At 60.5% G+C, this 85,434-nt stretch carries 71 protein-coding genes and 2 pseudogenes (1 of these 73 only partly in view); 46 read left to right on the top strand and 27 right to left on the bottom strand.

The window, feature by feature from the left end:
• Nucleotides 1–176: 176 nt before the first annotated feature.
• Nucleotides 177–1,070, bottom strand: coding sequence for a PA4780 family RIO1-like protein kinase (locus tag IB254_RS23975; RefSeq protein ID WP_192419787.1), 894 nt, complete (start codon nucleotides 1,068–1,070; stop codon nucleotides 177–179).
• Nucleotides 1,071–1,514: 444 nt separating this feature from the next.
• Here IB254_RS23975 and IB254_RS29990 point away from each other — a divergent pair.
• Together IB254_RS29990 and IB254_RS29985 are read left to right on the top strand one after the other, a co-directional pair.
• Nucleotides 1,515–2,603: pseudogene (locus tag IB254_RS29990) on the top strand (cache domain-containing protein); the annotation flags it as partial.
• Between the two features lie 90 nt (nucleotides 2,604–2,693).
• The gene (locus IB254_RS29985) at nucleotides 2,694–3,461 is read left to right on the top strand and encodes a methyl-accepting chemotaxis protein (protein ID WP_390959830.1); all 768 of its coding nucleotides are present in this window, start codon (nucleotides 2,694–2,696) and stop codon (nucleotides 3,459–3,461) included.
• Nucleotides 3,462–3,565: 104 nt separating this feature from the next.
• Here the strand turns inward: IB254_RS29985 and IB254_RS23965 are convergent, their stop codons facing one another.
• Entirely contained in the window at nucleotides 3,566–4,357 is a 792-nt protein-coding gene (locus IB254_RS23965) for an AraC family transcriptional regulator (protein ID WP_192419785.1), read from the bottom strand.
• 122 nt (nucleotides 4,358–4,479) lie between these two features.
• Complete coding sequence (locus tag IB254_RS23960; RefSeq protein ID WP_192419783.1) at nucleotides 4,480–5,757, bottom strand: acetyl-CoA C-acetyltransferase; 1,278 nt, start codon at nucleotides 5,755–5,757, stop codon at nucleotides 4,480–4,482.
• 199 nt (nucleotides 5,758–5,956) lie between these two features.
• Here IB254_RS23960 and IB254_RS23955 point away from each other — a divergent pair, with 199 nt between their 5' ends.
• The 4 genes from IB254_RS23955 (at nucleotide 5,957) to IB254_RS23940 (ending at nucleotide 10,401) form a co-directional block, all read left to right on the top strand.
• Nucleotides 5,957–7,309, top strand: a complete 1,353-nt coding sequence (locus IB254_RS23955; protein ID WP_192419781.1) for a 3-oxoacyl-ACP reductase — start codon at nucleotides 5,957–5,959, stop codon at nucleotides 7,307–7,309.
• 2 nt (nucleotides 7,310–7,311) lie between these two features.
• Entirely contained in the window at nucleotides 7,312–8,166 is an 855-nt protein-coding gene (locus tag IB254_RS23950; protein WP_192419779.1) for a MaoC family dehydratase, read from the top strand.
• A 115-nt stretch (nucleotides 8,167–8,281) separates the two neighbouring features.
• The gene (locus IB254_RS23945; protein WP_008031296.1) at nucleotides 8,282–8,419 is read left to right on the top strand and encodes a hypothetical protein; all 138 of its coding nucleotides are present in this window, start codon (nucleotides 8,282–8,284) and stop codon (nucleotides 8,417–8,419) included.
• Entirely contained in the window at nucleotides 8,416–10,401 is a 1,986-nt protein-coding gene (locus tag IB254_RS23940; RefSeq protein WP_192419777.1) for a sensor histidine kinase, read from the top strand. The genes IB254_RS23945 and IB254_RS23940 overlap by 4 nt, the downstream gene beginning before the upstream one ends.
• 140 nt (nucleotides 10,402–10,541) lie before the next feature.
• On the opposite strand, the gene IB254_RS23935 is transcribed toward IB254_RS23940, so the two are convergent.
• The 4 genes from IB254_RS23935 to IB254_RS23920 are packed head-to-tail and all read right to left on the bottom strand — an operon-like array spanning nucleotide 10,542 to nucleotide 12,832.
• Complete coding sequence (locus IB254_RS23935) at nucleotides 10,542–11,099, bottom strand: DUF4136 domain-containing protein (protein ID WP_192419775.1); 558 nt, start codon at nucleotides 11,097–11,099, stop codon at nucleotides 10,542–10,544.
• A 54-nt stretch (nucleotides 11,100–11,153) separates the two neighbouring features.
• Nucleotides 11,154–11,768: a DUF4136 domain-containing protein gene (locus IB254_RS23930; RefSeq protein ID WP_192419774.1), complete on the bottom strand. Its 615-nt coding sequence runs from the start codon at nucleotides 11,766–11,768 to the stop codon at nucleotides 11,154–11,156.
• A 12-nt stretch (nucleotides 11,769–11,780) separates the two neighbouring features.
• Nucleotides 11,781–12,530 (bottom strand): methyltransferase domain-containing protein, encoded by a 750-nt coding sequence (locus tag IB254_RS23925; RefSeq protein WP_192419773.1) that lies wholly within the window; start codon nucleotides 12,528–12,530, stop codon nucleotides 11,781–11,783.
• Nucleotides 12,530–12,832, bottom strand: coding sequence for a MazG-like family protein (locus IB254_RS23920; RefSeq protein ID WP_007951009.1), 303 nt, complete (start codon nucleotides 12,830–12,832; stop codon nucleotides 12,530–12,532). The genes IB254_RS23925 and IB254_RS23920 overlap by 1 nt, the downstream gene beginning before the upstream one ends.
• 242 nt (nucleotides 12,833–13,074) lie before the next feature.
• On the opposite strand from IB254_RS23920, the gene IB254_RS23915 reads away from it, so the two are divergent.
• Nucleotides 13,075–13,368 carry a hypothetical protein gene (locus IB254_RS23915; RefSeq protein ID WP_192419772.1) on the top strand — a complete coding sequence of 98 codons (294 nt, stop codon included), beginning with the start codon at nucleotides 13,075–13,077 and terminating at the stop codon, nucleotides 13,366–13,368.
• A gap of 161 nt (nucleotides 13,369–13,529) precedes the next feature.
• Nucleotides 13,530–14,879, top strand: a complete 1,350-nt coding sequence (locus tag IB254_RS23910) for an MATE family efflux transporter (protein WP_192419771.1) — start codon at nucleotides 13,530–13,532, stop codon at nucleotides 14,877–14,879.
• On the opposite strand, the gene IB254_RS23905 is transcribed toward IB254_RS23910, so the two are convergent.
• From IB254_RS23905 to IB254_RS23860, 10 genes are all read right to left on the bottom strand, one after another.
• A complete protein-coding gene (locus IB254_RS23905; RefSeq protein ID WP_192419770.1) occupies nucleotides 14,873–15,658 on the bottom strand; it encodes a DUF4123 domain-containing protein in 786 nt (261 codons plus the stop codon). The two genes, IB254_RS23910 and IB254_RS23905, sit on opposite strands and share 7 nt — an antisense overlap.
• Nucleotides 15,655–16,971, bottom strand: coding sequence for a contractile injection system protein, VgrG/Pvc8 family (locus IB254_RS23900; protein WP_192419769.1), 1,317 nt, complete (start codon nucleotides 16,969–16,971; stop codon nucleotides 15,655–15,657). Before IB254_RS23900 ends, IB254_RS23905 begins: the two co-directional genes overlap by 4 nt.
• A 233-nt stretch (nucleotides 16,972–17,204) precedes the next feature.
• Nucleotides 17,205–19,118, bottom strand: coding sequence for an arginine decarboxylase (gene speA / locus IB254_RS23895; protein WP_192226980.1), 1,914 nt, complete (start codon nucleotides 19,116–19,118; stop codon nucleotides 17,205–17,207).
• A 218-nt stretch (nucleotides 19,119–19,336) separates the two neighbouring features.
• A complete protein-coding gene (locus IB254_RS23890) occupies nucleotides 19,337–19,708 on the bottom strand; it encodes a translation initiation factor Sui1 (RefSeq protein ID WP_008031278.1) in 372 nt (123 codons plus the stop codon).
• 293 nt (nucleotides 19,709–20,001) lie between these two features.
• Complete coding sequence (locus IB254_RS23885) at nucleotides 20,002–20,559, bottom strand: NUDIX hydrolase (protein WP_008031277.1); 558 nt, start codon at nucleotides 20,557–20,559, stop codon at nucleotides 20,002–20,004.
• A 3-nt stretch (nucleotides 20,560–20,562) separates the two neighbouring features.
• The gene (locus IB254_RS23880; RefSeq protein ID WP_192419767.1) at nucleotides 20,563–21,630 is read right to left on the bottom strand and encodes a DUF2333 family protein; all 1,068 of its coding nucleotides are present in this window, start codon (nucleotides 21,628–21,630) and stop codon (nucleotides 20,563–20,565) included.
• A gap of 153 nt (nucleotides 21,631–21,783) precedes the next feature.
• Entirely contained in the window at nucleotides 21,784–22,260 is a 477-nt protein-coding gene (locus tag IB254_RS23875) for a hypothetical protein (protein ID WP_192419765.1), read from the bottom strand.
• The gene (locus IB254_RS23870; protein ID WP_192419764.1) at nucleotides 22,257–22,763 is read right to left on the bottom strand and encodes an Hcp family type VI secretion system effector; all 507 of its coding nucleotides are present in this window, start codon (nucleotides 22,761–22,763) and stop codon (nucleotides 22,257–22,259) included. The genes IB254_RS23875 and IB254_RS23870 overlap by 4 nt, the downstream gene beginning before the upstream one ends.
• Nucleotides 22,764–22,778: 15 nt before the next feature.
• Complete coding sequence (locus IB254_RS23865) at nucleotides 22,779–23,462, bottom strand: hypothetical protein (protein ID WP_192419762.1); 684 nt, start codon at nucleotides 23,460–23,462, stop codon at nucleotides 22,779–22,781.
• Entirely contained in the window at nucleotides 23,459–24,610 is a 1,152-nt protein-coding gene (locus IB254_RS23860; protein ID WP_192419760.1) for a DUF2515 family protein, read from the bottom strand. Before IB254_RS23860 ends, IB254_RS23865 begins: the two co-directional genes overlap by 4 nt.
• Nucleotides 24,611–24,925: 315 nt before the next feature.
• On the opposite strand from IB254_RS23860, the gene gcbA reads away from it, so the two are divergent.
• From gcbA to IB254_RS23790, 14 genes and pseudogenes are all read left to right on the top strand, one after another.
• Complete coding sequence (gene gcbA, locus IB254_RS23855) at nucleotides 24,926–26,596, top strand: diguanylate cyclase GcbA (protein ID WP_192419757.1); 1,671 nt, start codon at nucleotides 24,926–24,928, stop codon at nucleotides 26,594–26,596.
• Nucleotides 26,597–28,088: 1,492 nt separating this feature from the next.
• Nucleotides 28,089–28,595, top strand: a pseudogene (locus tag IB254_RS29980) (methyl-accepting chemotaxis protein); the annotation flags it as partial.
• A gap of 163 nt (nucleotides 28,596–28,758) precedes the next feature.
• On the top strand, nucleotides 28,759–30,498 hold the full coding sequence (locus tag IB254_RS23845; protein ID WP_192419753.1) for a protein-disulfide reductase DsbD: 1,740 nt from the start codon (nucleotides 28,759–28,761) through the stop codon (nucleotides 30,496–30,498).
• Between the two features lie 131 nt (nucleotides 30,499–30,629).
• Nucleotides 30,630–31,085 (top strand): type II 3-dehydroquinate dehydratase, encoded by a 456-nt coding sequence (aroQ, locus tag IB254_RS23840; RefSeq protein WP_008031265.1) that lies wholly within the window; start codon nucleotides 30,630–30,632, stop codon nucleotides 31,083–31,085.
• Between the two features lie 24 nt (nucleotides 31,086–31,109).
• Entirely contained in the window at nucleotides 31,110–31,574 is a 465-nt protein-coding gene (gene accB, locus IB254_RS23835) for an acetyl-CoA carboxylase biotin carboxyl carrier protein (RefSeq protein WP_008038728.1), read from the top strand.
• 17 nt (nucleotides 31,575–31,591) lie between these two features.
• Nucleotides 31,592–32,950 carry an acetyl-CoA carboxylase biotin carboxylase subunit gene (accC, locus tag IB254_RS23830; RefSeq protein ID WP_008031262.1) on the top strand — a complete coding sequence of 453 codons (1,359 nt, stop codon included), beginning with the start codon at nucleotides 31,592–31,594 and terminating at the stop codon, nucleotides 32,948–32,950.
• A 282-nt stretch (nucleotides 32,951–33,232) separates the two neighbouring features.
• A complete protein-coding gene (gene prmA / locus IB254_RS23825; protein WP_192419751.1) occupies nucleotides 33,233–34,111 on the top strand; it encodes a 50S ribosomal protein L11 methyltransferase in 879 nt (292 codons plus the stop codon).
• A gap of 30 nt (nucleotides 34,112–34,141) precedes the next feature.
• Nucleotides 34,142–35,386 carry a DUF3426 domain-containing protein gene (locus IB254_RS23820; RefSeq protein WP_192419749.1) on the top strand — a complete coding sequence of 415 codons (1,245 nt, stop codon included), beginning with the start codon at nucleotides 34,142–34,144 and terminating at the stop codon, nucleotides 35,384–35,386.
• 185 nt (nucleotides 35,387–35,571) lie between these two features.
• Nucleotides 35,572–36,582, top strand: a complete 1,011-nt coding sequence (gene dusB / locus IB254_RS23815; protein WP_192419747.1) for a tRNA dihydrouridine synthase DusB — start codon at nucleotides 35,572–35,574, stop codon at nucleotides 36,580–36,582.
• Nucleotides 36,579–36,899 (top strand): DNA-binding transcriptional regulator Fis, encoded by a 321-nt coding sequence (fis, locus tag IB254_RS23810; RefSeq protein ID WP_007907419.1) that lies wholly within the window; start codon nucleotides 36,579–36,581, stop codon nucleotides 36,897–36,899. Before dusB ends, fis begins: the two co-directional genes overlap by 4 nt.
• Nucleotides 36,900–36,980: 81 nt before the next feature.
• The gene (gene purH, locus IB254_RS23805; RefSeq protein WP_008038724.1) at nucleotides 36,981–38,588 is read left to right on the top strand and encodes a bifunctional phosphoribosylaminoimidazolecarboxamide formyltransferase/IMP cyclohydrolase; all 1,608 of its coding nucleotides are present in this window, start codon (nucleotides 36,981–36,983) and stop codon (nucleotides 38,586–38,588) included.
• A gap of 154 nt (nucleotides 38,589–38,742) precedes the next feature.
• The gene (gene purD / locus IB254_RS23800) at nucleotides 38,743–40,038 is read left to right on the top strand and encodes a phosphoribosylamine--glycine ligase (RefSeq protein ID WP_008038723.1); all 1,296 of its coding nucleotides are present in this window, start codon (nucleotides 38,743–38,745) and stop codon (nucleotides 40,036–40,038) included.
• A gap of 99 nt (nucleotides 40,039–40,137) precedes the next feature.
• Nucleotides 40,138–42,915: a hybrid sensor histidine kinase/response regulator gene (locus IB254_RS23795; RefSeq protein WP_192419745.1), complete on the top strand. Its 2,778-nt coding sequence runs from the start codon at nucleotides 40,138–40,140 to the stop codon at nucleotides 42,913–42,915.
• A 64-nt stretch (nucleotides 42,916–42,979) separates the two neighbouring features.
• Entirely contained in the window at nucleotides 42,980–43,576 is a 597-nt protein-coding gene (locus IB254_RS23790; RefSeq protein ID WP_008031249.1) for a MarC family protein, read from the top strand.
• Between the two features lie 51 nt (nucleotides 43,577–43,627).
• Here IB254_RS23790 and IB254_RS23785 read toward each other — a convergent pair whose 3' ends face one another.
• The 6 genes from IB254_RS23785 to IB254_RS23760 all read right to left on the bottom strand — a co-directional run bounded on the left by IB254_RS23785 (nucleotide 43,628) and on the right by IB254_RS23760 (nucleotide 50,096).
• Nucleotides 43,628–44,422 (bottom strand): hypothetical protein, encoded by a 795-nt coding sequence (locus IB254_RS23785; protein ID WP_192419743.1) that lies wholly within the window; start codon nucleotides 44,420–44,422, stop codon nucleotides 43,628–43,630.
• A gap of 414 nt (nucleotides 44,423–44,836) precedes the next feature.
• Entirely contained in the window at nucleotides 44,837–46,540 is a 1,704-nt protein-coding gene (gene cobJ / locus IB254_RS23780; RefSeq protein WP_192419741.1) for a precorrin-3B C(17)-methyltransferase, read from the bottom strand.
• Entirely contained in the window at nucleotides 46,540–47,271 is a 732-nt protein-coding gene (locus tag IB254_RS23775; RefSeq protein ID WP_032832463.1) for a precorrin-2 C(20)-methyltransferase, read from the bottom strand. The genes cobJ and IB254_RS23775 overlap by 1 nt, the downstream gene beginning before the upstream one ends.
• Nucleotides 47,271–47,897 carry a precorrin-8X methylmutase gene (locus IB254_RS23770; RefSeq protein WP_192419739.1) on the bottom strand — a complete coding sequence of 209 codons (627 nt, stop codon included), beginning with the start codon at nucleotides 47,895–47,897 and terminating at the stop codon, nucleotides 47,271–47,273. Before IB254_RS23770 ends, IB254_RS23775 begins: the two co-directional genes overlap by 1 nt.
• A complete protein-coding gene (gene cobG / locus IB254_RS23765; RefSeq protein ID WP_192419737.1) occupies nucleotides 47,890–49,197 on the bottom strand; it encodes a precorrin-3B synthase in 1,308 nt (435 codons plus the stop codon). Before cobG ends, IB254_RS23770 begins: the two co-directional genes overlap by 8 nt.
• Before the next feature lie 146 nt (nucleotides 49,198–49,343).
• A complete protein-coding gene (locus IB254_RS23760) occupies nucleotides 49,344–50,096 on the bottom strand; it encodes a hypothetical protein (RefSeq protein ID WP_192419736.1) in 753 nt (250 codons plus the stop codon).
• A gap of 169 nt (nucleotides 50,097–50,265) precedes the next feature.
• Between IB254_RS23760 and cbiE the strand changes: the two genes are divergently transcribed.
• From cbiE to IB254_RS23695, 13 genes are all read left to right on the top strand, one after another.
• Nucleotides 50,266–51,477 (top strand): precorrin-6y C5,15-methyltransferase (decarboxylating) subunit CbiE, encoded by a 1,212-nt coding sequence (cbiE, locus tag IB254_RS23755; protein WP_192419735.1) that lies wholly within the window; start codon nucleotides 50,266–50,268, stop codon nucleotides 51,475–51,477.
• Nucleotides 51,470–52,567 (top strand): cobalt-precorrin-5B (C(1))-methyltransferase, encoded by a 1,098-nt coding sequence (locus tag IB254_RS23750; protein ID WP_192419734.1) that lies wholly within the window; start codon nucleotides 51,470–51,472, stop codon nucleotides 52,565–52,567. Before cbiE ends, IB254_RS23750 begins: the two co-directional genes overlap by 8 nt.
• Nucleotides 52,564–53,286, top strand: coding sequence for a cobalt-precorrin-6A reductase (locus IB254_RS23745; RefSeq protein ID WP_192419733.1), 723 nt, complete (start codon nucleotides 52,564–52,566; stop codon nucleotides 53,284–53,286). Before IB254_RS23750 ends, IB254_RS23745 begins: the two co-directional genes overlap by 4 nt.
• A 157-nt stretch (nucleotides 53,287–53,443) precedes the next feature.
• Nucleotides 53,444–53,734 (top strand): addiction module antidote protein, encoded by a 291-nt coding sequence (locus IB254_RS23740; RefSeq protein ID WP_192419732.1) that lies wholly within the window; start codon nucleotides 53,444–53,446, stop codon nucleotides 53,732–53,734.
• Between the two features lie 98 nt (nucleotides 53,735–53,832).
• Complete coding sequence (locus tag IB254_RS23735; protein WP_192419731.1) at nucleotides 53,833–54,231, top strand: DUF2946 domain-containing protein; 399 nt, start codon at nucleotides 53,833–53,835, stop codon at nucleotides 54,229–54,231.
• A gap of 48 nt (nucleotides 54,232–54,279) precedes the next feature.
• Entirely contained in the window at nucleotides 54,280–54,759 is a 480-nt protein-coding gene (locus IB254_RS23730) for a copper chaperone PCu(A)C (protein WP_192419729.1), read from the top strand.
• 21 nt (nucleotides 54,760–54,780) lie between these two features.
• On the top strand, nucleotides 54,781–55,230 hold the full coding sequence (locus IB254_RS23725) for a DUF2946 domain-containing protein (protein ID WP_192419727.1): 450 nt from the start codon (nucleotides 54,781–54,783) through the stop codon (nucleotides 55,228–55,230).
• Between the two features lie 168 nt (nucleotides 55,231–55,398).
• Nucleotides 55,399–57,516 carry a TonB-dependent copper receptor gene (locus IB254_RS23720; RefSeq protein ID WP_192419725.1) on the top strand — a complete coding sequence of 706 codons (2,118 nt, stop codon included), beginning with the start codon at nucleotides 55,399–55,401 and terminating at the stop codon, nucleotides 57,514–57,516.
• Nucleotides 57,517–57,669: 153 nt separating this feature from the next.
• On the top strand, nucleotides 57,670–59,049 hold the full coding sequence (locus tag IB254_RS23715; protein WP_192419723.1) for a PepSY-associated TM helix domain-containing protein: 1,380 nt from the start codon (nucleotides 57,670–57,672) through the stop codon (nucleotides 59,047–59,049).
• Nucleotides 59,050–59,197: 148 nt separating this feature from the next.
• Entirely contained in the window at nucleotides 59,198–61,318 is a 2,121-nt protein-coding gene (locus tag IB254_RS23710; protein ID WP_192419721.1) for a TonB-dependent receptor, read from the top strand.
• Nucleotides 61,319–61,434: 116 nt separating this feature from the next.
• Complete coding sequence (locus tag IB254_RS23705) at nucleotides 61,435–62,223, top strand: ABC transporter ATP-binding protein (RefSeq protein WP_192419719.1); 789 nt, start codon at nucleotides 61,435–61,437, stop codon at nucleotides 62,221–62,223.
• Nucleotides 62,220–63,167, top strand: coding sequence for an ABC transporter substrate-binding protein (locus tag IB254_RS23700; RefSeq protein ID WP_192419717.1), 948 nt, complete (start codon nucleotides 62,220–62,222; stop codon nucleotides 63,165–63,167). Before IB254_RS23705 ends, IB254_RS23700 begins: the two co-directional genes overlap by 4 nt.
• Complete coding sequence (locus IB254_RS23695; protein ID WP_192419715.1) at nucleotides 63,164–64,174, top strand: FecCD family ABC transporter permease; 1,011 nt, start codon at nucleotides 63,164–63,166, stop codon at nucleotides 64,172–64,174. Before IB254_RS23700 ends, IB254_RS23695 begins: the two co-directional genes overlap by 4 nt.
• A 32-nt stretch (nucleotides 64,175–64,206) precedes the next feature.
• Here the strand turns inward: IB254_RS23695 and IB254_RS23690 are convergent, their stop codons facing one another.
• The 3 genes from IB254_RS23690 to IB254_RS23685 all read right to left on the bottom strand — a co-directional run bounded on the left by IB254_RS23690 (nucleotide 64,207) and on the right by IB254_RS23685 (nucleotide 72,333).
• Nucleotides 64,207–67,551, bottom strand: coding sequence for a hypothetical protein (locus IB254_RS23690; RefSeq protein ID WP_192419713.1), 3,345 nt, complete (start codon nucleotides 67,549–67,551; stop codon nucleotides 64,207–64,209).
• A 149-nt stretch (nucleotides 67,552–67,700) separates the two neighbouring features.
• Entirely contained in the window at nucleotides 67,701–69,155 is a 1,455-nt protein-coding gene (locus IB254_RS29565) for a hypothetical protein (protein ID WP_225602480.1), read from the bottom strand.
• Entirely contained in the window at nucleotides 69,127–72,333 is a 3,207-nt protein-coding gene (locus IB254_RS23685; protein ID WP_318653024.1) for a DUF4329 domain-containing protein, read from the bottom strand. The genes IB254_RS29565 and IB254_RS23685 overlap by 29 nt, the downstream gene beginning before the upstream one ends.
• A 198-nt stretch (nucleotides 72,334–72,531) precedes the next feature.
• Between IB254_RS23685 and urtA the strand changes: the two genes are divergently transcribed.
• The 11 genes from urtA to ureC all read left to right on the top strand — a co-directional run bounded on the left by urtA (nucleotide 72,532) and on the right by ureC (nucleotide 82,825).
• Complete coding sequence (gene urtA, locus IB254_RS23680; protein WP_008031211.1) at nucleotides 72,532–73,797, top strand: urea ABC transporter substrate-binding protein; 1,266 nt, start codon at nucleotides 72,532–72,534, stop codon at nucleotides 73,795–73,797.
• Between the two features lie 156 nt (nucleotides 73,798–73,953).
• Nucleotides 73,954–75,456: an urea ABC transporter permease subunit UrtB gene (gene urtB / locus IB254_RS23675; RefSeq protein WP_192419711.1), complete on the top strand. Its 1,503-nt coding sequence runs from the start codon at nucleotides 73,954–73,956 to the stop codon at nucleotides 75,454–75,456.
• Nucleotides 75,456–76,535, top strand: coding sequence for an urea ABC transporter permease subunit UrtC (gene urtC, locus IB254_RS23670; RefSeq protein WP_192419709.1), 1,080 nt, complete (start codon nucleotides 75,456–75,458; stop codon nucleotides 76,533–76,535). Before urtB ends, urtC begins: the two co-directional genes overlap by 1 nt.
• The gene (urtD, locus tag IB254_RS23665; protein ID WP_008038696.1) at nucleotides 76,532–77,401 is read left to right on the top strand and encodes an urea ABC transporter ATP-binding protein UrtD; all 870 of its coding nucleotides are present in this window, start codon (nucleotides 76,532–76,534) and stop codon (nucleotides 77,399–77,401) included. The genes urtC and urtD overlap by 4 nt, the downstream gene beginning before the upstream one ends.
• A gap of 130 nt (nucleotides 77,402–77,531) precedes the next feature.
• Nucleotides 77,532–78,230 (top strand): urea ABC transporter ATP-binding subunit UrtE, encoded by a 699-nt coding sequence (gene urtE, locus IB254_RS23660; RefSeq protein ID WP_008031204.1) that lies wholly within the window; start codon nucleotides 77,532–77,534, stop codon nucleotides 78,228–78,230.
• Nucleotides 78,231–78,273: 43 nt separating this feature from the next.
• Nucleotides 78,274–79,113, top strand: a complete 840-nt coding sequence (locus tag IB254_RS23655) for an urease accessory protein UreD (protein ID WP_192419708.1) — start codon at nucleotides 78,274–78,276, stop codon at nucleotides 79,111–79,113.
• A 154-nt stretch (nucleotides 79,114–79,267) separates the two neighbouring features.
• Complete coding sequence (gene ureA / locus IB254_RS23650; RefSeq protein ID WP_007907366.1) at nucleotides 79,268–79,570, top strand: urease subunit gamma; 303 nt, start codon at nucleotides 79,268–79,270, stop codon at nucleotides 79,568–79,570.
• Nucleotides 79,571–79,579: 9 nt separating this feature from the next.
• On the top strand, nucleotides 79,580–80,113 hold the full coding sequence (locus tag IB254_RS23645; RefSeq protein ID WP_192419707.1) for a GNAT family N-acetyltransferase: 534 nt from the start codon (nucleotides 79,580–79,582) through the stop codon (nucleotides 80,111–80,113).
• Between the two features lie 6 nt (nucleotides 80,114–80,119).
• Nucleotides 80,120–80,653: a GNAT family N-acetyltransferase gene (locus tag IB254_RS23640; RefSeq protein WP_192419706.1), complete on the top strand. Its 534-nt coding sequence runs from the start codon at nucleotides 80,120–80,122 to the stop codon at nucleotides 80,651–80,653.
• Complete coding sequence (locus tag IB254_RS23635; RefSeq protein WP_192226951.1) at nucleotides 80,653–80,958, top strand: urease subunit beta; 306 nt, start codon at nucleotides 80,653–80,655, stop codon at nucleotides 80,956–80,958. The genes IB254_RS23640 and IB254_RS23635 overlap by 1 nt, the downstream gene beginning before the upstream one ends.
• Before the next feature lie 166 nt (nucleotides 80,959–81,124).
• A complete protein-coding gene (gene ureC / locus IB254_RS23630; protein ID WP_192419705.1) occupies nucleotides 81,125–82,825 on the top strand; it encodes an urease subunit alpha in 1,701 nt (566 codons plus the stop codon).
• 54 nt (nucleotides 82,826–82,879) lie between these two features.
• Here the strand turns inward: ureC and IB254_RS23625 are convergent, their stop codons facing one another.
• Nucleotides 82,880–85,434, bottom strand: partial view of a dermonecrotic toxin domain-containing protein gene (locus tag IB254_RS23625; RefSeq protein WP_192419704.1) — the final stretch only. 2,728 nt of this gene lie beyond the right edge of the window; 2,555 of the gene's 5,283 nt are visible here — the last part of the coding sequence; its start codon lies beyond the right edge, outside the window; it ends in the stop codon at nucleotides 82,880–82,882.

Here is an 85,434-nt window from a genome sequence, read left to right as displayed (position 1 = left end):
GCCTTGAAGACGCCATCGTCGGAGCGCCGCCCGCAGCAAGCCGGCTCCTACAAGTGAGGCGGATTCATGTTCAACATCAATGTTGAATGTGCCGGCCTCATCGCTGGCAAGCCAGCTCCTACAGGGATTGTGGTGTTACAAAAAACCCGGCCGAAGCCGGGTTTCTTTTCAACCGTTCACTGCATCCACGGTGGAGGCGGTTCTTCGGTTTTGCTCGGTGGCGCATCATCTGCTGCGCGTACCGCTTGTTTGCGTTCTTCATCCAGGCGTGCCGCCTCGATTTCGCGCATGATCCCGCCGACGTCGGCCAACTCTTCCGGTTCGTCGAACTCGCCGGTCAAGACACTGGCCGGGTGCAAGGTGCCGGCTTCGTACAGGGCCCACATTTCCTTGGCGTATTTGGTCTTTTTCAACTCCGGGGCAAACCGCCCGAAGTAGGACGCCATGTTGCCCACGTCGCGCTCCAGCATGCTGAACGCGTGGTTGTTGCCCGCCGCATCGACCGCTTGCGGCAGGTCGATGATGACCGGGCCGGTCGGCGTCAACAGTACGTTGAACTCGGACAGGTCACCGTGCACCAGGCCGGTACACAACATCAGCACGATCTGCGAGATCAGGAACGCGTGATATTCGCGCGCCTGGTCCGGCTCCAGCACCACGTCGTTCAGACGCGGGGCGGCATCGCCGTACTCGTCGGCCACCAGCTCCATCAGCAGCACACCTTCAAGGAAGTCGTAAGGCTGAGGAACCCGCACACCCGCACCGGCCAGACGGAACAGCGCCGCTACTTCGGCGTTCTGCCAGGCATCTTCGGTTTCTTTCTTGCCGAACTTGGAGCCCTTGGCCATCGCCCGAGCCTGACGGCTGTTGCGTACCTTGCGACCTTCCTGGTACTCGGACGCCTGGCGGAAACTGCGTTTATTCGCCTCCTTGTAGACCTTCGCGCAACGCAACTCGTTGCCGCAGCGCACCACATAAACAGCTGCTTCTTTACCACTCATGAGTGGGCGCAGCACCTCGTCGACCAGACCGTCCTCGATCAGGGGTTCAATGCGTTTTGGAGTCTTCATCAGCTTTTATTGTGGGTCCTTTATTACCAAACACGCGAAAGTCATTCGTTATACGGCAATCCACTCATTCGGGGGAGGGGTTACCGACCTATGAACGTTGCGGATGCACACAATGTGCCGAAAAAACCCGGCAAACCCGCCGATGCTCATCGACCGCCAAGGATCATAGCCGAGCCGGCAGCACTTGTTGGAGAAGGGATGCGAGGGGATTGGCGACAGAATCCGACATACCGGTCCCTACCGTTCGCAAGATTTTTTTCAACAGCCCTCAATTTCCTCCTTTAGCAGCCGAAGTCATCTGTAACAAAGTGAATTGTCCGACGATCGTTCCGACAGAAAACGATGGCGTGCCCAAGGGATCGGGTTCAACAAAACGTTTACGGCTGCCAATAATTCCGCGAGTCATCTGCACTGCGTGGGCCTACAAGAAAATCTGGAGCGCGGATGAACATCAAACAGAAGTTGACGTGGGCGTTTGCAATCATCGCCTGCCTGCCCGTGGTGCTGGTCGCCACCCTCGTTGTGTTGAACTTGCGCAGTGATGCCAAGGACGAGTTCGTCGACAACAGCGGTCGTGAAATCCGTCAGGTCAGCAATGCCATGCAACTGTTTTTCGACGGCATCAGCCAGAACGTCGAATACCTGGCCAAGCAACCGCTGATCACAAACTCCGACGACAGCCTCAAGACCTACATGAAGGCCGACGCCGCCAGCGTTCCCCAAGGCGAGGCGGACAAAAAAGTCTTCGGCTTCCTGCAGGACCTGGGCAACGCCCATCCGTCCTACGCCTACGCGATCCTCGGCACTGCGGCCGGCGGTTACGTGTCGTGGCCGGACGATGCCAAGCTGGCCAACTACGACCCGCGCCAGCGTCCGTGGTACAAGGCGGCCCAGGCCAAACCGGGCAAGCCGTTCCGTACCGAGGCCTATTACTGGGCCGAAAATGATACGTCCTACGTCAGCACCGTACGCACCATCGACAACAAGCTGGGCACCAACGGTGGCGTGGTCAGCATCGACGTGTCGCTCAAACAGCTCACCGAACTGGTTAAACAGATCAAGCTCGGCGAAACCGGCTACCTGATGCTGCTGGAAAACTCCGGCACCGTACTGGTCGATCCGAAACAACCGGAACACAACTTCAAGGCACTGGGCAGCCTCGGCGAAGGTTATGCGCAACTGGCCAAGGCCGGCAAAGGCCTGGTCGAAGTCGAGCTCAATGGCGAGCGCTACATGGCCAACGTCTGGCCTTCCGAGCAACTGGGCTGGACCTTCATCGGCCTGATCAAGCAGAGCGATGTGATGAGCACCGCGACCCAACTGACCTGGTTGATCGCAATCATCGCCGCCGTACTGGCCGTGGTCTTCGCCGTCGTCGGCGCCAGTTTCGCCAGCGTCATCGTGCGTCCGATCCGCAGTGTGGCCGATGGCCTGGAAGGCATTGCCCAAGGTGAAGGCGACCTGACCAAGAACCTGCAAATCCGTGGCAGCGACGAAACCGCGCAACTGGCCAACTGGTTCAACCAGTTCCTGGCGGCGATTCGCAACCTGATTCAAAGCATCGGCGGCGCCGCGACCAAAATCCTCGCCACCTCCAAGAGCTCGACCCAGGTCTCCAGCGACATGGCCGAAGCGGCCGGACGTCAGCGTGAAGCCGTGGACATGGTATCGACCGCGTTCCACGAAATGGTCGCCACCGCCAACGAAGTTGCGCGCTCGTGCAGCCAGGCGGCCGAGTCGGCCGACAGTGGCCAGCGCCAGGCACGCGAAGGTCAGCAACAGATTGATGCCGCCGTGACCAGCGTTGATCGCCTGAGCCAGGAAATCGAACAGTCGGCGCAGTCGATGCAACAACTTGAGCGTGACAGCAACGACATTCAGTCGATTCTCGGGACCATTCGTTCAATCGCCGAACAGACCAACCTGCTGGCGCTGAACGCCGCCATCGAGGCCGCACGGGCCGGTGAACAAGGTCGCGGTTTTGCGGTAGTGGCGGACGAAGTGCGGGCCTTGGCCAAGCGCACCGCCGACTCCACGGCGGAAATCGACGGCCTGCTTGGCAACCTCGCCAAGCGCACCAGCCAGGTGACTCAGCAGATGCATGCGAGCCTGGAAGTGTCGCAGCAGTCGGTGACTCGCATCGGTGAAGCGCGCAGCAGCTTCGGGCAGATCCGTGAATCGGTGGACGTGATCCGCGACATGAACACCCAGATCGCCACAGCGGCTGAACAACAGCATCAGGTGGCCGAAGACATCAATCGGCACATCAGCCAGATTCATGGCGATGCGCAGTTGGTGGCAGAACTGGCGAACTCGGCGCGGTTGGATTCGCAGAGCCTGGCCGGGTTGTCGAATGAGCTGGATGGGCTGGTTCGCCGTTTCCGTACCTGATCCAGAACCTCGGTGGCCGCTTCGCGGCCATTCGCGGGCAAGCCTCGCTCCTACAAAAACAGCGCAAAACCCTGTAGGAGCGAGGCTTGCCCGCGAAGAGGCCATCACTGTCTGAACAACTCTCCCGGCGTAAACCCGAACAACCCCTTGAACGCCGCAATAAACGCCGACGTCGAGTCATACCCGCACGCCAACGCCGCATTCGTCACGCTGTCCCCCTCCTCCAGCAAACTCAACGATGACAGCAGCCGCACCCGTTGCCGCCAGCCACGAAAACTCAACCCCGTTTCACGCTGGAACAAGCGCATCAAGGTCTTCTCCGACGTACCCAATCGTTGCGCCCATTCCTGCAGGGTCACGTTGTGTTCCGGGTTTTCGATCAATTCGTTGCACAAGCCCAGCAAGCGTTCATGGCGCGGCAGGGGCAGCGAGAAACCGACCTCCGGCAAATTCGCCAGTTGATCCAGCAGCACATTCACCAGCCGCGCCTCCGGGCTGTCGCCCTGTGGATATTCCACCGGCAGCGCACAAAAACTCTTGATCAACTCCCGGGCCAGCGGCGTCACTTCCAACACCCGGCAGCGGCCGTTCGCCCATTGGCAATCCTCGCGACGCACGTAAAGGCTGCGCATTTCGGCGCGCATCGAGGTCACGACCTGATGTTCGAGATCTGCCGGAATCCAGATCCCCCACTGCGGCGGCGCAAAAAAACTGCCCTCGGCGGTGTGCACACCGAGGACCCCGCTGATGGCGTAGGAGAATTGCACCCAGTCGTGGCGGTGAGACGGCGTCCATGAACCGGCGTTGAGGCTTTCGGCACGTGCGTACAACGGACGCGGCAACACGGTCAGGGCCGGGATGGTCCGTTCGAGGGATTGTTGTCCGTTAGTCGGCATTGACTGGCCTTGTGTCGCTAGGTGGCTTGTGAGGCCGACGTTAGGGCAAGTCACTCATCTATTCAATATCGGTGATCCCCGGTCTCGCTCCTACAGGTTCCCGGTTTCATTCTGTTAAATCTTCAGCGTTCGATGATTGCGGTGACGCCCTGCCCGCCCGCCGCACAAATCGAGATCAGCCCCCGGCCCTTGCCTGCTGCGTCGAGCAGCTTGGCCAGATTGGCGACAATGCGCCCGCCCGTCGCTGCAAACGGATGCCCCGCCGCCAGTGAACTGCCTTTGACGTTGAGCCGGCTGCGATCGATGGAGCCCAGTGGTGCGTCGAGGTTGAGGCGGGTTTTGCAGTACTCAGGATCTTCCCAGGCCTTCAAGGTGCAGAGCACTTGTGCGGCGAAGGCTTCGTGGATTTCGTAGTAATCGAAGTCCTGCAAGGTCAGGCCATTGCGCGCCAGCAAACGCGGCACCGCGTACACCGGCGCCATCAACAGCCCTTCGGCACCGTTGACGAAATCCACCGCCGCCGCCTCGCCATCGCGCAAATACGCAAGGATCGGCAAGCCGCGTTCCTTCGCCCATTCTTCACTGCCCAGCAGCACCAGCGACGCGCCGTCGGTGAGCGGTGTCGAGTTGCCGGCGGTCAGCGTGCCTTTGGCGCTTTTCTCGAACGCCGGTTTCAGCGACGCGAGTTTTTCCAGGGTCAGGTCCGGGCGCAGGTTGTTGTCGCGGGTCAGGCCGAGGAACGGCGTCATCAGGTCGTTGTGCCAGCCTTCGGTGTAGGAGGCCGCCATTTTCTGATGACTTTCCAACGCCAGTTGATCCTGCTCGGCGCGCGCAATGTTCCAGGTCTGCGCCATCAGTTCGCAGTGTTCGCCCATCGACAAGCCGGTGCGGGGTTCGCCGTTGCGCGGAAATTCCGGGACGAGATGACCCGGTCGCAGCTGCAAAAAGGTTTTCAGTTTGTCGGCAGTGGTCTTGGCGCGATTGGCTTGCAGGAGGATTTTGCGCAGGCCTTCATTGATGCCGATGGGCGCGTCGGACGTGGTATCGACGCCGCCTGCAATGCCGCACTCGATCTGGCCCAGAGCGATTTTATTCGCCACCAGCAACGCCGCTTCCAGACCGGTGCCGCACGCTTGCTGAATGTCATAGGCCGGCGTGGTCGGCGACAGCCGCGAGCCGAGCACGCATTCGCGGGTCAGGTTGAAGTCCCGGGAATGCTTGAGCACCGCGCCCGCCGCCACTTCGCCCATGCGCAAACCGTGCAGGTTGAAACGCTCGATCAGGCCTTCAAGTGCGGCGGTGAGCATCACCTGGTTACTCGCGGTGGCGTACGGCCCGTTGGAGCGTGCGAAGGGAATCCGGTTACCGCCGATGATCGCGACGCGGCGCAGCTGAGTCATAAAAAGCTCCTGATGAAAATCCAAATGCGCGCCCCCCCTGTAGGAGCCAGCTTGCCGGCTCCTACAGGGATTGCATCGCTACAAAATCCCGGGATAAAACCAATCTGCAATGTCCAAGCGTAGGCCTTATCTCGTGGATCGAACGACTGATTGCCATTCGTGGTCCACACTTTGAACCCCAGCTGCTGGAGCGCGTTCCATGTCTGACCGCTATATCGACTTCGCCAATTCATCCATCGGCCATCGTCTGGTCGGGGCCTTGGGGCTGCCGTCGCCGGTTCGGCTGGAACGCTGGCAAGCGGGCCGGCTACGGCCTGTCGAGGGGGCGCTGCTGATTGGCGGCGGGCCGCTGGCGGAAAAAGTTAGCGCCTTCGCCAACCGCCTGACCGATGCGATTTACAGCTACGGCAGCGAACCTTCGATCGCCACCGCGTGGATTCCCGGCCACGGCCCGAAACTCAAGGCGGTGGTGTTCGACGCCAGTCATCTGGTGCAAACCGATCAGCTCAAGCAACTGCGCGAGTTCTTTCAGCCACTGATGAAAAACCTCGATCACTGTGCGCACCTGGTCATTCTCGGGCGCGCGCCGCAGACGTTGAGCGATCCGTTTGCCGCCAGCGCCCAGAGGGCCCTGGAAGGCTTCAGTCGTTCGCTGGCCAAGGAACTGCGCAGCGGCGGCACCTTGCAACTGATCCACGTCGGCGAAGGCGCCGAGGATCAACTGGAAGGCCCGCTGCGGTTTTTCCTTTCGCCCAAAAGTGCGTTCGTCTCCGGGCAGGTGATTCACCTGAACCCCTGCGCCACGCCAGTGACGGACTGGACGCGTCCGTTGTCGGGGCGCAAGGCGCTGGTCACCGGCGCGGCGCGGGGCATCGGTGCATCGATTGCCGAAACCCTGGCCCGTGACGGCGCCGACGTGATCCTGCTCGACGTGCCGCCGGCGAAAACCGATCTCGACGCCCTCGCCGCACGCCTCGGCGGACGCAGCATCACCCTGGACATCTGCGCCGAAGACGCCGCCACGCAGTTGATCGAGCAATTGCCTGATGGCGTCGATATCGTGGTGCACAACGCCGGCATCACCCGCGATAAAACCCTGGCCAACATGACTCCGGAATTCTGGGACGCGGTGCTCGCGGTCAATCTCAATGCACCGCAAGTGCTGACCAAGGCCCTGCTCGACAGCGGCACCTTGCACGATAACGGCCGGGTGATTCTGCTGGCGTCCATCAGCGGCATCGCCGGCAATCGCGGGCAAACCAATTACGCGGCGAGCAAGGCGGGTTTGATCGGTCTGGCCCAAGCCTGGGCGCCGCGGCTCAACGAACGGGGCATCAGCATCAACGCGGTGGCACCAGGATTCATCGAAACACAGATGACCGCACACATTCCCTTTGGCTTGCGTGAGGCCGGCCGGCGCATGAGTTCGCTGGGCCAGGGCGGCCTGCCGCAGGACGTTGCCGAAGCGGTGGCCTGGCTGGCGCAACCTGGCACCGGCGCGTTCACCGGACAAGCGCTGCGGGTCTGTGGACAAAGTGTCTTGGGGGCTTAGCGATGATCACCGATTGGCACACACTCAACCGCGAACCGAGCCTGCCAGGGTTGTATGTGCAGGCCGCTACGCGCCGCAAGATCACCGGCACCACGCTGCCCGATTCGGGTTTGCGTTGCTGGGTCGATGTTGACCCGAAACGCCTGGCGGCCTATCGCAACGTCTGCGGGTTTGCCGACAACGGTTTGTTGCCGCCGACTTATCCACACATCCTGGCGTTCGCGCTGCAGATGCAACTGCTGACCGCCAGGGATTTTCCGTTTCCGCTGCTGGGGCTGATTCACCTGAGCAACCGCATTCGCGTCTTGCGACCCATGGGCGGCGTGAACCGCGCGCGCATCAGCGTGCAGGTGCAGAATCTGCAACCCCATGCGAAAGGCGCGACGTTCGAGCTGCTGACCACGCTCGATGATCAGTTGGGGCCGTTGTGGGAGGCTGAAAGCCGGATGCTCTGTCGCGGGGTCAAACTCGAAGGCGAACCGGTCGAGGAGGTGCTGACCCCGGCGTTGCCTTTGAGTGAAGTCACCCGCTGGAAAGCGCCGGCGGACATCGGTCGGCAATACGCCAAAGTGTCCGGCGACTACAACCCGATTCACCTGAGTGCGGTGAGCGCCAAACTGTTCGGCTTCCCGACGGCCATTGCCCATGGGTTATGGAACAAGGCGCGAACGCTGGCTGCGCTTACCGATCATTTGCCCACGGCGAACGTCGAGATTGCCGTGCAGTTTCGCAAACCGGTACGCCTGCCCGGCGAGGTGACACTGCTCGCCAGTGCGGCGGGGTCCAGTGGAGATTTTCAGCTGCTGGGTGCCGGGGATCTGGAGCATATGGTCGGACATTGGCGACCGGTTGCCTGATCGTTCGCATCAACCAGATCAGCAGGACAAAGCTCTGCATCCGGCAAAAAACGAACGTTTTGGCTGAATGATTCTATGCTGACATTACATAGTGATAGTCAGGGTAGACGCACTCATGAAAACGAACCTCCCCCGCAAGCAAAAAAGTGCCGTAGCCACCACGGATCGGAGCCGGCAACTGGACAGGATTCCCGCCGCGCTGTATTTCGATGCCGCCACCGACGCCATCGCCCGTTCGAGCGTGCAATTTTGAGTTCCGGGGACAAGCTGTTCGGGCGCTTGCTCAACCGTCATCCGCCGCCACCGGAAATCCCCAGCGCCCTGAGCATGCCAGGTGTCGGCTTACAGATGCGCCTGGATGCCGAAGGCCGGGTCATTCATCTGGCGGGCCCGCTGCGCCATGGTCTGGCCCAGCAGCACCCCGCCGCGCAGGCGCCGCTTCTACACGATTACCTCATGCCGCACAGCAGCCTCGCCGTCCAAGGCACACCGGCCGACTGGCAAGGACAAAGTCTGGATCTGGACTTTTACAGCCTCAGCGGGCAGCCCCTGCACCTGCGCGGCTGGGTGCAGCCGTTGGCCGATGCCTGGCTGCTGCAATTACTGGACATCGGCGATTTGTTGTACGAACGCCGGCAAGCGCGCAGCCGCGAACTCTGTCAGTTGCTCGCGACACAGATCGGCGACCAGTTGCGCCTGTGCAGCCTGGCGCGTCTGCCCGACGTACTGCTGGAACAACTGCAACATCTGGCGCGGCGTTTTCAAATCCCGTGCATGGCCGTGGCATTGCTGGATGAACAGGAAGATGGCTGGCAGATCCACCAACATTACGCGGCCTTTGATGCGCCCCGGCTGTGGCAAAACGGTCAACGCCTGGGCACCGGGCTCGACAGTTTGAACGGCTCCGCCCCGCAGCATTTGACCCTCGGCGAGCACCCGCGCCTGCACAGCCTCTTCGGTAATGCCGAAGGGTTCGCGGTGCCTTACCACGATGCCCAAGGCGTGGTCGCGTGGTTGCTCTGTGGTTTTTACCCGGTGCAACAACGTGCACCCGACGTCGGAGAACGCGACTGGTTGCAGCTCGCCGCCGCGCTCGCCGGGCCATTGCTGGAGCGATTGCGCGAGCATCAGCACCATCTGCAACTGGAGCGACTGGAATCGCTGCAAGCCTTGCTCGGCAGCGGATGGTGGGAAATCTTCAGCGACAGCGCCGAGGTGCAATTGGCGTCGTCGCTGGCCAACACACTGAACCTGATCAGCACACGCATGCCCCTGCACGCCTGGCTCGAGCAGGTCCACCCTGCCGACCGCAAAGCGCTGCGCAGTCGCCTGCAAGACTTGCAGGACGACGGCACACCTTTATTGCTCTGCGTGCGCCTGCATCACCCCGACACGCCGACCTGGTATCGCCTGCAAGGCCAAGCCATGGGCGTCGGCAAAGACCGGCGGCTGGTGGGTTTCATGCTCGACATCAGCGACATCAAAAACCAGCGGCAGGACGCCGCGACGGCCCAGAGCGCGAAAATGGCCACCCTTGGCGAAATGGCCACGGGCCTGGCGCATGAAATCAGCCAGCCACTGAACGTGATGCGTCTGGCCATCGTCAACGTGCTCAAGCACTTGAACAACGGTGATGTGCAGGTCGACTACCTGATCGACAAACTCAACCGCATCGATGCCCAGGTCCAGCGTGCGGCGCGGGTGGTGGATCACATGCGGGTGTTCGGCCGCCGCTCGGAGGCCGAGCAGCATCCCTTCAATCCGGTTGACGCCATCGGGGGCACGCTGTCGCTGCTGGCCGAGGAGTTGCGAGGCAAAGGCGTCGAGCTCAGGGTCAGCGAGACCGGTTTCCAGGTTCAGGTGCGTGGCAATGTCGATCAGCTGGAACAGGTGCTGATTAACCTGATGGTCAACGCGCGGGATGCATTGCTGAGCAAATGCGAAACGGATGGGGATTTCAAGCCGTGGATTTCGCTGCACACCGAACGTGACGAACATTCAGTGCGACTGTGGGTCGAGGACAACGGTGGCGGTATCGATCCGCAGTTGCTGGAGCGGATTTTCGAACCGTTTTTCACCACTAAACCGGTGGGTGTGGGTACGGGGCTGGGGTTGTCGGTGAGCGTTGGCATCATCGAGAACATGGGTGGAACACTGCGTGCGAGCAACTCGGCCGAGGGCGCTCGGTTCTGTATCGAATTGCCGATTGCAGTGGACGATCGGATCACCGAATAGGCTTTGTCTTTCTGGCTGACAACCGCCAGCCCAGACAACAAAACCCCTGTAGGAGCCGGCTTGCCGGCGATGGCGGGTCAACACTCAACATCTATGTTGAATTTGGCATCGCCATCGCCGGCAAGCCGGCTCCTACAGGTTTATTTGGGAGGGTAATTGGCGAGGATCCGCCCGACCGTCTCACGTATCGCTGTGCTGCGGTCCGTCGGGTTCGGCGTGCGACTGAGGATTTGTTCGTCACTGCCGCGCCACACCAGTTTGCCGTCCTTGCCGTCGAGCAGGTCGATCTGGATGATCGCCACTTTGTAGCTGATGTTGCGGGTTTCGTTGTACATCGGCCCACCCCAGTAGCCATTCCACGGGTTACCCCAAGCGCCGCCGTAGTTGGTGGTCACTTGTTGCTGACGGTCTTCGACGATCAGGTAGGTTTGCACGCTCACATCGCCCATTTTGCCCGCAGCGGCCGGGCGCAGGCCGCGCTGGTCCAGCTGATCGGCCACCGATTGGCGGATGCGCTGTTCGGTCAGGTCGCTCTTGATCCGTGGGTCATCGGGGCGATATTGCAGGGCAGGGTCTTTCCAGCTCCAACTGCGATAGGCGGCAAAATCGCGGCTGGCGTCGAAGTCATGATTGACCTGGTTGGCGGCGCAGGCTGTCAGGAGCGCGGCCACTGCCAGTAAAACGAGACGGCGGAACATGATGATTCTCCGATTGAAGACATGAACCTGTGAAACGCTTCTTTTTTACAGAAGCTAACCAGGAGGATACGCCGACATAGCCTTTTCCACAGCCTCCCGAATGGCATCGGCGCGTGCACTCTGGCTGCCTTTGTTGCTGGTTTCGGCGCTCGAACTCCAGACGGGTTGGCCGCTTTGAGCATCGAACATGTCCACCTGCACCACCACGACCTGTTCCGAATAGGTGCGAACGATCGGCACCGTGTTGTACATGCCATAACCGCTGCCGTAGCGGTTGTAGCCGCCATACCCGCCGCCGTAGTAACCGTAGTCGTCCTGAACCTGCCGCAAGCGGGTTTCCAGATGCAGATTGGCGCTGACGAACAGGTCCGCCGGGCGATTGTCGTGCAGCGGGCGCAAGCCGCGCTGATCGAGGGCGTTGCTCACGGCTTCGGCGACTTGCGCCGAGTCCGCCCACGCCGAACCCGGCGGCAGTTGCCCATTGAGCCAGGCCCAACTGCGGTAGCGGCCGTAGTCACGTGGCGGGGCCGGATAGGCGCTGCGGTCGAACGTGTTGGCGGCCTCGGGCGGTGCCGGCGGTAAAGGGTTGGATGTCGCCACATAAGGGTTGCTGCCCTGGCAGGCAGCCAATCCCAGACAGATCACCAATAACCCGGTACGACGCTTCATTTCGCGCTCCGATCAGACCGGCCGACAGATCCAGTGCAGGTAGCGCCCAAGCCCGGCAAAACTTGGGTGACGCCGGTGGGCCAGCTCCATTTCGAGTAAGTCCACCAGTTCGGCGCGAGCCTGAAATTCCACTGGCATGTAGTCGTGAAAAACCCGAACCCCGCTCTGGGTTTCGACCTGCCACAAACCTTCAAGTTGCACCGCCAATTCACGCGGATCAAGGGGCTGTTGCGGCGTCAGGCTCTGCTTTTCGCCGGCCATGTCGTTCTTGCGCATTTTGCGGAAGTGGCCCTTGAGCAGGTTGCGGTAGATCAGTGCATCGCGGTTGTAAAACGCCAGGGACAACCAGCCGCCCTGCTTCGTCAACTGATGCAGCACCGGCAGAATCGCGTGGGGTTCGGCCAGCCATTCCAGTACCGCATGGCACAGCACCAGGTCGTAGGGTTCGGTGAGCTGACCGAGCAGGTCCTGCCACGGCGCCTGAATAAAAGTGGCCGTCTGGCCTGCATCGGCAAAGCGCTGGCGAGCCCCTTCAAGCATGGGTTCGGCAGGTTCGGCCAGTGTCACGTCATGCCCGCGCTGGGCCAGCCACAATGACATGTGGCCCAGGCCGGCGCCGATATCGAGCACGCGCAAGGGGCGGTCCGGCAGGGTTTCCGCCAGGTCGGCCTGAAGCACCGCCAGACGGATCGCACCTTTGGCGCCGCCGTAAATCTTTTCGGCGAAGCGGGTCGCCAGTTGATCGAAATGACGGTCGCTCATCAGCTGAACCTCCGTTCACTGTCCGCGAGTTTGCTGCGCACCACTTCATTCATGTCCAACCCCAACTCGCTGCACAGCAGCAGTAGATAGAGCACGATGTCGCCGACTTCCTGCCCTGCATGGGCGAGTTTGTCCGCCGGCAACTGGCGCGACTGGTCTTCGGTCAGCCACTGGAAGATCTCCACCAGCTCGGACATTTCCACACTCGCGGCCATGGCCAGGTTTTTCGGGCTGTGAAATTGCCGCCAGTCATTGCGGTCACGGATGGCGTGCAGGCGTTCGGTCAGTTCAACAAGGTTCATCGGGCTCTCCTGAAGGCGTATAGCTTCGGGGGGATGGCCGGGGATGGCAAGTGGGTAGATTTATTGTGGGAGTGAGCCTGCTCGCGATAGCAGTTTGTCAGCCAACATCAATGTTGAATTCCAGTCCGCTATCGCGAGCAGGCTCACTCCCACAGGTAAGATGCAGCCACTATGCTTGTGGGGAACTCCCCAATGCGATCAATGGCCCAAGGCTCAACCACTTACATCAGGACGTTAACGACATGCAGGTAGACAGTTTTTTCGAATGGCTCGGCCAGGCGCTCGGCTCGGTCATCCGCTTTATCGTTGACGCCCTCAGCGGCCTGTTCAATCAGTTGAGCAACGCCGGCAGTAATTTCGTCGAAGGGTTGTCCCGCGCGCTGGGCATGGACACGTCGATCATCAGCATCATCGCGCTGATCCTGGGGCTGATGCTGTTGTGGTCGGCGATCCGGGCGTTCATGAATGCGTCGATCATCATGGGGATCATCTGGTTGCTGCTGGGGTTGTGGTTGCTTAGCTGGATAATTCATTAACAACTCAGTTCCCTGTGGGAGCGAGCCTGCTCGCGAAGGCGGTGTGTCAGGCGATAAAAATGTTTACTGACCCGCCGCATTCGCGAGCAGGCTCGCTCCCACAATGGATCGGCGCAGATGCCGGATGTATCGCTACAATGCCCGCTCCCCAAGGAGCCTGCATGTCCAACCTGATTGTCGACTGGCGCGACCGCCCGACCCATCGCCGGGTCTGGGCGCTCGCCGCGCCCATGATTCTCTCGAACATTTCCGTGCCGCTGGTGGCGCTGGTCGACAGTACGGTGATCGGTCACTTGCCCCACGCCCATCAGTTGGGCGCCGTCGCGGTCGGGGCCAGTCTGTACACGTTTCTCGCCTGGGCCATGGGCTTTCTGCGCATGGGTTCCACCGGGTTTGCCGCCCAGGCCGCCGGACGCGGGGATGGCGCGGCGTTGCGGCAGATCCTGTTGCAAGGCCTGTTGCTGGCCATGGGGCTGGCCATTGCCTTGGGTGCGCTGGGCATTCCGTTGAGCGGTGTCGCGCTGCACTTCATGCAGCCTTCGGCGGAACTGGATCAACTGACCCGCGAATTCTTCCACACTCGATTGTTCGGTCTGCCTGCGGCGCTGGCCAGTTACGCGTTGGTCGGCTGGTTCCTCGGCACGCAAAACGCCCGGGCGCCGCTGGCGATTTTACTGAGCACCAACCTGGTCAACATTGCGCTGAACCTGTGGTTCGTCCTCGGACTGGAGTGGGGCGTGGTCGGTGCGGCCCGGGCCTCGGTGATCGCCGAATGGACCGGCGCGCTGATCGGCCTACTGATGACCCGCAAGGCACTGCGCGCCTACCCCGGTCACATCGCCTGGGCCGCGTTGGCGCTGTGGCAGAGTTGGCGACCGCTCCTGGCCGTCAATCGCGACATCTTCATCCGCAGCCTGTTGCTGCAATCGGTGTTTTTCCTGATCACCGTACAAGGTGCGCGGCTGGGTGACGCCACGGTCGCCGCCAACGCTTTGCTGCTCAATGGTTTGCTGCTGACGGCCCACGCGCTCGACGGGTTGGCCCATGCCGTGGAAGCGCTGTGCGGGCACGCGATTGGCGCCCGCGACCGGGACGCCCTGCGTCGCTCATTGGTCGTCGCTTGCGGATGGTCGCTGTTGGCGAGCCTGGGGTTTGCCGTGCTGTTCCTGTTTGCCGGGCACTTGTTCATCGAGATGCAGACCGACATTCAGAACGTACGCGACACGGCGTTCATCTACCTGCCCTATCTCGCCGCCCTGCCGTTGATCGCGGTCTGGAGCTATTTGCTCGACGGGCTGTTTATCGGCGCAACCCGCGCCCGGGAGATGCGCAACGGCATGCTGTTGACCGTGATCCTGCTGCTGCCATTCGCCTGGGCGCTGCAAGGTTTGGGCAACCACGGGCTGTGGATAACTTTCCTGTTGTTCATGGTGTTGCGCAGCATGACCCTCGGCGCAATCGCCTGGGTGCTGCGCAACAACGATGGCTGGTTCGCGGGCCGGGTTCATTGAGGCTGATTGTTCTGCCAGCATTTGCGCAGGCTATCAAGACGCTCCTGCTGCGTAAGCCCCGACAACGGCTGCACCAGCGAAGCTCGGGGGTTCTGCAGGCGCAGCCATAACCAGCCATCAAGCACCGGCCGCTCGCTGAAACCCAGCGCCAGCCCTTCCTGCACATGGGACCACAGGCGGCTGAAATCGGCCCCGATGGATTGGCTCCAGTGCCAGGCATGCTGCTCCAGCAAGCAGGTTTGCAGGGTTTCGCGCTGACGTGAACTGAGGCTTTCTTCGACCGCCAGCGGGCTGACGGCGAGCCCCGGGTTGAGCAACTGCTGCCAGCCCTCGCTGCCGATCGCGCGATCGGCCCAGGTCCCGCCGAACCAGTGCAACTGGCTGATCGGACCCAGCCAGCGACTCAGTTCCCGGGCATCACAGGCATCGAAAAAGTAACTGGCCGTGTTCGGGTTGTAATAACTCAACAAGGCCCGATGGTGCAGCCCGCAAGAGACGATGAGCATGCGGCGCAAATGCTCCAGCAACTGCGATGACAACACCTCGCTGACGATCAGCAAGCCACGCCAGACCTGCGTTTGGCTGTAGCACAACTCGGCCAGTGCCGGGCACGTTCGAAGGTCAATGAGTACCGGGCCGTCTTCGCGCAGCGCCTGCAGTTCGGTGCCCTCGAACAACCAGAACCACTGGGCCTGCGCGAACACCTGATGCAGTGCTGCGCTCGCTTGGGCTGCACTCGGGACATCCAGCAACAGCCATTGCGGGGTTGCGCCAATCATGCCGCACCGCTCTGGCCAAACAGCGTCGCCGCCCGACAGGTGCAAAGCGCCTGCGGGCAGTGACTGAAGCTGCCGCCGCCGGGCAACAGGCACAACAACACCAAGGGCTCGCCCGAGCGCAGGAGTTCCAGCAAGCCGTCATGGGGTGATCCGTCCTGAGGCGGGCTGGGCTCCTCAACCTCTTCGAGCGACGACGGCGCGTGAAGAAACCCGCAAATCAACGGCTGATCCGGATCGCCCTCGATAAAGCTCACCACCACCTCGGTCCCTTCGCTCAGCGGCGAGGCGGTCGGCCCTTCCAGTTCAGCCGCCAACGGCAGCCAACAATGACTGGGCGTCGCGCCTTCACCCTGATAGAGCCAGTCAAACTGCACGGCAATCGGTCTGGAGGGATCGGGCCGCAGCTCATCGACGTCGACCACCCAGGCTCGTTGCAGGCTGTGCATCCGTGGTTTCATCGCGCAATGCGGCGAGACGAAAGGCAACTCCCAATGAATCGCACGGATCTGGTTGCTGTACGGGGCCAATGGATCCTGACTGCCCTGATGGTCGACATGGGTCAGCAACCACAAATGATTCCAATCGGCGACCGGATGGCCAGACAAGGGCATCAACTGACCGCTGCGCAGCGTCGGCAGGTCCGTGCAACCTTCGGCACTTTGCGCGGTGCGTTGCTCTGCCTGAAGCTGAAACCGGCGCACCGCAGGAGAAGCTTGCCCGACCGCGAACACCGCGTTTTCGCCGAGACGAAAATGCCCGTGGCCGTCACCGAACACCACGCAATGCCCATCGCTCTGATGCTCGAAATGGTAGTGAAGGCGTTCCTGAGCACACAGACGCTGGAGAAAATGCAGATCCGATTCCCGATACTGCGTGCAGAAATCACGGGGCGGGTAATCGCCAGTCAATTCGAAGCGCCGGTCCCTGCCGGTAATGCCGTGTTCCTTGAGCACCTGGCTAAGGATCTCGGGCACCGACAACGCGCTGAAAATCCGCTGGCTGAAACGCTGGGACAGGCACGTAAGCTTCGGCCCCAGACGCACGTGGCAAAGCCTGACGCTCGGGCCATAGTCACGCTGGACCAGTTCATGCAGTTGGCCATGGAAAGTGCTGCCCTCTGGCCCGAAATGCAAAACGGCCGGACGGTACAGCAGGCTCGCAAGGTCCAGCATCGGGTCATTGATCAGCAGATCCACATCGAACACAAAGGGCTCGCTGATCGCTTCTCTACCGGTAAAGGCCAGGACTTCGAAAGGGTCGGGCAGACCGGCTACATCCAGACGAAATGAAGGTTCGTTGACTGGATCGAACATCGGCGATTCTCTACAGGAGGGGCGGCCGGGGATTCTCGCCGAGAGACATGGCCGAGTAGAGTGCCGAAGTACAACTTAGGAAATGGCCTACGCGAAAAGAAGACCATATGGCTTTGATAGCCGGGAGTGTGGGACGTTTCGCTTGAAAACAGAGAACCGCCGCACCAGGTCATCTGAAATTTCCGCAGCGTGCGGAACATTTTCAGACAACCTGGCGAGAACGGCGACTTACCTCAGGAAGACAGGTAAGACGAACGGGTCAGCCCCAGACGCAAGGCGTCGAGGAACTGGGTGCGCTCGGCCGCGGTGATGCGCGCACTGGCGCACTTGTCGCGGTAGTGGGTCATCAGCTCTTCCGGCGACAAATGCACGTAACGCAGCATGTCTTCGATGGTGTCGTGGGTTTCGATACCCGCGTGGTACACGCTGCCGTCGGCATTCTGGTAAATGTTCACCGAGTCGGTGTCACCGAACAGGTTGTGCATGTCGCCAAGAATTTCCTGGTAGGCGCCGACCAGGAAGATCCCCAGCAGGTAGTCTTCACCCTCATTCAGTGCGTGCACCGGCAGGCTGGTCTCGATGCTCTGCTCGTCGACGTATTGCTTGATCTTGCCGTCGGAGTCGCAGGTCAGGTCTTGCAGCACCGCGCGGCGCAGCGGCTCTTCGTCGAGACGGTGCAGCGGCAGGATCGGCAGGACCTGGCCGATGGCCCAGGTGTCCGGCAGGCTCTGGAATACCGAGAAGTTGCAGATGTACTTGTCGGCCAGCTTGTCGTTGAGTTCGTCGAGCACCTGACGGTGGGAACGCTGACGCGCCTTCAACGAGTTGTGCAGGCGACGGCACACGGCGAAGTAGCATTGCTCGGCCAGGGCTTTTTGCGCCAGGGTCAACTTGCCGTCGGCGTACTGGGTGGCCACGTCGCTCATGTAGTGAGTGGCGCGCCAGTAGGTTTCGGTGACCATTTCGATGTCGGTCGGGCCGAGCAGGTCAACCAGCCACTGCACGGTTTCCGGCAGCTCTTCCTTGTTGTCGATCTTCGGCACGTCGTCGTTGTGTTTTTCGACGTCGGTCACCTGAACCACCAGCATCGCGTGGTGGGCAGTCAGGGAACGGCCGCTTTCGGAGAAAATGTTCGGGTGCGGCAGGCTCTGCGCGTCGCAGAACTCCTTGAGCATCCCGACCACGACACCGGCGTAATCGTCCATGTCGTAGTTGATCGAGCTGGCGTTACGCGAGTGCGTGCCGTCGTAGTCGACGCCTAGTCCGCCACCGACGTCGATGTGGTCAACCGGCAGGCCGAGGTTGCGCAGTTCGCCGTAGTAACGAATCGCTTCTTTGAAACCGTGCTGGTAGTCCGCCAGGTTGGCGATCTGCGAGCCCATGTGGAAGTGCAGCAGACGAATGCCCTGGTCCAGACCCGCCGCGCGGAAACGCTCGACCACCGACAGCAGTTGCGCCGCCGACAGACCGAACTTGGATTTCTCGCCACCGGTGTCCGCCCACTTGCTCGAAGCCAGGGATGACAGGCGCACGCGCAAGCCGACCTGCGGCTTGACCTTCAGCGAGGCGGCTTCTTCGATCACCAGGCCGACTTCGGATTCTTTCTCGATCACGATGAACACGTTGTGGCCAAGCTTCTGGCCCATCAGCGCCAGTCGAATGAACTCGCGGTCCTTGTAACCGTTGCACACGATGGTGCCGCCCTTCGGCGCCAGTGCCAGCACGGCCAGCAACTCAGGCTTGGAGCCGGCTTCCAGGCCGATGGACACGTTCTGCGTGGCGATGATGTTTTCGATCACCGCTTCTTGCTGGTTTACCTTGATCGGGTACAGCGCGGTGTACTTGCTCTGGTATTCCAGGCGCTCGATGTTGGCATCGAAGGCACCGGTCAGCTGACGCACGCGGTCTTGCAGAATGTCCGGGAAACGCACCAGCAGCGGCAAGGACAAGCCGCTTTTACGCAGCTGGTCGACTTGCTCGAACAGGTCGATAGGCGAACTGGCCGGACCGTTCGGACGAACCTCGACGCGACCGGCGTCATTGATCGCGAAATACCCGGCCCCCCAATGGCGAATCCCGTAAACACTGCGGCTGTCCGCAACTGTCCATTGGCTGCCATCGTCTTTGCGTGTGCGTCGTACGGACATTGAAGTCCCCTATAAAGAAGTCATAGAGCGTCGCCTGGGTTCAGGCCGGCGCAGTCTAAAGGATGAAAATGACGGTTCGTCAACGAGGGGATAGACCTCGCTGACCGCAGTGAGTTTAGAAACCGGTCAGAACAGGCTCTGTGAAAACCATGTAGACGACACCAGACCAGAAGGAAACCGGGACCGGGTCAAGCCGAGGGTGGTTTTCACAGAGGCTGCTAGCCGCCGGACTTCTTTGCCTTGAAACCGAGTTTGATCAGCTCGCCCAACAGCAGCTCGACATGATCGCCCTGGATCTCAATGATTCCGTCTTTCAACGCCCCACCGGTGCCACAGCGTTTCTTCAGCGTGGTGGCCAGGTCCTTGAGCGCGTCTTCAGCCAACGGCACGCCGGTGATGGTGGTCACCGTCTTGCCGCCACGGCCCTTGCTTTCGCGACGCACGCGAGCGATGCCGTCGCCGGCCGGGATAACGGTCTGTTTGCAGATACAGGCGTCCACCGGCTTACTGCAATCCGGGCAATGACGACCTGCGTCGGTGGAAAATACCAGGCCACCAAGGGCGGCGAAGGATGCGGCTTTTTTGGCCACCGGCAATCCTCTTGGGAGGACAAAGACTGGTCGCGGCAACCTGGGCAGGTGCCATCGACCGCGAAGCCCCACTCAGGCAGGGGCAGCGCTACTGAACCGGTAAAACCCTTGTAGGAGCGAGCCTGCTCGCGATGGACGTCAACGATAACGCGGGCATCCAGAACGAACGCGTCGCCTTTGAGTTCATCGCGAGCAGGCTCGCTCCTACAGAAACAGCAATACCGGTTCAGCTTGAAAAGGTCGCGCAGTGTAACGGCAAAAAGCCGACTTGCTAAGAGCCAATCGGCGCCAATTTATGCCTCTTTTGCGACGTCCCCGCCACGAGCCCGGAGATAGCGCTTCAACGCAGCCAGAGAGTCCGGGCAGTAAGGCTTTTCGTCGATTTCCCGAAGCACTTCATCGATTGGCAAAAAGCGCGCTTCGAGCACCTCTTCCGGTTGCAGGGTCAACGGCCCGTCCCACACCGCCGAAAACGCCGAACACCACAAACGATTGCCGGTGTCTTCGAAGAAAAAATGATCATGGGCAGTGAGTTCCACCCCGCTCACGCCCAACTCTTCTTCAAGCTCGCGGGCGGCCGATTCGGCGTAGGTTTCGCTGGCGAGCACCATGCCCCCCGCCGCTACGTCCCAATACCCGGGATAAATCGCTTTGCTCAGAGTGCGCCGGTGAACACAGAGCTCGCCAGCCGAATTGAACAGCATGATGTAGGTGCCGCGCCCGATCAGCCCGCGCTCGCGCAGGTCCGAGCGGACCAGTGCGCCGAGCAGGTTGTCCTGCTCGTCGACCCAGGCGATCTGTTCGGCATCCGAAGCCGCGCGGTGGGCGGCCTCTCTGGCGTTATCGACCATGACTCAGCCCTGATTGAGCAGTTGACGCAAATCGATCACTGCGGCGTTGGCCCGGGAAATGTAATTGGCCATGACCAGCGAGTGGTTGGCCAGTACGCCGAAGCCGCTACCGTTGAGGATCATCGGGCTCCAGACCGGTTCCTGCGACGCTTCCAGCTCACGAATGATCTGGCGCACGCTGACGGTCGCGTTCTTCTTCGCCAGCACATCGGCGAAGTCGACTTCGATGGCACGCAGCAAGTGGGACAAGGCCCAGGCCTGACCCCGAGCTTCATAGAACACGTTGTCGATCTGCATCCACGGGGTTTCGACGATTTCCTCGTCAACCTGTGGCACCTGACCCGGCGCGACCACTTCGGTCTTCAGCGCGGTGTTCAGTTTGACCCGGCCAACGCTGGCCGACAGGCGTTGCGACAGCGAACCCAAACGGGTGCCCACATCGCCCAGCCAGTTGTTCAGGTTGTCGGCGCGGGCATAAAACAGAGCGTTTTTCTGCAATGGGTCGGACAAGCGCGCCTGATAGCGGCTCAGGGAATTGATGCCTTCCTGATACTCGGACTCGCTGGAGGGCAGCACCCAGCTTTTATTGTCGAAGTTGAAACGCGGCTCGGCTTTCGCCAGATCGGCGTCTTCGGCCGATTGCGACTGCGAACGGGCGAAGTCTTTGCGCAACGCCCGCGTCAGATCACGGACCTGGACCAGCACGCCATATTCCCAGCTCGGCGTGTTGTCCATCCACAGGCCCGGCGGGAAACGGTCGTTGGAGATATAGCCGCCCGGTTTGGTCAGCAAGGTACCGGCGACGGTCTTGAGCGTTTCGACCGTGGTGTAGCCGATGACCATTTGCTTGCCTTCTTTCTCGGCCGCCACTTGAGCATTCTGTTGTACCGGGAACAGCGCCGGCTCCTGGCTCCAGTACCAGCCAAGCACAAAGGCCACAATCAGATAGAGGCCGATCAGCGTGGCCAGCGCCCGACTGAACAAAAGGCCACCGATGTAACTGCGGGTAGCCGATTTCGGTTCAGCGGCACGTTCAGGCGCGCTGCCCGCGCGGTTCTTCCAGTCCAGCATGGCGATATCCTTTCAATCACTTGAGTTCATCGGTTCGACCACAACCATACAACAACGTGCCTTTGCCCGGCACCCGTCGTCGGGTTATCCCGATAAATTAACTCCGGAATTTTTGATCACCGTGTGCGCATAAACTCAGTCGCCCTGCCCGGGTTAAACGCCAATCAGCGTCATTGAAATTTGCCGCACCTCAGTTGATGTAAAGAGATGCGCGATACCCTTGCCGTCGGTTCTGCGTGGAGAGGTGTCCCCATCCACCGTCACGCGGTAGTGACGCTGTGCCAGCGGCTCACCCATAACACTGTCTACGAGCCGAAAGATTCTTGGGGATCTTGTGGGCTGGACGGGCGGATATTGCATCAGCTCGATCATTTTTGGATCAAAGGTGCGATCGGGCATTTTCCAGTCAGCGTAGTCGGCTTCAGGCCTGACCAATCGCCAATCTCCCCGTTCAATCTGGTCAAGCACCTCGCTGTCGAGATCGATCAGCAGGCTGGCACGCAGTTCATTCAAGCCTTCGATGGGCTGCCGATCAAGCAATGTCTGTCGCACAAGGTCCACCGCTTGCTCGCTGGACCAGGCATGTTGGCGCTCCCGTTCGGACAGATGAATGTGATCGACCAACCTCATCCCTGCACCTCGGTGTTCCACTCGTCGGAGCCCATGGTTCGGCTGATTTCATGCCTCCAACAAATTCGCCGGTAACTGAAATGGACCTTCTCCAGTTGAGTGATGTGAGCGGTGTCGGGATCCTGGCAATGCGGCATGAGCACTTCAGCGCCGATGATCACCGCGTCTTCCAGTTCCATCGTGTAGAAATGCTCCTGGATTCCCTGAGCCGAAGTGCGATACCACTCGACGCGGCATATTTTTAGCAATTCTCCAGAACATAAAGCGTTGTTGATCAGCGGTGTCGCTTTGTCGATGGCCTTGGTGACGATCAAGGGCTTGTGCATCCGACGACCTGCGCCCGACCCTTTCGGTACGAAGATCCCGTGGCTCAGGGCCTGGATCATGATTTGGTCCTCACGCCCCTTTTGATAAATGTTGCCCACCGACGCCTCAGTAAATGCACCAGCGCTGATCAGGCCTTGGTGTTCGCCGCGAAGGGTCATGAAGGCGGGGGTTGGCATGGTGGGGCTCCTTTTTTATTTGGGTTGTGGGGCTGGGAAGTGACTGGGTTCGTCGTACATGTCTTCGATTTCGTCGAAGGGCCTCCAGGCTTTACCGAGGTCCAAGGTGATGAGGTAGCGTTCCTGACTCGGATTTCGATAATCCTCGAAGCGTCCCAGTATCAGCATGGCCTGATACTTGTCGCCCGCCTGCCAATAGGATCGCCCGGAAAGAATTCCTCTACTCAAGTAAGCCCGCCACTCATGGGTATCCGCGATCGTGGGATTGTTTCGTAGCCCCTTTGCCACCCAGCCTTTTTCGCGCCATTGGTCTTGCAGGTCGAGAACTACCTTGAGGGCATCATCGATCAGTAGTGGCTCGATCTGCGGGGACATGCGGATGCTGCTAACGATATTGTCGTCAAATACAACAGTGAAAAAGCGCGCTCTCGGTGTGACGAATTCGTACTGCGGATCGATGAATCGAAGGCGCGCATCTGTCTTGGGAAGGCCCATCCAGACGTGCCCGGGGACCATCGGACTGAAGGGAACTGAAGAATGTTTGCGCAAGGTTTCGTAGGTACCGCCCATTTCCAATGCGATGACCGGCTCTTGCGATAGAGACTCGAATAACTGATTCGTAGCCATCCATAGCAGGACAGCCAGAAACAGCCAACCCGCCCCAAGCCGCCAGCGGTCGATACCTGGCCGCAGACTCATGGGATTACCTGCCCAGACGCAATCTCGATGATCGACTGCCCAAGTACACTTCGGTTTGTGTCGTCAAGCATCTGATCAAAGCGTGCTGCAGCGCGAAGTACGAAAGGCATTCGCTGCTGGATATCCGACAAGTCCGCCAGCGGGTTATTGCTGAAACCAATGGTGCGCTCGTCCTCGACGCGCTCACATTGACTGGTGAGGGTCAACTCAATCGCCTGGGCAACGCCTGAAGGAAACCCAGTGACGTAGGATGCGTGGTTGGCACGCAGTAAGCTGACCAACTGCCGATCCTTGTAAATAGTTGGCTGGAGAATATTCTGTTGCTCATGCCAAGCCAAATGCTCAACGCTACCGGCAATGTCTCCATCCTCTATCGCCTCAAAACCCAGAAAAATCTCGGTGTAATCCAGCCCGAATTCCAGCTTCTCCTTTCCCACCGGCCACAGCACCGGAAACTTCGGATGCCCAAATATTCCCGCCCGTGCTCCCAAACACTTTTTCAACTCTCTGAACCCACGCTTCGCATAAAACTCATGCAACGGAAAAACATCCAGAAACAGCGTGGTATTCCCCAGCGCCATCATGTCGTGCACATGCCGGAACTGTTGTTGCACCAGCGACAAATCCTCACTCGCTGAACGAAAATCCAAAGAGGGCACCGGATTGCGCGCATCCGCTTCCTTATAGTCACGCAACTCTTGCGCCTGCCCGGCCATCCTGTCAGGCGTCAGCAAACCATGCTCTCGGCGGCTATCACGCATACGCTCCCGCGACTCATGCTCATCGCGAATGAGATCGATACTGTCCGCCGCATGAAGCAGTCCGCAGCCAACCTGCTTGGAGGCAAACGCCGCCAGCCCGGCCCACTGAAACCTCGGATCATGCAGCCATAGCCGGGCGTACGCGGCATTGATCGCACGATTGCGCTCCACTGGATCGGCGATCAGGACTCCGCCGGGAGCGACGATTTCTTCCGCCGCGCGTTGGTAATGCCGCCACAGGCATGCGCACGTAAGAATCGGCACATCGGTGACAAGGGTTTTGCTGCCATAAAGCTCCACCTCTTCGCATTCACAATCAGCAACGGGCGTGCTGTTGTGATTCAGGCGCTGCTCGTCGCTGGGATGTTCTTTGAAACACTGGGTCATGATGGGCCGATGGCATCTAAGGGTTTCCCTGACACCCTACCAGCCGAAAATCCGGTTCAAGTCTGCCGGCGAAAAATCAGAACTCCCCGACAAGTAACGCTCGCCGGGATGACAGACGATTCGCGAAAACAGGCAGGAGAGGCCCTGATCATGGGTAATGTCAGATCACCGACACACATTTTCAGACCCGCCAGTCAGAAACTGAATGACGTCGCATTGCAGATTATTGACATACGACACTCATGCGACTGAAAAGAGGTGCTAGCATAGAGCCACCAGTCGATCTCAGCATGCACCCTAACTAGTAGTCAGGATATGACCGAGCCAGAAGACCCCAGCCGTGAGCGCCTCAAGCACCACTTTGCCCAGCGGGTAATTCATCAGGCACGTCAAATTCTTGAGATCTGGCAGCGCCTGCAACGCAGTGAGTGGTCCACCACCGACTTATCGGAACTGAGTGAAGCCAACCTGCGCCTGCTGCGTTTCGCCGAGCGCTTCGAACAACCGGAACACACGCAGCTGGCACGCCACATCGGCCAGTCGCTGGAGGCTGTCGACGCCAATCGCGGACGCCTCAGCAGCGGCCTGATCACTGACCTCAATCGCTTGATGCAGCGCCTGTCGCGTACCGGCCTGCGCCATGGCGATCAGCTCGAACAAACCTTCCTGCCGCCGTTGCGCAAGCCGATCTACGTGATACTGCAGGATCACGACCGTGCCGAGCGACTGGCCAAACAACTGGAATTTTTCGGCCTCAGCGCCCAGTCCCTCGACAGCGTGTCGGCGTTTCGCTCCTCGATGGTCGAGCGTTTGCCTGCCGCGATTGTCATGGACGTGGACTTCAGCGGCCCCGGCGTCGGCCTGAAACTGGCCGCCGAAGCCCAGGTCGGCCTGGATGAACCGTTGCCGTTGCTGTTTTTCAGCCTGCTCGAAACCGACACCCCGACCCGCCTCGCCGCGGTGCGTGCCGGCGGCCAGGAATTTCTCACCGGCACCCTCGAAGCCTCGAGCCTGTTGGAGAAAATCGAAGTCCTGACCTGCGTCGCGCAGTACGAACCTTATAAAGTGCTGATCATCGACGATTCCCGCGCCCAGGCCTTGCACACCGAGCGCCTGCTCAACAGCGCCGGGATCGTCACGCGCACCTTGATCGAGCCGATCCAGGCCATGGCCGAACTGGCGGATTTCCAGCCCGACCTGATCATTCTCGACATGTACATGCCGGCCTGCACCGGTACGGAACTGGCCAAAGTGATCCGTCACAATGACCGCTATGTCAGCGTGCCGATCATTTACCTGTCGGCCGAAGACGATCTGGACAAGCAGCTCGACGCCATGAGTGAGGGCGGCGACGACTTCCTGACCAAACCGATCAAGCCCCGGCACCTGATCACCACCGTGCGCAACCGCGCGGCGCGGGCGCGCAATCTGAAAGCGCGGATGGTCCGCGACAGCCTCACCGGGCTGTACAACCACACGCACATCCTGCAATTGCTCGAAGACTGCAGCTTCCGCGCCCGCCGCGAGAGCAAGCCGCTGAGCTTCGCGATGCTCGACATCGACCACTTCAAACGGGTCAACGACAGCCACGGCCACCCCATGGGCGACCGTGTGATCAAGAGCCTGGCGCTGTTCCTCAAGCAACGATTGCGCAAGACCGATTTCATCGGCCGTTACGGCGGCGAAGAATTTGCCATCGTCATGCCGGACACCGATATCGAAGCGGCCTATAAAGTCCTCGACGAAATCCGTCAGCGCTTCGCCGAAATCCATTACCCCGCTCAGCCCCAGGACCTCTGGTGCACGTTCAGCGCCGGGGTGGTCGAGCTGTGCGAAGACTCCGACGGCCTGATGATGGCCAGCCAGGCGGACGAGGCGCTGTACCGTGCCAAGCATGCCGGACGCAACCGTGTACAAGCCGCACGGACATCAAAGCAAAGTGCCACTTTTTCATCGGAATCGACCCATTCAGTCATAACCCTGTAACAGAAACGCAATAACTTCAGGCACTTACCATTTCGCCGTTGGTAGTCCCTTGATGCGTTTGAAGCTGCTGACCAATCTCAACACCCTCCTTTTAGTCGCCGTGTGCGTGGCCCTCGGCGCCACGCTTTGGTGGTCGCAAAAAGCCCTGGAGCGCCCCTATCTATTGATGGAGCGCTACCTCGGGTTGTCCCAGCAATTTCAGAATGAAGTGGCGCGCAACATCGAGGACTACCTGGCCAGCGGCGATGCCTTGCGCCTGAGCAGCGCCAGCCAAGCCATCGACGGCCTGCAAAAGGAACTCGCCGAGTTACCGCCGACGCTGGCCGACAGCTTGCGGCCGAGCCTGTCGAACCTGGATGAATTCAGCAAAACCGACCTGCTGGCCGCCGGCAAACTCGCGGGCGATCCTCAGGCGCTGCTGCTGCAAGCCGAACGCGAACTCGGCGCAAGCCTCGACCAGCTGAGTCAATACGCCAGCAGCAACGCGAGCTATCTGACGCCATTGCTCGCGGCCTCTCAACACCTGGGCAAACTCTCCCTGGCGCGGGACAAACTGGTCAGCAGCGGCCGCAGCGAACTGGCCGCCGATGTCGAGCGCGAAGTCACCAACATCCGCACACAAGCCGAGCTTCTGAACGCCTTGCCGCTCTTGGGCGTGACCAGTAAAAGTGAATCGGGCACCGACGATTTCGCTGCAATGATGGGCCTGGAGAACACCGAAAAAACCGTTGCGGAAGATGCCGGCGTCGGCCTCAAACGCGAGCTCAACAGCCTGCTCACGCGCTATCCCGCAGAGCTGGCGCGAACCCGCGAGCAGATCCAGAAACGCGCCGACCTCAGCGCCGCGACTCACCAGAAAATCGCTGCCGTGCAACAGTCCATCGCCGGGCTGGAACCGGTGGTCCGTGCCCAGCACGGGCAGATCCAGAGCGAAGTGCGGCTGATGCAAGGGGTGATGATCGGCCTGATTCTGCTGATCGCATTACTCATCGACACCCTGCAACGGCGCCTGGCCCGGACGCTGACCAACCTCGCGCCGGCACTTTCGACCTGGGCCGAAGGTGACTTCAGTCGCGACATCGAATTGGGCAAGACCAATCGCGAACTGCATGACATCCAGGCCTCGCTCAATCGACTGCGCGCCTACCTCGTCGATCTGGTCGGAACCATTCGCCTCAACGCCGAGCAGGTCGCCGGCAGCAGCCGCACCCTGGCCGAGTTGAGCAATGATTTGCACAGCGGCGCCGAACATCAGGCGGGTGACACTGCGCTGATCCGCGACTCCCTCGGCGAGTTGGAAGCGACCATTCAACAAGTCGCCGGCGATGCCAGCCAGGCCGCCGACGCCAGCCGCCATGCTGGATTGGCGGTGGAACATGGACAGAAAGTCATCGGTTTGAGCCTCACCGGGCTGCATGCGCTGGTTGGCGAAGTGCAAAGCAATGCACAGATGATCGAACATCTGGCCGAGGAGTCCGCCACCATCGGCGGCGTGCTGACGGTGATCCGCTCGATTGCCGACCAGACCAACCTGCTGGCCCTGAACGCCGCCATCGAAGCAGCCCGCGCCGGGGAAATGGGACGCGGGTTTGCCGTCGTGGCGGAAGAGGTTCGGTCATTGGCGCAGCGCACCGCAGGCGCTACGGCGGAGATTCAAAACTTGATCGCCGGGCTGCAGACAGCGGCCCGAGAGTCGGTGGAAGGCATGCGTGCGCAGGTTGAACACGCGGAGGCGACGGCCAACCAGGCCCAGGCGGCCGACGGTGCGCTGGATAAAATCGTCGGGGCGATCCAGACGATTTCCGACACCGCCGTACGCATCGCCGATGTCACGGCTCAGCAGAGCGGAGCTGTCAGCGAAATCCGCGATCACAGTGAGCGGATTCACCAATTGGGCGGGGATAATTTGCTGCGTATCGGTGAGGGACGTGAGCAAGGCGAGCATTTGTTGGTATTGGGCGGGCGGTTGCATACGGCCGTTCAGGCATTCCGCGTCTGACAGACCGCCATCGCCGGCAAGCCGGCTCCTACAAGGACGCCGCCGTACCTGTAGGAGCCGGCTTGCCGGCGATGGCGCCAGAACAATCACCACAGAACTCCCCGCCCTGCACACCCGGCAACTGTCCGCTATCATGCCCCCAATTCCGATACGCGAGATCGTCATGCGCCGTTTGCTCTGCCTGCTGCTTTTAGTGCTCGCCCTGCCGGCCACCGCCGCCGGTTTGCTGGAGAGTCGACCCAGTTCCACCCTGGGCTCGATCAACAACAGTGCCGACTTCCTGCCGGTGCGCGAAGCCTTTCAACTGAGCCTGATAGACAGCACGCCACAATCGATCAAGCTGCGTTTTGTCGCCACCGAGGGTTATTACCTCTACCGCCATCGCTTTCAGTTTCGCGCCGACCCCGCCGAGATCGTAGTCGGCCCGGCGCAGTTGCCCAAAGGCGAGCAGAAACACGATGAGTACTTCGGCGACGTCGAGGTTTACCACGGGATTCTCGATGTCGAACTGCCGCGCAGCGATCAACGCGCCTTCACGCTGGCGGTGACCTATCAAGGCTGTGCCGACAAAGGCCTGTGCTATCCGCTCGAGACCGAACGCCTGAGTATCGACGGCAGTGGCGGTACCACCACGAGCTGGAGCTGGCGGGAACTGGCATTGTTCTTCCTTGCGGGCCTTGGCCTGACCTTCACCCCTTGCGTGCTGCCGATGCTGCCGATCCTCTCCGGCGTGGTGTTGCGTGGCCAGGTGGGTGGCTTGCGCGGCTTCAACCTTTCGCTCGCTTACGTGCTGCCGATGGCCGTCTGCTTCGCCCTGCTCGGTGCGTTGATGGGGATGTTCGGCGCGCAGCTCAACCTTCAGGCGCGGCTGCAATCGGCGTGGGTGCTGGTGCCGTTCGCGATGTTTTTTGCACTGTTTGCCCTGGCGATGTTCGGTGTCTTCGAACTCAAGTTGCCGCACGCGATCAGCAGTCGGCTGGACCGCATCGCCGGGCGCACCGAAGGCGGTTCGTTGTGGGGCGCGGCGGTGCTGGGCGTGGTTTCCAGCCTGTTGGTTTCACCCTGCGTCTCGGCACCGCTGGCCGGCGCGCTGCTGTACATCAGCGCCAGTGGCGATGCGTTGGGCGGCGGCTTGAAACTGTTCATGCTCGGCCTCGGCATGGGGGCACCGCTGTTGCTGGTGGCCACTGGCGGCGCCGCCTGGCTGCCGAAAAGCGGACCATGGCTGGTCTACGTGAAAAACGCGATTGGCGTGTTGTTGCTGGGCCTGGCGATCGGCCTGCTCAGTCGCGTGCTGCCGGGGCAGATCACTTTGTTGCTGATCGGCTTGCTGGCCGGCGGTGTCGGCTTGTTCATGGGCGCGCTGGAGTTCGTCTACAAACCTCCGCGAAAACGCCTGGGCCAGTTACTCGGAATGTTCCTGCTGTTTTATGCTCTGGCATGTTGGTATGGCGCCTTCAGTGGCCAGACCGATCCGTTCAACCCGATCGGCCAGCCGCGTGTCGTCAGCAGCAACGAGCAATCACAGGACACCAGCGACTGGCAAACCGTCACGACTCCGGCCGAAGTCGATCGCGTCCTCGCCGAAGCCAAATCCTCCGGCACCCCGCTGCTGCTCGACTGGTACGCCGACTGGTGCATCAGTTGCAAAGTCATCGAACACAAAGTGCTTAACGACGCGCAGGTCGTCGAACGCCTCAAGGGTTATCGGCTGATTCGCTTCGACATCACCGCCAGCAACGCCGAGCAACGCGCCCTCCTCGACCGCTACAAATTATTCGGCCCGCCGGCGCTGATGTTTTTCGGCAAGGACGGTGTCGAACGCACCGATGTACGAGTGATCGGCGAAATCAGCGCCACGGACTTCGCCGAACGTGTATCGAAAGCAAATGACCGGATTTAATCACCCGGTCACATATTTCGCGCAAACATCGGCCATCGTGCTGGCTATTGCATAGAACTGGACAGTCACAAAGGCTTTGCGGCATAGTCGCCGGGTTCTGACAAATGCACACGGATAACGAGGAACAGCAGATGGCGACCCTATTGGTTCTGCACGGCCCCAACCTGAACATGCTCGGCACCCGTGAACCGGGCACCTATGGCGCTACGACACTGGCGCAGATCAATCAGGACCTGGAACGCCGCGCTCGTGAAGCCGGCCATCATTTGCTGCACCTGCAAAGCAATGCCGAGTACGAATTGATCGACCGCATCCACGCTGCCCGCAGCGAAGGTGTGGACTTCATTCTGATCAATCCAGCAGCTTTTACACACACAAGTGTCGCATTACGTGACGCGCTGCTGGCGGTGAGCATCCCATTCATCGAAGTGCATTTGTCTAACGTGCACAAACGCGAACCTTTCCGCCATCACTCTTACTTCTCCGACGTAGCGGTGGGAGTGATCTGCGGCCTTGGCGCCAGCGGTTATCGACTGGCCCTGGAGGCTGCACTAGAGCAGCTTGAACAACAAGCTATACGCCCCTGACCGACCCTTGGGAGTTGATGATTCATGGATATCCGTAAAGTTAAGAAACTGATCGAACTGCTGGAAGAGTCCGGCATCGACGAACTCGAGATCAAGGAAGGCGAAGAGTCCGTTCGCATCAGCCGCCATAGCAAAACCCCGGCTCAGCAATACTACGCTCCGGCGCCAATGCACGCTCCGGCTCCAGCGCCTGCCGCTGCTGCCCCGGTTGCCGCCGCTGCCGCTCCTGCTGCACCGTCCGCCCCTGCCCTGAACGGCGCCGTTGCCCGTTCGCCAATGGTCGGCACCTTCTATCGCAAATCTTCGCCAAGCTCGCCGTCCTTCGTTGAAGTCGGCCAGACCGTGAAGAAAGGCGACACCCTGTGCATCGTCGAAGCCATGAAGATGATGAACCACATCGAAGCTGAAACCAGCGGTGTGATCGAATCCATCCTCGTCGAAGACGGCCAGCCGGTTGAGTACGACCAACCGCTGTTCACCATCGTTTGAACCGCGGAGAAACTTTGATGACTGCGAAGTTGGAAAAAGTTCTGATCGCCAACCGCGGTGAGATCGCACTGCGGATTCTGCGTGCCTGCAAAGAGATGGGCATCAAGACCGTCGCCGTTTACTCCAAGGCTGACAAAGAGCTGATGCACCTGGGCCTGGCAGACGAATCCGTCTGCATCGGTCCGGCATCGGCCGCCCACTCTTACCTGCACATCCCGGCAATCATCGCCGCGGCTGAAGTGACCGGCGCCACCGCCATTCACCCAGGCTACGGTTTCCTTGCGGAAAACGCTGATTTCGCTGAGCAGGTCGAGAACTCCGGCTTCGCCTTCATTGGTCCGAAAGCCGACACCATTCGCCTGATGGGCGACAAGGTATCGGCCAAGCACGCGATGATCGCTGCTGGCGTTCCAACCGTTCCGGGTTCTGACGGCCCGCTGCCGGAAGACGAAGAAACCGCTCTGCGCATCGGTCGCGAAGTCGGCTACCCGGTGATCATCAAAGCCGCTGGCGGCGGTGGTGGTCGCGGCATGCGCGTTGTGCATAGCGAAGAAGACCTGATCTCCTCGGCGAAACTGACCCGCTCCGAAGCAGGCGCGGCGTTCGGCAACCCGATGGTCTATCTGGAAAAATTCCTGACCAACCCACGTCACGTGGAAGTCCAGGTACTTTCCGACGGCCAGGGCCACGCCATTCATCTGGGCGACCGCGATTGCTCGCTGCAACGTCGTCACCAGAAGGTTCTCGAAGAAGCGCCGGCGCCGGGCATCGACGAGAAAGCACGCCAGGAAGTCCTCGCTCGCTGCGTCAAGGCGTGCATCGACATCGGCTACCGCGGCGCCGGCACCTTTGAGTTCCTTTACGAAAACGGTCACTTCTACTTCATCGAGATGAACACTCGTGTCCAGGTAGAGCACCCGGTTTCGGAAATGGTCACCGGTATCGACATCGTCAAGGAGATGCTCAGCATCGCCGCCGGCAACAAGCTGTCGTTCACCCAGGATGACGTAGTCATCCGCGGTCACGCGCTGGAATGCCGGATCAACGCCGAAGACCCGAAAACCTTCATGCCAAGCCCGGGCACGGTCAAGCATTTCCACGCTCCAGGCGGCAACGGCGTTCGCGTCGATTCGCACCTGTACAGCGGTTATGCCGTTCCGCCGAACTACGATTCGTTGATCGGCAAGCTGATCACCTACGGCGCAACCCGTGACGAAGCCATGGCGCGCATGCGCAATGCGCTGGACGAAATCGTTGTCGACGGGATCAAGACCAACATCCCGCTGCACCGCGACCTGACCCGCGATGAAGGCTTCTGCAAAGGTGGTGTGAACATTCACTACCTGGAACACAAGCTGGCTGGCGAAAAGCACTAAGCTTTTAGCCTGATCAACAAAGCCGCCTTCGGGCGGCTTTGTTGTTTCTGAAGGTTTCATCCGATGCTGGGCAGCACGTAATACCTGTGGGAGCGAGCCTGCTCGCGATGGCGGCGCCCCATTCAACATTCATGTAGCTGACACACCGCTATCGCGAGCAGGCTCACTCCCACAGTGAACTGCAGGGGCAAGCCACTCCCACAAACCCTTCGCGCTCGCGTAAACTTGCGCGCTTCTCGCAGCCCGCTAGGCTGCAATCAATATTTTTCAAAGGTGCCCGCCATGCCTTGGCTGCAAGTCCGTCTCGCCATCAGCCCAGAACAAGCCGAAACCTACGAAGACGCTTTCCTTGAAGTGGGCGCCGTGTCGGTGACTTTCATGGACGCCGAAGACCAGCCGATCTTCGAGCCGGAACTCAACACCACCCCGCTGTGGTCGCACACGCACCTGCTGGCCCTGTTCGAAGGCGGCACCGAAGCCGCTTCGGTCCTGGCGCATCTGGAGCTGCTGACCGGCAGCCCGCTGCCCGAGCATCACAGCGAAGTCATCGAAGACCAGGACTGGGAACGCAGCTGGATGGACGATTTCCAGCCAATGCGCTTCGGCCAACGCCTGTGGATCGTGCCGAGCTGGCACGCCGCGCCTGAACCCGACGCCGTGAACATTCTGCTGGACCCGGGCCTCGCGTTCGGCACCGGCACGCACCCGACCACCGCGCTGTGCCTGGAATGGCTCGACGGTCAGGACCTGAAAGGCTGCAACGTGCTGGACTTCGGTTGCGGCTCGGGGATTCTGGCGATTGCCGCCCTGCTGCTCGGCGCCAAGGAAGCCGTTGGCACTGACATCGACGTGCAGGCGCTGGAAGCCTCGCGCGACAACGCCGGTCGCAACAACATCGCCGACGCGCTCTTCCCGCTGTATCTGCCGGAAGATCTGCCGCAGGTTAAGGCCGATGTGCTGGTGGCCAACATCCTCGCCGGCCCGCTGGTCTCCCTCGCACCGCAACTGTCGAGCCTGGTCAAGCCGGGTGGTCGCCTGGCGCTGTCGGGCATCCTCGCCGAGCAAGGTGATGAAGTAGCCGCCGCCTACACGCAGGACTTCGATCTGGACCCGATCGCCAATCGCGATGGCTGGGTGCGCATCACTGGCCGTCGGCGCTAGAATGAGCGCCTGCATAATCCGGATCGCCGCATGACCGACAGCTTCGTCACCCAGTGCCCGCATTGCCAAACCAGCTTCCGCGTCAGCCATGCTCAGTTGAGCGTGGCCCGTGGAGTGGTTCGTTGCGGCTCGTGCCTGCAGGTGTTCAACGCCGCCAAGCAACTGCTTGAGCAGGCGGGCAAGGAAGTGATCCTCCCGGCGGCGGCTCCGGCCATCGTCGAGGCAGCCGAGCCAGAACCACGCGCCATCAGCCAGAAGCAGTGGACTGCCGCCGAACTGGACCTGGACAGCCTGGACCTGGATGAAGAACTCGCTCGACTGGAACAGCGGGAAATCCAGCCGACCACCGAATTCGGTCGCCACCGCGAAGACAGCCTGAGCGCCCGCCGCGATAACGCCGAGCACGACGAAGAGCCGTGGTCCGACAGCCTGTTCAGCGAATCCGCCGCCGATCGCGCCGAGGCGGCAGAAGCCGCCGAAGCCCCCCTCACGCCGGAACCGGCGATCGAGCCGAGCAAACCTTCGCGCACTGAACCCTCGCTGTCCCTGGAACCCGTGGAACTGGACGACGAGACTCTGCCGCCGCAACTGCGCCTGAACGATCCACTCGACGCCCCGCTCCATCACGAACGCCTGTCAGCCACCGACGCCAGTGACGATATCGACGACGACCTGCCTTCGATCGAACCGCTGCGCAAACGCCGTGAACGCAGCGAACCGGGCGTACGCGCCGAGGTGCTGCAAGACCTGACCGATGACCCGTTGCAACTTGACTGGCAAAAACGCCGTTCGCCCTGGGGCCGACGGTTTTTCTGGTTGCTGCTGATCCTGATCGGCGCTGGCGCACTCGCGGGTCAATACATCGCCTACCATTTTGATGAACTGGCTCGTCAGGATCAGTACCGTCCGTGGTTCCAGCAGTTCTGCCCGCAAATCGGCTGCACCGTGCCGTCAAAAGTCGACATCGCGAAAATCAAGAGCAGCAACCTGGTGGTGCGCAGCCATCCGGAATTCAATGGCGCGCTGGTGGTCGACGCGATCATTTACAACCGCGCGCCGTTCTCCCAGCCGTTCCCGTTGCTGGAGCTGCGCTTTGCCGACCTCAACGGTCACCTGATCGCCAGCCGTCGCTTCAAGCCCGGCGAGTACCTCAACGGCGATCTTGAAGGCATGGCGGAAATGCCGCCGCAAACGCCGATCCACATCGCCCTGGACATCCTCGACCCAGGCGCCAAAGCCGTGAACTACAGCCTGAGCTTTCATTCGCCCGAGTGAAACGGTTCAGTGTTACGGGTTTGACGGCACATTTCTGGCAGAGACCGCTCATACCAAACTGCTGGCAATAACAGAATAACTGTTCAGATTTTGTTCAATTCAGCCTTTATCCAGTCATCGAGAGCGGGTATCATGCCAACCCTTTTTCGAACTCTCATGATCCGGCCCCACAACTGGAAAGTCCTATGTCGGCGGTACGCATCGGTCCATACACATTGCACAACGGCTTGATTCTCGCCCCTATGGCGGGTGTCACCGACCAACCCTTTCGTCAGCTGTGCAAGCGACTGGGCGCAGGACTTGTAGTCTCGGAAATGGTCACCAGCGACATGCGTTTGTGGAACACCCGCAAATCGCGCATGCGCATGATCCACGAAGGTGATCCCGAGCCGCGCTCGGTGCAGATCGCCGGTGGTGATGCGCAGATGCTGGCGGATGCGGCCAGGGCCAACGTCGAACTGGGCGCACAGATTATTGATATCAACATGGGCTGTCCGGCAAAGAAGGTCTGCAACAAGGCCGCCGGTTCTGCATTGTTGAAGGATGAAGCACTGGTGACCGAGATCCTGCAGGCCGTGGTGGCTGCGGTTGATGTGCCGGTTACCTTGAAGATCCGTACCGGCTGGGACCGGGACAACAAGAACGGTCTGACGGTGGCGAAGATCGCCGAGCAGGCAGGCATTACGGCGTTGGCGGTCCATGGCCGCACCCGTGCCGATCTGTACACCGGTGAAGCCGAGTACGACACCATTGCCGCGATCAAGCAGGCCGTGTCGATGCCGGTCTTCGCCAATGGCGACATCGATTCGCCGGAAAAGGCCCGCTACGTGCTCGACGCGACCGGTGCCGATGGACTGTTGGTTGGACGGGCTGCCCAGGGGCGGCCATGGATTTTTCGCGAGATCGACCATTTCCTGCGTACCGGCGAAAAACTCCCGGCGCTGGACCTGATCGAGGTGGAACGCATTCTGCTAGAGCATCTGGCCGCACTGCACGTCTTCTATGGAGACGTCATGGGTGTCCGGATCGCTCGGAAGCATGTGGGCTGGTATCTCGCAACCTTGCCGGGCGCCAGGGAGTTTCGCGCCCACTTCAATCGTTTGGAAGATACGGAAGCACAATGCGCCAACGTTCAGGGCTTCTTCGCCGAACGTTACAAGAGCCTGACAGGGGACGGAGAAGAGGTGGCCGCATGACGATGATGACCGAGACTTTAGTGAGTGGAACAACACCCGTGAGCGACAACGTGAATTTGAAACAGCACCTCAATACGCCGAGCGAAGAAGGCCAGACCCTTCGCGGGAGTGTCGAGAAGGCGCTGCACAATTATTTCGCCCACCTTGAGGGCGCTGCCGTCACGGATGTGTACAACCTGGTGCTCTCCGAAGTCGAGGCGCCCCTGCTCGAGTGCGTGATGAACTACGTCAAGGGTAACCAGACCAAGGCCAGCGAGCTGCTCGGGCTGAACCGAGGCACCCTGCGCAAGAAACTCAAGCAGTACGATTTGCTGTAAGCATTCAATCAAACCAGAAAGGCGCCCGCGTAAAAACGGTCGCCTTTTTTGCTGACTCCTTTGCTTTTGATGGAAATTGAAATGACCGACCAGACTACCCGCCTGCCGATCCGCCGCGCCTTGATCAGCGTTTCCGACAAGACCGGGATCCTCGAATTCGCCAAAGAGCTTGAAGCCCTGGGCGTCGAGATCCTCTCCACCGGCGGAACGTTCAAGCTGCTGCGTGACAACGGCGTTGCCGCAGTGGAAGTCGCGGATTACACCGGTTTCGCAGAAATGATGGACGGTCGGGTGAAAACCCTGCACCCGAAAATCCACGGCGGGATCCTCGGTCGTCGCGGTATCGACGACGCGATCATGAACGAGCACGGCATCAAGCCGATCGATCTGGTGGCGGTCAACCTGTACCCGTTCGAAGCCACCATCAACAAGCCAGGCTGTGACCTGCCGACCGCCATCGAGAACATCGACATCGGCGGCCCGACCATGGTCCGTTCCGCGGCAAAAAACCATAAAGACGTGGCCATCGTGGTGAATGCCAGCGACTACGCCAACGTGCTGGAAAGCCTGAAGGCCGGCGGCCTGACCTACGCTCAGCGTTTCGACCTGATGCTCAAGGCCTTCGAACACACCGCTGCCTACGACGGCATGATCGCCAACTACATGGGCACCGTGAACCAGGCCGCTGACACCCTCAGCACCGAAGGTCGCAGCGAGTTCCCGCGCACCTTCAACAGCCAGTTCATCAAGGCTCAGGAAATGCGCTACGGCGAGAACCCGCACCAGAGCGCGGCGTTCTACGTTGAAGCCAAGCCTGCCGAAGTCGGCATCGCCACCGCGACCCAACTGCAAGGCAAGGAGCTGTCCTACAACAACGTGGCCGACACCGACGCCGCGCTGGAATGTGTGAAGAGCTTCGTCAAGCCGGCCTGCGTGATCGTCAAGCACGCCAACCCGTGTGGTGTTGCCGTGAGCCCGGACGCCGAAGGCGGCATCCGTCAGGCCTACGAACTGGCCTACGCCACCGACACTGAATCCGCGTTCGGCGGCATCATCGCCTTCAACCGCGAATTGGATGCCGAGACCGCCAAGGCGATCGTCGAGCGTCAGTTCGTCGAAGTGATCATCGCCCCGAGCGTCAGCGAAGAAGCCCGCGCCATCGTCGCGGCAAAAGCCAACGTGCGCCTGCTGGCCTGTGGCGAGTGGTCGGCTGACCGCGCCGCTGCCTGGGACTACAAACGCGTCAACGGTGGCCTGCTGGTGCAGAGCCGCGACATCGGCATGATCAGCGCCGATGACCTGAAAGTCGTGACCAAGCGTGCACCGACTGAACAGGAAATCCACGACCTGATCTTCGCCTGGAAAGTGGCGAAGTACGTCAAGTCCAACGCCATCGTCTACGCCAAGAACCGTCAGACCATCGGTGTCGGCGCTGGCCAGATGAGCCGCGTGAACTCCGCGCGCATTGCCGCGATCAAGGCTGAACACGCCGGCTTGCAGGTGGCGGGGTCGGTCATGGCATCCGACGCGTTCTTCCCGTTCCGCGACGGCCTGGACAACGCGGCCAAGGTCGGCATCACTGCGGTGATCCAGCCAGGCGGCTCGATGCGTGACAACGAAGTGATTGCAGCAGCTGATGAAGCCGGCATCGCCATGGTATTCACTGGCATGCGCCACTTCCGTCACTAAACACGACGACCAACTGTGGGAGCTGGCCTGCCAGCGATAGCATCCCCTCGGTTTAGCCGATAAACCGAGTTGTTTGCATCGCCGGCAGGCCAGCTCCCACAGAAAAGCGCCCCTGCGGCGCTCAACAGAATTAGCGTCATCCGAGGTTTTTGAAATGAATGTTTTGATCATTGGCAGCGGTGGCCGTGAACACGCCCTGGCCTGGAAAGTGGCTCAGGATCCGCGCGTGCAGAAAGTTTTCGTGGCTCCGGGCAACGCCGGCACCGCCATTGAAGCCAAGTGCGAAAACGTCGCTATCGATGTGCTCGCACTGGAGCAACTCGCCGACTTCGCCGAGAAAAACGTTTCCCTGACCATCGTCGGTCCGGAAGTGCCGCTGGTTGCCGGCGTCGTCGACCTGTTCCGCTCCCGTGGCCTGGACTGCTTCGGTCCGACCGCTGGCGCTGCGCAGCTGGAAGGTTCGAAAGCCTTCACCAAGGACTTCCTGGCACGCCACAAGATCCCGACCGCCGACTACCAGAACTTCACCGAGATCGAGCCAGCCCTGGCTTATCTGCGTGAAAAAGGCGCACCGATCGTGATCAAGGCCGATGGCCTGGCCGCCGGTAAAGGCGTGATCGTTGCCATGACACTGGCCGAAGCCGAAGACGCCGTGCGCGACATGCTCGCGGGTAACGCGTTTGGCGAAGCCGGTTCGCGCGTGGTCATCGAAGAATTCCTGGACGGCGAAGAAGCCAGCTTCATCGTCATGGTCGACGGCAAGAACGTCCTGCCGATGGCCACCAGCCAGGACCACAAACGCGTCGGCGACGGCGACACCGGTCCGAACACCGGCGGCATGGGTGCTTACTCCCCTGCGCCAGTCGTTACCAGCGAAGTGCACAAGCGCGTCATGGACCTGGTGATCTGGCCGACCGTGCGCGGCATGGCCGAGGAAGGCAATGTTTACACCGGTTTCCTCTACGCTGGTTTGATGATCGACAAGGCTGGTAACCCAAAAGTCATCGAATTCAACTGCCGTTTCGGCGACCCTGAGACCCAACCGGTTATGCTGCGCTTGCAGTCGAGCCTGGTGTTGCTGGTCGAGGCGGCCCTGGCGCAAGCGCTGGACAAGGTCGAAGCCCAATGGGATCCACGTCCGAGCGTCGGTATTGTTTTGGCGGCAGGCGGCTATCCTGGCGACTACGCTAAAGGCGTCGCCATCAACGGTCTGGATGCAGCCGCAGCGCTGGAAGGCAAAGTCTTCCACGCCGGTACTGCGCTCAAGGACGGTCAAGTGGTGACGGCCGGCGGTCGGGTGCTTTGCGCCACTGCCATGGGTGCCAGCGTTGATGCTGCCCAGCAGCAGGCTTACAAGCTGGCCGCGAAGATTGACTGGGAAGGCTGCTTCTATCGCAAGGACATTGGCTACCGTGCCATTGCCCGTGAGCGTGGCGAAAATCAGGAATAAGCGATCCATTCGGCAGGGCTTGGGATTCAGGCCCTTGCCGGACTATTCCGGCGCCGCGCATAGTTATATTCTGGCATCAACCTACGAAGGGATTTCGCCGTGCGCTGGCTCAGGATTGCCATAGGTTTCACAGTCACGCTGCTGACGCTGCTCTGCATGCTTCCGGCCCAGGCCGCGCAAGGCAGTGGCTGGGCGCTATTGCTTGACGAACAGGGCGACCTGCAACTCAGCGACATCCGTTCCGCTCGTTTCACCAATCAATTCAGCCCCATCGAACTCGAACGCCTCACCGCAGCCGAGCCCGGTGGTGCACTCTGGCTGCGCTTCAGGCTGGCACCCGGCAAGCATGAGCAGTTGCTGCGGGTGTTCGCTCCCGACCTGTCGCACCTCAATCTTTATGTGCTGGACGGCGACAAGCTGATCGAGCAACTGAATACCGGCACCGAACAGCCTCAGGCAGAACGGCCGTTACCCAACAGCGACTTCATGTTGCCGTTGCCGCAAAGCGACAAACCCCTCGACGTCTACCTGCGCCTGGTGTCCGAACACCAGATGCGGCCTTACATCACCCTGCAATCGGCAATCATGACTGCGGCCAATCAGAGCCAGACGCTGATTTACGGTCTGCTGTTCGGCTGCATCGGGATGCTGATCCTGCACAACCTGATCCGTTACGCTTACACCCGCTCGCGCAGCAGCCTGTGGCTGGCAGGTTGTGAAGCGCTGCTGATGATCAGCCTGGCGCTGCTGCTGAATCTCGCGGGCCCATGGTTGTCGGACTGGCATGCAGTGCAAACGCCGGGCGCTTACCTCGCCCTTCTGCTGACCGCACCGTGCGGGTTGATGTTCGCCTACCGTTTCTTCGCCCCGCTCGGCCCGCACCCGCTGAACAAGCTGCTGCTCGGCGACATCCTGTTCATTGTGGCCTGCGGTCTGCTGCTGTTGTTCGTCAACACGCTGCCGCTGAACATCATCACCTACGCGCTGGTCGCCCTCGCGGGGCTCACGATGTTGTTCGTCAGCGCCTGGCACTGGCAAAAAGGCTATCGCCCGGCCCGGCTGTTCGTGGCCGCCATGGTGGTATTCAACGTCGGTACGCTGATTATCCTGCCGGCGCTGCTCGGCCTGACGCTGGTAGAACCGCAAGGCCTGATCATTGCCCTGCTGGTGTTCATTTGCATCAGTGGCCTGTTGATGAGCATTGCCCTGAGCGAACGCCAGCGCAGCATCACCGAAGACCGTTTCAGCGTCAGCCGCGATCTGGCCGCCAGCAATGCCGAGATCAATGCCAAGGCCGAATTCCTGGCGAAGATCAGTCATGAAATCCGTACGCCGATGAATGGCGTTCTGGGCATGACCGAACTGTTGTTGGGCACGCCACTCTCGGTCAAGCAGCGCGATTATGTGCAAACCATTCACAGCGCCGGCAACGAACTGCTGACCCTGATCAACGAGATTCTCGACATCTCCAAGCTCGAATCCGGGCAGATCGAGCTCGACGATGTGCAGTTCGATCTCAATGCGCTGATCGAAGACTGCCTGAGTATCTTCCGCGCCAAGGCCGAACAGCAGAACGTCGAGCTGATCAGCTTTATCCAGCCACAAGTGCCGCGGGTGATCAGCGGTGACCCGACGCGCTTGCGCCAGACGCTGCTGAGCCTGCTGGAAAACGCCCTGAAGAAAACCGACGAAGGCGAGATCCTGATTGTCGTCGCCCTCGACGAGCGCACGGCCAAACCGCGTTTGCGCATTGCCGTACAAGACAGCGGCGAGCCGATGGATGCCGAGGAACGCGACGCGCTGATGCACGCCGAACTGCACAGCAAGAACTTCCTCTCGACCACCCGCCTGGGCGGCAACCTGGGGCTGGTGATTGCCCGTCAGTTGATTCGCCTGATGCAAGGGGAATTCGGCATCAAGAGCGGCGCCAGCCAGGGCAGCACCTTATGGCTGACCTTGCCGCTGGACCCCGACCGCCTCGAACACCCGACGTCCGACCTCGATGGCCCGCTGCAAGGCGCACGGGTATTGGTGGTGGACGACAACGACACCTGCCGCAAAGTGCTGGTGCAGCAGTGCAGTGCCTGGGGCCTGAATGTCAGTGCGGTGCCGTCCGGCAAGGAAGCCCTGGCGCTGCTGCGCACCAAGGCTCACCTGCGCGATTACTTCGACGTGGTCCTGCTGGACCAGAACATGCCCGGCATGACAGGCATGCAACTGGCGGCCAAGATCAAGGAAGACCCGAGCCTGAACCACGACATCCTGCTGATCATGCTCACGGGCATCAGCAATGCGCCGAGCAAGATCATCGCGCGCAACTCCGGGATCAAACGCATCCTCGCCAAACCGGTGGCCGGCTACACCCTGAAGACCACGCTGGCGGATGAACTGAATCAACGCAACAAGGGCCTCGCGGTATCGCAGTTCCCATCCACCGGCCCGACCTTGCCGGTCAAGGTTCCCAGCGACTTCCGCATTCTGGTGGCCGAAGACAACAGCATCTCGACCAAGGTGATTCGCGGCATGCTGGGCAAACTCAACCTGCAACCGGACACTGCCAGCAATGGCGAAGAAGCCTTGCAGGCAATGAAAGCCCAACGTTACGACCTGGTGCTGATGGATTGTGAAATGCCGATCCTCGACGGTTTCTCGGCCACCCAGCAATTGCGTGCCTGGGAAGTCGGCAACCAGCGGATTCGCACCCCCGTGGTGGCATTGACCGCACACATCCTCGCCGAGCATAAAGAGCGCGCACGTCAGGCCGGCATGGACGGCCACATGGCCAAACCGGTCGAGCTGTCGCAGTTGCGCGAGCTGATCGAACATTGGGTTGCCCAGCGCGATCAGCAGCAACGGACGGCAACGCAACCGTCCTGAGCCGACAGACCCTGCAACGCCTGATAGACTCCCCCACGACTTCTCTCGCCAGTGAGCCTGCATCATGCTCCACGTGTTGTTCAGCGTTTACCTGAAGATGCTGGTGCTCTACAGCCCGTTCTTCGTGTTGTCCTGTTTCATCAGCCTGACCCGCGGTTATTCGCGCAAGGAACAACGGCGGCTGGCCTGGAAAGTGGCAACGGCTACATTGATTTCCAGTGTCTTGCTGTACTTGTTCGGACGGTACATTTTCAGTGTTTTCGGCATTACCGTGGATGCGTTCCGCATCGGTGCCGGCAGCGTGCTGTTCATCTCGGCGTTGGGCATGGCCCAGGGCAAGTCGGCGGTCCAGACCGATAACGTGCAGCAGGACGTCACCATCGTCCCGCTGACCATCCCGCTGACCGTCGGCCCCGGCACCATCGGCGCCTTGCTGGTGATGGGCGTGAGCCAGCCCCACTGGGATGACAAGCTCACCGCCATCCTCAGCATTGCCCTGGCCAGCTTTACCGTTGGCGTGGTGCTTTACCTGTCGAACCGCATCGAGCGCATTCTCGGCGACCAGGGCTTGCAGATTGTCAGTCGGCTGATGGGGTTGTTTGTGTGTGCACTGGCAGCACAAATCATCTTCACGGGCGTAAAAGGCTACCTGGTGCCTTAGTGCCAACCCGTCACTGAAAGCCAGGGGCTTATTGCCCCTGGCGGCCGGGTTTCATTTAACCGGCGCAAACTCCATGAATACGGCCTCTCTGAGATCATCAAGGTACTTGATGCACTCAGCCTCTTTCCTCAAGTCTTCTTCGTGAATGGTAAAGTGCGCCTTTCCTTGAAAGATCGGAAGTTCGGAAGTATCCCACTCGACAAAAAGAACTTTTGCATCCTTGTCCGAAGAGTCGTAACGAACCGTCGCCACGGCCATCGTCACTTCAGCGTCATCGTCTTGTTTGCAAACAGACACGCCAAAATTACCACCACTGGCTTCAGTCGCATGACGTTCAAAAAGTGTGACGGCTTCAGGTTGTTTTTTCAGTGCATCAATAGTTTTGTCTGCGACAACTTTCAGCGCATTCGCGGCCGTACCCGCCAGGCCACCGGCCACAGAATGAACAATATCCAGCGCTACATTATCCAGCGTCAACTTGGCGGAGGTGGATTTGTACTGGGTAAAGGCACTGTGGTATTCGGTCCAGCCCGTGGCAAACATCAGCTTTTTGAAGCACTCGTATCGGGCAATTTTCTGCTCTTTAGCGGGAAACAGCACTTTCGAAGCGATATCGGCATACGCGTACGTGTTTTTTACGATGCGTTTGTTGCGCCGCGACATCCCGTCCAGGAAACCCACTACACCACTGGCCATGATCGCGGCGTTCATTTCATCCCGGTCAAACGGTAGCTTTACTGCGGAGCGCGCCTGGATTTTCGGACCAGCAAGTTCAAGTTTGGCTCGACATTGTTCAAGACATTGATCGAAATAAAGGCTGGCTTCTGCTTCATTCATTTTATTCATCTTATAAACCTTAAGTTCAAATATATATAAAAGCCGAACTGGCTCCATCGAAAAACTATCGCACCCACCCGATAGATTCAACAGCTCAAGGAGTTATAAAAAACAACAAAACAACCTGCAAATATCGAGATGTAACGAACCAAAATTAATTACAACAAATCAATAAAAACCAAACAACAGAAAACCCCAATAGATCCGCACACGCCTGCACAGCCCATTAAAAAACAAGAATTCAACTTACACAGCAAGGTAAATAATCCGACTCACCAAAAGCGCTAGAAGATAAATACCCTCTATTCATTCAGGAATTAACCTACATCCTCTGGCGAATGTTTTTTACGGCACGGCAAAGAAAAAGCCACGGCAAATCGAGTGAAAACCCGGCCGTGGCTTTTTTTAGCGAAACGCAACGCCTCAGGTGGCAGGCTTCTCTCCATACCAACGCGGTGTGTACACCCAGTCACCGCCCCCCATACGCGAAAACACGCAGGTCGTAGACGAACCCACCAGGACCATGGTGCGCATATCCACCTGGTCCGGGGTCAACTGGCCGAGAGTCGTCACTCGCAGTGTCTGTCCTGGGCGACCGATGTCACGCCCCAACACCACCGGCGTCGCAGGTGTTCGGTATCGCGCGACGATCTCCAGCGCCCGGCCAAGTTGCCATGGACGGGACCGTGAAATCGGGTTGTAGAACGCCAGGGCGAGGTCGGCCTGTGATGCAAGGTCCAGACGCTTCTCGATGATCTCCCAAGGCTTGAGGTTGTCCGACAGCGACAGCACACAGAAGTCATGCCCCAGCGGCGCGCCGGCCTGAGCCGCCGTCGCCAGTGAAGCAGAAACCCCCGGCAGAATTTCCAGATCGACGTTGTGCCACGCGGCATCGCTGGACTCGTGAAGGGCTTCGAGCACCGCAGCCGCCATGGCGAAGACTCCCGGATCACCGGAAGAAACCACCACCACCGAGCGTCCTTGCGCCGCCAGTTCAAACGCGTGACGTGCGCGCTGCATCTCTTCGCGGTTGTCGGTGCAATGCATGACTTGATCTGCACGGAACGGGCCGGCCATGCGCACATAGGTTTCATAACCGAGCACATCATTGGCGCGCGCCAGTTCGGCCTTGACCGCCGGCACCATCAGCTCGGCAGCACCAGGGCCAAGACCGATCACCGCCAGACGACCGCGAGGACGACCGATCGACAATGGGTCCAGAGGTTGCTCGGCCACCGCGATTGCAAGGGTGTCATCGCCGAAGATCTTCACAGACTGACCAAGCGCGTTGCGTGCCAGCTCACTGGCTGCGCCGACATCGTTGCCAAAACGCAGCGGCACATCCAGCTCAAGCGCCGCTTCACGCAGCGCCGCACTCGACATTTCGCTATCGGCGGCCAGCAGACAGGCCACCGATTGCACGGCGATCTTTGCCTGATGCAACGCCTCGCGAATCGCACCCGGCAGATCCGCCACGCCGGTACCGACGGCCACCAACACGTTGCGCGGATAGATCAACAGCTCGTTGGCCGCCGGTGCACGCTCGGCATGACCGACGTGAACGGCCAGCCGCGCCTGCGGGTCCTCGGGCAACTGCGCCTGCGCCAACCACGGGGCCGCGCCTTCGATGCGTACCGTTTCACCGGCCAGCAAATCGGAAACGAAGCGCTTGCCCAGCTCCAGATCGCCCAGGGCATAACCGCTGGGAGGATTGAGCAGGCAGGTGCCGAAGCGCAATTCGCCACTGGTGGTGATCGCCGCCACGACGTCCAGTGCAGCCGCAATTTCTCGCGCCAGCACGTTCACGCCGCCCAGACCGCCCAGCAACGGCACCACTGCGCTGCCGTCTTCAGCAACGGCCAGCACCGGTGGCTCGGCGCCCTTTTCCAGCAGCAACGGCGCCAGGGTGCGAATCACGATACCAGCGGCGCACAGGGCAATGATCGGCGTGTCCTGCTGATAGAGCTCACGCAGGGTCGCGCCAAACTCGTGATAGATGCGGTCCGCGCCCTCGACCCGCTCGGCCAGACCGTGGATCAAGGCGCCCGGGTACACCTGCTGAATCTTGCGTGCGGTCGCGAGGCTGCCATTGCCGAGAATGACAATCGCCGGAACTGGACGAGTCATCAGCCTTGCCACCTTTCGCCTGGAACGATGATCAGCGAGAAGTACGGCGAGGACATCGGCTCGACCTGATCCAGCGGCACGATTTTCTGATTGGCCATGGTCGCGCGTTCGACGTACAGCGCACGCTCGGCCAACCCGAGTTCTTCCAGCACCTGACGGACTTTGGGAAAGTTACGCCCCAGCTTCATGATCACCGCCGCATCCGCATCGGCGAGACGCCGCTTGAGATCGTCGTGCGGCAACACGCCGGACAGTACCGACAGGCTCTGATTGCGATACACCAATGGCGCGCCAAGTACCGAAGCGCCGCCGAGCATCGAACAGACACCGGGCACGACTTCGGCCTCATATCGCTCGGCCAGGCGATCGTGCAGGTACATGTAGGAACCGTAGAAGAATGGGTCGCCTTCGCAGATCACCGCCACGTCTCGGCCTGCATCCATGTGCGCGGCGAGTTCTTCGCCGGCCGCATCGTAGAAATCGCTGATCACTTGTTCATAGGACAGTGGTGCCGGCAAGGCTTCGGTGGTCACCGGATACACCAGCGGCAGCAGGGTTTGAGCGTCCTGCAAATGCGCTTCGATGATGCCGAAGGCGTTGCCCTTTTTGCCCTTGGCAACGAAGTACGCCACCACCGGCGATTCGCGCAGCAGGCGCAAGGCCTTGACGGTAATCAGTTCCGGATCACCGGGGCCGACGCCGAGGCCGATCAAACGTCCAGGTTGCTGCATCATTCGATCTCCGTGGCGAGGGCATTGACGGCGGCGGCTGCCATGGCGCTACCGCCCAGCCGGCCTTGCATGATGACAAACGGCACACCGCGACTGTCGGCGGCGAGTGCGGCCTTGGATTCGGCGGCACCGACGAAGCCCACCGGGAAGCCAAGGATCAGCGCCGGTTTCGGCGCGCCGGCGTCGAGCATTTCCAGCAGATAAAACAGTGCGGTCGGCGCATTGCCAATCACCACCACGCTACCTTCCAGGTGCGGGCGCCACAGTTCCAGCGCGACAGCGGAACGGGTATTGCCCAGTTCACGGGCAAGCTCCGGAACGCTTTCATTGCGCAGGGTGCAGATGACTTCATTGTTCGCGGGCAAACGCGTGCGGGTCACGCCTTCGGAGACCATCCGCGCATCACACAGGATCGGTGCACCGGCGGCCAAAGCATCACGCCCGGCCTTGCCCGCGCCTTCCGAAAATTGCAGGCCGTCAATCGCATCGACCATGCCGCAGGCGTGTATCACCCGCACCGCGAGTTTTTCCAGATCGGCCGGGATTCGCTCGAGGTTGGCCTCGGCACGAATGATCGCGAAGGAGTTGCGATAGATCTCCTGACCGTCGCGGATGTAATCAAGCATCAAGGGGGCTCCGTGAGCGGGCGTCGAGCAAGGCTTCGACCGCTTCAATAGTAAGGTTGCGTGCGTGCAGGGCGCCGAAACCCGGCTGCCCCGCTTCGCGAAAATAGAGGTCGTAATGACCGGGGGTGACGGCCAGCAAAGTGACCGACGCACTGTGCGCGGCGGCACAGGAACGCGGGCAACCGCTCAGATGCACGCTCAGCAGCTGGCCATGGCGTTGCAGCAACGCAGCCAGTTGCAGAGCGTCCTGCTTGGTATCGGCCAGGCCCTTGGCGCAGCCCGTCGAGCCAGTGCAGGCGATCAACCGCGACAAGGCCTGACCGGCATCGCAGACCAGGCCCAACGCGTGCAGGCGGCGGATGACTTCATCGGCGTTGCCGTGGTGAATGTTCGGTAACAACAGGCTTTGCCATGGCGTGAACCGCAGCGTTGCATCGCCGTATTCCTGCGCCAGTCGAGCGGCGCCCCGAAGCATGGTGCTATCGAGACGTCCGAGAGGTGGCACGCCCCCGACATAGACATGACCGGCTTGCGCCTGCGGGTGCGCGCCAATGTGCAGCACCTCGTTACTGACTGAACGCTGCCAGATGCTAACGGGCTGGAAAGGCCGTCGCCCGGCGAGGCGAGCGAGAAATTCGGCTTGAGGGACGTCGACCAGCAAGTGGCGCATCCGCGTGTGTTCAGGCCCCGCCAGTTCCAGGAAAAGCTCCAGCACGGCGACCACCAGCGCGTGGCCATCTTCCAGCGGAACACAACCGGCCGGTTGATCGGTGGGGCATCCCGCCAGACCGAAAGCCAGCCATCGCTCGCCCTCACGCTCGACCGCGGACAACCACAGATCATGGGGGTGTTCGAGCATCGCCAGGCGTTCACCGCCATCCAGTTGCACGGCGAATTTGGCGCTGAGGTCGTGAAAGCGTTCTTGCCCTTGCAGGGTGGCGAGGATCTGTGCGGCCAATTCACGCGTGTCGAACAGCATCTGCCGATCGATACCCGCGCTCGGGCTCAGCATCAGATTACGCACGTCGTCACCCGCCGCATGCGAAGGGCCAAGGCCTGCGGCGAGCAGACTTTCGATCAACGCTTCCTGCTCTTTGACGATGCCGCGAATCTGCAGGTTGGCCCGGTTAGTGGCCTCGATCACTGAGCCGGCATAACGCTGTGCACCTTCGGCGACAGCGTTGGCCTGCTCGGAAGTGAGGGTGCCGCCCGCCAGTTTTATCCGGCAGATACCGCCGTCTCTGGCCTGGACGATACGCAGCAGCCCCGGACAAGCCGAGGGGCGTAAAGCGCGGGACATAGGGAGTTCGTTCAAAGGGATGACCGGATCTGAAGTGGGAGCGCCCCCCGTCGGAGGCGAGCGGTATTATGCCTGCTTTGCCGCGCGGCATCATAAGACCGCGTGTCGCATTTGCTCCGACCTTGAATCCATCAGGCGGCCTCCCTCTACAGGCGCTCTGAATAAAACTCGAAAATGGCGTCAGCGATCCGGTCGAGCCGATCGTTCAACTCCGGGCGGACTTTATCGAATCTTGCTCTGTTCAGGGTCAAAGGGGCGGCTCGATGCGTGAGCGTCACGTTGCCTTCCTTCCAGTCCCAAAACAGAAAATCTTCCCGCTGCGCCAGCGCCCGAAGCGAAAAGTCATTCAGGTCCAGTGATAACTTCCCTTGTTTGTCGTATTCAGCAGGAGCAATGGAAAACTCCCTGCCACGCCGACTTTCGGTGGCCAATGACCAAAGCGCCGACGAATTAGCCAACAATGATTCAAACATGCCTTTTGTAACTATCGCCATCTGACTGTTAACACCGGCAATTCTATTCAAATAAATCTGACTGACTTTCCCTGCAAAGTGACTGTAACTTTTCTCGACAACCCTGCGCTCGTCAATTTCCCAACCCAAGTCCCATAACACCACGGCAAACAAGGAAAACCAGCCTTGCGGATCTGTGTCCCTATTGCGCTGCTGACTCGCATACCACTGCGCATAACGCACGCTGGAGTTGACGTCACGCTTGTCCTGACGCGACACGCCCCTGGCCGTGCTGATCAGGTTGCCACCCGATAGCGACCCGGCAGCGCCTTGCTGATCCTGCGCAACGTAAAGTCGAGAGCTTTTTGTTTGCCGTGGCGCGAAGTCTCGGTTGAACGCATCGGAATAAGCCATCAAGTCCAGGCTTCCTGTTTTATCAATAACCATAGTCAATTCCTTTTAAACCATTATCAAGTTAGTGCACGAGCATTCAAACTACATAACTTAACCATGACCAGCCACAGACTAATAAAACCAACTTAAAACATTCTATTACTCGCCTCCGCGTCTGCCGCGTTATCATGTGCCGCTTTATGCAGATGAATAGAGATCACACATGGCACGCTGGCTGACCGTGACAGGCATTGGTGAAGACGGCTTCAAGGGTTTGGGCAGGAATGCCCGACATGCGTTGCTGGCTGCCTCGAAGATCTTCGGCAGTCAGCGGCAACTGGACCTGCTGCCGCCCTGCATCCGTGGCGAACGCAAACTCTGGCCGACGCCGTTCTCCCTCGATGCGTTGCTGGCCTTGCGGGGTCAACCAGTGTGCGTGCTGGCCAGCGGCGATCCGATGTTCTTCGGTGTCGGCGCCAGCCTCGCCCGGCAATTGCCCAGCGCGGAAATGCTGATCCTGCCGGCGCCCTCTTCCTGCTCTCTGGCTGCCGCGCGAATGGGCTGGCCGTTGCAGGATGTGGTCACGCTGTCGGTGGTCGCTCGCCCGGTCGCGGCGCTTAACGCGCAGTTGTTCAGCGGTGTTCGCTTGCTGGTGCTCAGCAACGATGGGCAAAGCCCCGCCGCAATAGCGGCGTTGTTGCGCGAACGTGGTTTCGGGCCAAGCCGCCTGAGCGTGCTGGAACATTTGGGTGGCGAGGCCGAGCGACGCATCGACGGTGTCGCCAACGACTGGGCCGACCCGGCAATCGCCGACCTCAACCTGATCGCCATCGAGTGTATCGCCGACCCCGACACGCCGCGCCTTTCGCGATTGGCCGGCCTGCCGGATTCGGCGTTCAGGCACGACGGTCAACTGACCAAGCGCGATGTGCGTGCAATCACCCTCGCGCGCCTGGCCCCGGTTCCCGGTGAACTGTTGTGGGACGTCGGCGCCGGCAGCGGTTCGATCGGCATCGAGTGGATGCGTGCCCATCCGGGTTGCCGGGCGCTGGCGATCGAGGCCGATGAAGGCCGGCAACTGTTGATCGAGCACAACCGCGACGCGCTCGGCGTGCCCGGCCTGCAATTGGTTCGCGGCAGTGCGCCGCAAGCCCTCACAGGTCTGGAACGCCCGGACGCGATCTTCATCGGTGGCGGCGTCACCCGCGAAGGCGTGCTGGACACTTGCTGGGCGGGGCTCAAACCCGGTGGCCGACTGATCGCCAACGCGGTCACGCTACAAAGTGAAATGACCCTGATGGCCTGGCGGGAGCAACACGGCGGCGAGCTGACGCGTATTCATATCGCCCAGGCGCAACCGCTGGGCGACTTCGATACCTGGCGCCAGGCCTTGCCGATTACTTTGCTGGACGTGGTCAAACCTTTCGATGCGTGACGAAACCGCCGAACAACCCGCACCGCTGCGTAGCGGCCTGACCACCGGCAGCTGCGCCACCGCCACCAGCCTGGCGGCCGCTCGATTGCTGCTCGGCGGAACGAGTGCAGACGCCGTGGACATCGTCCTGCCCAAAGGCAAGCGCGTGCAGATGCGCCTGGAATTCTGCCGGTTGCTGGATGACGGCGCCGAAGCAGGAACGATCAAGGATGCGGGGGACGATCCGGACGTGACCCACGGCGCGCTGCTCTATTCCCGGGTGCGACTGAGCGCAGAACCGGGCATTCGTTTCTGTGCCGGTCGTGGTGTCGGCACCGTCACCCGACCGGGCCTGGTGCTGGGTGTCGGCGAGCCGGCGATCAACCCGGTGCCGCGCAAGATGATCAGCGATCATTTGACCTCGCTCGCGCAAGAGCTCGATTACCCCGGCGGCTTTGAGGTCACGGTGAATGTCGAGGGCGGCGAGGCGCTGGCATTGAAAACCATGAACCCTCGGCTGGGCATTCTCGGTGGCCTGTCGATTCTCGGCACCAGCGGCATCGTCCGGCCGTTTTCCTGTGCGGCGTACATTGCCTCGATCCATCAGGGCATCGACGTGGCGAAAACCAACGGTTACCTGCACATCGCCGCGTGCACCGGCAACGCCAGCGAAGACACCATGCGCCGAGTCTACGACCTGCCGGAAATCGCCCTGATCGAAATGGGCGACTTCGTCGGTGCGGTGCTCAAACACCTGCGCAAAGTGCCGGTGGCCAAGCTCAGCATTTGTGGCGGTTTTGGCAAGATCAGCAAACTGGCGGCCGGGCACATGGATCTGCACAGTCGGCATTCGAGCATCGACCTGCCGCAACTGGCCGAATGGGCCGCAGCGGTCGGCGCGGACGAAGCGCTGCAGCAGGCAATACGTGAAGCCAATACCAGTCAACAGGCGTTGGCCATGGCCAGCGCCGCCGGCATCGCGCTCGGCGACGCGGTATGCCGGCACGCACTGGATTTTGCCCGCAGTGTGGTGCCGGCGCAGGTTCAGGTCGAAGTGTTTGCCATCGATCGACAAGGCGGAATTGTCGGTCACGCGGGAGCTTTTCAATGAAACGCCTATTGCTGCTCGGCGGCGTGACGGAAGCGCTGGCCATCGCCCGCATGCTGGGGCCGGAACACATCTACAGCCTGGCCGGCGTCGGTCGTGTGCCGACCGATCTGACCTGTCGGGTTCGCGTTGGCGGTTATGGCGGCGCGGACGGCCTGGCGCAATTCATCCGCGACGAAGGGATCGATCTGCTGCTGGACGCGACGCATCCCTACGCTGCGCAAATCAGCCAGAACGCCGCGACCGCCGCTCAAGTGTCCGGCATCCCCTGCTGGGCACTGCGCCGCCCGGCCTGGCAACCACAAGCCGGGGATGACTGGCGCGAAGTCAGTGACTGGGCCGAGTTGATCGAAGCACTCAAACCGTTCCACCGACCACTGTTCACCCTCGGCCGCGAACCCTTGCAACACCTGCATGAAATCCCTGCGCAGCAATTCTGGACGCTGCGCGCCCTGGACGTTTATCCGGGCAACGAGCGCTGTGAAGTGATCGGCGCACGCGGGCCCTTTCTGATTGAGGATGAACGTGAGTTGTTCGAGCGCCGACAGATCGATGTGCTGATCAGCAAAAACAGCGGCAGCACCGCCACCGAGCCGAAACTCGAAGTGGCGCGGGAGCGTGGGGTGCCGGTGCTGGTGTTGAAGCGGCCGGTGTTGCCGGGGGTGGAGCGGGAGTTTTGGAGTGTGGGTGATGTGCTTAACGCGTTGAAACACGACTTGTAGCTGCTGGTGCCGCCTGCGTTCGGCTGCGCCAGCAGCCACACGATATGCAGAGCCCCACATAACAATCGGACACTACCTACAACATCCTTCTAATCGGCTGACTTGTTCAGCCAGTTCCCGAAACCTATCCTCCAGGTCATCACGCATGGAGGTTCCAGTGATAGAACAATTCACCCGTTTCGATGCCGCGGAATTCCTCAAGTCGCCGGAAGAAATGGCGGCTTATCTGGATGCATGCTTTGAAGAAGATGCTGGCGACGGCGTTCTGATACGCGCGGCACTCAACGACATAGCCAGAGCACAGGGCATGACACAGGTTGCGCGTGATGCAGGTTTGGGTCGTGAAAGCTTGTACAAAGCATTGAGCGGCACTGGCAATCCGGAATTCGCGACTATCATGAAGGTTATGAAAGCCTTGGGCCTGCGCCTGCATGCCTCTGCGATCTGATTGCGCTGCGACACCAAACCGCAGGCCGCGTTTTTACTTATCGGCACTGATCAGGCTAAATAGCCGCGCCTGATCTCCCACCCAACCGGATCTGTTCCATGTCCCGACAACGGCTCGCAATTGCCTGGATAGCCTGCTTCGCAGTGCTGTTCAACATGCTCGCCATGCCGATGACCGGAGCGATGGCGCAGACGGCGAAATCGCCGGCCGAACAGGTGTTGTGGGGCAGTTTCTGCTCGTCCACCGGCACGAAGATGGTGGCGATTTCTCTGGGGACGCTTGATCAGAAAGCGCCGCAGAACGACGATCATTCCAATATGCAGCATTGCTGGTGCTGTTCCGGTTCTGCGCCGTTGGTGGCGTTGCCCGGGCATGTGCCGCAGTTGTATTTCGCGCGTTTCGAGCCCCATCGAAGCCTGCCCGCCACCGCACTCGACACCCCTACTCCGCGCCAGCAATGGCCGAATCTCAATCCCCGCGCATCCCCTCTGGTGTGATTCCTTCTCGCAATTGACCTGCGTTTTGAATCGTTCTGGAGAACTGCCATGTTGAACAAACTCATCGTTCTGGCTGCATTGCTGCTGCCTGCCTGCTTTGCCAATGCCCATGAATACAAGGCTGGCGAACTGCAAATCGCTCATCCGTGGTCGCAGGAATTGCCACCGAACGCGCCGACCGTTGCGGCTTACTTCGTGATTCAAAACCCCGGTAAAACCGCCGACAAACTGCTCAGCGTCGACTCGCCGATTGCGGGCATCACCCAGTTGCACGAGCACGTGATGCAGAACGATCTGATGAAAATGCAGCAGGTGCCAGACGTCGAAATCCCGGCGGGCGGCGACGTCACGTTTGCACCGATGGCGTACCACGTGATGCTGCTGGAACTGAAAGACCGCAGCCTGCTGAGCGACGGCAAGCGGTTCCCGCTGACGATGCATTTCGAAAAGTCCGGTGACGTGACGGTCGAAGTCTCGGTGCAGAAAACCGCACCGGGCGGCGTGCAAGTGCACGCACACAACCCGTAATCGCCAGAGCTGAATACGCCCATGCGCCCGCTTAGCGCCAGGTCATCCGCGCCCCGTCGTCAGCCATTGAGCCTGACACGCGGCAGCTGGATCAGCCTGTTCGCCATGTTGATGATCTTCATCGGCCCGCTGATTTCTCAGTCGATGCCGATGGATCAGCGCGCCTCTTCGATGTCCATGAACATGTCGATGGACATGAGCATGGACATGTCAGCGATGGCCCACGGCGAGCACGACGCGACGCCCGCCGCCGAGCACTGTCCACCCAAAACCTCCCATCATGCGATCTGGGAAAAGTGCGGCTATTGCAGCCTGCTGTTCAATTGCCCGGCGCTGACGGGCGGCCAGTCTTTCGTTGCATTCGACGCCCCCAAAACCAGCACCTTCAGCACACCCGCCACCCGCCTGGGCCACGCCCGGCAAACCTTCTTCCCCGGCGCCCGCACCCGCGCACCACCCATCGTCGCGTAAACACCTCCCCAATCTCACACGGTTAGAAGACAGCAAAGCAACCTGTGGGAGCGGGCTTGCTCGCGAAAGCGGTGGGGCTGACCCACCTACATCGCGAGCACGCCCGCCCCCACAGGCATTGCGCAGGCTGCCGGCCGTGTCGTTTACGACTGTTCGATGGAAATTGTCATGTCCAGGTTTTCTGCTGACACACGCTTGAGCGCCGCCCAAGCTTCTTTTGCCCTGAACGAAACGCGCGTTCGTTTCAGGCACGCCACCGCCGTTCTTTGCGGCGCACTGCTGACACCGATGGTGCTGGCCGATGATCATGCCGGCCACAGTGAAGAACTGAGCCCGACGGTGATCACCGCCATTGCACCGAGCTCGCCGCTGACCATCGTCACCAACCCCAAAGACCCACGCCAACCGGTACCGGCCAGCGACGGTGGTGACTACTTGAAGACCATCCCCGGCTTCGCTCTGGTGCGCAATGGCGGCACCAACGGTGACCCGGTGCTGCGCGGCATGTTCGGCTCGCGCCTGAACATCCTCACCAACGGCGGCCAGATGCTCGGCGCCTGCCCCGGCCGGATGGACGCACCGACCTCCTACATCTCACCGGAAACCTACGACAAACTCACCGTCATCAAAGGCCCGCAAACGGTGCTTTGGGGGCCGGGCGCATCCGCCGGCACCATCTTGTTCGACCGTGACCCGGAAAGCTTCGGCGAACTCGGCACCCGAGTGAATGCCAGCGTACTGGCCGGCTCCAACGGCCGTTTCGACAAAGTAGTGGACGCCGCTGCCGGCGGATCATTGGGCTACGTGCGAGTGATCGGCAACACCGCGCATTCCGACGACTATCGGGACGGCAACAACGACACCGTGGCCTCGCGTTACGACAAGTGGAATGGCGACGTGGCACTCGGCTGGACCCCGGACGCCGACACCCTGCTGGAGCTGACCGCCGGTAAGGGCGATGGCGAAGCCCGTTACGCCGGACGCGGCATGGACGGCGCGCAGTTCAAGCGCGAAAGCCTCGGCCTGCGTTTCGAGAAGTCCAATATCGGCGACGTGCTCGACAAGGTCGAAGCACAGATCTACTACAACTACGCCGACCACGTGATGGACAACTACACCCTGCGCACGCCGTCCGGCACCGGGATGATGGCCGGCCCGATGGCTTCCAGTGTCGATCGCCGAACCCTGGGCGCACGGATCAAAGCCACGTGGCGCTGGGCCGATGTGCAATTGATCAGCGGCATCGACGCGCAGACCAGCGAACACCGCAAGCGCAGTGCCATGGGCATCGACACCTACAAGGATCTGCCGCGCAACAAGGACGCCGATTTCCATAACTACGGCGTGTTCAGCGAACTGACCTGGTACGCCGCCGACCGTGATCGACTGATTACCGGCGCGCGACTGGACCGTGCTTCGGCCAAGGATTTTCGGCAGACCACTGGCTCGGGGATGATGACCCGCGCCAACCCGACCGCCGACGACACCCGCGCCGACACCCTGCCCAGCGGCTTCGTCCGTTACGAGCATGATCTGGCCGACAGCCCGACCACGCTGTACGCAGGCCTCGGTCATACCCAGCGCTTCCCGGATTACTGGGAGCTGTTTTCACCCAACTCGGGACCTGTCGGCTCGGTAAACGCCTTCGACTCGATCAAGCCCGAAAAAACCACCCAGCTCGACTTCGGCCTGCAATACAAGACCGAAGACCTCGAAGCCTGGGCCTCGGGTTACGTCGGACAGGTACGCGATTACATCCTGTTCAATTACAAGACGGGAATGATGGGCACGACCTCGCAAGCCGAGAACATCGACGCGCGGATCATGGGCGGTGAACTCGGGGCAGCCTACAGGCTGACGTCGAACTGGAAGGCCGACGCAACCCTGGCCTACGCCTGGGGCAAGAACAGCAGCGACGGCAAGGCATTGCCGCAAATGCCGCCGCTGGACGCGCGATTCGGCCTGACCTACAGCGAAGACAACTGGAGCGCCGGCGCCTTGTGGCGAGTGGTCGCGGCGCAAAACCGCATTGATCAGAACAAGGGCAACGTGGTCGGCAAGGATTTCGACAAGTCCTCTGGGTTCGGCGTGTTCTCACTCAACGGCGCCTATCGGATCAACAAGAACTGGAAGGTCAGCAGCGGCGTCGACAACCTGTTCGGCAAGGCGTACGCCGAGCATTTGAACCTGGCCGGCAACGCCGGTTTTGGCTACCCGGCCAATGACCCGCAGGCCATTAAAGAACCGGGGCGAACGCTCTGGACCAAGGTGGATATGAGCTTCTAAAAACTTCGCGGGCAAGCCTCGCTCCTACAAATTTGCGTCGATCACAATCGGTGCGAACGCCACTGGACCTGTAGGAGCGAGGCTCGCCCGCGAATGACTGCACAGCAGTCACCAGACAACAACAAAAGTACCAAGCCAAGCGGAGCACAACCGATGAAACAGCCCAAACCGAATTTCTATAACCTGGCCTGGCGCTGGCATTTCTATGCCGGTCTGTTCGTCGCGCCATTCATGGTGATGCTGGCCCTGACCGGTGTCATTTACCTGTTCAAGCCGCAACTCGACTCGTTGATGTACGACAGCCTGATGAACGTCCCGGCCGGCCATCACAGCGTCCCGGCCGACGACTTGCTCAAGCGGGTGAAAGACGCGTATCCACAAGCGACGATCAAGCAATACCTGCCGCCGCTCAACGCCGAACGCAGCGCACAATTTGTCGTGCTCAATGGCGGCAATGAGCTGAACGTTTTCGTCGACCCGTACCACGGCGACATCCTCGGCGAGCAAGACGCCAAGAAGAATCTGCAAGCGATAGCGCGAGCGATTCATGGCGAGTTGATGATCGGCACGGTCGGTGACCGGCTGATCGAACTGGCCGCTGGCTGGGGCATCGTGCTGGTGGTTTCCGGGGTCTTCCTGTGGTGGCCACGAGGCCAGGCGGCCGGCATTTTATGGCCGCGCCTGAGCAGTCGCGGTCGCGTGCTGTGGCGCGACCTGCATGCCGTCACCGGGTTCTGGGGCGCCGCGTTTCTGCTGGTGATGCTGCTCAGCGGCATGACCTGGACCGGGTTCTGGGGCAAGCAATACGCCGGGGTCTGGAACGTGTTCCCGGATGCCATGTGGAATGACATGCCCAAGTCCGACGTCGAGGCCCGCAGCCTCAACACCGCCACGCGCCAGACCGTGCCATGGGCGATGGAAAACACGCCGATGCCGATGTCCGGCGACCACGCCGAACACATGGCCCACGACAGTGCGCAACCCGGCCCCGCCGCACCGATCATCAGCCTGCAAGACGTGCAGAACATCGCCGTGCAACGCAAGGTCGAGCCGGGTTACAGCATTACTTTCCCGACCACGGCCACCGGCGTATTCACCATCGCCGTATTCGCCGATGACCCGCGCAACGATGCCACTCTGCACGTCGATCAGTACACCGGCAACGTCCTCGCCGACGTGCGCTGGGAACATTACGGCGCCGTGGCCCGCGCCACGGAAACCGGCGTGATGTTGCACGAAGGCAAGATGTTCGGTGTGCTCAACCAGATCATCGTGCTGCTGATCTGCCTGATGATTCTGCTCAGTGCCGTCAGCGGCGTGGTGATCTGGTGGAAGCGTCGGCCACAAGGCAAGTTCGGTGTTCCACCGCTGCGCCACGACCTGCCGAAATGGAAAACAGGGGTAGCGATCATGCTGGTGCTGGCAGTGGCGTTTCCGTTGGTGGGCGCTTCGCTGGTGGTGGTCTGGTTGCTGGATCGAGTGCTGTTGTCGCGATTCACCCGACAAACTGAATCAGCCTCATCTTCATCATGAAACAGGCGAGATGCGCGTATTAGAGGGATCTGTAGACTTCGGGCGCTTATCGCACGGTCATTTTTAGTGTTACTGTATAACGCAAATGCACCGCCCAACCCGCAGCCATTGCTGCGGGTTTTCTTTTGGAAGAAGTGTCACCCACCCGATGAACAAGTACCTCTTGTCCGGCCTCTGCCTGCTCGCCCTGAACAACAGCGCCCACGCGCAATCGTTGACGCTGCCCGCCGGCACCATCACCGCACCGGCCGTTGACGACGAAACCGTCAACCTCAACACGCCGACCACCGCCGGTTCGCGCCTGAACCTCACGGCACTGGAAACACCCGCCAGTGTGGAAAGCCTGACTGGCGAACAGATCCGCGCGCGCGGTGACCGCAGCGTGCAGGACGCGGCCTCGCGCAGCACCGGGATCAGCCGCACCGGCACGCCGGGCGACGGCGGGACCTCGTTGTCTGCACGAGGCTTTACCGGGCAGAACTCGGTGATGCAGTTGTATGACGGCAACCGGATGTACACCGGCATGGGCACCGTGACCTTCCCGGTCGACACCTGGTCGGTGGAGCGTGTCGATGTGCTGCGCGGCCCGGCCTCAGTGTTGTATGGCGAAGGCGCGACGGGTGCGGTGGTCAATGTGATCCCGAAAAAGCCCTTCGAAGGCGAGATCGAAAACCACCTGCGTCTCGGTTACGGCTCTTACGACAGTCAGCAACAAGCGTTCGACAGCGGCGGTTCGCTGAGCGATACCCTGAGCTATCGCTTGAACCTCAATCGCCTGCGCAGCAACGGTTGGGTCGATCGCGGCGATTCCTCCAGCGACTTCGTCAGCGCGGCCCTGCGCTGGCAGGCCACGGACGATCTGGCATTCACCCTCGCCCACGACTACGGCGACCAGAACCCGATGAACTACTTCGGCACGCCATTGATCAACGGCCGCTTCCACGAAGGTCTGCGCGACAAGAACTACAACGTCAGCAACGACAAGCAGCACTACAACGATCAATGGACGCGCCTGACCAGCGACTGGCAAATTTCCGATAACGTCAGCGCGAGCAACGAGCTGTATTACCTCAAGGCCCAGCGCCGCTGGCAGAACGCCGAAAACTACAACTTCGACCGCGACGCACAGCAGCTCAGCCGCAGCGGCTATTTCGGCATCGGCCACCGGCAGGAACAGGTCGGCGACCGTCAGACCTTCAGCTTCAAGCACTCTCTGTTCGGCCTCGACAGCCAGACCGTGACCGGTGTCGATTACAACCGCATCCGCTTCCAGCTCGACAGCAACTCGCCGTTCAATGACGTGTTGCCCGATGGCCAGCCGATCGATTTGTATCATCCACAACGTGGCCGTTTTGAAAGTGCCAATCCGTATCGCGACCAGTTCCAGAGCACCACCAAACAGATGTCGGCCTTCGCCGAAAACCGCACGCAGTTGAGCGAGCGCTGGTCGCTGGTGACCGGCGTGCGTCGCGACTACGTACACGTCGATCGCGACAACCTGGTCGATGGCAGCCAGAGCGACAAGACCCTGACCGGCAACAACTGGAAGGCCGGGCTGGTGTTCGCCGTGACCCCGGACACTTCGTTCTACGGTCAGTACGCCACCAGCACCGACGGTGTCGGCGGCCTGATTTCCCTGAGCCCGAGCCAGCAGCAATATGACCTGGCCACGGCGAAACAGACCGAGATCGGCGTGAAGCAGATGTTCTGGGATCAACGCGGCGAGTGGACGCTGGCGGCTTATCGCATCGTCAAAAAGAAACTGCTGACCGACGATCCCGGCAACCCCACGCTCAAACAACAGGTCGGCCAACAATCATCCAATGGCCTGGAAGCCAGCCTTGATCTGCAACTGCCACACGCCTGGCAACTGCAGGCCAATGCGGCCATCGTCAAAGCGAAGTACGACGATTTCGAAGAAGTGGTCGGTGGCGTGCCAGTGTCGCGCAACGGCAATCGCCCGGTGGACGTGCCTAGGCGTACGGCGAATCTGTGGTTGAGCAAAGCACTCAGCGAAGACCTGAAGGCCGGGGCTGGCGTGCGTTACGTTGACGCGCGTTATGCCGACATGGCCAACCAGAACGAGCTGCCGAGCTACACCGTCGTCGATGCCACGTTGTCATGGAAAGCGCTGCGCAATACGACGCTGGGGTTGCAGGTGAATAATCTGTTTGACCGCCAGTGTGCGCAAAGCCAATACAATGAGGGGCAGCAGTGGATTCTGGGTGAGCCGCGTTCGTTCTTCGTCACAGCTGATTATCAGTTTTAAACCGTGTCGCTCCCATCGCGAGCAGGCTCGCTCCCACATTTAATCGCATTCCAATGTGGGAGCGAGCCTGCTCGCGAAGGCGTCATCCGCATCACCGCAAATCTCCGAGTAATTGCATGACCTCGCTGAACCTCACCAACCTCGCCTGGACACCCCTGGGCCACGGCCACTGTCATCACCAGTTCCAACTGCGTGATGCCTCGTTGCACGTGGTCGCCGGTGAGTTTGTCGGGTTGATCGGCCCCAACGGCAGCGGCAAGACCAGCCTGCTGCGGTGCGCCTATCGCTTCAGCAAACCGGAAAACGGTGAGGTCCGGCTCGACCACCACAACGTCTGGAAACAATCCTCGCGCTGGTGCGCGCAACGCATCGCCGTGGTGCTGCAGGAATTCCCCGACGCCTTCGGCCTGACCGTCGATGAAGTGGTCGCCATGGGCCGCACACCGCACAAAGGCCTGTTCGACGGCGACACCCTCGAAGACCGGAATCTCGCGATGCAAGCACTGGAATCCGTCGGCCTCAACGGTTTCGAAGACCACGCTTTCGCCACGCTCTCCGGCGGCGAAAAACAACGCGTGATCCTCGCCCGCGCCCTGGCCCAGCAACCGCAAGTGTTGATCCTCGACGAGCCGACCAACCACCTCGACCCGCGCTATCAGCTTGAGTTACTGCAACTGGTCAAACGCCTACGGATCGGCACCCTGGCGAGCATCCACGACCTCAATCTCGCCGCCGCGTTCTGCGATCGGCTGTACGTGCTCAATCACGGCCGCATCGTCGCCAGCGGCACACCAAAAGAAGTCCTGACCGCCCCGCTGCTGCGTGATGTGTTCGGCGTCGAAGCGCTGATCGATGAACACCCTTTGCACGGCTACCCACGAATCACCTGGATAACCCAACCATGAATTTGCGTTCCCTGCTGTGCGTTGCTCTGTTGCTGGGCAGTAGCCAAGCGTTTGCCGAAGCAACGAAATATCCGCTGACGATCCACAGCTGCAACCGCGATGTGACCTTCACGCAAGCGCCGAAACACGCGGTCAGCCACGACATCAACATGACGCAGATGATGCTCGCCCTCGGCCTCAAACCGAGCATGGCCGGCTACAGCGGTGTCAGTGGCTGGAAGTCGGTCACGCCCCAGATGCAGACTATCCTCGATGGCCTGCCGGAGCTGGCAGCCAAGTACCCTTCAGTGGAAACCCTGCTCAACGCCAACGTCGATTTTTTCTTCGCAGGTTGGGATTACGGCATGCGCGTGGGCGGTGATCTCACGCCGCAAACCTTGCAGCCGCTGGGCATCAACGTCTATGAGCTGACCGAGTCCTGCGCCTTCGTCATGAAGCGTCCACCGGCCAGCCTGGAAGACACTTACAACGACCTGCGCAACCTCGGCAAAATCTTCGACGTGCAGGATCGCGCCAATGCACTGATCGCCGACATGCAGGCGCAAGTCGCCGAGGTGCGCAAGGATCTGCCGACGGACAAACCCCGGGTGTTCCTCTACGACAGCGGCGAAGACCGCGCCATGACTTCGGGTCGCCTGGGCATGCCGCAAGCGCTGATCGACGCGGCGGGCGGGCGCAACATTCTGGATGACGTCGAAGCGAGCTGGACCCGCGTGAATTGGGAGAACGTAGTCGAGCGCAATCCGCAGGTGATCGTGATCGTCGATTACGGTGAAGTTACTGCCGAGCAGAAGACGCAATTCCTGCTCGATAACAAGGCGCTGCAATCGGTTGACGCGATCAAGAACCAGCGCTTCATCGTCATTCCGTATGTGCAGGCCACGCCGGGGATCGACAATGTGCTGGCCGTTGAAACCCTGGCCAAAGGTTTCCACGGCGAATGATCAATCGTCGCTACGCCCTGTTGCTGATTGCCCTCGGCGCGTTGTTGCTGGTGTCGTGCGTGGTGTCGCTGGGCTTCGGCCCGGCGCGGGTGCCGGTGGACGTGGTGTGGCGAATTTTGCTGCACAAGGTGTTCGGTTTTGGCGAGGTGAGCTGGACGGCCGGGCAGGAGCATATCGTGTGGCTGATCCGCGTGCCGCGCATGTTGCTCGGCGCCTTGGTCGGTGCCGGCCTGGCGCTGATCGGCGCAGTGCTGCAAGCGGTGACGCGCAATCCGCTGGCCGATCCGCACCTGCTCGGCGTGACCTCCGGCGCCACCCTCGGCGCGGTGATCGTGGTGCTGCATGTCGGTGAAATCGTCGGCCTGCTGACGTTGCCGATTGCCGCATTTATTGGCGCGCTGCTGAGCATGCTGATCGTGCTGATGATCGCCAACCGCAACGGTCGTCTGGACAGTGATCGACTGCTGTTGTGTGGTGTGGCGGTGTCGTTCGTGATGATGGCCATCGCCAATCTGCTGCTGTTTCTCGGCGATCACCGCGCCAGTTCGGCGGTGATGTTCTGGATGCTCGGCGGGCTTGGATTGGCACGCTGGGAATTGCTCGCGGTGCCGGCCGCCAGTGTGCTGCTCGGGCTGGTTTTGTTGCTTGGCATGGCCCGACCGTTGAACGCCTTGATGGCCGGTGAACAGACGGCCGTGACCCTCGGGCTCAACGCCCGCACTGTGCGGTTGCGGGTGTTTTTGATTGCGTCGCTGATGACCGGAGTGCTGGTGTCGATCAGTGGGTCGATCGGGTTTGTCGGGCTGATGGTGCCGCACATTGCGCGGCGACTGGTCGGCGCCGAACACCGGCGATTGCTGCCGGTGTGCGTGTTGTTGGGCAGCGTATTTCTGGTGTGGGTCGATGTCGCTGCGCGCACCCTGATCGCCCCCGAGGACTTGCCGATTGGCGTGGCCACGGCGGCGATTGGCGGGTTGTTTTTCATAGGTCTCATGCGCAAGCGTTGACCGGATGTTACGTGGTCAGACTGCTGACACGGTTACAACTCATCTCGGGGGTGTTGGACGGATACATCGGGAAACTGTTGGCGTACATTTTTCCAATCGGTGCCCATCCGCCCGGCCAGGCGCCAGTAACCGCCGGCCTTCAACACTTCTAAATGGCTGTTGTTAGCTAGCCTGGAAATGAAAGCATCGAACGACAACACAGTGGTCCATTGATCATTGGGGGGTTGCACCAGTTTGACTTTAAGCAGTGCTTGCTCCGCTATCGAATAGGTCGGTACGTACTTCAGCAATGCACCGTCGCGTGTCGAATAGTAGAAAGCCGTAATCTCAAAGCCTTTGTTTTTCAAGACCTGCGTGTGCGAATGAATCGACTCGGGAGAAGCGAAGTTCGCATTGTCAGCGTCAGCATTTGATCCCGGTTGTGCATCTGACTGAACAATCTGATGGCTGGCCATCCATTTGTAGCCATCAGGCAAGCGCGGCAATCGAGTGCCTGGTGAGGCTGAAACATCACTCGCCGTGCGAAAAATCAGCTTGATGGCATCGTCGGGATGACGCGTGCCAGCGAGGGGTTCCATGCCAACATATGAATGGGTATCGGGCTTGGCCAGGATTGCGCTTGTACACGCCAGGCCTATATTGAATCGTGCCGCTCGTAGCTGAGCATAACGAGCTGCATCGTCGGGATGATGAAACACTGGCCCGAACGGCAGCCTGGACTTGCTTGTCCACCTTGCTTCGACGGACACAGACGGCATGCCAGCAAGCCAGTCCTGACCCACCTCACCCGGACGTGACCAATAAGCGCTGGTCAGCAGAACCTCCAATTTTCCCGCCGCCGCCATACGCCTGATGTAATTGGTCAGCGTGAATGTGCCACGGTTGATAGCGTCCTGATCGCGCTGAGCTTGCGCATTGGTTGCAAACGGATTGTCCCTGATTTCAACCTGACCAAATCTGTCCAGCGTGACACGCGGATCGAATGGGGCGAGCTCAAGACGCAGCAGGGCCCCGTCGCCACAGGAAAAATAAATCGGCCTGTATCCTTGGGGTGTACGGGCGCTGTCACGCGCCATGCTCACATCCAAGGGTGAAAAGAAGTGCCGATAGTCATCGTCCGACAGCCCCAGCGGCGTAGCGGCTGCACACATGATGAGCCCACTGTCCACGTAGCGGTAAGGTAAAACACCGGGGAACACTCGGTCATACGCCAACCGTGAGTTGCGCACACTCACGGGCAGCGTCGCGAGGAAAGAACCGTCGCGAGCGTTGCGCAGGATAAATCCAAAGCCGAGTAATGAGCGATTGCCTGCCTGTTCATGTGCCAGGCGTGCAGCATCCTGCTCCTGGATGCAAACCGCGCTGTAAGCCGGTTCCACCAAAGCCCTTGGGTAACCCGTCGTCTGGGCTATCGTCTGATAGGGCTCAAACTCCGTTACGTCACGAGACGGCCCCCATAGTCGGCTTCCTGCAACCACTTTCAGGTACCCGGAATTGACCAGCTTTTTAACCCACGCGGTCGGCGTCAAAGTACCGGCATGGATCTGTTCCTTGATCCAGGCGGCATCCAGATCGCGCGCCGGTTTCCCCGACATGCTTATCGCAATGCCAAGATCCGCGCGGATGCGCTCCCAAGTGCCGATCCGGTAACGGATGATCGATCCGTCGGGTGCAAAAAGGTACTCGTCGAGCGCCCGCGTTCTACTCATGAAGGCGGTGTAAACGGAATCGACAGAGAGCATGTTGCGATAGAGCTCTTTGTCGACGTCGGATAACAGGACAGGTAACGCGCGCAGCACCCTTGAGCGATAACGCGCAACGATCGTGCAGTCTGGTGGAAACTGGCCGAGCTCGACCGCTGCATCCGCAAAGACCCACTTGATATCAAAGTCTTCCTGGGGAATGTCGACAGGATCAGTGGCCACATACCTTCCGTCAGAGCGCTGGAGAATCAGGCCACCGAATGCCCTTGCCACGCCGGCGGGTACTTGCGTACGCGCATGCACGGCGGCGTCATCAGCCGTCAGAAACACCGGGCCAAGCGGACGACGCTGCAGGTTCTGGTTCGGCGCCCAGTTGGGGCCGACCAGCCCTTTCCTGTCCCAGCACACACTGGTGCGCAACACCTGCAATGCATCGTTGCGGGCAACCGTCACGATAAAATCGGTTGCGCTCGACACGCCCTTGGCCAGATTGTTTTGAATGGCCTCCAGGCCCATGTTCGGGACGTCGTTGTCGAACAGCGGGGTGTCCGGGCGCGGCACATACTTCAGCAGTGCGCCGTCCGGAGTCGACACGTAGAGTAAAGCCGGAACTCTTTCCCCAAAGACAGGGCGTTTTTTTGCGTTGTAGACAGCGACCCACAAATCTTTCGGAACAATGAAATGCTCGGCCAGCCAGCGTCGGGGCGCATCCCGCTCATTGTTGACCCGCTGGCGCGAATAGAAATAGGAGTGAGGGATGAATGACTCTGGATAGGCATACTCCCCGGACTTTGGGGAGCGTCGGAACAGACTGCGCTCCAGGAAAAGCCTGTCTCTTGGAAAGCTGACAGGGACCAGCTCTGAAGCGACATACTCTTCTTTGTCCTGGTGCTTGAGAATGAACCCGAACCAGGTCTGTCCTTCGTCACGTTGTACGGTGTTTCGGGCATAACGATCGAGCGCCGCTTCGTCGGCTGACTGGAAAACCGCACCCAGCGACACCCTCTCCGGGACATTCCGCTCCCAGGGACCGGGAACGAAGTGCTCCGTGACTATCCCCCGAGGTCGCCAGCGACCGTTGCTGATAATGACCTGCAAATCGCCGGCAGCCGCCGCCTCTGTCACAAGTTGCTCCGGTTTGACCACGCCCTTTTCCAGGTCGAGGGCAAGCTTGCCGGGCGTTTGGCTGGTCCCCAACTGTTTGAGCAGCGCCAACGAGAGCGGGCTGCTGTCGGGAGTGAATCGGATCAAGCTGTCTTCGGCCCCCGACAGATAGGCCGACAGCTCGGTTGCGAGGAGACTGCGCAGCTCTTTGACACTGAACATCAACAAGCTCGTCGCCGCATCATCGACGGACCACTCCAGATCCGCGACCTCGTGTGCGTCGAGTGTCGAAAGCGCGGGGTGATAATAAAACAGACTGTGCAAGACATGATTGTCGGGAACACGCTCGTGATGCGTACTCGAACTGACCGATTGTTCGGCGGGTTCAGTAATAACGTAGCGTTGATCGTTTCGCTGAAGGATGTAGCCGTAGTAGCCACGATTACGACGCCGCCCGACCCGTTCGTGGGCATAACAGGCGGCGTCGTCCGCTGAAAGAAAGGTCCGACCCAACACACTCAGCGTTAATGCAGCGTTTGTCGAATCGGACTGCTGTGGTTGTTCATCCATGAGGGGGTACTCCATTGAGTATTCATTGAGCACCCACTGTCGCACTGTGAAATACGCCCATGGCGGTACATAGTTACTCTTCTTCCCTGACGGCTCGCGTTCGCGTGGCTTCAGCGCGATTGGCGTTTTCTTTCATCGATCCGGGCGTTCTACAGCTCATCACGCTCTGGCTTCACCTGCGGTTGTACAGCCGGCGTCCAGTTCGAATTCAGACGCCCGCGACGGAGCCAATAGCCATCGATATCCACCACTTCAAGCCTGCCGACGCTGGCGAGTCTGGCGAGGTATGCAGCGACTCCGTCCTTTGCCTCCTCGCTGAAAAATTCGGTTTCCTGAGGCGAGAAGCTGGGGGTGTATTTGAACAACGCGCCCCCACGACCGGCGAAGTAACAACTGCCCCCGGAGACCCCGCTCTTTTTCACTACATCTGTGCTGAACCGCAAGTCGGCCAAGGCCAGGTTATCCAGCAGCAATTGATCGGGTGCACTGGGGTCCTTCATCACGAACAGGTTGAAGCGCTTGTAGAACTGATGAACAGCCACCCATCTGAAATCCGGCGGAAAAACCGGCAATGGCAACGGCGGCTCACCCGGTACAGCGACCGGGGCAATCGGCCCTCCCGGGCCTGAGTAAAACAGTGCGGTGTGAGTGCCACTGCCGAGGCCGTCCTCAAGCGGCTCGACCGCAACGAATGAAGAAGATGCCTGGTGTATCAGGACGCCTCCGAGATATTGCTTGCCGACGTACTCGCCAATCAGTCTTTGGGCCCAGCGAGCCGCATCATCGGCATGCGCAAATACCGGCCCAAGGGCAAAGCGGTTATCCGGCGCCCATCTCACCAACCCTATACCGGTTTTGACGCCCCGGGCATCCACCCTGAACGGCGACCAGAAAGCGCTGCGCACCACGGCCTGCAACTCACCGTTCGCGATCACTTTGCGCAGATACTCCATCAGCGTTTCGTGCCCTGATTGCAGCACCTTTTCATAGTCAACCGCGGCTTGTAACTCAGTCCACTCCCGTGCGCTGGCCTTGGGTTTGTATCGCAACAAGGCGCCATCAGCACAGGACACGAAGACGTTGAGAAAAATAGTCGTTGTCCCCGTGCGCACACGAACGGAGTCCAATCCGTACATCAGATCCCGAGGCGCGATGAAACTCTGATTCAAGTCGTGCGGCAGTTGCCCTGTACCGGTTGAAGGACACAGATAGATTCCCTCAACGCTGTAGCCCAGGGGTAACAGCCCATCGGGGAATACCTTCTCGATGGCGAGACTTCCTCGCCGCCCGACAATCGGCAACGTCGTCATATACCGCTCGGCGTTCAGCGACTTGAGTACAAACCCGAACTTCAATCCACTTCGAGCACCAACCGCTCGATGGACATGCCGTACGGCGTCATGCAATTGCGTGAAGACCGGGCTGAGTGCCGGATCGGCAACGGCCGACCGATGGACTTGCGATGGGCCTCTCTCGGAAAAAGCGCTCCATTGAGACAACCGCCTGGCCTTGCCCCACAGTCGACTAGCCTCGATCACTTGCAACCTGCCGGCTCTTGCAACCTGATTGACGTACTCACTCGGGGTTAGCGTGCCATTGCGCATTTGCAGTTCTATCGGGGTATGCCTGCGCTGCAATTGACTGGGGGGGGGCCAATGCCTGCGCCAGTTGTTTTTCGATAGCACTGGCGCTGAGGGTGTAGCTGATCAGGCTGCCATCGAGCCCCAGCAGATATTCCTTGCCGGGTGACAGCGACGGCGCGGAGCTGGTCAGGATTGCTGCCAGAAAATCGGTGGAAAACATTGCGAGGTACACTTCCCGCTCGCGGTTCGACAGCGCGAAAACCGGTTCGACCTGTACACGCGAATGGTAGCGGGCGACGACCGAGCTTCCAGCCAGAAACAACCCCTGTTCGGTCAATTCGTCCAGACGAATCCAGCTGGCGGGGAAATTCTCGACCTCGACGGCCACCGGTAACGTCGCGACAAACAACCCATCGAGCCGACGTAGCACCAGGCCACCGTAGACCCGCTCACGCCGCGAGCCCAACTGCGCCAGCGCATAGCGCACTGCGTCATCCTGCGACACAAAGACCGGGCTGAGCGCTCGTCGCTGGAGCTGCGCGTAAGGTTTCCAATCCGCACCGACAATACCCGGCTCGTCCCACAGTTCACTGGTACGCAGCACCTTCAGCTCTCCGGCCTTGGCGATCAATTGAATGACGTCGGCATAGGGAGGCGTGCCGTTGACTAACAGTGAACTCAGTTGCTGCAAACCCTTACTGTCGAACTGGGTTGAGATGATCGAGAATTGGTACCGCAACAAAGCCCCATCCAGGGTCGCGACGAAAACGCTCAGGTCCTGAAAATGCGTAAGCCGTTGCGTGCCCTCGTCGTCATAGATGGCCGCTGCCAGATCGACCACGGAAGCGAAATGCCGGGCAAACCAGGCATCCGCTGTCGATAGCCCGTCGGGAATCCAGCTTGCCGAGTAATAAAGCGCGAGGGTGCGAAACTCGTCGACCAATACGGGAGCGCCAAAATCGCTCGCCTGGTTCAATGCCGCCAGACGTCCGACAGGCACAGTTTCGGTCGCCACGTACTCATCGCGGTCCTTGTGCTTGAGAAGGAATCCCCAACCCGCGGCAGCTGCGCGGTAGTCGAGCCTGGCTCGATGACGGGCGTTCAACACGGCTTCTTCAGCGCTGTCAAAAACCGCCCCGAGCACCGGAGCGTTTGCGGGAGCTGACTCATCGTCCAATACCGTTCCCCGCGGGCCCCACACATCATTGCCGGCTACCACACGCAGTCGGCCAGACGCGGCCAGTTCGTCGACAGCGGCATCGGGTGAAAGTGTGCCAGCCTTCAGCTCCCGGTCCATCAGGGTGGCGCCATCGGCGAGTATGGCGACTCGCTCTTGCAGCTTGTTGCGAGCAACCACTTTCGATAAATCGGGGCTGTAGACCAGCAGGCTGTCTGGCGAACCCGAGAGGTAAAAGTCGGCAACATGCGCGCTGTTGACGAGCACCGAGCGGATATCTTCGGTGGTGAACATCTGCGCCTGCGTCAACTGCTCCTGTGTATCGTCACGTTCAATGGATGGTGAGTCGCCTTGCCAACGCGAGGCGTACAGCCCGTAAAACGAGTATCCCTCAAGTAGCATGATCGGCGCGCCGGTAGCATCGAGGGGGCACAGCCTGTCCAGCACAAACCGTGGTTCTGCGGTAAAAACCCGCTCTGTGGCAACGAAGCGTTTGTTTTGGTCCTGCAAAATCATCCCGGCGAAGCCTTGCTCACGGCGGCTACCAATTTGCTCATGGGCAAAACGTGCGGCATCGTCCGCCATGAGAAAAGCGGGACTCAAACGCCTCGACCTGGCATAGGGTTGCCAGTCGGCACCAACGTCCCCGACAACATCCCACAACTGGCTGTCCTTAAGCACTGTCAGCTGGCCGGCTGCGGCCACCTGCTTGACGTAGTCCGCTGGCTTGAGCGTGCCAGCCTTCAGTCGAGCGTTGATGTCCGCACTCTCCTTCAACGGAGCTTCACGGATGTGCGCCGAGGGGCGGTACTGCAACACGGCACCATCCCGGGTTCTGGTGTACACATTCAGGAAGTCCGGGTATTCCTGCCGATAAACATCCCATAGCGAAAATTTGATTCCCGCAGCCAACTCATCCGGTGAAATAAAGTGCTCATAAAGCCAAGGATCGCTGGCGCTCTGCGCGCCATCACTGTGCGACAGGAAGTAAACGCCATGCAGGTCGAAATCGAGCAACCTCTCCAGCTTGTGATCAGTTCCCCTCGGAAATGTTTTGAACAATTCTGCGGCCACCTCCAGCTGGCTGGAGAGAACCGGATAGGTCGCCATGCATTCCGAACTGCCGGCAGATGTCACTACAAAACCCAGATACACACTGCCGGAGGTTGTGGATACGCTCGTTGCCGCGGCTTCAATGGCCTTGTCCACTTGATCGGACACGGCACAAAAAAAAGGCTGTGAGACGGGCCGGTTGTGTCCCAGGGCTGTACCAAGGGTCCAGTTCGCCGACACGTTTCCTCGTACACCGCCCCACTGATCATTGGCAACCAGCACGCTCAGTGTGCCGGTCGCAGCCAACTTTTGAATCAGTTGCTCGACGTCGGAGAACGCCCCGAAAGACTTGAACGCCACCTCAAAGAATTTTTTCTCTTCTGCCGGCTGAGTGGACTCGTACTTGATCAGCGAACCATCCGGTCCCGACAGATAGTGACGCTGGCCATAGGCGCCCGGGTCCTGCATGTGGCTCAGGATGTGGTGTCTCGAAAAAAAGCCGAGGCTCAACTTGATCTGCTCGGCCGTCCAGCCTGGGTGAGCACGCAGGACTTCGGCGTGATTGGCCGAATGAGACAGGTAATACGCAGCGCCACTGTAGCCCTGGGGGACGAACAGCTCCCCGGGTTTGTCGGTAGACAGCAGGGTCTCGAAATCGAAACGACCTTTCAGACCTGCTGCAGGTAACGTGGGCTGAAATTTGCCGTCGGCCCGTTGCACGATCACGCCGCCGTAGGCCCTGTCATGGCGCTCGCCGATCTGCCGGTGTGCCCAATAGGCTGCATCATCGGCGCTTATGAATTTTGGTCCCAATGCAGGAAATTTCGACGCCCGTTGGGGGGCTGAAGCTGTACTGCCAGCGATGCTGTCCATGCTCTGCTCACTTGATTGCGAAACCACGATGATCAAGATTTCGCAGGACAGCAGGTGGTACATATTTATCGCCTGCCGGGTTTTGGCATTGAACACCCTCGGCACCAATGCTGCGCACGCAGGCGCACCCGCCTCGCCATCAAGCCCCAGTCTGGTGCGCGCCCCGATCAGCCAAAGGCTCTATCACGAGATTTCCCGACCATTTCCGACCGGGCACAGCCTTTGCAAAACAGCCTTCAGTAGTCCGCATCTGCCAACCAAGAAAAAAATTCTAACGTTCATGGAGATCGCACAATGAAGCGTCGCAGCTTGATCAAGGCTTTTACACTCACGGCAAGCATTGCCGCGATGGGCATGACCTGGACTGTCCAGGCCGCCGAGACCATCAAGGTCGGTATTCTGCATTCGTTGTCCGGCACCATGGCGATCTCCGAAACGTCGCTCAAAGACATGGCGTTGATGACCATCGACGAGATCAACGCCAAGGGCGGCGTGAATGGCAAGATGCTGGAACCGGTGGTGGTCGACCCGGCGTCGAACTGGCCGCTGTTCGCGGAAAAGGGCCGTCAATTGCTGACCCAGGACAAGGTCGCCGTAGTGTTCGGTTGCTGGACCTCGGTGTCGCGTAAATCGGTGCTGCCGGTGTTCGAAGAGCTCAACGGCCTGCTGTTCTACCCGGTGCAGTACGAAGGCGAAGAGATGTCGCCGAACGTGTTCTACACCGGCGCCGCGCCGAACCAACAGGCGATCCCTGCCGTTGAATACTTGATGAGCGAAGAAGGCGGCGCCGCCAAGCGTTACTTCCTGCTGGGCACCGACTACGTCTACCCGCGCACCACCAACAAGATCCTGCGTTCGTTCCTGCATTCCAAAGGCGTGGCCGACAAGGACATCGAAGAGGTCTACACCCCGTTCGGTCACAGCGACTATCAAACCATCGTCGCCAACATCAAAAAATTCTCGGCCGGTGGCAAGACTGCGGTCATCTCCACCGTCAATGGCGACTCCAACGTGCCGTTCTATAAAGAGCTGGCCAACCAGGGCCTGAAAGCCACCGACGTTCCGGTCGTGGCGTTCTCGGTCGGTGAAGAAGAACTGCGCGGCATCGACACCAAACCGCTGGTGGGCAACCTCGCGGCGTGGAACTACTTTGAGTCGGTGGAGAACCCGGCGAACAAGAAATTCGTCGCCGACTGGAAAGCCTACGCGAAGAAACACAACCTGCCGGGCGCCGACAAAGCGGTGACCAACGACCCGATGGAAGCCACCTACGTCGGCATTCACATGTGGGCGCAAGCGGCGGAGAAAGCCAAGTCCACCGACGTCGACAAAGTCCGCGAAGCCCTCGCTGGCCAGACCTTTGCCGCGCCGTCCGGCTACACCCTGACCATGGACAAGACCAACCACCACCTGCACAAGCCGGTGATGATCGGCGAGATCCAGGCGGACGGTCAGTTCAACGTGGTGTGGCAGACCGAAGGCCCGATCCGTGCCCAGCCGTGGAGCCCGTTCATTCCTGGCAACGACAAGAAGCCGGAGTATGCGGTGAAGAGCAACTAAGCCACCTGGATGTCGGGCCGAATACATCGTTCGTGCCCGACACAAATCCTGTAGGAGCCGGCTTGCTGGCGATCAGCATCACACGGTTTGCCTGATGCACCGCCATCGCCAGCAAGCCGGCTCCTACAAGGTCCGCGTATGACCAGGACATTTGATATGCCCACCGCTTTTTACCGTTTCATCCTTACCCTCGCGTTGCTGTTGCCGATGTTCGCGCATGCAGGCGACGCCGAAGACTTCGTCGCCGCCAACCCCGTGCAGCAAGCGAAACTGCTGGAAGCCTGGGCCGCGCAGCCCGATCCGGTTCGTGTCGAACTGATCAACGCCCTGCAACAAGGCGAATTGACGGTCGACGGCCAACCGAAAACCTTGCGCCTGAACAATCGCCTGCGGGGTCTGATCGACACCGCACTGGCCAGCCATCAATTGCTCGCCACCGACGCCAAAACCCGTCTGGCCGCCGCGCAGCAATTGCAGAAAAGCGCAAAACCGGCGCAGCTGAAATTCCTCGACCAGCAACTGGCTGGCGAACACGACGAAAACGTTCACGCCGCGCTCAGCCTCGCGCTGGCCAACCTGCAACTGGTGGACACCGACCCGGCCGTACGCCTTGCCGCTGTGCGCCTGCTCGGTGAAACCGGCGATCCACTGGCTCGCACTCGACTGGAGAGTTTGCTGGAGCCGGGTGTCGAAGCCGACGCCAATGTGCGCACGGCTGCCGAAACCAGCCTGGCCCAAGTCAAACGCAAACTGCTGATCGGCGAGATGCTCGGCCAGGCCTTCAGCGGCATGTCCCTCGGTTCGATCCTGCTGCTCGCGGCGCTCGGGCTGGCGATCACTTTCGGCCTGCTCGGCGTGATCAACATGGCCCACGGTGAGATGCTGATGCTCGGCGCCTACTCGACCTACGTCGTGCAGTTGCTGTTCCAGCGCTTTGCCCCGCAAGCCATCGAGTTCTATCCATTGATCGCGTTGCCGGTGGCGTTTTTCGTCACGGCGGCGATCGGCATGGCGCTGGAGCGCACGGTGATTCGCCACCTCTACGGCCGCCCACTGGAGACCCTGCTCGCCACGTGGGGTATCAGCCTGATGCTGATCCAGCTTGTCCGATTGGTGTTCGGCGCGCAGAACGTCGAAGTGGCCAACCCGGCGTGGTTGTCGGGTGGGATACAGGTGTTGCCAAACCTGGTGCTGCCGTACAACCGCATCGTGATTATCGCCTTCGCTCTGTTCGTGGTGGTGCTGACCTGGCTGCTGTTGAACAAGACACGCCTGGGCCTGAACGTGCGCGCCGTCACTCAGAACCGCAACATGGCCGCCTGCTGCGGCGTGCCCACCGGGCGCGTGGACATGCTCGCCTTCGGCCTCGGCTCGGGCATCGCCGGCCTTGGCGGCGTGGCGCTGAGTCAGATCGGCAACGTCGGCCCGGACCTCGGTCAGAGCTACATCATCGACTCGTTCCTGGTGGTGGTGCTCGGCGGCGTCGGGCAGTTGGCCGGTAGCGTGCTCGCCGCGTTCGGGCTGGGCATCGCCAACAAGATTCTCGAACCGCAGATCGGCGCCGTACTCGGCAAGATCCTGATCCTCGCGTTGATCATTCTGTTCATCCAGAAACGTCCGCAAGGCCTCTTCGCACTGAAAGGACGGGTGATCGACTGATGAACCAGCCCCTGATGCTCACGGCCAGCCAAAAGGCCGGCCCCAAAGTCACGATTGCCGTCTGTGCGGTGATCCTTGTTTTGCTGTTGACGTTGCCGCTGCTGTCGCTGTTGTCGCCAGACAGCACGTTTCACGTCTCGGCCTACACGCTGACCCTGGTGGGCAAAATTCTTTGCTACGCCATCGTCGCCCTCGCCCTCGATCTGGTCTGGGGTTACGCCGGCCTGCTGTCCCTCGGTCACGGTCTGTTCTTCGCCCTCGGCGGTTACGCGATGGGCATGTACCTGATGCGCCAGGCCTCGGGCGATGCCTTGCCGGCGTTCATGACCTTCCTGTCGTGGACCGAATTGCCGTGGTACTGGACCGGCACCAGCAGCTTCCTCTGGTCGATGTGCCTGGTGGTGTTGGCGCCGGGTTTGTTGGCGTTGGTGTTCGGCTTCTTTGCCTTCCGCTCGCGGATCAAAGGCGTGTATTTCTCGATCATGACCCAGGCCCTGACCTTCGCCGGGATGCTGCTGTTCTTCCGCAATGAAACCGGGTTTGGCGGCAATAACGGCTTCACCAACTTCCGCACCATTCTTGGCTTTGGCATCACCGAACCGGGGACGCGCGCGGTGTTGTTTTTCGCCACGGTGCTGTTGCTGGTGGCGAGCCTGTTCATCGGCTGGCGCCTGGCGCAAAGCAAATTTGGCCGAGTGCTGACCGCACTGCGCGATGCCGAAAACCGCCTGATGTTTTGTGGCTACGACCCGCGAGGTTTCAAGCTGTTTGTCTGGGTCTTGAGCGCAGTGTTGTGCGGTCTCGCGGGTGCGCTGTACGTGCCGCAAGTCGGCATCATCAACCCGAGCGAAATGTCGCCGACCAACTCCATCGAAGCCGCCGTCTGGGTCGCGCTCGGCGGTCGCGGCACGCTGATCGGCCCGTTGCTTGGCGCCGGTGTGGTCAACGGAATGAAGAGTTGGTTCACCGTGGCGTTCCCCGAATACTGGCTGTTCTTCCTCGGCGCGCTGTTCATCGTCGTGACCTTGTACCTGCCCAAAGGCGTGATTGGCCTGTTGAAGAAAAGGGGTGACCAATGAGAGTGACTGCGACGGCTGAATTCATGCTCGAGCCAGCCTTCTATCCACCGCAGCCGAACAAGGACGCCGGCACCAGCCGCGACGCCATCGGCCTCGGGCAACGCGTCGGTCCCGGCCTGAATACCCGCCACGGCACCATCCTGACTCTGGAAGACATCAGCGTCAGCTTCGATGGTTTCAAGGCACTGAACGATTTGAACCTGTACATCGGCGTCGGCGAATTGCGCTGCATCATCGGCCCCAACGGCGCGGGCAAGACCACGCTGATGGACGTGATCACCGGCAAGACGCGCCCCAGCCATGGCAAAGCCTGGTTCGGTGAAACTCTCGATCTGACGCAGATGAGCGAGGTGCAAATTGCTCAGGCCGGCATCGGTCGCAAGTTTCAGAAGCCGACGGTGTTCGAAGCGCTGAGCGTGTTTGAAAACCTTGAACTGGCGCAGAAAACCGACAAGTCGGTGTGGGCCAGCCTGCGGGCTCGCCTGAGTGGCGAACAGAAAGATCGCATCAGCGAAGTGCTGGAGACCATTCGCCTGACCACCTCGGTCAATCGCCCGGCCGGCTTGTTGTCCCACGGGCAGAAGCAGTTTCTGGAGATCGGCATGTTGTTGATGCAAGACCCGCAATTGCTGCTGCTCGACGAACCCGTGGCAGGCATGACCGACGCCGAAACCGAATTCACCGCCGAGCTGTTCAAGAGCCTGGCGGGCAAGCATTCGCTGATGGTGGTGGAACACGACATGGGGTTTGTCGGCTCGATTGCCGACCACGTCACCGTGTTGCACCAGGGCAGCGTGCTGGCCGAAGGGTCGCTGGAGCAGGTGCAGGATAACGAGCGGGTGATCGAGGTGTACCTCGGTCGCTAGGTCTGCAAATACACCCCCCTGTAGGAGCCGGCTTGCTGGCGATGGCGGCGTATCAGCCGGCATCAATATCGCCTGACCCACCGCCATCGCCAGCAAGCCGGCTCCTACAGGGGTTGAGAGGAATTCAAAGATGCTGCAAGTCGACAAGCTGCACCAGTACTACGGCGGTAGCCACATCCTGCGCGGCCTGACGTTTGACGTGAAGGTCGGTGAAGTCACCTGCCTGCTCGGGCGCAACGGTGTGGGCAAGACCACGCTGCTCAAATGCCTGATGGGTTTGCTGCCGGCCAAAGAAGGCGCGGTGAACTGGGAAGGCAAACCGATCACCACGTTCAAGCCGCATCAGCGGGTGCATGCCGGGATTGCTTACGTGCCTCAGGGCCGCGAGATTTTCGGCCGCCTGACCGTGGAAGAAAACCTGCTGATGGGCCTGTCACGATTTCCGGGCAGCGAAGCGAAAGAAGTCCCGGCGTTCATCTACGAGCTGTTCCCGGTGTTGCTGCAAATGAAGCAACGACGCGGCGGTGACCTGTCCGGTGGCCAACAGCAGCAACTGGCAATCGGTCGAGCACTGGCCAGCCGGCCTCGGCTGCTGATCCTCGACGAGCCGACCGAGGGCATCCAGCCATCGGTGATCAAGGAGATCGGCGCGGTCATCAAGAAGCTTGCAGCGCGCGGCGACATGGCGATTCTGCTGGTGGAGCAGTTCTACGATTTCGCCGCTGAACTGGCCGATCAATACCTGGTGATGTCCCGTGGCGAGATCGTGCAGCAGGGGCGCGGCGAAAATATGGAAGCCGAGGGTGTCCGCGGTTTGGTTACTATCTAAGGCTACGATCTAATCTGTAGCGTCCCTACGATAATTAGACATCATGAATTTACCTGCCCACACAACGCTGTTCACGCCTAGCTGGCATGCCGAGCTGGAACTGGGCTATGCCCGATTCGGCGACACCACGCGCCCGGTTCAGCGTCGGCATAAAGGACCGTTGCGGGTGCAAAAGCATCTGTACGCCGAAGGGCCCGAGGTTTGCCAGCACATCATCGTGCATCCGCCCGGCGGGATTGCCGGTGGTGACAGGCTGGACATCAGCGCCAGCATCGGCCGTGAGGCGTGGGCGCAAATCACCAGCCCCGGCGCAGCCAAGTGGTATCGGGCGGCAGGACCCGCCTATCAGCAACTGAGTTTGAAGGTGGCGGCCGGCGCGACACTGGAATGGTTGCCACAAGAGACGATCATTTTCAGCGCCGCCCAAGCGGAGCTCAGCACCTGCATTGACCTTGAAGGTGATGCGCGGCTGTTCTACTGGGACGTGGTGGCGCTGGGCCGTCCGGCCAGTGGCGAGCGCTTCGACCTCGGGCATTTTCAGGCGCAGCTGGATATCCGCCGCGACGGCCAGTTGCTCTGGCACGAACGCCAGCGCATTGTCGGGGATGACGGGTTGCTCGATTCGCCGATTGGCCTGGATGGGCAACCGGTGTTTGCGACGTTGTTGGTGACGGGGGAGATTGACAGTGAACTGCTGGAAACCTGTCGCTCGCTGCCCAATGACGTGCGCGGGGATTTGACCCAGTTACCGGGGCTGTTGGTGGCTCGGTGCCTGGCCAGCGAGGCGCTGTTGGCGCGAGGCTGGTTGATTGATTTGTGGCTATTGCTCAGGCCAGCGTTGCTCGGTCGAGAAGCGGTCCCACCCAGAATATGGAGCACCTGAACACCGATCCTTGTAGGAGCCGGCTTGCTGGCGATGGCGGCCTGTCAGGCGCCTGATTTGTTGAATGTGCCGACGCCATCGCCAGCAAGCCGGCTCCTACAAGGTACGTGTTTACAGATCCGATTTTTTTATCTGCCCAGATGGATTCCAAACGATGGACCTGACCCCACGCGAAAAAGACAAGCTGCTGATCTTCACCGCCGGCCTCGTGGCCGAGCGGCGTTTGGCGCGCGGCGTGAAACTCAATTACCCGGAAGCCATGGCCTACATCTCCGCAGCGCTGCTCGAAGGCGCGCGTGACGGCCAGACCGTGGCCGAGCTGATGCACTTCGGCACCACCCTGCTCAGCCGCGAACAAGTGATGGAAGGCATCCCGGAAATGATCCCGGAGATCCAGGTCGAAGCCACCTTCCCCGACGGGACCAAACTGGTCACCGTCCACCAACCCATCGCCTGAGGCCGCGCCATGACTTACCACATCCGCGATGCGGTGCACGCCGATCTGCCGGCGATCCGCGACATCTACAACGACGCCGTGCTCAACACCACGGCGATCTGGAACGAACAGGCCGTGGACCTGGGCAACCGCCAGGCCTGGTTCAGCACCCGGCAAGCCCAGGGCTATCCGATCCTGGTGATCGTCGACGGCGACAACAGCGTACTCGGCTACGCTTCATTTGGTGACTGGCGACCGTTCGACGGTTTCCGCCACACCGTCGAGCACTCGGTCTACGTACGCAGCGATCAACGCGGCAATGGACTGGGTCCGCAATTGATGGACGTGTTGATCGAGCGCGCCAAAGGCTGTGACAAGCATGTGATGGTCGCCGCCATCGAAAGCGGCAATGCCGCTTCCATCCGCCTGCATGAACGCGTCGGCTTCGTGACCACCGGGCAGATGCCGCAGGTGGGCACCAAGTTCGGCCGCTGGCTGGACCTGACCTTCATGCAACTGACCCTCAATCCTGGCGCTGAACCGCCGCCCGCCAGCAAGGAGTAATACCCGATGAACGCCGCCCAACTGCGCCGCGTCAATGTTGAAAGCTTTGCGCACTATCGTCAGGGTTTGATTGATCTGCTGCTCGACGCTGTCGGCTATGGCGCCAGTGTCGGGTTCATGGCCGATCTGGATGCCACTCAGGCGCGCGCCTGGTTCGATGGCGTTCAAGAGGACCTGAACAAGGGCAACGTGCTGCTGTGGGTGGTGGTCAAGGACGAGCAAGTGCAGGCCAGTGTGCAACTGACTTTGTGCCAGAAAGCCAACGGTTTGAACCGCGCCGAAGTGCAGAAGCTGCTGGTACGTGAACACGCGCGCCGCCGTGGGTTGGGCCAACAATTGATGAGCGCCCTGGAACAGGCCGCGCTCCAGCACAAGCGCGGCTTGCTTTACCTCGACACCGAAGCCGGTTCCCCGGCCGAGGATTTCTACAAGGCCCTGGGCTACACCCGTGCGGGAGAAATTCCCGACTACGCCTGCGACCCGAGCGGTCGTTACAAGCCGACCGCCCTCTACTACAAGATTCTCCAAGGAGCCCATTGATGATTCCCGGTGAATACCAGATCCAGCCCGGCGACATCGAACTCAACGTCGGCCGCCGCACCGTCAGCCTGAAGGTGGCCAACAGTGGCGACCGGCCGATCCAGGTCGGCTCGCACTACCATTTTTTCGAAACCAACGACGCCCTGACTTTCGACCGCGCCGCCAGTCGCGGCATGCGCCTGAACATCCCCGCCGGCACCGCCGTGCGCTTTGAACCGGGGCAGAGCCGCGAGGTCGAGCTGGTTGACCTGGCCGGGCATCGCCGGGTGTTCGGGTTTGCCGGGCGGGTCATGGGTGACCTGTAGGTCATTAAGCGCCTGTACCGGCCCCATCGCCAGCAAGCCGGCTCCTACAGGGGATCGCATTTCACCCGAATATCGGCGTTGGAATGCATACCTGTAGGAGCCGGCTTGCTGGCGATAGCGAGCACCGCGAGCGGTCTCAACATCAATTGAATCTCAAGGCATGCCCATGAAAATCTCAAGACAAGCCTACGCCGACATGTTCGGCCCCACCGTCGGTGACAAGGTCCGCCTGGCCGACACCGAGCTATGGATCGAGGTGGAAAAAGACTTCACCACCTATGGCGAAGAAGTGAAATTCGGCGGCGGCAAAGTCATCCGCGACGGCCAGGGCCAAAGCCAGCTGCTGGCTGCCGAAGTCGTCGACACGGTGATCACCAACGCGCTGATCATCGACCACTGGGGCATCGTCAAAGCCGACGTCGGCCTCAAGGACGGGCGCGTCGCCGGCATCGGCAAGGCCGGCAACCCGGACGTGCAACCGAACGTCACCATCGCCATCGGCGCCAGCACTGAAGTGATCGCCGGCGAAGGCATGATCCTCACCGCCGGCGGCATCGACACCCACATCCACTTCATCTGCCCGCAGCAGATCGAAGAGGCGCTGATGAGCGGCGTCACCACCATGATCGGCGGCGGCACCGGCCCGGCCACCGGGACCAACGCCACGACTTGCACCTCCGGGCCGTGGCACCTGGCGCGGATGCTTCAAGCAGCGGACGCCTTCCCGATGAACATCGGCCTGACAGGCAAAGGCAACGCCAGCCTGCCGGAGCCGTTGATCGAGCAGGTCAAGGCCGGCGCCATCGGCCTCAAATTGCACGAAGACTGGGGCACCACCCCGGCGAGTATCGACAACTGCCTGAGCGTCGCCGACCAGTACGACGTGCAGGTGGCGATCCACACCGACACCCTCAACGAATCCGGCTTCGTCGAAACCACCCTCGCCGCCTTCAAGGGCCGCACCATCCACACCTATCACACCGAAGGCGCGGGTGGCGGTCATGCCCCGGACATCATCAAGGCCTGCGGTTTTACCAACGTGCTGCCAAGCTCGACCAACCCGACCCGGCCCTTCACCCGCAACACCATCGACGAACACCTCGACATGCTGATGGTCTGCCACCACCTGGACCCGAGTATTGCCGAAGACGTGGCCTTCGCCGAAAGCCGCATTCGCCGCGAAACGATTGCCGCCGAAGACATCCTCCACGACCTCGGCGCGTTCTCGATGATCAGCTCCGACAGCCAGGCCATGGGCAGGGTCGGCGAAGTGATCACCCGCACGTGGCAGACCGCCGACAAGATGAAAAAGCAGCGCGGCCCACTGCCGGGGGATGGCGAGGGCAACGACAACTTCCGCGCCAAACGCTATATCGCCAAGTACACGATCAACCCGGCGATCACCCACGGCATCAGCCATGAAGTCGGTTCGGTCGAAGTGGGTAAGTGGGCCGATCTGGTGCTCTGGCGCCCGGCGTTTTTCGGGGTCAAGCCGACGCTGATTCTGAAGGGCGGTGCCATTGCCGCCAGTCTGATGGGTGATGCCAACGCCTCGATACCGACGCCGCAACCCGTGCACTACCGCCCGATGTTCGCCAGCTATGGCGGCTCGTTGCACGCCACCAGCCTGACGTTCATCAGCCAGGCAGCGCAGGAGGCAGGACTTCCCGAAGCGCTGGGTTTGAAGAAAAAAATCGCTGTGGTCAAAGGTTGCCGCGATGTGCAGAAAACCGACTTGATCCACAACGACTACCTGCCGAGTATCGATGTCGACCCGCAGACGTATCAGGTCAAGGCCGACGGCGTTCTGCTTTGGTGCGAGCCAGCGGATGTGCTGCCGATGGCCCAGCGTTACTTCCTGTTTTAATCCGCCAAATCACCGGAGCCTGGCTTGCCAGGCCCCGGCGTAAAACAGAGGCGATCAGGTGTTCGACTGTACGGTGAAAGGAATTTCTACCCGTTGCAGTTTTGCCCGTTCGATCGCCTGGCGTGTGAACGTTTTGATAAAGGCTTTCTTGTCTTCGTCGATGACTTGCAGTTCGGCGGCGTATTCCGCTTCGGTCATGACCCGTCCCGGCGCAAACTCACTTTCCGGTTTGTTCAACTCAGCGCCGAGCACCCTGAGTTCTTCCTTTAATTGCGCCTTTTGCTCAAGAGAAAGCGTTGTGTCGGTTGCGCGTTTTTCAAGCGCTGAGTAGAACTCGATCGTGGCTTCAATCCGGCGTCTGAAACCCTTGATAGCCCCCCGGTTGAAACCCTCGACATAGGATGACCAGAACGGCTGCTCGATGAGCAAATCGTCGAGCAATTCACCCGCCTCAAGGTTCAGTACACGATGGAAAGCATCTTCGATCATCGCGGGCGTGACGCCGGCGATTTTTCTGAACTGCATTTTTCGCGACTGCCAGGGCAGGTCCAACCGGTCGGCAAGGTCCGTCATGAATGCCAGGTGAACTTCGACCTCATCAATCGTGCCGGTGACCTCGCCCGTCGCATTGACGCGCCTGAATTCCTCACCCATCGCCTCGCGTTCGGAAACCGTTTTGCGGGCAATCCTGCTCAGTTCATCCAGACGTGACTTGCCCTGCGCCAGCGACACCAACTCACCCTCTACCAGCGCGGGATTGGCCAGTTCATAGGCCTCATGAATCAGCACCTCCATCCCCATGGCGTTGAACAGCTGCGCGCCGGCATCGACGCACGCCGTGGGCACGGTGGTCAGGGTGAAGAGTTTTTGCCGCAGCTCGGTATTTTTCGACATCGCATCGAGCATTCGCCAGACCTTGGCGGTCATGTCGACCCGAAACCCGAGGTCGTGCTTGAAATGCCCCGATTCAGTGAGTTTGCGAATCTCGTTGAAAAAACCGACCGAACCGATCTCGTCCTCGACGCTGTTCCACACCTCCTGTTTGGCCACCCATTCCGGCCGGGTCATGCCGGTTTCCCAGTCCAGACTGTCGCGCACGCCGCGAGGTGGATACGGTCGATCAGGGTCCATGCCGACGGATGCGATGTACTCCCTGAGCGTCTGCAGGTTGAAGGCCGGCAAAAAATCCGTTTGCCGGCCCAACACCGTGCGCGCCAGCAATTCCGCCTGAACGGAGCCTCGCGTGACCATGGGCACATAGGTGATTTCGTTGCGTTGCATGTCCAGGTAAAAATGCCGGAACCGCGGCTGCGCGAACAAGCCGTCCGGCCAGGTCCGAATGCCGGTGTCGGCCAGGATCAGCGTATGCAACATGCGCATGCTGCCGATATCCGGAACCTGCCCCAGAGGATTGCTGTGCAGGTCCAGGATCTGAAGCCGCGTCAGGTTGCGCAAATCCGCGACGCCTTGCGCATCCAGGGCAATGCGGTTTGCTCGCATGTTCAGTTCCGTCAGCGCGCGCATACGGCCGATGGCACGAGGAAACCGGGTGAGCGAATTACCGTTGATGTTGAGCGATTGCAATCGCGGGAAATGATCGAGCAAGGAAACCTGTGCATCGGTCAATTCGGTCAGGGTCAGATTGAGGCGGGTGACGTGATCGAAGTTGCCCTCCAGTTTTGGCATGGTTCGCAGACGCCCTCCCAACGGCAGGTTCTCGAGGTCAAGCACGAAGCCTCGCAGCGCGCCGTACGAATCCACATCGCGCAACCCGGTGTGCTGCCAACATTCCCTGACCGCTTTGTACACCGCGTTTCTGGACTGCCATTCGGCGATGCCGGCGGACGTGAAGCGGAACGCTTCGGTTGGCGAGCTCAGCCAACTTTGAAAATTTGAATTGAGCTGATTGAACTCCTCTTCCAGGGCACTCGCCCTCTGTTCAGGACTGACGTCGCTGCCCCCCGCTTGCAGATAGGACTGCGCTTCGGCCTCCGTCCATCCGGGGCGAACCACGCGGACCCGCTCTTGCGGCGTTATTTGCCCCTGAACTCGGCGCAGACCTTGAGCCATCCCGCGCATGCCGCCACGCAGACGCATCGTGGTTGGATCGTACGCGGGTTTTCGAACAGGGTTATCCGCCAGAAGCGCGTTGAACCTGTCCCGTGGCAATGGCGTTTTTTGAATGGCTTGCTTGAGCGTCGCGCCTTGATTGATCTGGTACCCCAACGCGTTTCGTTCAGCATCAGGCAGGGCATGCAACATAGACGCATAGAGGTCATCGGCCCCATGCAGATGCAGGTCATCGTCATCGCGGGCCTGGTACTGACCGTCCTCGCTGACAAGGATTCGGCGAACGGCGGCATCTGCCGGGCCGACACTGTCGCGCAGTGGTCCGTCGAATGAGTATTCGCGGATTTCGATGCGCACGTTTGCGGGCCAGTCGGGTAACGCTTGCAACGAGTGCAACGCCAATCGCTCGCTATCGACACCGTACGCGGCGTCGAGGTAAAGCCCTTCGTAAGCACGTGCGGCGCGCAGCGTGCGCAAGGCCAGCCGCGCGCGCTCTCTGAGCCGCAAGGGAATACGCGAAGACTCGGTGATACCGAGTA

The organism is Pseudomonas sp. PDM03 (assembly GCF_014852385.1).
Classification (GTDB): Bacteria; Pseudomonadota; Gammaproteobacteria; order Pseudomonadales; family Pseudomonadaceae; genus Aquipseudomonas; species Aquipseudomonas migulae.
The sequence above is the reverse complement of the archived record's forward strand: the minus strand, read 5'-3'. Positions and strand labels throughout refer to the sequence as shown.

What these genes read in the sequence shown, in the direction of transcription:
- IB254_RS23975 (WP_192419787.1), bottom strand. Translation starts at nt 1,070, where the DNA reads ATGAAGACTCCAAAACGCATTGAACCCCTGATCGAGGACGGTCTGGTC.
- IB254_RS29985 (WP_390959830.1), top strand. Translation starts at nt 2,694, where the DNA reads ATGGCCGAAGCGGCCGGACGTCAGCGTGAAGCCGTGGACATGGTATCG.
- IB254_RS23965 (WP_192419785.1), bottom strand. Translation starts at nt 4,357, where the DNA reads ATGCCGACTAACGGACAACAATCCCTCGAACGGACCATCCCGGCCCTG.
- IB254_RS23960 (WP_192419783.1), bottom strand. Translation starts at nt 5,757, where the DNA reads ATGACTCAGCTGCGCCGCGTCGCGATCATCGGCGGTAACCGGATTCCC.
- IB254_RS23955 (WP_192419781.1), top strand. Translation starts at nt 5,957, where the DNA reads ATGTCTGACCGCTATATCGACTTCGCCAATTCATCCATCGGCCATCGT.
- IB254_RS23950 (WP_192419779.1), top strand. Translation starts at nt 7,312, where the DNA reads ATGATCACCGATTGGCACACACTCAACCGCGAACCGAGCCTGCCAGGG.
- IB254_RS23945 (WP_008031296.1), top strand. Translation starts at nt 8,282, where the DNA reads ATGAAAACGAACCTCCCCCGCAAGCAAAAAAGTGCCGTAGCCACCACG.
- IB254_RS23935 (WP_192419775.1), bottom strand. Translation starts at nt 11,099, where the DNA reads ATGTTCCGCCGTCTCGTTTTACTGGCAGTGGCCGCGCTCCTGACAGCC.
- IB254_RS23930 (WP_192419774.1), bottom strand. Translation starts at nt 11,768, where the DNA reads ATGAAGCGTCGTACCGGGTTATTGGTGATCTGTCTGGGATTGGCTGCC.
- IB254_RS23925 (WP_192419773.1), bottom strand. Translation starts at nt 12,530, where the DNA reads ATGAGCGACCGTCATTTCGATCAACTGGCGACCCGCTTCGCCGAAAAG.
- IB254_RS23920 (WP_007951009.1), bottom strand. Translation starts at nt 12,832, where the DNA reads ATGAACCTTGTTGAACTGACCGAACGCCTGCACGCCATCCGTGACCGC.
- IB254_RS23915 (WP_192419772.1), top strand. Translation starts at nt 13,075, where the DNA reads ATGCAGGTAGACAGTTTTTTCGAATGGCTCGGCCAGGCGCTCGGCTCG.
- IB254_RS23910 (WP_192419771.1), top strand. Translation starts at nt 13,530, where the DNA reads ATGTCCAACCTGATTGTCGACTGGCGCGACCGCCCGACCCATCGCCGG.
- IB254_RS23905 (WP_192419770.1), bottom strand. Translation starts at nt 15,658, where the DNA reads ATGATTGGCGCAACCCCGCAATGGCTGTTGCTGGATGTCCCGAGTGCA.
- IB254_RS23900 (WP_192419769.1), bottom strand. Translation starts at nt 16,971, where the DNA reads ATGTTCGATCCAGTCAACGAACCTTCATTTCGTCTGGATGTAGCCGGT.
- speA (WP_192226980.1), bottom strand. Translation starts at nt 19,118, where the DNA reads ATGTCCGTACGACGCACACGCAAAGACGATGGCAGCCAATGGACAGTT.
- IB254_RS23885 (WP_008031277.1), bottom strand. Translation starts at nt 20,559, where the DNA reads ATGGTCGATAACGCCAGAGAGGCCGCCCACCGCGCGGCTTCGGATGCC.
- IB254_RS23880 (WP_192419767.1), bottom strand. Translation starts at nt 21,630, where the DNA reads ATGCTGGACTGGAAGAACCGCGCGGGCAGCGCGCCTGAACGTGCCGCT.
- IB254_RS23875 (WP_192419765.1), bottom strand. Translation starts at nt 22,260, where the DNA reads ATGAGGTTGGTCGATCACATTCATCTGTCCGAACGGGAGCGCCAACAT.
- IB254_RS23870 (WP_192419764.1), bottom strand. Translation starts at nt 22,763, where the DNA reads ATGCCAACCCCCGCCTTCATGACCCTTCGCGGCGAACACCAAGGCCTG.
- IB254_RS23865 (WP_192419762.1), bottom strand. Translation starts at nt 23,462, where the DNA reads ATGAGTCTGCGGCCAGGTATCGACCGCTGGCGGCTTGGGGCGGGTTGG.
- IB254_RS23860 (WP_192419760.1), bottom strand. Translation starts at nt 24,610, where the DNA reads ATGACCCAGTGTTTCAAAGAACATCCCAGCGACGAGCAGCGCCTGAAT.
- gcbA (WP_192419757.1), top strand. Translation starts at nt 24,926, where the DNA reads ATGACCGAGCCAGAAGACCCCAGCCGTGAGCGCCTCAAGCACCACTTT.
- IB254_RS23845 (WP_192419753.1), top strand. Translation starts at nt 28,759, where the DNA reads ATGCGCCGTTTGCTCTGCCTGCTGCTTTTAGTGCTCGCCCTGCCGGCC.
- aroQ (WP_008031265.1), top strand. Translation starts at nt 30,630, where the DNA reads ATGGCGACCCTATTGGTTCTGCACGGCCCCAACCTGAACATGCTCGGC.
- accB (WP_008038728.1), top strand. Translation starts at nt 31,110, where the DNA reads ATGGATATCCGTAAAGTTAAGAAACTGATCGAACTGCTGGAAGAGTCC.
- accC (WP_008031262.1), top strand. Translation starts at nt 31,592, where the DNA reads ATGACTGCGAAGTTGGAAAAAGTTCTGATCGCCAACCGCGGTGAGATC.
- prmA (WP_192419751.1), top strand. Translation starts at nt 33,233, where the DNA reads ATGCCTTGGCTGCAAGTCCGTCTCGCCATCAGCCCAGAACAAGCCGAA.
- IB254_RS23820 (WP_192419749.1), top strand. Translation starts at nt 34,142, where the DNA reads ATGACCGACAGCTTCGTCACCCAGTGCCCGCATTGCCAAACCAGCTTC.
- dusB (WP_192419747.1), top strand. Translation starts at nt 35,572, where the DNA reads ATGTCGGCGGTACGCATCGGTCCATACACATTGCACAACGGCTTGATT.
- fis (WP_007907419.1), top strand. Translation starts at nt 36,579, where the DNA reads ATGACGATGATGACCGAGACTTTAGTGAGTGGAACAACACCCGTGAGC.
- purH (WP_008038724.1), top strand. Translation starts at nt 36,981, where the DNA reads ATGACCGACCAGACTACCCGCCTGCCGATCCGCCGCGCCTTGATCAGC.
- purD (WP_008038723.1), top strand. Translation starts at nt 38,743, where the DNA reads ATGAATGTTTTGATCATTGGCAGCGGTGGCCGTGAACACGCCCTGGCC.
- IB254_RS23790 (WP_008031249.1), top strand. Translation starts at nt 42,980, where the DNA reads ATGCTCCACGTGTTGTTCAGCGTTTACCTGAAGATGCTGGTGCTCTAC.
- IB254_RS23785 (WP_192419743.1), bottom strand. Translation starts at nt 44,422, where the DNA reads ATGAATAAAATGAATGAAGCAGAAGCCAGCCTTTATTTCGATCAATGT.
- cobJ (WP_192419741.1), bottom strand. Translation starts at nt 46,540, where the DNA reads ATGACTCGTCCAGTTCCGGCGATTGTCATTCTCGGCAATGGCAGCCTC.
- IB254_RS23775 (WP_032832463.1), bottom strand. Translation starts at nt 47,271, where the DNA reads ATGCAGCAACCTGGACGTTTGATCGGCCTCGGCGTCGGCCCCGGTGAT.
- IB254_RS23770 (WP_192419739.1), bottom strand. Translation starts at nt 47,897, where the DNA reads ATGCTTGATTACATCCGCGACGGTCAGGAGATCTATCGCAACTCCTTC.
- cobG (WP_192419737.1), bottom strand. Translation starts at nt 49,197, where the DNA reads ATGTCCCGCGCTTTACGCCCCTCGGCTTGTCCGGGGCTGCTGCGTATC.
- IB254_RS23760 (WP_192419736.1), bottom strand. Translation starts at nt 50,096, where the DNA reads ATGGTTATTGATAAAACAGGAAGCCTGGACTTGATGGCTTATTCCGAT.
- cbiE (WP_192419735.1), top strand. Translation starts at nt 50,266, where the DNA reads ATGGCACGCTGGCTGACCGTGACAGGCATTGGTGAAGACGGCTTCAAG.
- IB254_RS23750 (WP_192419734.1), top strand. Translation starts at nt 51,470, where the DNA reads ATGCGTGACGAAACCGCCGAACAACCCGCACCGCTGCGTAGCGGCCTG.
- IB254_RS23745 (WP_192419733.1), top strand. Translation starts at nt 52,564, where the DNA reads ATGAAACGCCTATTGCTGCTCGGCGGCGTGACGGAAGCGCTGGCCATC.
- IB254_RS23735 (WP_192419731.1), top strand. Translation starts at nt 53,833, where the DNA reads ATGTCCCGACAACGGCTCGCAATTGCCTGGATAGCCTGCTTCGCAGTG.
- IB254_RS23730 (WP_192419729.1), top strand. Translation starts at nt 54,280, where the DNA reads ATGTTGAACAAACTCATCGTTCTGGCTGCATTGCTGCTGCCTGCCTGC.
- IB254_RS23725 (WP_192419727.1), top strand. Translation starts at nt 54,781, where the DNA reads ATGCGCCCGCTTAGCGCCAGGTCATCCGCGCCCCGTCGTCAGCCATTG.
- IB254_RS23720 (WP_192419725.1), top strand. Translation starts at nt 55,399, where the DNA reads ATGTCCAGGTTTTCTGCTGACACACGCTTGAGCGCCGCCCAAGCTTCT.
- IB254_RS23715 (WP_192419723.1), top strand. Translation starts at nt 57,670, where the DNA reads ATGAAACAGCCCAAACCGAATTTCTATAACCTGGCCTGGCGCTGGCAT.
- IB254_RS23710 (WP_192419721.1), top strand. Translation starts at nt 59,198, where the DNA reads ATGAACAAGTACCTCTTGTCCGGCCTCTGCCTGCTCGCCCTGAACAAC.
- IB254_RS23705 (WP_192419719.1), top strand. Translation starts at nt 61,435, where the DNA reads ATGACCTCGCTGAACCTCACCAACCTCGCCTGGACACCCCTGGGCCAC.
- IB254_RS23700 (WP_192419717.1), top strand. Translation starts at nt 62,220, where the DNA reads ATGAATTTGCGTTCCCTGCTGTGCGTTGCTCTGTTGCTGGGCAGTAGC.
- IB254_RS23695 (WP_192419715.1), top strand. Translation starts at nt 63,164, where the DNA reads ATGATCAATCGTCGCTACGCCCTGTTGCTGATTGCCCTCGGCGCGTTG.
- IB254_RS23690 (WP_192419713.1), bottom strand. Translation starts at nt 67,551, where the DNA reads ATGGATGAACAACCACAGCAGTCCGATTCGACAAACGCTGCATTAACG.
- IB254_RS29565 (WP_225602480.1), bottom strand. Translation starts at nt 69,155, where the DNA reads ATGCGCAATGGCACGCTAACCCCGAGTGAGTACGTCAATCAGGTTGCA.
- urtA (WP_008031211.1), top strand. Translation starts at nt 72,532, where the DNA reads ATGAAGCGTCGCAGCTTGATCAAGGCTTTTACACTCACGGCAAGCATT.
- urtB (WP_192419711.1), top strand. Translation starts at nt 73,954, where the DNA reads ATGCCCACCGCTTTTTACCGTTTCATCCTTACCCTCGCGTTGCTGTTG.
- urtC (WP_192419709.1), top strand. Translation starts at nt 75,456, where the DNA reads ATGAACCAGCCCCTGATGCTCACGGCCAGCCAAAAGGCCGGCCCCAAA.
- urtD (WP_008038696.1), top strand. Translation starts at nt 76,532, where the DNA reads ATGAGAGTGACTGCGACGGCTGAATTCATGCTCGAGCCAGCCTTCTAT.
- urtE (WP_008031204.1), top strand. Translation starts at nt 77,532, where the DNA reads ATGCTGCAAGTCGACAAGCTGCACCAGTACTACGGCGGTAGCCACATC.
- IB254_RS23655 (WP_192419708.1), top strand. Translation starts at nt 78,274, where the DNA reads ATGAATTTACCTGCCCACACAACGCTGTTCACGCCTAGCTGGCATGCC.
- ureA (WP_007907366.1), top strand. Translation starts at nt 79,268, where the DNA reads ATGGACCTGACCCCACGCGAAAAAGACAAGCTGCTGATCTTCACCGCC.
- IB254_RS23645 (WP_192419707.1), top strand. Translation starts at nt 79,580, where the DNA reads ATGACTTACCACATCCGCGATGCGGTGCACGCCGATCTGCCGGCGATC.
- IB254_RS23640 (WP_192419706.1), top strand. Translation starts at nt 80,120, where the DNA reads ATGAACGCCGCCCAACTGCGCCGCGTCAATGTTGAAAGCTTTGCGCAC.
- IB254_RS23635 (WP_192226951.1), top strand. Translation starts at nt 80,653, where the DNA reads ATGATTCCCGGTGAATACCAGATCCAGCCCGGCGACATCGAACTCAAC.
- ureC (WP_192419705.1), top strand. Translation starts at nt 81,125, where the DNA reads ATGAAAATCTCAAGACAAGCCTACGCCGACATGTTCGGCCCCACCGTC.